The organism is Bradyrhizobium sp. LTSP857, from assembly GCF_000938285.1.
Lineage (GTDB): Bacteria > Pseudomonadota > Alphaproteobacteria > Rhizobiales > Xanthobacteraceae > Bradyrhizobium.
The window spans coordinates 1-115,343 of the sequence record NZ_JYMS01000026.1 but is presented as its reverse complement, the minus strand read 5'-3'; the positions used below and the strand labels follow the sequence as shown (position 1 = coordinate 115,343).

The 115,343-nt window shown below is 58.5% G+C and carries 95 protein-coding genes, 1 tRNA gene and 1 pseudogene (1 of these 97 running past the window's edge); 71 read left to right on the top strand and 26 right to left on the bottom strand.

The window, feature by feature from the left end; all coding sequences use genetic code 11:
• The 8 genes in view from trbE to UP06_RS39880 are tightly spaced (at most 17 nt apart) and all read left to right on the top strand, a layout consistent with a single transcriptional unit that may run on beyond the window.
• A protein-coding gene (trbE, locus tag UP06_RS14655) for a conjugal transfer protein TrbE (protein WP_045003371.1) crosses the window boundary here: on the top strand, positions 1–1,579 show its 3' portion. It extends 863 nt beyond the left edge of the window; only the last 1,579 of its 2,442 coding nucleotides appear in the window; its start codon lies beyond the left edge, outside the window; its stop codon occupies positions 1,577–1,579.
• On the top strand, positions 1,576–2,307 hold the full coding sequence (gene trbJ, locus UP06_RS14650) for a P-type conjugative transfer protein TrbJ (RefSeq protein WP_045003369.1): 732 nt from the start codon (positions 1,576–1,578) through the stop codon (positions 2,305–2,307). Before trbE ends, trbJ begins: the two co-directional genes overlap by 4 nt.
• A complete protein-coding gene (gene trbK-alt / locus UP06_RS14645) occupies positions 2,307–2,684 on the top strand; it encodes a putative entry exclusion protein TrbK-alt (RefSeq protein WP_045003367.1) in 378 nt (125 codons plus the stop codon). Before trbJ ends, trbK-alt begins: the two co-directional genes overlap by 1 nt.
• Before the next feature lie 3 nt (positions 2,685–2,687).
• Positions 2,688–3,941: a P-type conjugative transfer protein TrbL gene (gene trbL / locus UP06_RS14640; RefSeq protein WP_045003366.1), complete on the top strand. Its 1,254-nt coding sequence runs from the start codon at positions 2,688–2,690 to the stop codon at positions 3,939–3,941.
• Entirely contained in the window at positions 3,941–4,624 is a 684-nt protein-coding gene (gene trbF / locus UP06_RS14635; RefSeq protein ID WP_045003364.1) for a conjugal transfer protein TrbF, read from the top strand. Before trbL ends, trbF begins: the two co-directional genes overlap by 1 nt.
• Positions 4,625–4,641: 17 nt before the next feature.
• Positions 4,642–5,655 carry a P-type conjugative transfer protein TrbG gene (trbG, locus tag UP06_RS14630; protein ID WP_045003362.1) on the top strand — a complete coding sequence of 338 codons (1,014 nt, stop codon included), beginning with the start codon at positions 4,642–4,644 and terminating at the stop codon, positions 5,653–5,655.
• On the top strand, positions 5,652–6,866 hold the full coding sequence (locus tag UP06_RS14625) for a TraB/TrbI/VirB10 family type IV secretion system protein (RefSeq protein WP_045003361.1): 1,215 nt from the start codon (positions 5,652–5,654) through the stop codon (positions 6,864–6,866). Before trbG ends, UP06_RS14625 begins: the two co-directional genes overlap by 4 nt.
• Positions 6,867–6,874: 8 nt before the next feature.
• Positions 6,875–7,117 (top strand): DUF2274 domain-containing protein, encoded by a 243-nt coding sequence (locus UP06_RS39880; protein WP_082081424.1) that lies wholly within the window; start codon positions 6,875–6,877, stop codon positions 7,115–7,117.
• On the opposite strand, the gene UP06_RS14620 is transcribed toward UP06_RS39880, so the two are convergent.
• The 4 genes from UP06_RS14620 to UP06_RS14605 all read right to left on the bottom strand — a co-directional run bounded on the left by UP06_RS14620 (position 7,090) and on the right by UP06_RS14605 (position 11,404).
• Positions 7,090–8,037, bottom strand: a complete 948-nt coding sequence (locus UP06_RS14620) for a LysR family transcriptional regulator (protein WP_050031786.1) — start codon at positions 8,035–8,037, stop codon at positions 7,090–7,092. The two genes, UP06_RS39880 and UP06_RS14620, sit on opposite strands and share 28 nt — an antisense overlap.
• Before the next feature lie 114 nt (positions 8,038–8,151).
• Positions 8,152–8,784: an acyl-homoserine-lactone synthase gene (locus tag UP06_RS14615; protein WP_045003359.1), complete on the bottom strand. Its 633-nt coding sequence runs from the start codon at positions 8,782–8,784 to the stop codon at positions 8,152–8,154.
• A 94-nt stretch (positions 8,785–8,878) separates the two neighbouring features.
• On the bottom strand, positions 8,879–9,607 hold the full coding sequence (locus tag UP06_RS14610) for a LuxR family transcriptional regulator (RefSeq protein WP_045003358.1): 729 nt from the start codon (positions 9,605–9,607) through the stop codon (positions 8,879–8,881).
• 108 nt (positions 9,608–9,715) lie between these two features.
• Positions 9,716–11,404, bottom strand: coding sequence for a methyl-accepting chemotaxis protein (locus UP06_RS14605; RefSeq protein ID WP_156162974.1), 1,689 nt, complete (start codon positions 11,402–11,404; stop codon positions 9,716–9,718).
• Positions 11,405–11,654: 250 nt separating this feature from the next.
• On the opposite strand from UP06_RS14605, the gene UP06_RS14600 reads away from it, so the two are divergent.
• From UP06_RS14600 to UP06_RS14550, 11 genes are all read left to right on the top strand, one after another.
• Positions 11,655–12,599 carry a LysR family transcriptional regulator gene (locus tag UP06_RS14600; protein ID WP_063778862.1) on the top strand — a complete coding sequence of 315 codons (945 nt, stop codon included), beginning with the start codon at positions 11,655–11,657 and terminating at the stop codon, positions 12,597–12,599.
• 30 nt (positions 12,600–12,629) lie between these two features.
• A complete protein-coding gene (locus UP06_RS14595; protein ID WP_045003354.1) occupies positions 12,630–13,625 on the top strand; it encodes an NAD(P)H-dependent flavin oxidoreductase in 996 nt (331 codons plus the stop codon).
• Positions 13,622–14,623 (top strand): NAD(P)H-dependent flavin oxidoreductase, encoded by a 1,002-nt coding sequence (locus UP06_RS14590; RefSeq protein WP_063778861.1) that lies wholly within the window; start codon positions 13,622–13,624, stop codon positions 14,621–14,623. The genes UP06_RS14595 and UP06_RS14590 overlap by 4 nt, the downstream gene beginning before the upstream one ends.
• Before the next feature lies 1 nt (position 14,624).
• Positions 14,625–16,178 (top strand): AMP-binding protein, encoded by a 1,554-nt coding sequence (locus UP06_RS14585; protein WP_050031665.1) that lies wholly within the window; start codon positions 14,625–14,627, stop codon positions 16,176–16,178.
• 65 nt (positions 16,179–16,243) lie between these two features.
• A complete protein-coding gene (locus UP06_RS14580; RefSeq protein ID WP_045004161.1) occupies positions 16,244–17,440 on the top strand; it encodes an ABC transporter substrate-binding protein in 1,197 nt (398 codons plus the stop codon).
• Positions 17,441–17,649: 209 nt separating this feature from the next.
• Complete coding sequence (locus UP06_RS14575) at positions 17,650–19,050, top strand: MFS transporter (RefSeq protein ID WP_197087244.1); 1,401 nt, start codon at positions 17,650–17,652, stop codon at positions 19,048–19,050.
• A gap of 298 nt (positions 19,051–19,348) precedes the next feature.
• Positions 19,349–20,494 (top strand): acyl-CoA dehydrogenase family protein, encoded by a 1,146-nt coding sequence (locus UP06_RS14570; RefSeq protein ID WP_045003351.1) that lies wholly within the window; start codon positions 19,349–19,351, stop codon positions 20,492–20,494.
• Positions 20,495–20,529: 35 nt separating this feature from the next.
• The gene (locus UP06_RS14565; RefSeq protein ID WP_045003350.1) at positions 20,530–21,720 is read left to right on the top strand and encodes a CaiB/BaiF CoA transferase family protein; all 1,191 of its coding nucleotides are present in this window, start codon (positions 20,530–20,532) and stop codon (positions 21,718–21,720) included.
• A 339-nt stretch (positions 21,721–22,059) separates the two neighbouring features.
• A complete protein-coding gene (locus UP06_RS14560; RefSeq protein ID WP_045003349.1) occupies positions 22,060–23,403 on the top strand; it encodes an MFS transporter in 1,344 nt (447 codons plus the stop codon).
• A 66-nt stretch (positions 23,404–23,469) separates the two neighbouring features.
• Positions 23,470–25,608 carry an acetate--CoA ligase family protein gene (locus tag UP06_RS14555; RefSeq protein WP_045003347.1) on the top strand — a complete coding sequence of 713 codons (2,139 nt, stop codon included), beginning with the start codon at positions 23,470–23,472 and terminating at the stop codon, positions 25,606–25,608.
• Positions 25,609–25,624: 16 nt separating this feature from the next.
• Entirely contained in the window at positions 25,625–26,431 is an 807-nt protein-coding gene (locus UP06_RS14550; protein ID WP_045003345.1) for a crotonase/enoyl-CoA hydratase family protein, read from the top strand.
• A 262-nt stretch (positions 26,432–26,693) separates the two neighbouring features.
• Here UP06_RS14550 and UP06_RS14545 read toward each other — a convergent pair whose 3' ends face one another.
• On the bottom strand, positions 26,694–28,157 hold the full coding sequence (locus UP06_RS14545) for an FAD-dependent oxidoreductase (protein ID WP_245305482.1): 1,464 nt from the start codon (positions 28,155–28,157) through the stop codon (positions 26,694–26,696).
• Between the two features lie 138 nt (positions 28,158–28,295).
• A complete protein-coding gene (locus UP06_RS14540; protein WP_156162973.1) occupies positions 28,296–29,291 on the bottom strand; it encodes a Bug family tripartite tricarboxylate transporter substrate binding protein in 996 nt (331 codons plus the stop codon).
• A gap of 609 nt (positions 29,292–29,900) precedes the next feature.
• On the opposite strand from UP06_RS14540, the gene UP06_RS14530 reads away from it, so the two are divergent.
• The 6 genes from UP06_RS14530 (at position 29,901) to UP06_RS39875 (ending at position 35,234) form a co-directional block, all read left to right on the top strand.
• Positions 29,901–30,770: a fumarylacetoacetate hydrolase family protein gene (locus UP06_RS14530; protein ID WP_045003339.1), complete on the top strand. Its 870-nt coding sequence runs from the start codon at positions 29,901–29,903 to the stop codon at positions 30,768–30,770.
• A gap of 62 nt (positions 30,771–30,832) precedes the next feature.
• Positions 30,833–31,786 (top strand): cupin domain-containing protein, encoded by a 954-nt coding sequence (locus tag UP06_RS14525; protein WP_050031783.1) that lies wholly within the window; start codon positions 30,833–30,835, stop codon positions 31,784–31,786.
• 18 nt (positions 31,787–31,804) lie between these two features.
• Positions 31,805–33,502, top strand: coding sequence for an FAD-dependent oxidoreductase (locus UP06_RS14520; RefSeq protein ID WP_197087242.1), 1,698 nt, complete (start codon positions 31,805–31,807; stop codon positions 33,500–33,502).
• 94 nt (positions 33,503–33,596) lie between these two features.
• Positions 33,597–34,103, top strand: a complete 507-nt coding sequence (locus tag UP06_RS14515) for a (2Fe-2S)-binding protein (protein ID WP_045004157.1) — start codon at positions 33,597–33,599, stop codon at positions 34,101–34,103.
• Between the two features lie 12 nt (positions 34,104–34,115).
• The gene (locus UP06_RS14510; protein WP_045003332.1) at positions 34,116–34,910 is read left to right on the top strand and encodes an FAD binding domain-containing protein; all 795 of its coding nucleotides are present in this window, start codon (positions 34,116–34,118) and stop codon (positions 34,908–34,910) included.
• Positions 34,911–35,234, top strand: a complete 324-nt coding sequence (locus UP06_RS39875) for an SRPBCC domain-containing protein (protein WP_082081421.1) — start codon at positions 34,911–34,913, stop codon at positions 35,232–35,234. It begins immediately after the preceding gene.
• 282 nt (positions 35,235–35,516) lie between these two features.
• On the opposite strand, the gene UP06_RS14500 is transcribed toward UP06_RS39875, so the two are convergent.
• Positions 35,517–36,482: an SDR family NAD(P)-dependent oxidoreductase gene (locus UP06_RS14500; protein ID WP_045003328.1), complete on the bottom strand. Its 966-nt coding sequence runs from the start codon at positions 36,480–36,482 to the stop codon at positions 35,517–35,519.
• A 638-nt stretch (positions 36,483–37,120) separates the two neighbouring features.
• Between UP06_RS14500 and UP06_RS14495 the strand changes: the two genes are divergently transcribed.
• Together UP06_RS14495 and UP06_RS14490 are read left to right on the top strand one after the other, a co-directional pair.
• Positions 37,121–38,371 (top strand): ABC transporter substrate-binding protein, encoded by a 1,251-nt coding sequence (locus UP06_RS14495; RefSeq protein ID WP_082081419.1) that lies wholly within the window; start codon positions 37,121–37,123, stop codon positions 38,369–38,371.
• 258 nt (positions 38,372–38,629) lie between these two features.
• Positions 38,630–39,832: a cytochrome P450 gene (locus tag UP06_RS14490; RefSeq protein ID WP_050031657.1), complete on the top strand. Its 1,203-nt coding sequence runs from the start codon at positions 38,630–38,632 to the stop codon at positions 39,830–39,832.
• Positions 39,833–40,049: 217 nt separating this feature from the next.
• On the opposite strand, the gene UP06_RS14485 is transcribed toward UP06_RS14490, so the two are convergent.
• Together UP06_RS14485 and UP06_RS42660 are read right to left on the bottom strand one after the other, a co-directional pair.
• Positions 40,050–40,370: a 2Fe-2S iron-sulfur cluster-binding protein gene (locus UP06_RS14485; protein ID WP_045003327.1), complete on the bottom strand. Its 321-nt coding sequence runs from the start codon at positions 40,368–40,370 to the stop codon at positions 40,050–40,052.
• A gap of 35 nt (positions 40,371–40,405) precedes the next feature.
• Positions 40,406–40,672 carry an FAD-dependent oxidoreductase gene (locus tag UP06_RS42660; RefSeq protein WP_502691552.1) on the bottom strand — a complete coding sequence of 89 codons (267 nt, stop codon included), beginning with the start codon at positions 40,670–40,672 and terminating at the stop codon, positions 40,406–40,408.
• A gap of 783 nt (positions 40,673–41,455) precedes the next feature.
• Between UP06_RS42660 and UP06_RS14475 the strand changes: the two genes are divergently transcribed.
• The 5 genes from UP06_RS14475 (at position 41,456) to UP06_RS14455 (ending at position 47,861) form a co-directional block, all read left to right on the top strand.
• On the top strand, positions 41,456–42,343 hold the full coding sequence (locus tag UP06_RS14475; protein ID WP_045003324.1) for an FAD binding domain-containing protein: 888 nt from the start codon (positions 41,456–41,458) through the stop codon (positions 42,341–42,343).
• Entirely contained in the window at positions 42,340–42,813 is a 474-nt protein-coding gene (locus UP06_RS14470) for a (2Fe-2S)-binding protein (protein ID WP_082081417.1), read from the top strand. Before UP06_RS14475 ends, UP06_RS14470 begins: the two co-directional genes overlap by 4 nt.
• A complete protein-coding gene (locus UP06_RS14465) occupies positions 42,810–45,242 on the top strand; it encodes a xanthine dehydrogenase family protein molybdopterin-binding subunit (RefSeq protein ID WP_045003319.1) in 2,433 nt (810 codons plus the stop codon). Before UP06_RS14470 ends, UP06_RS14465 begins: the two co-directional genes overlap by 4 nt.
• Before the next feature lie 319 nt (positions 45,243–45,561).
• Complete coding sequence (locus UP06_RS14460; protein WP_045003317.1) at positions 45,562–46,833, top strand: M24 family metallopeptidase; 1,272 nt, start codon at positions 45,562–45,564, stop codon at positions 46,831–46,833.
• A 278-nt stretch (positions 46,834–47,111) separates the two neighbouring features.
• Positions 47,112–47,861, top strand: a complete 750-nt coding sequence (locus tag UP06_RS14455) for an SDR family NAD(P)-dependent oxidoreductase (RefSeq protein WP_045003315.1) — start codon at positions 47,112–47,114, stop codon at positions 47,859–47,861.
• A gap of 221 nt (positions 47,862–48,082) precedes the next feature.
• Here the strand turns inward: UP06_RS14455 and UP06_RS14450 are convergent, their stop codons facing one another.
• Positions 48,083–49,072 carry a Bug family tripartite tricarboxylate transporter substrate binding protein gene (locus tag UP06_RS14450; RefSeq protein WP_082081414.1) on the bottom strand — a complete coding sequence of 330 codons (990 nt, stop codon included), beginning with the start codon at positions 49,070–49,072 and terminating at the stop codon, positions 48,083–48,085.
• Between the two features lie 897 nt (positions 49,073–49,969).
• On the opposite strand from UP06_RS14450, the gene UP06_RS14440 reads away from it, so the two are divergent.
• Positions 49,970–50,767: an IclR family transcriptional regulator gene (locus UP06_RS14440; protein ID WP_050031651.1), complete on the top strand. Its 798-nt coding sequence runs from the start codon at positions 49,970–49,972 to the stop codon at positions 50,765–50,767.
• A gap of 26 nt (positions 50,768–50,793) precedes the next feature.
• Here UP06_RS14440 and UP06_RS14435 read toward each other — a convergent pair whose 3' ends face one another.
• The 3 genes from UP06_RS14435 to UP06_RS14425 all read right to left on the bottom strand — a co-directional run bounded on the left by UP06_RS14435 (position 50,794) and on the right by UP06_RS14425 (position 54,890).
• A complete protein-coding gene (locus tag UP06_RS14435) occupies positions 50,794–51,516 on the bottom strand; it encodes an enoyl-CoA hydratase/isomerase family protein (protein WP_045003313.1) in 723 nt (240 codons plus the stop codon).
• Between the two features lie 14 nt (positions 51,517–51,530).
• Complete coding sequence (locus tag UP06_RS14430) at positions 51,531–53,888, bottom strand: xanthine dehydrogenase family protein molybdopterin-binding subunit (RefSeq protein ID WP_045003312.1); 2,358 nt, start codon at positions 53,886–53,888, stop codon at positions 51,531–51,533.
• A 285-nt stretch (positions 53,889–54,173) separates the two neighbouring features.
• Positions 54,174–54,890: an alpha/beta fold hydrolase gene (locus UP06_RS14425; RefSeq protein ID WP_063778859.1), complete on the bottom strand. Its 717-nt coding sequence runs from the start codon at positions 54,888–54,890 to the stop codon at positions 54,174–54,176.
• A 450-nt stretch (positions 54,891–55,340) separates the two neighbouring features.
• Between UP06_RS14425 and UP06_RS14420 the strand changes: the two genes are divergently transcribed.
• From UP06_RS14420 to UP06_RS14390, 7 genes and pseudogenes are all read left to right on the top strand, one after another.
• Positions 55,341–56,564 (top strand): thiolase family protein, encoded by a 1,224-nt coding sequence (locus UP06_RS14420; RefSeq protein ID WP_197087240.1) that lies wholly within the window; start codon positions 55,341–55,343, stop codon positions 56,562–56,564.
• Between the two features lie 10 nt (positions 56,565–56,574).
• A complete protein-coding gene (locus UP06_RS14415) occupies positions 56,575–57,000 on the top strand; it encodes a Zn-ribbon domain-containing OB-fold protein (protein ID WP_045003308.1) in 426 nt (141 codons plus the stop codon).
• Between the two features lie 120 nt (positions 57,001–57,120).
• Complete coding sequence (locus UP06_RS14410) at positions 57,121–58,389, top strand: ABC transporter substrate-binding protein (RefSeq protein ID WP_082081412.1); 1,269 nt, start codon at positions 57,121–57,123, stop codon at positions 58,387–58,389.
• Positions 58,390–59,081: 692 nt separating this feature from the next.
• A complete protein-coding gene (locus UP06_RS14405; RefSeq protein ID WP_245305481.1) occupies positions 59,082–60,116 on the top strand; it encodes a PAS domain-containing protein in 1,035 nt (344 codons plus the stop codon).
• A gap of 727 nt (positions 60,117–60,843) precedes the next feature.
• Complete coding sequence (locus UP06_RS14400) at positions 60,844–62,523, top strand: methyl-accepting chemotaxis protein (protein ID WP_045003306.1); 1,680 nt, start codon at positions 60,844–60,846, stop codon at positions 62,521–62,523.
• A gap of 1,251 nt (positions 62,524–63,774) precedes the next feature.
• Positions 63,775–64,209: pseudogene (locus UP06_RS14395) on the top strand (SRPBCC family protein); the annotation flags it as partial.
• Between the two features lie 377 nt (positions 64,210–64,586).
• Complete coding sequence (locus tag UP06_RS14390; protein WP_045003303.1) at positions 64,587–65,381, top strand: SDR family NAD(P)-dependent oxidoreductase; 795 nt, start codon at positions 64,587–64,589, stop codon at positions 65,379–65,381.
• A 377-nt stretch (positions 65,382–65,758) separates the two neighbouring features.
• Here UP06_RS14390 and UP06_RS14385 read toward each other — a convergent pair whose 3' ends face one another.
• Positions 65,759–66,985 (bottom strand): ABC transporter substrate-binding protein, encoded by a 1,227-nt coding sequence (locus UP06_RS14385; RefSeq protein WP_045004143.1) that lies wholly within the window; start codon positions 66,983–66,985, stop codon positions 65,759–65,761.
• A 225-nt stretch (positions 66,986–67,210) separates the two neighbouring features.
• On the opposite strand from UP06_RS14385, the gene UP06_RS42550 reads away from it, so the two are divergent.
• The 9 genes from UP06_RS42550 (at position 67,211) to UP06_RS14340 (ending at position 77,668) form a co-directional block, all read left to right on the top strand.
• The gene (locus UP06_RS42550) at positions 67,211–67,513 is read left to right on the top strand and encodes a ferredoxin (protein WP_349509934.1); all 303 of its coding nucleotides are present in this window, start codon (positions 67,211–67,213) and stop codon (positions 67,511–67,513) included.
• 105 nt (positions 67,514–67,618) lie between these two features.
• Positions 67,619–68,881 (top strand): cytochrome P450, encoded by a 1,263-nt coding sequence (locus UP06_RS14375; protein WP_082081411.1) that lies wholly within the window; start codon positions 67,619–67,621, stop codon positions 68,879–68,881.
• An 88-nt stretch (positions 68,882–68,969) separates the two neighbouring features.
• Entirely contained in the window at positions 68,970–70,244 is a 1,275-nt protein-coding gene (locus UP06_RS14370) for a M24 family metallopeptidase (RefSeq protein ID WP_045003302.1), read from the top strand.
• 304 nt (positions 70,245–70,548) lie between these two features.
• Entirely contained in the window at positions 70,549–71,916 is a 1,368-nt protein-coding gene (locus UP06_RS14365) for an MFS transporter (protein WP_045003301.1), read from the top strand.
• A 257-nt stretch (positions 71,917–72,173) separates the two neighbouring features.
• Positions 72,174–72,869, top strand: a complete 696-nt coding sequence (locus UP06_RS14360) for an SDR family NAD(P)-dependent oxidoreductase (RefSeq protein WP_045003299.1) — start codon at positions 72,174–72,176, stop codon at positions 72,867–72,869.
• Positions 72,870–72,900: 31 nt separating this feature from the next.
• Complete coding sequence (locus UP06_RS14355; protein WP_045003297.1) at positions 72,901–73,788, top strand: FAD binding domain-containing protein; 888 nt, start codon at positions 72,901–72,903, stop codon at positions 73,786–73,788.
• Positions 73,785–74,270: a (2Fe-2S)-binding protein gene (locus UP06_RS14350; protein ID WP_045003294.1), complete on the top strand. Its 486-nt coding sequence runs from the start codon at positions 73,785–73,787 to the stop codon at positions 74,268–74,270. Before UP06_RS14355 ends, UP06_RS14350 begins: the two co-directional genes overlap by 4 nt.
• Before the next feature lie 3 nt (positions 74,271–74,273).
• Positions 74,274–76,682 (top strand): xanthine dehydrogenase family protein molybdopterin-binding subunit, encoded by a 2,409-nt coding sequence (locus tag UP06_RS14345; RefSeq protein ID WP_045003293.1) that lies wholly within the window; start codon positions 74,274–74,276, stop codon positions 76,680–76,682.
• A gap of 188 nt (positions 76,683–76,870) precedes the next feature.
• Complete coding sequence (locus UP06_RS14340) at positions 76,871–77,668, top strand: IclR family transcriptional regulator (protein ID WP_045003291.1); 798 nt, start codon at positions 76,871–76,873, stop codon at positions 77,666–77,668.
• 151 nt (positions 77,669–77,819) lie between these two features.
• On the opposite strand, the gene UP06_RS14335 is transcribed toward UP06_RS14340, so the two are convergent.
• The gene (locus UP06_RS14335; protein ID WP_045013285.1) at positions 77,820–78,224 is read right to left on the bottom strand and encodes a carboxymuconolactone decarboxylase family protein; all 405 of its coding nucleotides are present in this window, start codon (positions 78,222–78,224) and stop codon (positions 77,820–77,822) included.
• Between the two features lie 369 nt (positions 78,225–78,593).
• Between UP06_RS14335 and UP06_RS14330 the strand changes: the two genes are divergently transcribed.
• The 4 genes from UP06_RS14330 (at position 78,594) to UP06_RS14315 (ending at position 84,320) form a co-directional block, all read left to right on the top strand.
• Positions 78,594–79,724, top strand: coding sequence for an FAD-dependent monooxygenase (locus UP06_RS14330; protein WP_045004136.1), 1,131 nt, complete (start codon positions 78,594–78,596; stop codon positions 79,722–79,724).
• 80 nt (positions 79,725–79,804) lie between these two features.
• Positions 79,805–80,680 (top strand): alpha/beta fold hydrolase, encoded by an 876-nt coding sequence (locus tag UP06_RS14325; RefSeq protein ID WP_045003289.1) that lies wholly within the window; start codon positions 79,805–79,807, stop codon positions 80,678–80,680.
• Between the two features lie 88 nt (positions 80,681–80,768).
• Positions 80,769–81,701: a LysR substrate-binding domain-containing protein gene (locus tag UP06_RS14320; protein ID WP_045003288.1), complete on the top strand. Its 933-nt coding sequence runs from the start codon at positions 80,769–80,771 to the stop codon at positions 81,699–81,701.
• A 534-nt stretch (positions 81,702–82,235) separates the two neighbouring features.
• On the top strand, positions 82,236–84,320 hold the full coding sequence (locus tag UP06_RS14315; RefSeq protein WP_045003286.1) for a methyl-accepting chemotaxis protein: 2,085 nt from the start codon (positions 82,236–82,238) through the stop codon (positions 84,318–84,320).
• A gap of 293 nt (positions 84,321–84,613) precedes the next feature.
• On the opposite strand, the gene UP06_RS14310 is transcribed toward UP06_RS14315, so the two are convergent.
• The 5 genes from UP06_RS14310 to UP06_RS39865 form a co-directional block, all read right to left on the bottom strand.
• Positions 84,614–84,988: an EAL domain-containing protein gene (locus tag UP06_RS14310; protein ID WP_045003283.1), complete on the bottom strand. Its 375-nt coding sequence runs from the start codon at positions 84,986–84,988 to the stop codon at positions 84,614–84,616.
• A gap of 228 nt (positions 84,989–85,216) precedes the next feature.
• On the bottom strand, positions 85,217–86,557 hold the full coding sequence (locus tag UP06_RS14305; RefSeq protein WP_156162971.1) for a GGDEF domain-containing protein: 1,341 nt from the start codon (positions 86,555–86,557) through the stop codon (positions 85,217–85,219).
• Positions 86,558–87,223: 666 nt separating this feature from the next.
• Positions 87,224–87,412: a hypothetical protein gene (locus tag UP06_RS39870; RefSeq protein WP_197087234.1), complete on the bottom strand. Its 189-nt coding sequence runs from the start codon at positions 87,410–87,412 to the stop codon at positions 87,224–87,226.
• A 15-nt stretch (positions 87,413–87,427) separates the two neighbouring features.
• The gene (locus UP06_RS14300) at positions 87,428–88,141 is read right to left on the bottom strand and encodes a replication-relaxation family protein (protein ID WP_197087232.1); all 714 of its coding nucleotides are present in this window, start codon (positions 88,139–88,141) and stop codon (positions 87,428–87,430) included.
• A gap of 31 nt (positions 88,142–88,172) precedes the next feature.
• Positions 88,173–89,072 (bottom strand): LysR family transcriptional regulator, encoded by a 900-nt coding sequence (locus tag UP06_RS39865; protein WP_082081408.1) that lies wholly within the window; start codon positions 89,070–89,072, stop codon positions 88,173–88,175.
• 186 nt (positions 89,073–89,258) lie between these two features.
• Between UP06_RS39865 and UP06_RS14290 the strand changes: the two genes are divergently transcribed.
• The 4 genes from UP06_RS14290 (at position 89,259) to UP06_RS41495 (ending at position 93,631) form a co-directional block, all read left to right on the top strand.
• Positions 89,259–90,479: an ABC transporter substrate-binding protein gene (locus UP06_RS14290; protein WP_245305479.1), complete on the top strand. Its 1,221-nt coding sequence runs from the start codon at positions 89,259–89,261 to the stop codon at positions 90,477–90,479.
• 113 nt (positions 90,480–90,592) lie between these two features.
• Positions 90,593–91,357 (top strand): SDR family NAD(P)-dependent oxidoreductase, encoded by a 765-nt coding sequence (locus tag UP06_RS14285; protein WP_045003274.1) that lies wholly within the window; start codon positions 90,593–90,595, stop codon positions 91,355–91,357.
• 34 nt (positions 91,358–91,391) lie between these two features.
• Complete coding sequence (locus tag UP06_RS14280) at positions 91,392–92,828, top strand: NAD-dependent succinate-semialdehyde dehydrogenase (protein WP_045003272.1); 1,437 nt, start codon at positions 91,392–91,394, stop codon at positions 92,826–92,828.
• A 599-nt stretch (positions 92,829–93,427) separates the two neighbouring features.
• On the top strand, positions 93,428–93,631 hold the full coding sequence (locus tag UP06_RS41495; RefSeq protein WP_197087299.1) for a hypothetical protein: 204 nt from the start codon (positions 93,428–93,430) through the stop codon (positions 93,629–93,631).
• Between the two features lie 610 nt (positions 93,632–94,241).
• On the opposite strand, the gene UP06_RS14265 is transcribed toward UP06_RS41495, so the two are convergent.
• Entirely contained in the window at positions 94,242–95,135 is an 894-nt protein-coding gene (locus UP06_RS14265) for a LysR family transcriptional regulator (protein WP_045004132.1), read from the bottom strand.
• A gap of 127 nt (positions 95,136–95,262) precedes the next feature.
• On the opposite strand from UP06_RS14265, the gene UP06_RS14260 reads away from it, so the two are divergent.
• From UP06_RS14260 to UP06_RS14220, 9 genes are all read left to right on the top strand, one after another.
• Positions 95,263–96,093: a transporter substrate-binding domain-containing protein gene (locus UP06_RS14260; RefSeq protein ID WP_045003266.1), complete on the top strand. Its 831-nt coding sequence runs from the start codon at positions 95,263–95,265 to the stop codon at positions 96,091–96,093.
• A gap of 16 nt (positions 96,094–96,109) precedes the next feature.
• A complete protein-coding gene (locus UP06_RS14255) occupies positions 96,110–96,853 on the top strand; it encodes an amino acid ABC transporter ATP-binding protein (protein WP_045003265.1) in 744 nt (247 codons plus the stop codon).
• A 10-nt stretch (positions 96,854–96,863) separates the two neighbouring features.
• A complete protein-coding gene (locus UP06_RS14250; protein ID WP_045003260.1) occupies positions 96,864–97,538 on the top strand; it encodes an amino acid ABC transporter permease in 675 nt (224 codons plus the stop codon).
• On the top strand, positions 97,538–98,203 hold the full coding sequence (locus UP06_RS14245) for an amino acid ABC transporter permease (protein ID WP_045003258.1): 666 nt from the start codon (positions 97,538–97,540) through the stop codon (positions 98,201–98,203). Before UP06_RS14250 ends, UP06_RS14245 begins: the two co-directional genes overlap by 1 nt.
• A gap of 24 nt (positions 98,204–98,227) precedes the next feature.
• Positions 98,228–99,232 carry an N-carbamoyl-D-amino-acid hydrolase gene (locus UP06_RS14240; protein ID WP_082081455.1) on the top strand — a complete coding sequence of 335 codons (1,005 nt, stop codon included), beginning with the start codon at positions 98,228–98,230 and terminating at the stop codon, positions 99,230–99,232.
• A gap of 4 nt (positions 99,233–99,236) precedes the next feature.
• The gene (locus UP06_RS42065; protein WP_045003256.1) at positions 99,237–99,896 is read left to right on the top strand and encodes an aspartate/glutamate racemase family protein; all 660 of its coding nucleotides are present in this window, start codon (positions 99,237–99,239) and stop codon (positions 99,894–99,896) included.
• Between the two features lie 14 nt (positions 99,897–99,910).
• The gene (hydA, locus tag UP06_RS14230; RefSeq protein WP_045003254.1) at positions 99,911–101,383 is read left to right on the top strand and encodes a dihydropyrimidinase; all 1,473 of its coding nucleotides are present in this window, start codon (positions 99,911–99,913) and stop codon (positions 101,381–101,383) included.
• 74 nt (positions 101,384–101,457) lie between these two features.
• Positions 101,458–102,879, top strand: a complete 1,422-nt coding sequence (locus tag UP06_RS14225) for an FAD-binding oxidoreductase (protein WP_045003252.1) — start codon at positions 101,458–101,460, stop codon at positions 102,877–102,879.
• Positions 102,880–102,887: 8 nt separating this feature from the next.
• Positions 102,888–103,817: a dihydrodipicolinate synthase family protein gene (locus UP06_RS14220; protein WP_045003251.1), complete on the top strand. Its 930-nt coding sequence runs from the start codon at positions 102,888–102,890 to the stop codon at positions 103,815–103,817.
• Here UP06_RS14220 and UP06_RS42655 read toward each other — a convergent pair.
• Positions 103,801–104,088 (bottom strand): integrase arm-type DNA-binding domain-containing protein, encoded by a 288-nt coding sequence (locus UP06_RS42655; protein WP_502691561.1) that lies wholly within the window; start codon positions 104,086–104,088, stop codon positions 103,801–103,803. The genes UP06_RS14220 and UP06_RS42655 overlap by 17 nt on opposite strands.
• 909 nt (positions 104,089–104,997) lie before the next feature.
• On the opposite strand from UP06_RS42655, the gene UP06_RS14210 reads away from it, so the two are divergent.
• Positions 104,998–107,148: a patatin-like phospholipase domain-containing protein gene (locus tag UP06_RS14210; RefSeq protein ID WP_156162969.1), complete on the top strand. Its 2,151-nt coding sequence runs from the start codon at positions 104,998–105,000 to the stop codon at positions 107,146–107,148.
• Between the two features lie 30 nt (positions 107,149–107,178).
• Here UP06_RS14210 and UP06_RS14205 read toward each other — a convergent pair.
• The 3 genes from UP06_RS14205 to UP06_RS14195 form a co-directional block, all read right to left on the bottom strand.
• Positions 107,179–107,253: transfer RNA gene (locus tag UP06_RS14205), tRNA-Val, on the bottom strand.
• A 158-nt stretch (positions 107,254–107,411) separates the two neighbouring features.
• On the bottom strand, positions 107,412–108,710 hold the full coding sequence (locus tag UP06_RS14200; protein WP_045003248.1) for a coiled-coil domain-containing protein: 1,299 nt from the start codon (positions 108,708–108,710) through the stop codon (positions 107,412–107,414).
• A gap of 199 nt (positions 108,711–108,909) precedes the next feature.
• Complete coding sequence (locus UP06_RS14195; protein WP_045003247.1) at positions 108,910–109,518, bottom strand: DUF1134 domain-containing protein; 609 nt, start codon at positions 109,516–109,518, stop codon at positions 108,910–108,912.
• 138 nt (positions 109,519–109,656) lie between these two features.
• Between UP06_RS14195 and UP06_RS14190 the strand changes: the two genes are divergently transcribed.
• The gene (locus UP06_RS14190; RefSeq protein ID WP_045003246.1) at positions 109,657–110,142 is read left to right on the top strand and encodes a YHS domain-containing (seleno)protein; all 486 of its coding nucleotides are present in this window, start codon (positions 109,657–109,659) and stop codon (positions 110,140–110,142) included.
• On the opposite strand, the gene UP06_RS14185 is transcribed toward UP06_RS14190, so the two are convergent.
• Positions 110,136–110,963 carry a 3'(2'),5'-bisphosphate nucleotidase CysQ family protein gene (locus tag UP06_RS14185; protein ID WP_045003244.1) on the bottom strand — a complete coding sequence of 276 codons (828 nt, stop codon included), beginning with the start codon at positions 110,961–110,963 and terminating at the stop codon, positions 110,136–110,138. The two genes, UP06_RS14190 and UP06_RS14185, sit on opposite strands and share 7 nt — an antisense overlap.
• Before the next feature lie 186 nt (positions 110,964–111,149).
• On the opposite strand from UP06_RS14185, the gene chpT reads away from it, so the two are divergent.
• The 3 genes from chpT to UP06_RS14170 all read left to right on the top strand — a co-directional run.
• On the top strand, positions 111,150–111,803 hold the full coding sequence (gene chpT, locus UP06_RS14180; protein ID WP_045003242.1) for a histidine phosphotransferase ChpT: 654 nt from the start codon (positions 111,150–111,152) through the stop codon (positions 111,801–111,803).
• A 195-nt stretch (positions 111,804–111,998) separates the two neighbouring features.
• Positions 111,999–114,788 (top strand): hybrid sensor histidine kinase/response regulator, encoded by a 2,790-nt coding sequence (locus UP06_RS14175; RefSeq protein ID WP_045003241.1) that lies wholly within the window; start codon positions 111,999–112,001, stop codon positions 114,786–114,788.
• A 108-nt stretch (positions 114,789–114,896) separates the two neighbouring features.
• Positions 114,897–115,343 (top strand): chemotaxis protein CheW (locus UP06_RS14170; RefSeq protein WP_045003240.1); only part of this gene is annotated, 447 nt, incomplete at its 3' end.

The window sequence follows — 115,343 nt, the reverse complement described above, 5'->3', positions numbered from 1 at the left end:
GATCGCCGCCATCCTCAAAGAGGTGATGACGAACGAGGCATCGACGCTGCTCGACACGGACGCCCACAACAAGGCGATGGACGCCGATGCCGCCCTCCAGGAGCTGGGCTCCGACCAGATCGGCGAAGCTTACGTGACTGCGACTGTCACCGTGTGGGACGACGACCCGCGCGTGGCCGATGAGAAGCTGCGTCTGGTCGAAAAGACGATGCAGGGTCGCGACTTTACCTCGATGACCGAGACGGTGAACGCTGTCGAAGCCTGGCTCGGCAGTTTGCCGGGGCATGCCTATGCCAATGTCCGGCAACCACCGGTCTCGACCCTCAACCTGGCCCATATGATTCCGCTATCGGCGGTCTGGGCCGGAGAGGTGAGGGATCATCACTTCGCAGGCCCGCCTCTGCTGTTCGGAAAAGCCGAGGGTTCGACCCCGTTCCGATTTTCTCTCCATGTCGGTGACGTCGGTCATACGCTGGTAGTTGGTCCGACCGGCGCTGGGAAATCGGTGCTGCTGGCGTTGATGGCGTTGCAGTTCCGCCGCTATCCGGGGTCGCAGATCTTTGCCTTCGATTTCGGCGGATCAATCCGGGCGGCTGCCATCGCTATGGGTGGCGACTGGCATGACCTCGGGGGTGCGCTGTCGGACGATGCGTCCGAGCCTGTTGCGCTGCAGCCGCTGGCCTGGATCGACGATGCCTCCGAGCGGGGTTGGGCGACGGAATGGATCGCCGCGATCCTGACGCGGGAAAAAATCGAGATCACGCCAGAAGCCAAGGATCATTTGTGGTCCGCCTTGACGTCACTGGCCTCGGCTCCGATCCAGGAGCGCACGCTGACCGGTCTTTCCGTTCTGCTCCAGTCAACGGCGCTGAAGCGGGCCCTCCAACCTTATTGCCTGGGAGGGCCCTACGGCCGGCTGCTCGATGCCGAACTTGAGCGCCTCGGTGAAGCGTCCGTTCAGGCCTTCGAAACTGAAGGATTGATTGGCACCGGCGCCGCCCCCGCAGTCCTAGCCTATCTCTTTCACCGCATTGGAGATCGTCTCGACGGCCGCCCGACCCTGCTCATCGTCGACGAAGGCTGGTTGGCGCTCGATGACGAGGACTTTGCTGGGCAGTTGCGCGAATGGCTGAAGACGTTGCGCAAAAAGAACGCCTCGGTCATTTTCGCGACGCAGTCGCTCTCGGACATCGATGTATCAGGCATTGCGCCCGCCATTATCGAGAGCTGTCCGACCCGCATATTGCTGCCGAACGAACGCGCGATCGAGCCGCAGATCACGGCGATCTATCGCCGCTTTGGTCTCAACGACCGGCAGATCGAGCTTTTGAGCCGGGCAATACCGAAGCGCGACTACTACTGCCAGTCCCGCCGCGGCAATCGGATGTTCGAGTTGGGTCTGGGCGAAGTCGCGCTCGCTTTTACGGCGGCCTCTTCCAAGACCGACCAGGCGGCAATCGAACGCCTGCTCGCAGAACACGGCCGCGACGGCTTTGTGCCCGCCTGGCTCCGGCATCGCGACGCTTCGTGGGCCACTGATCTGATCCCAAATCTGAGCAATCTGGAGACATTGTTATGAGACGTCTTTGCGTTCTCGCGGCGGCGAGCGCGGTCGCGTTGTCGCTTGCTGCGGTGTCACCAGCATCTGCGCAGTGGATTGTCTTCGATCCGAACAACTATGTCCAGAATGTCCTGACGGCGGCGCGCGAGCTGCAGCAGATCAATAACCAGATCACGTCGCTGCAAAACCAGGCGCAGATGCTGATCAACCAGGCGAAGAATCTGGCGAACCTGCCATACTCGTCGCTACAACAACTTCAATCGTCGATCCAACGTACCCAGCAACTGCTCGCTCAGGCCCAGCGCATAGCCTATGATGTGCAGCAGATCGACCGTGCGTTCTCGACCAACTATGCGCCGGCGACGAGCAGCCAATCCAATCAAGCACTCATCACCAACGCGCAATCGCGTTGGCAGAACTCGGTCGCCGCGCTGCAGGACGCCTTGCGTGTGCAGGCCGGCGTTGTCGGCAATCTCGACACCAACCGCACCCAGACGTCGGCGCTGGTGACTTCGAGCCAGGGCGCAAGCGGCGCTCTGCAGGCCACGCAGGCCGGCAACCAGATCCTTGCGCTTCAGGCTCAGCAGCTCGGCGATCTCACGGCGATCGTGGCCGCCCAGGGCAGGGCGCAGAGCCTTGAAGCCGCTCAACGCGCAGCGGCGCAGGATCAGGGCCGCGAGCAGCTGCGGCGGTTTCTGACCCCGGGTCAAGGCTATCAATCCCAAGACGTGCAGATGTTTCATTGATGAGTGCGTTCAGCAGGTTCAAACGACTGCCGGTTGTCGCGGCAGCCGCATCCGTGATGTTGGTGATGGCGGCATGCGCCATCCAGCTCCGCGGTGATGGCGACGAAACGGCGAATTCGGCGGGTCCACGGACCACGGGCACGCTCGCCTCCAGCCTGGCGCGCTGCCGGACGGTCACGCCGGAACAGACGGCAACCTACGACGACTGTCGTCGGATCTGGGCTGAGAACCGAGGCCGGTTTTTCGGTCAGAAGGGAAGTGCGACGGCTCCCGCTCGCAGTGATGCGCTCTCCAGCCAACTGTCTGAGTCGCCGCCAAAGGATCAGAGCCGGATGCCAAAAGGTTATCCGTCGGTGGCCCTCCCGGAGAGCGAGTAAGTCATGACAGGCACCGGCGTGATCGATCAGTTCCTCGATACCTATACCCGCTATATTGATTCCGGCTTCGGCCTTCTGGGTAGCGAAGTTGGCTTTCTTGCAACGACGTTAGCCGCCATCGACATTACCCTCGCGGCTTTATTCTGGAGCTGGGGGACGGACGACGATCTGATCGCACGGCTCGTCAAAAAGACTCTGTTCGTCGGCGTCTTCGCCTACCTGATCGGCAACTGGAATAATCTCGCTCGTATCGTGTTCGAGAGCTTTGCCGGTCTCGGGCTCAAAGCCTCCGGCACAGGCCTGTCATCCGCAGATTTTTTGCGGCCAGGGCGGATTGCCCAAGTTGGCCTCGATGCCGGCCGGCCGATCCTCGACTCGATCTCAGGTCTGATGGGATACATCAGTTTTTTCGAAAATTTCGTCCAGATCGTCGTTTTGCTGTTCGCCTGGGTCGTGGTGCTGCTCGCCTTCTTCATTCTGGCGATCCAGCTCTTCGTGACTCTCATCGAGTTCAAGCTGACGACACTCGCCGGCTTCGTGCTGATCCCCTTTGGTTTGTTCGGAAAGACCGCATTTGCGGCTGAGCGTGTACTCGGCAATGTCGTCTCGTCGGGCATCAAAGTCCTGGTCCTGGCCGTCATTGTTGGCATCGGCTCGACACTGTTCTCTCAGTTCACGTCCGGGTTCAACGGCGGGCAGCCGACCATCGAAGACGCTATGGCGCTGGTGCTCGCGGCATTGACGCTGCTCGGTCTCGGCATTTTTGGTCCTGGGATCGCCAACGGCCTGGTGTCCGGCGGACCTCAGCTCGGCGCGGGTGCCGCGGTCGGAACAGGCCTTGCTGCCGGCGGCATTGTTGTCGCAGGCGCTGGTCTCGCTGCGGGCGGAGCCGGGCTGGCGGGGGGAGCGATGGCGGGAGCTGCACGAGGTGGTGCCACGCTCGCAAGCAGTGCGTCCGCGGCTTATCGCAGTGGCGGCCTGAGCGGTGTCGCCGATGCCGGGCTCTCGGCAGTGGCAAGCCCGCTGCGCCGGGCCGTGGCAACTCTCAGCAACAGCGCTCAATCGGCTGGCCAGGCGCCAACCACAGGGGGCGCCGCGACCGGGAACACCGCGTCAGATAGTCCGCCCGATTGGGCGCGGCGCATGAAGCGCGCCCAGACCATCAGCCATGGCGCATCAAACGTCACCCATGCCGTTCGCTCCGGCGACCATGGTGGAGGCGGCGCATCGATCGACCTCTCTGAAGGAAACCACTGATGTTTAAACGCCCATCCGTTCACTACGGCCGCATGCCCGAGCCCGTCACGCCCTATCAAAAAGCAGCGCAAGTCTGGGACGACCGTATCGGGTCAGCCCGCGTGCAGGCAAAAAACTGGCGATTGATGGCATTCGGCTGCCTCGCGCTGTCGACGGGCCTCGCCGGCAGTCTTGTCTGGCAGTCGACCCAAGGCACGATCACGCCCTGGGTGGTCGAGGTCGATCATCTTGGTCAGGCCCAGCGGGTGGCTCCGGCCAATACGGACTACCAGCCGACAGACCCACAGATCGCCTACCACCTGGCGCGATTCATCGAGGATGTCCGGGGCCTGCCGGCTGACGCCATCGTGTTGCGTCAGAATTGGCTGCGCGCCTACGACTTTACGACCGATCGTGGTGCTGCCGCTCTTAATGACTACGCCCGAACCAACGATCCCTTTGCCAGGCTCGGCAAAGTGCAGGTGTCGGTCGAGGTATCCAGCGTTATTCGCGCGTCGATGGAGAGTTTTCGTGTGGCGTGGGTTCAGCGCTCCTACGACAACGGGTCTCTCAGTTCAACCGAGCGCTGGACGGCCATTCTCAGCGTTGTGATCGAGACGCCGCGCGATGCCGATCGGCTGCGCAAGAATCCCCTCGGCGTCTACGTCCACGCCATCAACTGGTCGAAGGAGCTTGGGCAGTGAATACGCGATTTCGTAATATGGCTTCTCCGCGCCGGACTTCATGCAGTCGCTCCGTCTCATTCAGGTCAGATGGTTCGGCGCTCCGAAGGGCGATACTTCCGGCACTGCTGCTTTGCGCTTCTGCTTTGGCTGGTTGCTCCACGTTTGCGCCGCCCGAGATCAGCTACGACAGTGACGTTCCGCCATTGCCTCCGCCGCCGGTGCCTGCCGACGACAAGCTGCGGCCGCTTCATGTCCCGCCACTCTGGAAGCCGGCCCTAGGCGGTAAGTCCGGCAGCAAGGAGGAGACTGAGCCGGTGAGCCGGGTTGAGACCGCGAACAGTGCGGCGCGTGTCGAACCGCGCAAGAAGGGATACTTTAACGCGGCGCAGGTCTACGCCTACAGTCCAGGTGCGCTGTACCAGATTTATGCCGCGCCCGGGCAAATCACCGATATCGCGCTCGAGGAAGGCGAACAACTCACGGGATCGGGTCCTGTCGCGGCGGGCGACACCGTTCGTTGGGTGGTCGGCGATACCGAAAGTGGCAACGGAGATACCCGGCGCGTCCATATCCTGGTGAAGCCGACTCGCGCTTCGATCGAAACCAATCTCGTCGTCAACACCGATCGGCGCACCTACCTGATCGAGTTACGCGCCCGCGAAAAGCCCTACATGCCTTCGGTCGCCTGGTACTATCCGGAGGACCGGCCGGGCAGGGTGCGGCCCGTGGCTTTGACGCCGGTGTTGCCCGATCCGACGCAGCGCCGTTTCCGCTACGCCATTGAAGGCGACGGTCCGCCCTGGCGGCCGCTGACTGCTTATGACGATGGACGCAAGGTCTATATCGAGTTCCCGCAGGGCATCGTTCAAGGCGAGATGCCGCCTCTCTTCGTCATTGGTCATGACGGCAAGACCGAGATCGTGAACTACCGCGCCTACGGCAACGTCCTGATCGTCGACCGGCTCTTTGCGGCCGCGGAGTTGCGGCTTGGTGGCGAGCATCAGCAGAAAGTCCGGATTGTCCGGACCGACGGGAGGCCGTCGTCATGAACACGCTTCAGAGTGATGACGGCAACGTGCAGCCTGGCGAGGCAAACAGGTCGGAAGAATTGGCGCAGGGGTTCCGGTTAAGGGCAGATCATCCGCGCGTCACGCGGCTGTCCCGAAAGGTCCTGGCGGGAGGGACCGCCGTTGCATTGGTTCTTGTTGGGGGTGCAGTGCTTTGGGCTCTCCAAAACAACCGCCCGCGCGGACCCGCGCCGGACGAACTCTACAGCACCGATCACCATAACGTCGCTGATGGCCTCGCCGGATTGCCGCGGGACTATGCTGGCGTTCCGCGCCAGGTGCCCTCGCTGGGCCCACCGCTTCCTGGTGATCTCGGCCGGCCAATCCTTGCCGCTCAGGGGCAGCTGCCAACCACAACCACGACGGGCTTCGATCAGGAGCAGCAGCGCCGCGACCAGGAGATCGAAGCCGCGCGTGTGAGCCGCTTGTTCGCCTCCACCAATGTTCGCGAGACGATGCCCGCTGCAGCTCAGGCTTCGGGCGTGGACCGAGCGGCCGCATCGTCCATGCAGGGAACTGATGACGGCTTTGCACAGAACGGCCAGGACCGCAAACTTGCCTTCGTCAATGCATCGGTTGATCGCCGTACCACGAGCCCGGATCGCGTCACGAAGCCGGCTTCGCCGTATGTGGTACAGGCAGGGACGGTTATTCCTGGGGCTCTCATCACGGGCATACGCTCAGATCTGCCCGGGCAGATCACGGCGCAGGTGACCGAAAATGTTTTTGACACACCATCCGGTCGCTTGCTGCTGGTCCCACAGGGAGCTCGTTTGATCGGAACCTATGACAGCCAGATCGCATTCGGTCAGTCACGCGTGCTGCTGGTCTGGACACGCTTGATCATGCCGAATGGTCGTTCGATCATCCTGGAGCGACAGCCAGGTGCGGATGGGGCAGGATATTCAGGGTTGGAAGATGATGTCGACAACCATTGGGGCGAGTTGTTCAAGGCTGCAGCCCTTTCGACGCTGCTGGCTGTCGGCAGCGAAGTGGGAGCCGGCTCCGACACCGGCAACAACGGTGACATCATTCAAGCTCTTCGCCGCGGATCGAGCGATAGCTTAAATCAAACAGGCCAGAAGATCGTTCAGCGCAATCTCAACATCCAGCCAACGCTCACGATCAGGCCAGGATTTCCGGTTCGAGTCATCGTCAACCGAGACCTCGTACTTGAGCCTTACAGAGGGTAAGGAATAAGATGGCTAAGCTAAAGATTGGAGCGCTTCCAAATGACAAGCCTGTCAAAGTCACCGTTGAACTACCGGCTGGCGTGCATCGAGATCTCGTCGCCTATGCGGAAGCCATCGGGCGGGAAACCGGCCAGCCGGTCAATGATCCGTCAAAGCTGATCGCGCCGATGCTGATGCGATTCATGGCCACGGATCGAGGTTTTGCGAAATGGCGTCGTGCGACTCAATCATTACCAGCTGGCGACGGGTAGCGCTCGGTCAACAGTTTCAGGAAGTCATGAAGTGCTGGGTTCTCGTTATCGCCGCGCCAATGCGCTGAAAAGCTGATGCAGCTCGGTCGTATCTCGTCGCGCAATTCGCGATAGACCAAGCCGGCAAAGCTGGCGCCGATATCGGATTCCATTACCAGGCTGATCCCGAGCCTCATACTGATTAAACTTTTAATAATGCCTCGACTGACGTCGTGACGCTCTATTTGAGGTCTGTCCTCTGGCAATGGCAGCTTAGAAATCAGGACGTCCTCAAGTTCGCGTCCAGGGTCATATTGGCTCAGCAAGACTGTTTGATTCCGAAGGTCGGTCCACAAGACGACGTCTCGCGTCGTCAAGGGATGATCCTCGGGCAAGGCGACCAAGATCCGTTCCCTCCAGAGCGGAAGGGTCTTGTTTTCCAAGAGAGGCGTAGTGCCGGTCACGACGAGGATATCGAGTGTTCCGTTTCGTAGTGCAGTCGTCAGGCGCGTCCGCGATCGTTCGACGGTTGCGAGTTCAATGTGTGGAAAGCGTACTTTAAAGTCGAGCAGCGCTGCACGCAGGTTACCCGTCGAGAGAGAGGTGCAAAAGCCTACCGCCAATCTGCCGGCCTCGCCGCGACTGCTTGTCTTTGCGCTCGCAGCGAGCGAATCGACCTGCTCCAAGATTATTCTCGCCGTCCTGAGAAACTCGCGGCCGCCCGGGGTAGGCTTCACGCCACCGCTCGATCGCTCGAAGACGATGACGCCAATCGAGTGTTCAAGCTGGCGGATACATCGGCTCAACTGCGATTGCCGAAGCCGCAAGACATCCGCAGCTTGCCGAAAGCTACCAATATCCGCCGCGGTCACTGCAAATCGCAACTGCTGTAGATCAACGGCCTGCGGCCGGGCGTCAGGTGGCCGCTTATCGTTTGCCATGGTTCTGTCCGCCATGCTTTGATGTTAGATACTCGCGAAGGAAAAATGCGGGACATCGCCGCGCGTGGGTAGAGATGTCGCCTTAAGTAAGCTCTTGAGGTCTTTATGAGTGTCTCAGGCGGCCATAAACGCCACCGGAGCCCAGAGCACGGGTCCACGCAGGCCACCAGCGGTATGCACGCGGGCCAATGCCTGCGACGAAATCTCTAGATACCCAGCAACAGCCTGCGTCTTGCCGAGACAGCGAGGCCTGCCGATCCGCCGTAAGGGCCACCCCGCGCGCCTCAGGATCCTTTCCATCCGGGCATCGGTCACCGTGACGATATCGGTGAGGTGCTGCGCGAGACCAAATTCGATCATGCCGGCGAAAAGTTCGTAGGTCGCGCTAGCGATACCATGAGCAGCCTTGGGCGCGTCAGTGTGAACATCGAGCGCGAAGCGACTGCTCTCCCAGATGGTCGAGCTAGTAGGAGCGGCTGCTCCGTCTAACAATACAGGAAAGGTGTCGCGTAACATGGTGGGGCCGCTGGATGGAAGCAGGCGCACGCAGCCTTGGATACGGTCATTGCTTGCTCGCTGGAGCAGATAAACGGGATGAAGGGCGTCGAATTCGTCGATCTCCATATCGTCGCTGACCTGGACGTCCCAGTCGAGCCTTTCCTTAAAAACGCGGTGCCGCAGGCGGTGCATCTCTACGATCTCGTCAATAAAATTACCGTAGTAGTTAGACGTTATCAGCTGCATCATGGTCGCCTCCTCGATTGCTTCTCTTTCAACATTGGAGGCGAAGCGACAGAGAAATTCACCTCCCGTAGCTGCAGGAGATGATCTGGCCGGCGTGTTACAGAATAATCTGCTTGGATGCCGTGAGGCGTGCCACCGCCTGAACGATCGTGCGCACACCGAGTTTCGTCTTCGCATTCTCAAGGTAAGTGGCTGTGGTGTGCCGCGAAATGCCGAGAATGCGTCCAGTTTCCCAGGCCGTTTTCCCTCGCGCAGCCCATTCGAGGCATTCGAGCTCACGGGGTGACAGAACCGCGCCGTTGATGGTGTACTCTGGAATGACCTTCCGTCTGGCATGGACATGGAAATACATTGCCATAAGTTGAAGTACGTATCTGTGCTTTTCGATGCGCCGGCAGAACGCAGCGATGCGCGGTTCGTCAGTAGCAAACGTGAATGCCGCGATAGGGCCACGACCGTCATGAATGGGCACGGTGTAGCCGCGACGGATCCCGAACTCGGCTGCCTCATCAAAGAGTTGTTGCTGTGATTTCGATAGCCGCGTTGGTTCGACATCCATTCCCCACTCGAAGGGTTCGGGGCCGCCTAATGCCTTCACGATGACCGGATCCAATCGTTCGTAGTGGTTCCGCAAGTAATGTTCGGTCCAACTGGGCGGGTAGCTCGAGATGAGTCCAGGCTGATCAATCGCTCGCTTCGGCACGATCAGATAAGCAAAGCAGCGCAGATCAAGTGCGACCGCGGCTTCTGTCATGCCAGCGCGCAGCGTCGCCAAATCGACACTTTCCGTGAGGTGATCAATAAAGGTTTGAAATATCCGATGCATCGCGATGAGGCTATTGTACGGTGCTCCCGTCCGTTGCTGACTATATGAGGTTCGATACGGATATGAAGCAGAACCAGTAAGAACGAGCGGATCTCATTGCTGCGACAATCAAGCCGCACGGACTGTCGTGAGAAAATCTCCGGTCTCGACCTGCAGGGCGCCGGCCTGACTCGCAAGCTTGGCAGCCTCGCCGAGCAGGTCCGACGCCGCTCGTCCGGCGGCTTCGACCGCCGTACTGACGCCATTGATATTTTCAGAGACATGCTTGGCTGAATCGGCGGCTTCCTGGACGTTGCGAGTGATTTCCTTCGTTGCTGCCGCCTGCTCCTCCATTGCCGATGCAATTGTCGTGGAGATTTCGTTGACCTCGACGATGGTAGCCGAGATGCGCATGATCGCATTTACGGCGTCCGCTGTCTCAGCCTGGATGGCCTCAATCTGGGCGCGAATGTCGTCGGTCGCGTTTGAGGTCTGCGTGGCCAGCGATTTGACCTCCGATGCGACCACTGCAAATCCCCGCCCGGCGTCCCCGGCGCGCGCAGCCTCGATGGTGGCGTTCAGTGCCAGAAGATTGGTCTGACTGGCGATCTGGGTGATGAAGGCGACCACTTCGCCGATCTTCTGTGCCGCGCCGGCAAGGCTGGACACGCTGGCATTGGTCTTGTCGCTCTCCTCTTTGGCCTTGCGGGCTACCACGGAGGCTTGCGTCACCTGTCGGCCAATTTCGAAGATCGACGCCGCAAGCTCTTCGGAGGCGGCGGCAACGGTCTGGACATTGACGTTGGATTCCTCGGCGCCGGCAGCTACAGCGCTGGTGCGCTGTTGGGTTCCTTCGGCATTGACCGACATCGCCTTAGCGGTGTTTTGCATCGCTGCTGCGGCGTCCGATACCGCACCAACGATGCTGCCGATTCGAGCTTCGAATCCGTCCGCCATTTCCCGCAGAGCTTGCTTCTTCTGCCATTCGGCGCGATCGGCGATCTCCGCTTGCTCGGCCTGAAGATCTTGCATCGCGACGGCGTTGCTCTTGAAGACTTGCACCGCTTTCGCCATGTCGCCGATCTCGTCCCTACGGTCGGCTTCGCTGATGTCGACCGAATGATCGCCACCGACCAGGCGCGCCATTTTATCCCTCAGACTTATCAGTGATCGGCTGATGTTTCGGTTCAGAAAAAGGATCGCGCCGCCCGAGATCAGGAGAAGAACGAGGCCGAATCCCGCTAATCGGAACAGAGCAGCGTGGTAATCTGCATCGATGTCATCCACCCAGACACCGGTCGCGATGATCAAATTCCAAGGAGCAAACTTCTTGATGAAGGTCAACTTCGGCAGTGCTTCGGTGCCGCCGGGCTTAGGATAATCATACAGCGACATTCCCTCATCGCGATTTCGTACGACATCGATGAGATCATCGAGAATATATCTTCCATTGGGCATCTTTGTTCCATGGGTACCGTCGACCTTAGGCACCGCCGCGTTCATCAACCAGAGGCCGTCAAGACCGCCAACGGTGATATAGCTGCGATGATCATCGTACCACATGGCTCGAGTGTCGCTCTTGAAACGGTCAATTGCCACTTCTCGCGTTAGCTTTCCAGCTTTGACTTCTCCATCGAGATACCGGGCCAGTTCCGAAGCAACCTCGACGATCGCACGCAGTTTAGCGATGCGGTCCTGCATCATTCGCTGATGGAGGATGGAAGTCGAAGCACCGATGGCGGCGGCCAGAGATCCCGCTGTCAGGAGCAGGACTAACAGCAACTTCGTCCGTATTCTGATCATGTTGATGATGTTCATGAAACCCAAATGCCTTACGGTGAGTTTTCGCCAGCCAATCTCCGACGTTTTGCTAAAAGTCTCGTTAAGTTCATAAAGACAAAGACAGATGCTTTATTTGCCATGCGAATATATTTCGAGGCGAATAAGAAGAATTGCATCCACATCTCCGTCAAAAATAGCGGATATCCTTATCAAAAAATGGATTCGTAATTCGCATAGCAAATAATTAGACCGTCCCTGGCCGTGACAGTTATGGTGCCTCAGTGAAATGATGAATTGGGATCTCTATCGAATTTTCCTGGCAGTCGCGGATGCCGGAAGCTTGTTGACCGCAAGCAAGCGTCTCAAGCTGAGCGCCCAAACGGTGAGCCGACGCGTTGTGGAGCTTGAGGATGGTCTCGGCCTCAAATTGCTGGCGCGTAGCCGTGCTGGTCATTCACTCACACCTGCGGGCGAACAGTTACGCGCGCGCATCGAAGGCATGGGGGACGTCGCGAACAAGGTCGAGACCGCAATGGCCGAGGCCAAACATACGCCGGCAGGTGTGGTCCGCATCTCGATAAATGAGGTTTTGTCTGGCCCGTGGTTGCTTGGGCAACTCACCTCCTTCTACGAGGAGTTTCCCAGCCTGAATCTTGAAATTCGCGTTAGCGGCTGGCCCGCAAGCGTGCGCCGCCGGGAAGCCGATATCGTTTTGCGGCTGTTTGGACCGGGCGAAGAAAACCTAGTCGGCCGTCGCATCGGCCGGGTCGGGGTGGCAATTTATTGCGCGCGATCCTATGCGCGCGACCATGGCCTTCCGGCATCTCGCGCAGAATGGGAGACACATAACACTATAGGTATGATCGTCGATATACCGCTGATGAGCTGGTTCAATAGCGTCGCAGGAACGTCTCGGCGGGTACTTCAATGCTCGTCCCACACCGACGTTGTTGCTGCCGCCAAGGCCGGCCTGGGGCTCGCGCCCTTGCTTTGCATCACCGCGGATCAAGAGCCGAATTTGGTAAGGATTCTTCCCGTCAAATTGCACCGCGCTGCGGATCTGTGGCTATTATCGCATCCTGATCTCGCCGATGCGCCTCAGGTCCGCGCCGTTTTAAATTTTATCGCAAATTGCGCGAGACGCGATGCCGCCATTCTTCTCGGTCATGATCCAACTCTGGAGTTACGAGATTCCAGATCTGGTAAACACGGCGCCGTGAAGAAACGCTAGGGTCAGGTCCTTGATGCAAAGGAACTCCCGATGTCTCTTCCCGAGCTTCTCCATGGTCGGTTATCGCTTCCCCTTGTTGCTTCGCCATTGTTCATCGTGTCCGGCCCCGAACTGGTGGCCGCACAATGCAAAGCGGGAATCGTGGGATCATTCCCGGCCTTGAATGCGAGGCCTGCCGAAATGCTCGACGACTGGCTGGTTCGGATCAAGGAAGAGGTTACAGAATACGCCCTCCAAAACCCACAGCTGCCGGTCGCGCCGTTCGCGGTAAACCAGATTTGCCATCCCTCCAATGATCGCCTGGAAGTGGACATGGCGGTCTGTGTGCGGCATCGCGTCCCGATCATCATCACGAGCCTTCAGCTGCCGCAGTGGATCGTGGATGCCACGCATTCCTACGGCGGGTTGGTGTTTCACGACGTCACTAACATCCAGCACGCCCGCCGGGTAGCGTCGATGGGCGTCGATGGTCTCATCCTGGTCTGTGCCGGCGCGGGAGGCCATGCCGGCACCCATTCGCCTTTTGCGCTGCTGCGAGAAACTCGCCAGTGGTTCGACAAAACCGTTCTTCTGTCGGGCGCGATTTCCGATGGTCACGGCATTGCGTCGGCGCAAATGATGGGTGCGGACATGGCCTATATCGGAACGCGCTTCATCGCGACCGAAGAAGCAAATGCAACGTCTGTCCATAAGCAGATGCTAATCGATTATGCAGCGAGCGACATCGTTTATACCAATCTGATTACCGGCGTTCATGGCAACTATCTGGGACCCTCGCTGGTCGCCGCCGGGCTCGACCCGGCCGATCTGCCTCAGTCCGACAAATCGAAGATGAATTTTGGCTCGGGCGGCAACACCAAGGCGAAGGCTTGGAAGGATATCTGGAGCGCGGGGCAGGGGATCGGCGGCATCAAGGATGCCCCGGCGGTGGCGCGGGTCGTCGCGGCTATGCGTGAGGATTACGACAAGGCGGTCGCGAGTTTCGGCCACAAGTATCCCGCCGCCACGCCGAACGTTCGGGCATGATGACTTCATTATCCGATATCAAGCCCCGGCTGAAGATACCCCTGATCGCAGCGCCGATGTTTCGCGTGTCAGGTCCGGACCTCGTCATTGCGGCCTGCCGTGCCGGCGTAGTCGGCTCGTTTCCCAGCACAAACTGCCGAACGCCTGACGAGTTCGACCGGTGGATCCGCATCGTAAAGTCGGCCCTGCGGCCGCAGGATGCGCCGTTCTGCCTAACCTCATCATTCGCCGAGAGACGCTTTGGGATGATGTTGCTGCGGTGGTGCGTCATCGGTGAGATGGTGATCACAAGCGTGGGGGCGCCCGACGCGGTCGTCGAGCCGCTGCACGAGGCTGGATGCCTGGTATTTGCGGATGTTGCGTCGGTCCGTCACGCGAGAAAGGCCATCGCTGCCGGCGTCGATGGCCTGGTCCTGTTCTCCACGGGCCCGGGCCGGCAGACCGGCTGGGCCAACGCCGTTGCCTTTGTTAGCGCTGTGCGATCGTTCTACGATGGGGCCATCGTGCTGGCCGGAGGCGTTCCGGACGGAGGCACGGTATTTGCCGCTGAGCTATTGGGTTGTGACCTCTGCTATATGGGAACGAAGCTCATTGCGACGATAGAGAGCATGGAGCCGGAGGAATACAAGGCCATGCTCGTATCCTCCCAGTGCGACGACTTTCTGTTGTCGAAAGCGTTCACCGGCCTTGAGACCAATACACTCATCGCATCCATTGTTGCGGACGGTCTCGACTACAGAAATGTCTCCACCGACGTGACAGATGAGCGCGCCAACGAGCTTTACGGCCGTAACGCGACGTCCGGTATCAAGCGTTGGCACGACACCCGGAGCGCAGGACATCTTGTTTCGAGCGTTGGCTCAATCCCGACCGTACACGAATTGATCCGGCAGACATTCGAGGAATATGCCGCCGCGCGACAGGCAACCCGCCGCCTTCCTGAGGAAGGTCGTCCGGTGTCGTCGTCCCGAACACACTTCAACCAGGACGAGCTCTGACATGTCGATTCAAGCTCTACCCACAATTTTTTCACTGACAGCGCGCGCGCTCACAGCTTGCGCCGATCGCGTGGCTTTCAAGACCCGGACCGTGCAATGGACGGGAACGGCGGCGCTGGATTTCATCTCGCGCGCGCAGCGGGTACTTGCGGGAAATGGAATAAAGACCGGCAGCAAGGTCGCACTGCTGACCGCCAATCGCGTCGATTCGTGGTGTTTTGGTGTCGCAGCGCAGGGACTTGGCGCTGCGGTCACATCGCTTCATTCAATGGGTTCCGCCGGCGCTCATCGCTTTCAGCTCGAGGATGCGGAGGTTTCGGTACTCGTCCTCGACAGCACCAATTATCTCGCGCGGGGCGCTGAATTGGCGGAGTTGCTGCCCGGCATCATCATCCTGACGCTCGGCGAGGCGCCATACGGAAAGAACGCGCTGACTCTGGTCGAGAGCGCGGGCACTGCGCGGCTCGGAGACGTCTCCTCACCGCAGGATATCGGAATGCTCAGCTACACGGGCGGCACGACCGGGCGACCAAAGGGTGTCGCGCGCTCAAACGCCGGTTCGGTCGCGGTGACGCTCAGTGTGCTAGCGGAGTTCGAGCTGCCGCATACGCCGCGCTATCTTGCTATTGCACCGATCAGCCATGTGAGCGGCACAAACGTGGTACCGACGCTTTTGCGTGGTGGCACCGTCCATCTGCTCGAACGGTTCGACCCCGATGTATTGTTATCGACGATCGCGCGCGAGAAAATCAATTTCACGCTGATGGTTCCGACTATGATCTACGGTCTTCTCGATCATCCCGCGCTTGAAAAACACGACGTGTCGTCCCTGGAACTGCTTCTCTATGGCGCCGCGGCGATGTCGCCGGGCCGCCTGCTGGAAGGTATAGAACGAATCGGGTCGATTTTCTCTCAGTTGTATGGCCAGACCGAATGTTATCCGATTGCCGTTCTGCGCAAGGGCGATCACGATCGGGCGCGGCCAGAATTGTTCGAGGCGTGCGGCTTCCCGACCGCAGCCTGTTCGGTCCGCCTGCTTGACGACAACAATCAAGATGTTTCTCCTGGTGAGCCAGGTGAAATTTGCGTACGCGGGCCGATGGTCATGAGTCACTACTGGCATCAGCCGGAGCAGACCGAGTCGGCGCTCGCGGGTGGTTGGCTGCACACCGGCGACATCGCGCGTGCCGATGCTGAGGGCCGTCTCTATATCGTTGATCGCAAGAAGGACATGATCGTCTCAGGCGGCTTCAACATCTACCCACGCGAAGTTGAGGACGTCTTGGCCAGCCATCCGGGTGTCAGCATGGCTACCGTGATTGGCGTACCTGACAAAAAATGGGGCGAAAGTGTTTTCGCGCTCATTGTTCGCAAGCCGGACAGCGATGTTAGCGAAGCTGAACTCGTCGCACTCGTTAAAGAGCGCAAGGGAAGTCTGCATGCGCCGAAAGAAGTGTCCTTTGTCGCGCAGCTTCCGATGACGGCCGTGGGTAAGATCGACAAGAAGGCGATACGGGCGTCGTTTTGGTCCGCTCACGGTCGCATGGTCGGATGACCAAGCACGTCTGCACGTCAATAAAAAACCGAATGAGGGGATGAGGCGTGGGATATCGAGTGAAGATGGTGTCGCTTTTTGCGACAACTTTGGCGGCGACGGCTGCATATGCGCAATCACCTGGTGTTACGCCGCAGCAGATTACGCTCGGGACCGTCCTTCCCTTTAGCGGGCCGGCGTCATCTTACAGCGTCAGCGGACAGGCCTCGATCGCCTATTTTGACAAGATCAATGCTGAGGGGGGCATTAACGGCCGCAAGATCAAGGTCATTTCCTATGATGATGCTTACAGCCCTTCGAAGACAGTTGAACAAGCCCGCAGGCTCATCGAGAGCGATGAGGTTCTGCTGCTGTACGGCACTTTCGGTACGCCCACCAATGTCGCAATCATGCGTTACATGAATGCCAAGAAGGTGCCGCTGCTTTTCATCGTCAGCGGCGGGACGATCTTCGGCGACTATCGCAAGAGCCCCTGGACGATGGGATTTCGGCCGAGCTATCAGAGCGAAGGGCAGATTTACGCGAAATATATTCTGAAAACGAAGCCGGACGCCAAAATCGCGGTACTCTATCAGAACGACGATTTCGGAAAGGATCATCTCACGGGTCTCAAGGCCGGCCTCGAAGATAAGGCTTCGAAAATGATCGTTGCAGAGGCGCCCTACGAGACGGCCGAACCAACGGTCGACTCTCAGATCGTTAGATTGAAAGCGTCAGGTGCCGATGTTTTCATCCTGTTTTCTTCGAATAAGTTCAGTGCGCAAGCCCTGCGCAAATCCGCCGAAATCGGCTGGAATGCCTTGAGGATACTCGCTGGCGCGTCCTCGTCAGTGGGCGCTGTCATGAGGACCGCCGGATTCAGCAATGTTCAAGGCGTGGTTTCCGCTACGACGCAAAAGGACCCCGATGATCCGCAGTGGAGCGACGATGCCGGCGTCAAGCGCTGGCGCGAATTCATGGATAAATATTATCCGTCGGGTGATCGGCACGATCTGACTGTTGTGAGCGGATACAGTACCGCGCAGATACTCACCGGCATCTTAGGCGAATTGGGCCGAGATATCACGCGTGAACGCGTAATGGATGTCGCCTCAAATCTCCAGATCAACCAGCTCGACATGCTGTTGCCGGGCATCCAGCTGAAGACGTCTCCAACCGACCACTATCCGATCGAGCAGATGCAGCTTGTCAAATTTTCAGGCGAACACTGGGCGCTCTTTGGTGACATCATCGATGCAGGTAAAATCGCTATCGCTGATTAGAAATCCGTCGGGGCTCCCGAAAGCTAGAGTGTGAATAGCGGCACCCAACCGAAAAGATAACCGAACGTCATGCTAACGAAACCGGGCGTGATCGACTGCCGAACGGCAGGCGAGCGTTCCGCATAGCGGCAGACTGCGATTGACAGCGCTCGCTCAGTAATCCATTTTGCGAATAATTAATTCGAAAATGGATGTCCGGGGAAATATCTATGAGTGACGTGATTAACGTTGGCCAAGTTGTTGATTCATCACGGGTCGGTGGTCTGCAGGCGAGGGTGTTCATTCTCGCAGTCGCGGCCGCGCTCGTCGATGGATACGACACCCAGGCCATCACCTACACGCTGAGCTCTATGGCATCCGAGTGGAAGGTCAGACCCCAAGACTTCGCACCAGCCCTCACGATTGGCCTTGCCGGGCTCATGATAGGCGGGATGGTCATGGGGCAACTCGGAGACAAGTACGGTCGACGACCACTTGTGATCCTGTCTACGATTGTTTTTGGCGTGTGCACCTTTGCGATCGCCAGCGCCAGAAGCCTCGACGACCTGCTCTGGATTAGGTTCGTCGCCGGCATCGGGCTCGGTGGACTATTTCCTAATATCACGACGATTGTCGCCGACTACGCTCCGGAGGCGAAGCGGCGCACCGCGGTAATGGTCGTCATAGGCTCACTTGCGGCCGGCGCGTTCCTTGGGGGGCTTCTCGCCAAAACAGTCATTCCAATTTTCGGATGGCGGGCTGTCTTTGAAATCGGCGGTGCGCTCAGTCTTTTGACGGCGTTGATCTGCTTCGCGTTGCTACCAGAATCGCCGACGTTTCTCGCCGCGCGGGACGGTCGAGATCCTCGCATCGGGCCGCTGCTGCTTCGCATAGCGCCACGTCTTTCTATTGGCCCCGAAACTCGCTTCGTCTCTCATTTGGGACAGGAGAAGCAAGCTTCCTTTTCTCGCTTGTTCGCCGCTGGACGAGCGCCCGTCACGATCCTTCTTTGGGTTGCGATGATAGCGCAACTGATCGTGGTTTATATTTTCAGCCTCTGGCTTCCTACTCTGGTGAAAGAGAACGGCAATCCAGTGGATGTCTCGCTGCTGGCATCCGCACTTTTCAGCCTAGGGGGGCTGGCAGGCTCTTTCCTCCTTGGCCCGATTTCGGAGCGGATTGGTCCCCACATAACCTTGGCGGCCAGCTACGCTCTAGTCGCTGCGATCAGCGTGGTTCTCTCCGGATCCGGAACGAATGTGCCGTTGCTGTACGCTGCGTCGTTTGCGGTGGGCATCGTTGCGTTCGGCACGTGGTCGGCCTTGAGCGCTTTAGTAGCGAAATTCTACCCTACTGAGATCCGTGCGACGGGAGGCGGTTACGCGCAGGGATTGGGACGCATTGGCTCAATGCTGAGCCCAATCATCGTCGGTTGGGCCTTGGCTGTCGGGTGGAAAGCCCATCAGGTGCTGTTGCTGCCAGTGGTGCCGGCTTGTCTGGCCGCGGTCTGCGTTGTCATGATAGGCGTGCTTCGTAAATATGCTGTCGATGATGACAAGGGCGCTGGCCACAATCTCCAATCCATGCCGATCAACACTCTGTCCGCCGGACATTCGTCGGGGTCCGGCTGAGCTCGTTATAGGGGTTCTGGGCGATGCGGTTTCGTTCGCTAGGTCGCGATTGTTAAGGAGGGACGCGGAAATGGTGCGTAAAGCTGTTGTGTTCCGAAGCCGGATCGCAAGCTGTGGATCGCGCCGTCCAATCCTTTGGCGGTGCCGGACCGGGGCGGCATCATCGAGCGGCTCTATCGCTATACCCGCGTCTCGCGCATCTATGGGGCTCCTTCGGAATTTAGCGCAATCAAGTCGCGTAGTCGTTGTTGGACCGAACCGTTGCCATGCATTGTTTGATCAATAAAGGATCGCCTAAGTGAATCCCTACAACGAATATGCGGAGTTTCGCAGCGCCGTACAGAAGCTGGTGAGGCAGGAGGTTGCTCCGATCGCCGCGCAGATCGAAGACAACGACAGCTTCCCGGTCGAGCGGTTCCTCGAGTTGTTCGGCGATATGGGGCTTCTCCAGATCCTCGTCCCCGAGCAGTATGGTGGACCTGGCGGCAACATCATCATGAAATGCATCGCAAAGGAAGAGATCGCCAAATGCTCCGCGGCGATGGCCATCCTTGCGGGACAAAACTCGGCGGGCGCTGTCCTTCCATTGTTGCATGTGGCGAGCGAGGCGCAGCGTCAGCGTTTCTTGCCGGAGTTCGCCAAAGGGCGGTTACTTACGGCCTTGGCAATCACCGAACCGCATTGCGGATCGGATGTGCGGGCCATGCGAACCAGAGCGAGGCGCGACGGAAGCTCATACGTCATCAATGGCCAAAAGTGTTTCATCACGATGGGAAGCCTGGCGCATTATGTACTGGTTCTCGCAAAGACATCTGAAAGCACCGGGTATGACGGCATCAGCGCGTTTCTTGTCGATACCAAGACGCCCGGATTCAAAGTGGGAAAGCACGAGAGGACGATGGGCCTTCGAGGCATTCCGGACGTCGAACTCTTCTTCGAGGACATGCGGGTTTCCGAGGAGAACCGCATCGGCGAGGAAGGAGCGGCGTTCAAATCCATTATGCAGGTGCTGAACTTCAATCGGCCTGGCATTGGAGCGATTGCTCTCGGCATTGCTCAGGGAGCGCTGGATGTCTCTCTCGATTATGCAAAGCAGCGCAAGGCCTTCGGTCAGATCGTCGCGGACTTCCAGGGCATCCGATTCATGCTGGCCGATATGGCGCTGCAGATCGAGGCCGCGAGGGCGCTGCTCTACGAATGCGTCAGGAAAATCCATTCTGGTGAGTGCGGGGACCAGCTTGCGTATACCGCATCGCTGGCGAAATGCTTCGCCAGCGACATGGCGAACAAGGTGACCTCCGATGCCGTACAGATATTCGGAGGTGCCGGGTACATGAAAGACTATCCGGTCGAGCGAATGATGCGCGACGCAAAGGTAACGCAGATCTGGGAGGGCACCAATCAGATCCAGCGCGTCATCATATCCCGCCAACTCGTCGCGTAACAGACGCCACGGACGGAATTGAGAGAAGAAGCGCCATGATTGACGGTAACACAGAGTCCGCCAACGAATTGTTGGGCCAATTCAAGGTGCTGGATTTTTCTTCGGTAATGGCCGGTCCGTTCTGCACTCGCCTGATGGCGGACCTCGGTGCGGATGTCATCAAGGTCGAGACGTTCGAGGGCGACCAGATGCGGCACCGGCCGCCCGTCAGAGAGGGGGCCAGTTCATATTTTGCGAATTTGAATTGTGGCAAAAAGAGCATCGTACTGGATTTGAAGAGCGGGGAGGGGCGGCAGCTGGCGCGTGACCTTTCTAGGCGGGCAGATGTTGTGATCGAGAACTTTCGGCCAGGGGTGATGAAACGGTTGGGCCTGGGTTACGAGGAACTCTCCGCGTCCAATGCCCGGCTGGTCTATTGCTCGATTTCCGGATTCGGACAAACCGGGCCGTACGCGGAACGCCCCGCATATGCGCCCGTGCTACATGCGGCAAGCGGCTTTGATGTCGCCAATTTCAACTACCAGGATGGTCTCGAGCGACCTCTGAATTGTGGGACATTCATCGCGGACGTACTGGGGGGAGTTTATGCGTTTTCGGCGATCCAGTCGGCGCTGTTGCACCGTGAGAAAAGCGGCGTTGGCCAAAGCATCGACGTGTCGATGATGGAGGCGATGCTCAGCATGCTGGTCTACGAAGTGCAGGAAGCACAGTTTCCGCAGGGAAAACGTCGCTTTTTGTTCACGCCCTGTCGCGCGTCGGATGGATTTCTCATGATCGCCCCGACGAGCCAGCGCAATTTTGAGCAGTTCTGCGATGCAATCGACCAGCCCGACCTGAAACTTGATGTCCGTTTCACGAAACAACATATCAGGGAACAGCATTGGCCGGAGCTCATGGAAATTGTCGAGCAGTGGACTTCGACCAGAGCGGCCAAGGTCTGCGAGGAGCACTTTCTCAGTCACGGCGTGCCGTGCTCGCGTTATAATTCGGTCAGTGATCTGCTGGACGATCCGCAGGCTTTACATCGAGGAACGTTTGAGAAAGTCGAGGATGCTGCCGGGTCTTTCCGCGTTACCAACCCACCGTTTCGATTTTCCGGGGGCCGCGCATTGGCGCGCAATAAGATCGCGGCTCTAGGGGAAGACAGCGAGGCGGTCCTCGAATCGGAGCTCGGTCTCAGTGCCGACGATATACACAAGCTGCGCGAGGCCGGCATCGTCGGCTGATGCAAGGAAGCCCTGCCATGTTCCGATGATGTGGACGGTAGAAATCCCGACAGCGGGTAGACGACGCTTCGGTATTTTCGTTCTGGCGGACCTGCTGAAGGGCAGATTCATCGCTCCGGGCAGCATTTGGAGCCAACTTGGCAAACACGCGCTTGACAAGATGCATCCTGTTCTCGATGACTAACAATTAGCGTCAAATAAGCAACTCGCTATGCAAATAATGAGGATAAGCTTGTTTGCCGCCGATGGCCGCGGGAACCGTCGGCTCACTTAGAACAATATTTGACGATCGCTCACCACGAGTCGTTCAGTCGAAACGCAGGGTTTGGAACGGCAACGATGGGCAACGTACGTGAAGTGAAGGTGGCTACGGAATTTTCCGCGGACGAGGATGCAGTTGTTCGCAAAGTTTACCGGCGGCTGGTGTGGTTCCTGATCCTGCTTTTCATCTGCTCATATCTTGATCGCATCAATATCAGCTTCGCTGCTCTGGCGATGAACAGGGACCTCAATCTCACGGCGACGATGTTTGGGCTGGCGAGCAGCATCTTTTATGTTGCGTACATCGCCGCGGAAATCCCCAGCAATATGATGATGCCGAGGTTCGGTGCCCGGATATGGATACCCCGGATCATGATTACCTGGGGCCTGGCGTCCGCCGCGACGATGTTTGCGACCGGTCCCTACAGCCTCTATGCCTTGCGCGCGTTGACCGGCCTGGCCGAGGCTGGGTTCATGCCGGGCATCCTGCTCTACCTGACATATTGGTTTCCCTCTTCCTACCGCGCGCGTGCCACCGCGCTTTTCATCATGGCGCAGCCGATTACCATCATGTTCGGCTCATCCTTGTCCGGACTGATTATCGATATGCACGGCTTCCTCGGCCTAGCCGGGTGGAAATGGCTGTTCCTGCTTGAGGGATTGCCCGCAGTCGTCCTCGGCGTCATCGCCTATTTCTATCTTGCCGACCGGCCCGAAACTGCGAAATGGTTGTCGCCGCGCGAGCGAGAGGTGTTGCTACGGGCGCTCGCACGTGACGAGACAAATATCCAAAAATCGCGTTCAGTCGCTTCGCAAGGCGGGATTTTCCGCGAGCTCATGAGCCTGCCGGTTCTGCTCCTTGCATTTACATATCTTGGTCTCGTCGTGTCATTGATCACGAACTCGACGTGGGTGCCGCAGATCGTGCGCGCTGTTGTGCCTGATGGAAGTTTCGCAACCATCGGACTGATCGCGGCAATTCCACCGTTCGCGGCCATCTTGACAATGTCGTTCTGGGGAAAGCATTCCGATCGCCATCGAGAACGGCGATGGCACATCGTGCTTCCCATGAGTCTTGCGGCCTTGGGCTGGCTCTGCGTCGCACTGCTCGATAATCCGACCGGTAGGCTCATCGGGTTAGTGTTCTGCGCAGTTGGAACATTTTCCGCCCAAGGAATTTTCTGGACGTTGCCCGCAACGTTCCTGTCCACCGAGGCGAGGCCGATTGGCATCGCGATGATCAACACCATCGGAATGCTTGGTACGACGGTCGGTCCGATCGCCGTCGGCTGGCTCAAGGACTACACCGGGACTTTTGCTGCCGGCCTCGTGTTTGTCGCCGGCAGCATCTTGCTTGGCACCGTCTGCGTATTCGCAATACCAAGAGCGAGGAAAGGCATCTTGCAACCAGCCGCAGTCTAGGACGCGCGCTGTAGCTGTTGCCAGTTCTAGTTTTTGGAAAAGAAATCAGGAGAGTCACTCGTGGGAATGTCCGGACCTAGCGACCTGCAAGGCACCAGCCGTAACGCAGTGCTGAAGCGCATGATGCAGCCGAAATCTGTCGCGATCATCGGCATGTCGACCAAGCCCAATACCGTCGGGCATCTGGTTCTTCAAAACATCCGGGCGAATGGGTTCACCGGCGAGATCCATCTGGTCGGCCGCAGCGCCGGCGAAATCGACGGACTTGCGATTCATGCAGACATCGCTGATCTTCCGGAACATCTGGACGTTGCTGTGCTGTCCGTGCCGGCGGCAGGCGTGAGCGAGGCGCTTCAAGGTTGCATTTCGCGCAAGGTAGGCTCAGCTGTCATCTTTGCGGGCGGCTTCGCGGAACTCGGCGATAAAGAGCGCGGCGAGCAAGAAAAGATCGGACAGCTGGCCCGTGACAGCGGGATCGGCGTTATTGGTCCCAACTGCTTAGGCTACAACAACTACGTCAACGGCTTTTTGGTCAGCTTCACAGGTGTCACCAAACTTCCCCGTGTCGCACCCGGCACCAGCGACGGCGTGGCTTTGGTTGCCCAAAGCGGCGGCCTTGTTGGTCATTTACGATTGGCGCTGCTGTCGCGCTCGGTGCCTGTGACCTATTCGATTGCAACTGGAAATGAGGCGGATCTCGGACTTGGGGATTTCGTTCGCTATCTCATCCACGACGAGGCCACTCGGGTCATCACGATCTACGCTGAATCGGTGCGCCATGCGGGAGCCTTCCTGCAGGCGGCGCAGGAAGCGCGTGCAAAGGGCAAGCCAATCGTCATGTTGCACACCGGGCGTGGAGTGCGTGCACAGGAGGCGGCAAAATCCCACACCGGCGCTCTCGCAGGTAACTATGCCGTCATGCGTTCCAAAGTGGAACGCGCCGGCGTTATCCTCGTCGAAACCATGGATGAACTCCTGGACGTCAGCGAAATCCTGTCACGCTATCCGAAACCGCAAAAGGGAGGGCTCGGGATCGTGTCCTTCTCAGGCGCATTCTGCAGCATCGCCCATGACATCTGCGAAGACCTTGGTGTTGAGGTACCATCACTGTCTCCTGAGATTGAAGCGGCACTCAAGCCGCAGGTTCCGGCCTTTATTCCACCGAAAAATCCGCTTGATCTGGGGACGCAGCCGCTTTGGCAGCCCGAACTTGTCCAGATCGGCGTCGAGGCGTTGCTGAGTGATCCGGCGATCGGTGGCGTGGCGATTTCGATTCCGCCCGCGGCTCCGGCCAACGCCAACGCGTTTATCCAAAAGATCGTTGCGGCCAAAAGCAAGAGCGACAAGCCTGTCATGCTTGCGATGCTGGGTGACTCCTCGACGCTGCCGCCGGAGTTCATGGACGCCGCACGCGAGAACAAGGTCGTATTGTCGCGTTCCTCGGATCGAACACTGCGAGCAATGGCCAAGGTCGTTGCTTACGGCAATCATTCTGACCTGGCTCCGACGCCTCGGGCGATCCCGTTCGACGAGATGCCCGGGATGACTTCGGGAACGCAACCCGAATGGCTTGGGAAAAAGGTACTCAGCGCGGCAGGGATATCGGTGCCGCAGAGCGATCTAGCCACGACAGTGGAACAAGCGCTCGAGATCGCAAACCGGATCGGCTTTCCGGTCGTGCTCAAGGCTCAAGCTGGCGCTCTCGCTCACAAGACCGAAGCGGGGGGCGTCATCCTGAATCTTGGAGATAGCGACAATGTCCGCGTCGCCTGGAAAGACCTGCACGATAACGTTCAGCGCGCGAAACCTGGTCTGCAGCTCGACGGCGTCCTTGTCGAGACCATGTCGCCGCGCGGCCTCGAACTCGTTGTCGGTGCGCGACGAGATCCGCAATGGGGGACGGTGGTGCTTGTCGGACTCGGCGGAGTGCTGGTCGAGGCTCTGCAGGACGTACGATTGCTTGCGCCCGATGCGACGGAATCAGAAATTCTTTGCGAGCTTGATAAATTGAAGACGGCGAAGCTGCTTTATGGTTTTCGCAACATTCCGCCCGTGGACCGCGAGGCCGTTGCAAAGGCCGCGATGGCAATCGGACGCTTGATGCTGACGCATCCGGAAATCGCTGAGATCGATGTCAACCCTTTGATGGTTTACGGGAAGGGGCAGGGAGCAGTCGCTCTCGATGCGCTCATCGTGACGAACTAAGAGGGAGGCAACACGAATGTCCACGGGATTGATCACATACGACGTCGAAGGAAAGGTCGCCCTCATCGGCCTCAATCGGGCTAACAAGCGCAACGCCATTAGCGAAGCTGTCATTACCGAACTTCGTGACGCCGTGCTTCGAGCCGGAGACGAAGCTGATGCCGGCGTTTTGTTCGGGCATGGTCAGAATTTTTCGGCCGGCCTTGATTTGGCAGAGTTAGCCGAGCGAATAGCGCCAGAAGCTCAGCGTCCGCGCAAGCGGCGCCCGCACTCTTGGCACACCACGTTCGATCTAATCTCGCGGGGCACGATTCCCTTCGTTGCGGCTGTGCAAGGTGCCGTGATTGGGGGAGGGCTAGAGCTCGCGGCAGCCGCACATATCCGCGTTGCCGACGACACCGCTTTTTTTGGGTTGCCGGAGGGTCAACGCGGAATTTTCGTGGGCGGAGGCGGCTCGGTTCGGATTCAACGGATCGTCGGATATGAGACCATGGCAGACATGATGCTGACGGGACGGCTGTTGTCGGCCGAGGAAGGGCGGCAGGCAAAACTCGTCCAGTATATCGTGAAGCAAGGCGAAGCGCTGGCGAAGGCCAAGGAACTCGCCGGGAAGATCGCGCAGAACGTGCCCCAAACGAACTGGCAGATTACCAACGTGCTTCCACGCATCAACGACATGTCGCACGACGATGGATTGTTCATGGAATATATGAATTCGGCGATGACCAAACCTCCGGAATCGCTGGAGCGTCTTCGCGCGTTTCTCGACAAGCGCGCCGCTCCGCTGGACAAGCCGAAGGGCGGAAATCTGTCGTCAAAATAATGGCTGGACCATTCGAATGGAAAAGATCGAACGCGCTCCTGGATTGAGGGGGGTGTTTCTCCCGCTTCGCGGAGCCGAGCTCCCGGGCCTGCCGTCATCATCGCGCCCGCGATTGCGGGCATCGACGATTACATTCTGCGTGTGGCGATCGTTTCGTCGCAAACGCAGGGACATGCATCTCCAGCCAGGAAGAGACGATAAGCGCTCTGCAATAAGTCAAGCCGCGGGCATTTTTCAACCGGCCTAGCTAGCCAATTACCCTCTATCCGCTCTGCGAGCTGTCGTGCGGCGTTTCGCCCGAAGCGTTCTGACCAGCGATGCGTCCGAATACCAGGCATTCCGTGAGGTTTCCCGCACCATCATAGAGCGGTCCCCAGATCGAGCCAAGTTCGCCAGCTGCATATAGCCGGGGGATTGGGTTGTTGTTGGGATCGATGACTCGAGCCCTTGCGTCGCGTTTCGGCCCGCCTTGGGTATTGACCATCACGGGATGCAAGGGAATCGCATAATATGGCGGCCTAAGCTGTTCAAGCGAGGTGGGCTCCCTGTCGAATACGGAATCTTTTCCAGTCTCACACGCGGTGTTGTAGGCGTAGAAGGTGTGCTTGAGGGTTTCTGAACGAAGGCCAAGCCGTTCTGCCAAAAGATCAAGTGTGGCGGCCTTGACGATCCAGCCTCTATCAATCTCGGCCTGATTGTCCGTGCTCCATTGATATTTATCCCGATTGTATCCAGCGATCGACCAGGTTAGCGGTCCTGCTTTCAGAGTCCTCTCGTTGAAGATCGCCCAACTCGGGATACGCGGATATTCGATGTTAACGGGATCGAAATGGGAAAAGACGCGATCGAAGTCATGCAATTCGATTGCGGTCTCATCTATGTAGCGTTCTCCGTATTTATCTACATAGATGAACCCGGGAGCGCGGAAGAAAATGCAGAACGCCGCATCATATTCAGCGGCTTTGTAGCCAATCAACGTTGCAGTTTGCGCCATGTGCCAAAGATCGGCGCCGACGAGTTGAGCCATTCTCACACCATCTCCCGTGTTTCCCGGGCTACCAGCGAACATGATGGGTTTGGACGCCACGAAGTTATTCAGCAATTCAGGAGCATTTTCAAATCCGCCACATGTTAGAATTACCGCGCGATTGGCGGAAATTCTTTGGAGTTGTCCGTTTTGCTCGACAATTGCTCCGACAATTGCGCCGTCCGCAGCGCGTGTCAGTTCGCGCGCTCTGCAACTCAGCTGGATCTCGATACCTCGCTTGCTCACATTGTGCGATAGAAAATCCCACATGCGAAGGGCGGGTGGTAATTCCGCCGGCCCCTTGGCGACGCGGATATCGAACATCTTGCGGGATCGTGCGATCTTTGGAAAGGCAGGACCATCGACGACACCTGGAAATGTATTCGCCAACGCGCTGACACGAGGCACCAATTCACCACCAAGCGCAGAGAACCATTTTTCGAGTTGTTCTGAACCTTGGGCATAGGCCTCGAAGACATCGTACGGTGTCATACCAAGATTTAGACGGTAGAGGTATTGGGCGAATGCAGCGGAGGCGCGGGGGCGAACGACGCCAAAATTGCCCGCGCTATAGCACGAATTGCCACCTGCTCTCGGCATCTTCTCAACAATCACGACGTTCGCGCCGCAATCGTGAGCGGTGATTGCAGCTACGGCTCCTGCAAAGCCGTAGCCGATGACCAGGACATCAGTCTCCATATGCGGTATCGACATTTCAGGAGAAGCATTCATTCGGGGGTTTCTGGAGAGCCGCCACAAATACTCGATCTGGCAATTGTTTCAGTTGCATGTTGGTTCGCTTTCGCAAGCTCTCTGATAGAGAAAATTGGGTGAGACCTAGTTTCCAGAAACGTTGGCCTCTTCAATTGCCGTTCGCCACTTGGCCCGGTCAGCTGCGACCGTCTCTTCCATTTGGCTTGGCGTCATTCTTGCGATCTGAAGGCCCAATTCAGCGTATTGATTGACGATGTCTTGATCTTGTAGCGCTTCATTTACAGACTGATTGAGCTTTTCGACGAGTGCAGATGATGTATTCGGCGGCGCGAACAATCCAAACCAGGTGGTTAGGACGAGGCCCTTGTAGCCGGCCTCTTCGAAAGTCGGGACATCCGGTAAGGAGGAAGAGCGTTCCCTGGAGCCGACGGCCAAAATGCGCATTTTACCCTCTCGAACGAACGGCAAAGTGGAAGACATGCTGTCAATATAAAACTGAGCGTCGCCCGAGAGCACGGCCAGCAGCGCCGGCGACGCGCCGTTATAGGGAATATGAACAGGTCCAGTTATGCCGGCGGCCTTCAAGAGCAAGAGGGTGCCGATATGAGCGTTTCCGCCGATGCCATTCGAGGCATAACCGATTTTTGCCACGTTGGCATTTACGTACGAGACAAACTCTTTCATGTCCCGGGCGGGAAAATCAGCCCGTACCGTCAATACGAGGGGGGCGACCGCCAAGAGAGCGATTGAGCGAAACCTTTCGGGCTCATATACAATGGACTTCTGAATGAACTGATTGACGATAATCGGGGAGCTGGGTGAACTTAGAAGAGTGTACCCGTCCGGTTGCGCGCGGTAGACAAAGGTCGAACCAATTGATCCCGATGCCCCTGGTCGATTTTCAACTATCACAGCGCGGTTCATCCGCTGATGAAGTTTTTCGCCGATTTTCCTTGTAATTGAATCGGCTATACCGCCCGCCTGGTACGGCACAGTGATCGAAACATTGCGACGCGGATAGCCGTCAGCATCGGACTGTGCCCGAGCCTGGCTCAAGAGTGATGCCGCCAGGAGTGTAGTCGTTGCAATCGTTTGAATGATGGATCGATTTGCACTCACTGCGTTCCTCCGGTTGTTGGTGCCTCTTCGGGAAACTCTAGGTCATGCCGCGCCGAGGTACCATTATTTGCGGTGAAAATATACTATTTGCAAAATGCGATAACGTCGGGATTAAGTCAATTTACGTGCATGCGGGCAATGCAGGCCGCTTTAGCCGTTAGGCAGCAGGCCTATCGGGCAACTTTCGTGGGACGTGGATGACTATCTGCGCTCCGACGGAGTTGTGACGCAGGTCTTAAGCGCCTCAGACAGCGATCGTAATTTCTGTGGAAGTGCCCCATCCTGGCGAGCTCCGGTGCTTTCACCGCCGTCACAGTCGAAGGCTCGACTTGACAACGAGCGTTGGTCGGCAGATATTGCAAATAGGATATTCACTAAGCAAATAAGGCTGGCAAGGGATGCTGCAAGGGATGTTCCGGACCCGCCTGAGTCGGCTGTTAGATCTGGACTGGGTCTCGATGACGATGGCCGTGGCGTACGGGTCCGACGGCTTCGGCTTCGGCATCGTCAGACATGCAGAGGACTGGCCGTTGGCGAGTTTCCTTCCCAGGCTTTCCGCCGATGAAACGAGCGCAGCGCGCTACGAGACAACCTCAGAGTAGGATAATCATGAAGCTTGTTAGGTTCGGCGGAGGCCGCATCGGTGTATTGCAGGACGGCAACGTTTACGACGCGACGGATGCGGTCGGGGCGGATCCGAAAGCTTGGCCGCCGACCGGCATGGTTCAGCTTATCGCGAATTACGAGGCGCTCCGCCCCAAGCTTGAGCGGGCTCTGAAGGGCGAAGGCAGGCCGGTAGACAGCGTCGGCCTGGAGGCTCCGCTGGTCTGGCCGCATAAGCTCCTGGCCTACCCCGTCAACTACCTTGCGCACGGTCACGAGATGAACTCGAAGAATCGCGCCAATATTAACGGCTTTTTTCTGAAGTCGAATTCCTCGATCAGCGGCCCGCGGGATCCAATCGTTCTGCCGGACGTGCCATCGCGGGAGATCCATCACGAGTGCGAGTTGGGTCTGATTATCGGGAAGAGAGGGCGCCACATCGCGCTCGCCGACGCGCTGGATTACGTCTTCGGATACTGTTGCTTGATCGATTGCACGGTGCGCGGTCAGGAGGAACGTGTGATGCGAAAATCGTATGACACGTTCACGCCGATCGGTCCTGCAATCGTCACCAAGGACGAGGTAGGTGACGCCTCCAGCCTGGGCATGAAATTGTGGGTGAATGATCAACTCAAGCAGGATGCCAACACCAGGGATCTGCTGGTCGACATTCCGAACATGATCACTCTTGCGGCGTCGGTTCTGACGCTGGAGCCCGGGGACGTCATCGCTACCGGTACCCCGGCGGGCGTCGGCCCGATTCGGGCCGGAGATACCGTCAAAATCGAGATCGAGCGCGTGGGGCGGATGGAGATCCCGGTCGTGCAAGGCGAGGGTGGATTCAATCTCGCGATCAAGAAGGAGCAAGCGCAATGAACAGAATGGTCTCCTCACCGGCAAGTCTCTCCAAGGCGCCGGATCTTGAAACTCTCTACCAGATGCTGGCGCCGCTATCGGTCGGCGCGGGCTGGGCGAAGCCGACGCCGTCGCTTTGGCCGGCTCCGCACAAGACGTTTCTTCCCGCTCACTGGTCCTATGAGCAGGGCAAGGCTGCGCTCGACGCCGCAGGCCGGTTGATCGACACCAAGCTGGCCGAGCGGCGCAATCTCATTCTCGCCAACCCTCTGGAGGGCAACACCTACGCCACCGCACGTACATTGATCGCGGCCTATCAGATGATTCTTCCTGGCGAAAAGGCGCGGTCGCACCGGCACACGCCGAATGCGCTCCGCCTGATCGTCGATGCTGAACCGGGTACCTATACCGTTGTCGACGGCGAGAAGTTGCCGATGTTGCCGGGCGATGTGCTGTTGACGCCGAACTGGCGCTGGCACGGTCATGGCAACGATGGTGCGGCGGCGGCTTACTGGATCGACTTCCTCGACGCTCCGTTGATTCAGTTGCTGGAGCCGATGTTCCTGGAGCAGCATCCTGATACGTACGAGCCGATCAAAGGCAGCGTGTCGAACTCACCGATGTGGTTCCCCTGGACGGAAACGGAGAAGCGACTGGCAGCAGCAAGCAAGACGCCTGCGGCTGCTTATGCCACGTCGATCGCGCTCGGCGATCCAGCCATGGAGACGATCGGTCTTGCCATGATGGAACTGGCGCCGGGGATTTCAACTCAGACGCTTCGCACGACGGTGAATAATGTCTACGCCGTTGTCGAAGGCACCGGCGAGAGCGACATCGACGAGCAAAAGATCGAGTGGAACCGAGGAGATGTCTTCGTGGCTCCCTCTTGGCGGCCGCATTCGCACCGCTCGGAGGGCGGCGCGGTGCTGTTGCGTGTCAGCGACGAGCCGGTGATGTCTAAGCTCAATCTAGTCCGCGCCCAGGTCAAGCCCGAGGCGGGGGCGGACTGGGAATGGGTCGCGGCGAAGTCGAAATAGTCTGTTGGGGTGATTGTCGTGACCTTCCGAACTCCGATTCTAATCGTCGGCGCCGGCCCGATCGGACTTGCCCTTGCAGGCGATCTTGCATGGCGTGGAATTTCCTGCACGCTGATCGAACGTACGGACGGCAGCATCACTCAGCCGAAGATGGATCTCATCGGGCCGCGGACGATGGAGTTCTGTCGCCGTTGGGGCATCGCCGACCAGGTTCGCGACTGCCCCTACAATCCCGACCAACCACAGGACAACGTCTGGCTTGAAAGTCTTACCGGATACGAGTTCGGACGTGAACCCTTTCCGGCGCCACGAGACGCCAAACCGCCAGCGCAAAGTCCCGTCAGACGGGAGCGATGTCCGCAGGATATGTTCGATCCTATTCTCAAGAAATGGGTTGAAGGCTTGCCGCAGGCGACGTTGCGGTATCACACTGAATTACTGAGCTTCACCGAAAAGGTGGATGGCGTAACCGCCAAGTTACGCAACGCAGCCGGGCAAGAAGAGACGGTCGAGGCTGACTATTTGGTGGGAACGGATGGCGGAGCCAGTATCGTTCGTCAGTCGCTCGGCATCGAAATGACCGGTAAACCGGCGCTCACCTACACGACCAACGTTATCTTCAAGTGCAACAATTTCTGGCAGCTGCACGACAAGAAGAAAGGCTACCGATTCATCTTCATCGGTCCGGAAGGGACCTGGAGCACACTCGTTGCGATTGACGGCTACGATCGCTTCAGGTTCTCTGTGGTGGGCGACGAGACGAAGCGTACGCTTTCGGAAGCCGATGTGCGCGCGCTCATCGTACGCGCCATGGGCAAGGAATTCGACTTCGAGGTCCTGTCGATCGTGCCGTGGGTCCGCCGGGAGTTGGTGGCGGACAGCTACGGCACGAACCGCGTTTTCATTGCCGGCGACGCCGCTCACCTGAATTCACCGACCGGGGCGTTTGGCATGAATACCGGGATGCAAGATTCCGTCGATCTCGGGTGGAAGCTCGCTGCAATGATTGAGGGCTGGGGAGGGCAGCATCTGCTCGCCTCCTATGAGCCGGAGCGGCGGCCGGTTGCGCTACGAAATGTTGAGGAGGCCAGCGAAAACCTTCGTCGTATGCTCTCGCCTCGCCTTAAGCTGTCGCCGGCGGTATTCGCGACGGGTGCTGCCGGCGACGTTGCTCGGAGAGAATTCGGCGATGCCTACACCGAAATGATGAAGCGAGAGTGGTTCACCTTGCACATTCATCTCGGGTACATCTATGAGGACTCGCCGATCATCTGGCCGGATGGGACGCCTGCTCCTGACGATCCTGTCACGACATATACCCAGACGGCGCGTCCAGGGTCTCGCGCGCCACATGTCTGGCTGTCATCCGACCGCTCCACGCTCGATCTGTTCGGCCGGGAATTTGTGCTGCTGAAGTTCGACACCGGATTACATGTATCGCCATTTGTGCGGGCGGCGGAGCAGCGGAATGTGCCGCTCAAGGTCGTCGATTTGCGACGTCCCGAAGTCAAAAGTTGCTACGGCAGCAAGTTGGTGCTGGTGCGGCCAGACGGCTTTGTGTGCTGGCGCTCAGACAAAGTTCCGGCAAATCCTCTCGGGATAATCGATCGAGTTCGCGGCGAGGTCACCGCTCAGGTCCGCAAAAATCCGTCCCTACAGAAACGAGCCGGTGAAACGTTGATTGACACACTCGCGGGTATCGCGGATTCGTCCTGACAGCCACGTGAGATAAAAGGCGCTGGTTCAGGCCGCAGGTGACACGTGCCGCGCCATCCGGGTGCAGTGGCGCGTCAAGCCGGGGACTATCATGATGGAAGCGATTCAACTGCGCGTTAACGGAGAGGTTCGTTCAGTCGACGTCGAAGGGCGAACTCTTCTGGTCGAGCTGCTCCGTGACAAGCTCGGACTGACTGGAACGCATGTGGGTTGCGACACCAGCCAATGCGGCGCGTGCGTGGTTCACGTCGACGGTGATTCCGTCAAATCCTGCACGATGCTTGCAAGGCAGACGAACGGCCGTGCGGTCACGACCATCGAAGGATTGGCAGGTGACAGCGGCGAGCTCCATCCTCTGCAGGCGATGTTCAGGGAGCATCACGGTTTGCAATGCGGGTTTTGTACGCCGGGCATGATTATGAGTGGAGTCGACTTGATTCATAAAAGCTTCGGAGAGCTCAGCGAACGTGACGTCCGCCACGGTCTGGAGGGCAACATTTGTCGTTGCACAGGGTACCACAATATCGTCAAGGCCATTCTTGCTGCTGCCGCGATGATGGCGGGCGACCGAGAGATTTCTGCCAAATCCGCTGACGCTTAGGCAGAATCTGCGATGTATGATTTCGAGTTTCTGTCGCCGCATAGTGTTGCCGAAGCGGTTGCGATGTTGCGCGATCATGAGGAGAGCAAGCTTCTCGCCGGCGGACAGACGTTTATTCCTGTGCTTAAGCAGCGATTGAGCCGACCATCGCACGTGATCGATCTCTCCGGGGCTGGCCTCGCGGGCATTTCAGTCCTGTCCGATCGCGTCGTCATTGGTGCGATGACGACGCACGCGACTGTTGCCGCCCATGCGGTCATCGGCGAGCGAATTCCGGGAATCAGCAGACTCGCGTCCTGGATCGGCGACCGTCAGGTTCGCCATCGTGGCACGATTGGCGGATCGCTCGCGAACAACGATCCGACGGCATGCTATCCGTCCGCGGTGCTCGCGCTGAACGCAACAATAAAGACCGATCGCCGCACAATCAACGCCGACGACTTCTTCGATGGCCTCTTCACCACAGCGCTCGAGCCTGATGAAGTCATCGAAGCCGTCGAGTTTCCCATTCCTGAAAAATCAAACTATGCGAAATTTCGCCATCCGGCGTCGCGATACGCGATGGTCGGCGTGTTCGTCGCTAAGACTGGCTCAGGCGTACGCGTCGCCGTCACCGGCGCGAGCAGCAATGGTGTCTTCAGGCACCGGGCGATGGAGCTTGCCCTAAGCCGAGATTGGTCTGCCGATGCCGTGGCCGAAATTGAGACGCCTTCCGACGATCTGAATGACGACCACCATGGAAGCGCAGCCTACCGCGCCCACTTGGTGAACGTGATGACGCGGCGCGCGGTGGCAGGCGCCTTGTGAATAAATCGCAACAATCCACAAAAGCTATCGGAGGAAGCAACGGGGCGGGTAACCCTTTCAAATCTCAATCCTCGCATCAGCTACACGATCGAAGGCGAGGGAGCAGGCGGTGTAGCAGGGTTCGCAAAAGGAGGCGCTGATGTCAGTCTTGCTGAGATTGGTCAGGAGACGCTTCTTGCTTATACGGTGAGGGCGGATGTCGGCGGCAAGGTCGCACAACTCAGGGCGCGCCGCATCAATGCGACCGCAAAGAGTCTGGCGGGTCAATTCTTCGATCGATTCTCCGAACAGGTTGTAAAGACCTTGCCTCGCCGACGACTATAGGCCCCACGAATCCCGGAACTACTTCGTCAGCGCCGGATATGCCTCCGTCCAATTGTGAAACGCGCTCCAGTTCCATCTTTCGACTGCGATACCCGTGGCCTGCGATCTCATGAGATCGGAGCGTCTGGCAAAAAGCCCCTCGACCGTGCATCTCGACGTCTACAAGTGCGCTCCACGATATCGCACCCGGGCGACAAACCGCCTTCCGCTCTCGCCGAGATGCCCATAGGGAACTCAGGAACTGCAGAACGTAGCATTTGGACTGCAAGGCGCCAGAATTCGTTATTTCGGGATGATCGCCCGCGTGGCGATCCAATTGTCGTAGAACTCCTGCGTATAGGCTTGCTCCGGCGCTCGACGAACGAGTTCGTCGATTATATGGGCGTGGTGGCCGACCAATATACGCCACCGATCCGACTTGACACCGTCGAGGATGATCTTTGCGGCCGCTGCGGCCGTGAGGGGAGCGTTATCTTGGAAAGCACGGTCTTGGTCGTCCATCATTCGTTGGATATCCTGATCCGACATGGCATCGTGATCCACCCCCGTGCGCGCTAATGTCAGACGCATTTTCGCGAGTTGGTCGGCACTGAGCTGGTCGCAATCTGCTCCGCTCAGTACCTTGCGCGTGTTAGCGTTCACAGCGGTCCCAACATGACCTGGCATGACCACGGCACATTTGACGTGAGGCGCATTTAATCGAAGATCATTGATCAGTGCCTCGGTAAAGCCCTTCACCGCGAACTTTGCGGCGCTGTAAGCAGTGTGAGGTTGGCTAGGGCGGATCGCTGCCCAGAAGCCACTGATGCTTGATGTGTTGATGATGCGTGCCTCGTCAGCTTTGACTAACAGCGGCAAGAAGGTACGCACGCCCAGATACACTCCACCCCAACAAATATTGAAGGTACGCTCCCACTCTTCGCGTGGGTCGGTCACAACACTGCCACCGCCTCCGATGCCGGCGTTGTTAAACAGAAGGTGGATCTTGTCGGTCGAATGCTGCTCGATGAGCTGCTCGCGAAAGCGCTTGTAATGATCTTCGACCGACACGTCGGCGAAATGGGTGGTCACGCGAACTTGCGCCGGATTTTGCGCTTCACATCGGCGTTTCGTTTCGTCCATTGCTTCAGTCGAGACGTCACAAATCGCCACATTACAACCCTCCACGACGAGCTGGCGCGCCAACTCGCGGCCCATTCCTGAGCCGCCTCCGGTTATTACGGCTATCCTTCCGGAAAAATCTTTCATTGAGACTACTTCCTCCGTCTATGTCTCTCTTTAGAGAGCTCTCTGTTGTTCTGGCCGTTCAATCATCGTGGGATGAAGCAAGCTCTGATCTTCCTTGCACCGCGAAATTGTCCGTAGCCGAATGGAGGGAGTATTGCAGAACGTAAGGTAATGCACAATGCAGATAGCTTACTCGAATGTGATCGCTGCTTGGCCCCCACCGTTGTGACCGCAGAGCGCATTTCGGTTCCGCAAAGACGGCGGCCGACTACGCTAACACCGGTTCGTCGCTCGCTACCCGAAAACGAATGTTTCCGCCGCGGCAACTCGTGGCATCCGGTTCCAAAAAAAATGCTTGGCGATGCACGTGGCCAGTCAAACCAGTCTTTTCCAGGCGTCGACTTCGCGGCGCACAAGCACCTCTCAGGCCTTCGGCGCTAGATCGCTTGCCCAGGCCTTGGAAGAATCTCCGAAATCGCATGTCAAATAAACTATTTGCATAGCAAACGGTCAATCGATACTATCCGGCAACGGCGGACGGTGCCGATAGGGTTCCTTTAGAAGCCCGGTGGACCGTGACGCTTGGTAGCCAGCGCTTTGAATGTTCGCAAACTCAATGCGATGAAAGCAGCGCTACTGAAGACGGGAGGAAGAATGCAATGCCGTACTCACCGGTAAAGTCTAGTTGCCTGTTGCCTTACCTCACAAGGACGGTGGCGACCGCCGCGTTGGTTGCCCTTTTCGGGGTTGGTACCGTTCGCGCAGAGCCAAAGTATGGGCCTGGCGCCAGTGACAAGGAAATCAAGCTTGGTCAGACCGCTCCTTACAGCGGGCCAGCTTCAATATTCAGTATTAACGCCAAAGTCGAGTTGGCCTACTTCAAGATGCTCAATGAGACGCAGGGGGGCATCAACGGTAGGAGGATCAACCTGATATCGCTTGACGATTCCTACTCTCCACCCAAGACTGTTGAACAGACCAGAAAGCTGGTCGAGGACGACGAGGTACTTGCGATCGTCGGCATGGTTGGCACACTGGCCAACGTCTCGGTTGCAAAATATCTGAACTCCAAGAAGGTGCCTCAGATCCTGGGAACGACAGGTACCGACAAGCTGAACGACCCTAAGGCGTATCCATGGACGACGACATTTCTTTCGAGTCAGGATGTCGAGGGGAGGATGTACGCACGCTATATTCTAGATCAAATGCCGAAGGCACGGATCGGCGTATTGTATCAGAATGACGACTACGGGAAGGGTTATTACAATCCATTCAAGAGCGAGTTCGGCGAACGAGCCGAGCAGATGATCGTTAAGGCGGAGCCCTACGAGATCAGCTCGCCAACGGTCGACTCGTATATTGTGTCCTTGAAGGCCGCTGGAGCGGATCTAGTATATCTGGCGGTCACCCCAAAATTTGCTGCACAGGCGATCCGAAAGATCTACGAGCTTGCTTGGCATCCTACCGTGATCACTCTGACATCGACGGCGTCGATTTCATCCGTGTTTCAGCCTGCTGGCCTGGAGGCCTCTAAGGGAGTATTGACGGCTCTCTGGCGCAAAGACGTCGACGATCCGAAGTGGAGTGATGACCCCGACGTCGTCGAATACCGTGCGTTCATCAGGCAATGGGTGCCAGAGTTTTCGCTTAATGATTCGACGCAAGGCTATCAGACGGCGGTAATCATCGCTGAGGTGCTCAAGCGATGCGGCGACAACTTGACTAGGGAAAACCTCATGATGGAGGCGACGAACATCAAGGGCCTTCGTCTCCCGTTGAACCTAACTGGCGTTACGATCAATGTTTCGCCCGAGGATCGAATTCCCTGGCGCTCGGCTCATATGGCCAAATTCGACGGCACGGGCTGGCAGTTCGTTACTGATCTTATGACCATCCCGCCGCGTCCGTAGTCCTCCCGGGCTTTCTGATCAAGAAGGAGGGCAGGTCGCTTCTTGAGCGATAAGCCAGGTGACGATCAATGAACTCGACCCCCGCGGGGCGGTTACAAGATCTCGCGCGAGGGCGGGGCGGCCGGTCTCGCTAAGGGTGGCGCGACCGTGATGCCGTCGGAGACCTATTCGAGGCAACGTCGCGCCATTCCATGGTCGGGACGACTTCACTTAAAGGACTATGGTCACTTAGAAAAATACGTTGTTATTGGAGGAAACATGGTGGACGGCGCCAAGCACTTGAATTGTCTCATCAGTGACTTCGATCCGTTTTGCAGGAAGTCCATGATTGATCCCTACCCCGAGTATGGGCGATTGCGGACAATCGGTCCTATCGCCCGTCTCGAGAAGTATGGGGTGTGGGCATTATCTCGATTTTCCGATGTCAACGCAGTTCTGTCGAACTCCGCGGTGTTTAGTAGTGCCGGCGGCACGGGGCTTGCTAACTATTTCAAGCAAAAGCCCTGGCGAACGCCAAGTTTATTGCTCGAAACGGATCCACCTCTTCACACGAGAACACGGGCGGTGGTGGTTCGCACCATGACTCCGGTCGCTTTGCGGAAGCTACAAGACGGCTTTCGAAGAGAGGCGGAAACTTTGGTCGAAAAACTAATAGAGCGTGGCAAGTTTGACGCCGTAACGGACCTCGCAGAGGTCTTTCCGCTATCGGTATTCCCCCAGGCGCTCGGGATCGACAGCGATAACGATGAGATGTTACTCACATATGGCGCAATGGTGTTCGCCATTTTTGGTCCAGAAGACGACTACTCCCGCGAGGCGATGTCACACGCATCTACCGTACTTCCGTGGATCGAGTCGAAGTGCCGGCGAGATGCGTTGCGACCCGACGGCTTTGGCGCGCAGATCTACGAAGCAGCGGACGCCGGAGAGATCACGCCGGAGGAAGCTCCCCTCCTCGTTAGATCCTTTTTGTCGGCCGGCTTGGATACAACAATCAGTAGTATCGGCATGGCTATCAATTGCTTTGTCCGACATCCGGAACAATGGGCGGTCCTAACCGAAGATCCTTCGCTCGCGCGAAGTGCCTTCGACGAGGTGCTTCGATTTCAGACGCCAGGCCATGCACAGTTTAGGACGACAACTGACGAAACGGACTATGCAGGCGTTAGGATCGCAAAGCACGAGAAAGTCATGCTGCTGATGGCGTCTGCCAATCGCGATGAAGCGCGATGGGAAGAGCCGGACGCTTTCGACATTAGACGCAAGCCGGGGCATATTGCCTTCGGCACAGGGATTCACACTTGTGCTGGTCAAATGCTGGCAAGGATGGAGGGCGAAGCACTGCTGAAAGCTCTGGCGAGCCGGGTCAAATCGATCGAATTGGCGGGCGAGCCAGTGTGGCGACCGACCACTGCCTTGCGCGTCTTCTCATCTCTTCCAGTCTCGGTACAAGCAAAATGAAGCTACGCGATCGGAACGTTCCTGGCCGAAAGTCTCCAGCAAGTTTCTAAAGCAGTTCATGGCAACGCCGAATCGTCAGAAGGGACATGTGATGAGTCGACCTCCTTCCAACCATCTTTGTGTTTGTGCGGTTACGGCGTTAATTGCGGCGGGGTTTAAAGTCCTAGCTCAGGATACATAGCTATCCTCTGATTATGCGTAGCAGCTGTCGCTGCAGTCATTGTGCTGGAGCGACATAAATCGTCATCCCCTCCAAGCCCACATGTACCTTTACTTGGCAACTCAAGCGGCTGTTCGATTTCCTTGGCGCCGCTACGCCTTCGAGTAAGGCACTCTCTTCTTCTGACATCAACGGAAGATCGGCCATACGCTCTGGCTCGATATAAACGTGGCAAGTGGCGCACATAGCGTTGCCTCCGCATTCGGCGACGATTCCATCAACCCCGCTCGCGAGTGCGCCCTGCATTAGCGATGTACCATCCGCGAGGTCAACCGTCTGAGTAGCGTTTCTTGGGTCGACGTAGATAATCTTAGTCATGACGCGTCCGCTCTCTTTCGCACAATGCTATATAGTTAGACGAGCACGATCGACGAGGAATTCAGCACCTGGCGTAAGACGCGCGCTTCATCGAGGGTGCGTATTTGAAAGACCCCAGGAGGGGGCTCTCCAGGCACGGAAAGAGATCGACCTCGCGCACCAACGGCGAGTGTCAGATCGTCATTCCCATATTCCCTTAGCGAGTTTGCTACGATCATTCTCCGCGTTCGATCAATGCGTTTAAAAGACTTACCCAGGTTGAGTTCGATCGCCTGGTCCGAATAAGAGGCTGGCCGACGCAACTCGATGGGAGGCGCCCCTCGATAAGATACGTCTTTGAAAGTAGCGCATGGGTGAAGTCGATCAATGCAAATAAGCTACTCGAATAGCAAACTATCGATAACAATCTCCCCAATTGGCTGCCTTGTCCAGTACTTTTGGTCGGGAAGCAAAACAGGCTCGTATCGTCTTGCGTCAGGAGGGGTAATGTCGTCGTCGGTCAAGGTTCCCCTCTCGTCGCATTAGATTTGGCCGATGTGCACGACAATCTGCCGCCTCAATTTTAAAGCCTCGCGGTTTCGATCAATAATCCGCTCATGCGATGCAAAGTGCGCGCAAGTTGACTTGCCATGAAATGTGGATAGATTATTCACAAAATAGAATGGGGATGACGCCTTGTGTGGATGCCGCGACCGGGCAAAATATGAACTTCCAGATGCGCGCGGTGCGCGATTGTCGCACCTCTGTTACCGGATCGACTAGAAGAGAGAGTGTCGAGCGGCAGGATTTTAGGGGCTTCCTTCCCGGTCCATCAAGAGCCGCAGCGCGCAGACATTTTTTGGCCTTGTGCGGTTCGAGCGTCGTCGCTCAAGGGATCGTTCCTTCGTAGCATTTGCTTCTTTCCTTGGACGCTGTGGTCATAGGCGACCGGCGCGATCCTCTTCTTCTCATCAATCGCTTGCCGGTCGGATGCTACGATGAATCGCCGCACGAAGATAAGCACCTCTCAATTTCGGACCTAGATGCATTCCAGATCAATCTACGCGGCAGGGCCTGAAGCGAGAACAGGCAAGGAGAGGAATTAAGTGTACCCATCCGAGATCGAGGGTTACGTGGCGCCTTGCACCGTTCAGGAGGCTACGGAGGCCTTTGCGAAGTGGGGTGAAGAAACCCACTACATTGCGGGCGGCCAAAGTCTAATGCAGGCCGTGAAATCGCGCATGATCCGCCCGAGGTGCTTGGTGGATTTGCAGAAGATCGTCTCGATCCGGGGGCTGCATGAGGACGGTTCCGGCCGCCGTATCGGTGCGATGACCCGCTATTGCGACATCGCCAGTAGCCGTCGCCTGGGTGGAGCTTTTGCAGCCCTGGTCGATGCCGCAAGCCATGTCGGCGATCGTCAGGTTCGCCACCGCGGAACAATCGGCGGCAGTCTGTGCTGGAACTACATCTCCGCGTGCATGCCGGTGACTAACCTCGCAATCGGATCGCAAATGAGCTTGGTCTCACTATCCGGAGCAACTCGCGAACTCGGCGTCGACGTATTTCTCGGAGCGCCGATGGAAACCAGCCGTGATGAGGGTGAGATTCTGCTGTCGATCAAGCTGCCGCAGCCTGCTGGGCGCGCCGGCAGCGCCTACCGGAAATGGAGCCTCCTGACTGACGGGCTTCCCGTGATCGGGGTTGCTGCCTTCCTCGTACTCGACGAGACCGACCGCTGCGCGCTGGCTCGAATAGCGGTGACGGGCCTTGAAAGCGGGCCTACGAGAGTGCCCGCAGCGGAGCGTGCCTTGTTGGGCCTAGCAGGCTCGGATCGTGCGGAAATAGAGACGCTATTGAAAGACAGTGCAAGCTCGCTCTCGATGCACTCAGATGAAGCTGGCGACGCAGAGTACCGAAAGGTTCTGTTCCGTCAGCTGAGTCTCGAAGTGGTCACTATGGCTTTCGATCGCGCGCTCGGGAGTAAAAAATGAAAGCAGAAGTTTCGATCACGATAAACGGAATTGCATACAGTCGGTCTATTCCAATCAGAATGCTGCTGGTTGACTTCATACGATACGAAGCGGGGCTCACCGGCACGCATGTTGGATGTACGTTCGAAGGGGTCTGTGGCGCGTGTACGGTTCACCTCGATGGTGACGCGATCAAAGCGTGTCTCATGCTGGCGGTCCAAGCAGATGGCCGAAGCGTCACGACTGTGGAAGGGGTGGCCAAGGGGAATGAGCTGCACCCGCTGCAAGTTGCCTTCAACCAGCATCATGCTCTCCAGTGCGGATTCTGCACGAGCGGGATGTTGATGTCGAGCCTGGATCTTATCGAGAAGAACGCTGAACTGAGCGAGGAGACGGTCCGGCATGGGCTCGTGGGAAATATTTGCCGATGTGCGGGATACGCCAACATCGTGGATGCGATCTTGGACGTTGCGCAGGAGCGGGGATCATGAGCGGGAGCAATAATAAATTGAAAGATAAGCAGGCAGATGGCATCGGCGCTCGGCTTCCTCGCAAGGAAGACATTCCAATCCTTAGGGGCGAAGGGCACTATTTTTCGGACATCGCGGTCGAACGACAACTGCACGTGATGTTCCTTCGCTCGGTACACGCTCATGCGCGCATTTTGTCTATCGATACGTCGGCGGCAAGTCAGATGCCGGGAGTAGTTGCTGTGGTTACCGGCGCCATGCTCCAGGACGAAATCCTGGCTCTTCCGCAGGCAAGTACCTCGGCCGGACTTCCAGGGAGACTTCCGACATTCTGGCCGCTTGCCGTAGACAAGGTGAAGTTTCACGGAGAGCCCGTCGCGGCGGTTGTGGCGGAGACGCCCTATCTGGCCGAGGACGCGCTTGAAGGGATTACGGTCGAGTACGAACCTTTGCCATATGTAGGAGATATGGAGGCTGCCCTTGAGCCGTCATCACCACTTGTTCACGAGGACTGGAAAGATAACGAGATCTTCAGATCTAACTATCAGGCGCTCCGAACGGCGGATGAGCACGCGGCTCACATCAAAGAGGCTAGACGCCGGATCGCTGAGGCACCGTTTGTAGTGAAGCAGCGGTTCAGGACGCATCGATGTGGCGTTACAGCTCTTGAACCGCGGGGAGCGCTGGCCGTCTGGGACAACAGAGACGGACTGACAATTTGGATGACGACGCAGCGGCCTCATGCGCAAAGAGCGTGTTTTGCCGACGTGCTTCAGTTACCCCTTTCTAAAGTTCGTGTCATTACTCCACGAAACCAGGGCGGCGGCTTTGGAATGAAGGCGTCAGTTTACCGTGAGCCACTGTTGGTTGCCCATCTTGCGAGATGCCTGCGGCGTCCTGTGCGATGGCTGGAGACTCGCGAAGAGAACTTGATGAGTGCCGGGCAGGAGCGTGATCAGATACACGACCTCGAACTGGCAGCGGACGCCGAGGGAAATCTCGTTGCTTTGGCTGACCGGATAGTAGCTGATGCCGGCGACGCTTGCTTGGGCGGTAGTTGGGCCTTTCCGATAGCGAACGTCGGGGGCTTGCGGCTGCCAAATGCCTACGAGATACCATTTTGCGACATCGAACTACGCGTAGCGGTAACCAACAAGGCGGCGTTATGCGGAGCCCGCGGTCTTGGGATCTATCCGGGAAGGTTCGCATTGGAGCGGGCTATCGACATGCTGTCATGGAAGATCGGTATGGAGCCGGCGGAGTTCCGACGAAAAAATTTCATTACAACGTTTCCGGCACGTTTATCGACCGGTCTTGGGTACAGTAACGGAGACTTCCTGAAGACGTTCGATAGGCTGATAGAAACCGTGGATATTGCCGCTTTCCGCGAGCGGCAGAAAGAAGCTTGGAGTCAGGGACGTTTTCTCGGGCTCGGCATCGCCGTGGGCGCAGAAGTCTCGGGTGTCGACAGTCTATCATATGTGTCGATGATGGGAACACCCAGCTATGCTTCGGTCGAAGTACGAGTAGATCCAGAAGGTCATGTTCAGATTTTCTACGGTGACGGCCCGTCCGGTCAGGGTGAGGAGACCACGATTGCTCAGGTCGTCGCTGAAGAGCTAGGCATCGATTCAGAACACGTGTCCATAATAGTGGGCGACACGCAAACATCCACCTTCGCTCCCGGAACAGTTGCTTCGCGCGGAGCCGCAATGGTGTTGCCTTCCGTTGCGATGGCCTGCCGGAATTTGAAGAAGAAGATAGTGCGCGTCCTAGCCCACGATGTCGCGATCGCAGCCGACGAAGACGATTTTATCTTTGCGGACGGCTATGTGATGCATCGTGGAAACAGCAATATCAGGCTCAGTTTTGCTGAGCTTGCATTCCGCATCGTAATGAAACCGATCAATCTTCCGCCGGGTGATTCCGGAGGGTTGGATGAGCGAGCGACATTTGAGTCGACCAGAGGAAATATCTGCTTCGGTGCACATGCTGCTTTTCTGGAAGTCTGGCCGGAAACGGGGCGTGTAAAGATCGAGCGCTATGTTACGTCGGACGATGCCGGAGTGGTCGTCAACCCTCTGATTGTTGAGGGACAGATCCAAGGGGGGGTGGTTCAGGGTATTTCGAATTTCTTCTTCGAAGAGTATGTCTACGACAATCAGGGACAACAGATGACCTCAACGCTGGAAGCCTACAAGATTGCAACGGCTGCCGATGTTCCACGGATCGAGATGTACCACGATGCGGGGACGCCAAATCCAACCAATCCGCTCGGAACCCGGGGGATAGGCGAGGGTTGTATTGCGCCGGTGCCTGGTGCACTCGGCAACGCGATCAGCGACGCCCTGCGTCCTCTTGGTATTGAGATCACGGACCTGCCCGTCCGCCCGCCGACGCTATTCCGCCAGATCGATGCTTCACGCCAGCGCAAACAGCAAGCGTCGTGAACAGACCTGGTTGCCAACGCGATGGAGCGACCTGCAGGCCCTCATCCGCTGCGAGAACGTTCGAAGTGGAGTCTTGCAGACAGAAACCGTCTTGACAGAAAATGCAAATAAGCTATTCGTATGTAGAATAACCTTAAAAGCTGTCCGAACCAAGCATTTGCGGGTTCGCCTTTTCCGGGCCTGCCATCACTACGGGCTGCTAGCTGTGGCAAGCCGCTGGCCCGAGCAAGCTGCAAGCCATAACTCGTAGAGCCGCAGCAATCTTGCTGGGTTGAGAAGAGGGCTCCGAGCAAAGGAGCCCCAAAACAAGGAGAGAAACATGAATAAGCATGAGCCCAGTCTGCGTCCCTCGTATCCCGGCTATTCGCTGAAGGAGCGCGATCGCCGGTGGGCGTTGGCCCGAAGGCTCATGGATGAAGAGGGGTTGGATGGGCTCTTGGTCGCAGGGCAAGCGAACCGTGGCGCTCCGAACGTGGCTCCGGACGTGTACCTTTCCAACGATCGCGCCGGAGGCTGGTTAATCTTCCCGCGCAAGGGCGTTCCATCATTGCTGTCGTGGAACGGCATGCACATACTCTGCCATGCGGTCGAAACGAAACTTGGGCATGCTCCTTGGATTACGCCTGAAAACTTTTGGCCGACTAAAGATCCAAAAAATCTAAAGAAAATCTTCGAGGCCGAGGGCCTGCAGTCGGCGCGGATCGGCATCATTGGCCTTGATGGAGGCGGGCCGCGTCTAGAAAGCGCGATTTCCCAATCCGCCTGGGAAAATATTCAGGAGGCCTTGCCGAAGGTCAAGTTCGTCAAGGTTTGGCATAAATTTGCTCGAATGATCGTGGAATTGGGCTCCGAGGAAATTGAGGTTCTCAAACAGTGTGCGGACGCTGGAGAGCGGATGTCTGAAGCGTTCGTTGACGCCGTTAAGGTGGGTGCGAACGAGACTGACGTTTATTCAGCCGTGATGGCCGCATGCGTTGACGCGGGAGCGAACTGCTCCGGCTTTATCATCCATAGCGGCCCGAATACCCCTGCGTGGGGATTCCCCGACTGGCTCGTGCGTCCGGTCCGGCCGCGAGCACTCCAGAAAGGCGACATCGTGCAATGCGAGTTGTTTCCAAGCTACGGAACCATGGAGACCCAGCAGCAAGTTTGCGTAGCCTTGGGAGACGTACATCCGGATCATCTGAAGGCTGCCGAAGTGGCGAGGCAGGCCTACGAGGTCGGGCTGAAGAAGCTCCGTGTCGGGGTAACCTTCGGTGAGGTTAGTGAGGCAATGGATGCTGTCGTCAAGGGGGTTGGTGGTTGGTTCGTCACGCCGCATATTCATTCGCTGAACCCGATCGCAATTATGGCGGGTCTCTCCTCCTATGGAATGGACAAGTTCTCTGAAGCTGGCCGATATCCGCCGGTGGCTGAGAAACCCATGATTGGCGCTGATATCGTCATCAAGGCAGGAATGTCATTTGCGTTCGAACCGAATTGTCATCTCGGCGACCGGCGCATCAACATTGGTGGTACCGTTCTGGCCACGGACGCGGGACCGATCGAGCTCAATAAGGTTGCCAATCGCATGGTGATGAAGCCGGCCTAGAGACAGCCGGCCGCGCGAGGAAATGCCAAGCCGGATGATACTTGAGCAGGTGTTTCATTGCGACGCCTGCGACAAAGCGCATCGCGGAGAGTCACATCCGGCTTAGCCTGTCACTTTAGCTCACCGCAGAGCACATCTCGGTATTCGCCTAGGGATCGGACGCTCCGCGTTCGTAATCTGACCAGATATCCAATTTGTGGTGAGGTTCGGCCCCTTCGCGAGGCTGACGCGAGCACGCGCTCCAGCCTACCAGTTTGCTCAAGCCTCGGAGTGCAGGGATGCAGTTGAACGGTGTCGCCGTTTTCATCACCGGTGGTGGCTCCGGACTGGGGGCCGCTACCGCCCGTGCGATGGCCGCGAAGGGCGCGAAAATAACTGTCCTCGACCAAAGCAAGGGAAATGCAGAAAAAGTGGCGACCGAGTTGAGGGGGGTCGCGATCGAGGCAGACGTCACCAGTGAGGAGCAAGTGAAGGCTGGCTTGGCAGAGGCAGAAGCCGCGCATGGCGTTGCTCGCGTGCTGGTGAATTGCGCTGGCATCGGCGGTACGCAGCGACTGCTCGACAGGGACGGCATCATCTACCCGCTCGAGAAGTTCATTCGCATTATCAGTGTCAACCTAGGCGGCACCTTCAATTGCGTGCGGCTGTTTGCTCAGCGCCTAGTATCAGTCGAGGCGATCGGTGAGGAGCGTGGCGTTATCATCAATACCGCGAGCGTTGCCGCCTTCGAAGGTCGGGGCGACGGGATCCCCTATGCTGCTTCGAAAGCGGGGGTGGTCGGCCTTACGCTGCCGGCCGCGCGTGACCTCGCCGAGTACAAGATAAGGGTCAATACGATTGCGCCTGGCTCGTTCGAAACTCCTCTGTTGATGGGCCTGCCGGAGGAATACCGAAATCGTATCGGTGAACTTGTGCCTCATCCGGCGCGGCTTGGGCAGGCCTCGGAGTTCGCCGGACTCGCTGTTCACATTGTCGAGAATGGAATGCTAAACGGTGAAACCATCCGCCTCGATGGAGCCTATAGATGAGCATCTTGGTAAGCGGCATTAGAGCCGCTGTTGGGTAGAATACTTGACCGTCGAGTGCACGAAATCGTTGCCCAAACAGACGCCGCTAGTCTAGAGGTCGATCCCGCGCTTGCGATGTCAATGATCGCGCAAACAGGCCGATACGAGGCTCGAGGTAGTAGTTTTTCAGTTGTTTGTTGGTTCGGTTTCGCGAGACGCCCGTTCGGGAACTTGGATGAGCCCTAGTTTTCAGAAATGTTGGCTTCTTCAATTATCGCCCGCCACTTGGCCCGTTCGGCTGCAACCGCCGCTTCCATTTGATTTAGCGTCATTCGTTCAATCTGAAGGCCCAATTCAGCATATTGATTGACGATATCCTGATCTTGCAGCCCTTCGTTTACTGACTGATTGAGCTTTTCCATAACCGCAGTTGATGTATTTGGCGGCGCGAACAATCCAAACCAGGTAGTTAGGACGAGATCCTTGTAGCCAGTCTCTTCGAAAGTCGGGACATCCGGTAAAGAGGAAGAACGCTCCTTGGAGCCGATGGCCAAAATGCGCATTTTACCCTCTCGAACGAACGGCAACGTTGAAGACATGTTGTCGATAAAAAACTGAGCATCGCCCGAGAGCACGGCCAGCAGTGCCGGCGCCGCGCCGTTATAGGGAATATGAACAGGTCCAGTTATGCCGGCAGCCTTCATGAGCAGGAGGGTAGCGACATGAGCGCCGATGCCATTCGAGGCGTAACTTATCCTTTCCGCATTGGCATTTACGTACGAGACAAACTCTTTCATGTTCCGGGCGGGAAAATCAGCCCGTACGGTCAATACAAGCGGGGCGACCGCCAAGAGAGCGATTGAACGAAGCTTTTCGGGCTCATATGCGATGGACTTCTGAATGAACTGATTGACTATAATCGGAGTGGGGGGCGAACTTAGAAGAGTGTACCCGTCCGGCTGTGCTCGGTAGACAAAATTCGACCCAATTGATCCCGATGCCCCAGGCCGATTTTCGACGATCACAGCGCGGTTCAACCGCTGTTGAAGCTTTTCGCCGATTTTCCTTGTAACTAAATCGGCAGTACCGCCTGCCTGGTACGGTACCGTGATCGAAACATTGCGACGCGGATAACCTTCAGCATCTGACTGTGCCCGAGCCTGGTCCGAGAGTGATGCCGTTAGGAGCACAGTCGCTGCAATTGTTTGAGTGATGAATCGATTTGCACTCACTGCGCTCCTCCGGTTGTTGGTGCCTCTTCGGAAAAAACGTCACGTCATACCGTTCCGAAGCCACCTTGGTTGATTATTTGCTAAACAAATAGAATATTTGAAAATATGGCAACGCCGGGATGAAGTCAATTTGAGTGCTTGCGGGCAATGCAGGCCGCTTTAGCCGTTAGGCAGCAGGTTACGTGCGACTGGAGTCGGATACAGGGCAGCGCTGGTTGGATTGCCACTCGCTTGCGCTCGACGGCAGATCGCAAGGTATCACCGCGAACGTTCAACACCCGAGCGTGACGGCGACAGAAATCGTGCTCGGGGAATCGCCCGGCGACGGAGCGCATGACGCCGCAGAAGGATGATTATAATGATAGCCCGCTGGTCTTCGAGAGGGTTGTAAGGCCCATCGCGCTACCTTCGTGGGACGTGGATGATTATCTGCGCTCGGACGGAACCGTGAGGCAGGTCTTAACGGCTTGGACGACGACCGTAATTTCTTTGGAAGTGCCCCAACCCGACGGGTTCCAATGTTTTCACCGCTGTCAGGCAGCCGAAGGCTCCACTCGACAAATGGAGCTGGTGATATTGCAAATAAGATATTCGCAGTGAAAATAGAGCGGAACCCACGGCGCATTTTGGTGCCGATCGCGCCCGCCACCAGGGAAGTATCTCTAAGCTCATTGCTGGGTTTGCCGTAGGAATACCGAAAGCGCATCGGTGATGCGAGAGGTTGCCCCCACAGTGACCGGCGGTTCGGCTCTGTCATCTCAAGAACTGACCGTGCGATATCATCGATCGGCGCGGAATTGGGGGCTGCCCCCTACGCCCGATATGTGCAGGCTTGACTTATTCGCCCGTCGAATATCTTAGTTGGGTATTCGTACTGTTCCGATTCTAGGTCTGCATATGACAAAAGCCGGCAAGAAGAGACTTCCGAAGGATAGACAGTTCATCGCGGCTCTCGCGAAGGGGTTAGAAGTCCTGCAATGCTTCAGCCCCTCGACCCCGGAACTGGGGGCAAGCGAGATAGCCCGCATGACGGGAATGCCGCAGCCGACAATTTGGCGGATTTGCTACACCCTTATCCAGCTTGGCTTTCTCGTTGTGCTCCCCGGCCGGCAGACGATGCGTCCCGGGATCCCGCTGCTTGGTCTTGGTCATGCAGTTCTGGCGGGGTTACCGATAGGCGATCTCGCACTACCGGATATGCAATCGATCGCCAGCCGTTACGAAGGTGCCGTTTCGCTGGGAGCGCGCGACGGACTTAGCATGATCTACCTGCAGCGATGCCAAGGTTCGGCAATTATCCTGGCAGATCTGAGAGTGGGATCGCGTGTTCCGATGGCGACTTCCGCCACGGGCTGGGCTTATCTCGCCGGATTGGAGACTGCGGAGCGCAACAAGTTGATGGCGGAGCTGAGCGCGTCGCTGGGCAGACAGTGGTCGACGATCGAACCGAAACTTACGACCGCACTCCGCCAATTCGAGAAGCAGGGCTATATCGTCAACAAGGGATCGCTGCACGCGCGGATCAACAGCGTTGCGGTCCCGGTCAAATCATCTGACGGTTCCATCACCCTGTCTATCAGTTCGGGCGGCATCAGCGAGTTATTCAACTCGGAAATGTTGGCGGAAATCGGTTCGGAACTCAAGGTATTGGCCACTAAGCTCGGACCACTGCTGTCCTACCAGCCGACGACTTGATTGCTGTTGTTGGCCTCACTCTGTCTCTAGCGATTCTGCGAAGACAGGACCGTAGCAATAATACTTGAGGCCAATGAGACTTGTGCGTCCGGCTCCAGTCTTGCCGCGTGACGGAGATACTCCTTGACCCCTTGCAACGCGGCGGCGGTATTTTTCAGCATGAGATCCACCAGTTCGTCGCTTGCCGTTCCAAGGGAATCCGACGGCACTACCTGACCTACAATTCCGATCTCGGCGGCCTGCCGCGCGGAAAGTCGTTGTCGGGAATAGACGAGGTGGCTGATTGCCTTGTAAGGGATCCGTCCGGCCAGCGCAGAAATCACCAGCGTCGGCGGAATACCGTGGTCCATTTCAGGGACGGCGAACACCGCGCTCTCGCTTGCGATCGTGAGATCGCACAGCGCCGCCAGGGCGCAGCCGACGCCGAGGGCCTCACCTTGCACGACGCCGATGATGGGCGCGCGACACGCGCGGAAGGCCTGATAGAGACGAAGCGGCCCCTCGGCAATCGTCTGGCGAAACGCTAGCGCTGTCGCGGTGGCGCGATCGATGGGAGGAGATTTGCGGCCGCGGCAAAAATGATCGCCATTTGCGCGCAGGCGCAAGAGCTTGATTTCGGAGCCGACATTTCTGAGCGTTTGCTCCAAGATCTGCGCCATGTCCTCGGTGACAATATTCCCGGTTTCTGGGCTATTCAACACGAGTTCTAGGACGGCGTCCTTCTGCTCGATCACGATTGAAGAGGGCATCGGAATCTCCGGTTCTATGATATCTGGGCGGCGCGCGCCGATTGAATGGAGGCCCAAACCCTTGCCGGGGTTGCGGGCATTTCGATATGCTCAACGCCGGACGACTTCAAAGCGTCGATGAGCGCGTTCATGACAACCGCGGTGGCGGGGGTTATTCCGCCTTCGCCGCCACCCTTGATCCTCAGGCGATTGTCGGGGTGTGGAGTTGGATCTTCCACCAGAAAAACGTTGAAACTTGGGAGATTGTCGGCATGCGGCACGCCGTAGTCCATGAACGACGCCCCGAGCACCTGGCCGGTCGCTTCGTCGACTTCGATGCCCTCGTGTAGCGCCTGTCCGACGCCTTGTGCGATGCCACCGTGCACCTGACCGTCCACCACAAGAGGATTGATCGGCTGTCCGACGTCATCGACCGTTGTGTAGTTCTGAATCTCAATCACACCTGTCTCGGGATCCACCTCAAGCTCGCAAACAGCGCAGCCGGTAGGGTAGGCCGGAATGCGGACTTCGATGGTTTCAGTAACCGTGAAGGCGTTTCCCATCTGTGTGGGAAGGCTACCGTCTTCGAGATGCTTTGCGATATCGAAGATGCTCAGTTTTTTGTTGCAGCCAGTCCTGGTGAAATGACCTTTCTCGAACCTTATGTCTTCGGGTTTCACGTTGACCAGCAAGGCATAGGCGTCTTTTCCTAGTTCGATCAGCTTATGGCACGAGCGGTCGAGCAGTGCGCCCATCAATCTTGCTGAACGGTCCGAATGCGATCCGCCCCCTTCCGACACAAAGCGGGTATCGCCGGTGAGGAGGCGGACATGATGCACGTCGATGTCGAGCAAAGCTGCCGTTACCTGAGCGAAAGTTGTCTCGTGACCCTGGCCCGAAGACTGGGTGCCGGAGATAACTTCGACGATCCCCTCCGGCTTGACCGTCAGGACAACCCGCTCCCGTTGGGCTCCGACCGGCGATTCGATATAATTTGCTACACCAATGCCACGTAGCATACCTCGAGATGCGCTGTCGGTGCGGCGTAGATCGAAGCCATCCCAATCGGCGGCTTTCAAAGCTTGATTCATATTGCCGATCAGATCGCCACTGTCATAGGTAAGACCGGTCGCCGAGCGATATGGCATGCGCGATTTGGGAATAAGGTTGCGGCGGCGCATTTCGATGCGATCGATGCCTAGGCGTTCTGCCGCTACGTCGATCAAACGCTCCAACGCGAGATGGGCCTCGGGTCGTCCCGCGCCCCGATAAGGGCACGTTGACGTGGTGTTCGTCAGGATGCCCCGGGTTTCGACCAGGACACTTCCGATGTCATAACACGTCGGAACAATCCTCTGGCCGTTGCCGGCCGGTGCGAATGAAACTGGATAAGCACCGAGATTGAAGAATTGCTCGGATTTCATCGCCAGGATGCGACCATCTGCATTGAGGGCGATCGTCGCTCGCGTGGTTTGTCCACGGCCTTGATAATCGACCAGGAAAGCTTCGGTCCGATCGCTGGTCCAGCGCACCGGATGTTGGAGTTTTCGCGATGCCCAGGCAACTAACACCACTTCCAAATTAAGCGCCGTGCGAGGCCCAAATCCGCCGCCGACATCCGGCGATATGACGCGCATCTTGTTCGGAGGAACTCCAAGCGCCTGGGCAAGAGCACGCCGCTGCCTCATGACGCCTTGGCTTCCTGCGACGACCGTATATCCTTCGTTTTCGTCAAAGGAGCTGAAGGCGGATCGCGGCTCCATCTGGCAGTTCACGATGCGTTGGTTTCGGAACGTGCGTGCCAGGACAAGATGCGCCTCGGCGAAAATGCGCTCGACGGCTGCTTTGTCGCCCATGGTCGCGGACAGCGCGAGATTTCGAGGCGCATCCGTCCAGAGTTGAGGCGCATCTGGTGCGTAGGCGTCGAGTTCGCGCACGATCGCGGGCAGTACATCGTAATCGACGTCCACCAATTCTGCTGCATCGCGGGCTTGCGCCAGCGTATCGGCGACGACGAACGCGACCGCCTCGCCGACGAAGCGGACGCGATGCTCCGCGAGTGGTGGCTGCCCCCATTCGCGGATCACTGCATCTGGCGCTGCTGTAAACCACGGTGCGGATGGATCGATGGCTCCGGGCGGATTGGAGGCATGATTAACTGGGGAATGCCCGTCAGCACGATAGTCTGCAGCCGTCAGAACCGCGCGAACACCAGGAGCATCCCGTGCCGCGTGCACGGATATCGTCTTAATCGCAGCATGTGCATGGGGCGATCTGACGACAAAGGAGCGTAACGCGCCCTTGGGCGCGAGGTCGTCCGTATAGCGCCCCTTGCCCTGGATAAGCCGGACGTCTTCCAGCCTCGGCAACCATCTATCGAGTTTGACTTCCATCAGTTCATCCCGTCGCAGCGTACATCCACCTCCTGGCCCGATCCCGCCGCCGTCAAACGCGGCTGAAAAATCCGCCCAATTTGGTGGAGTGTGGCCTTCAATTCTCAAGTCGAATAATCTATCCAATTATACCTTGCCTGCGAAGCGACTTTGTCAAGCGCGAATTAGTGCAGGACTTCGTTGTGGACGACGGGCAAACCATCATCATCGAGCGCGGCCGCGCGATGGTAGCCGATCGCGTCTTTGAGGAGGGAGAGCCAATCTCGATCTTGACCGCAGTGTCCTCTACCGCGTTGCCGCCAGCAGCCGGCTGGTCTGGTCTGAAGCCGTCAGCATGCACAGGTGACCCGCATCCAGAACGTGCGTTTCCACCGCTGGGTCCTTCTTCATCTCCTCCAAAAAGAATGCAAATGGTGGGAAGTTGAAACCTTGACAACGGATGTACGTCGTAGGAATTGCTGGCTGCTGGTTCAGGCCAAGGAGGGGTTGGTAGAGCGTCCTCCAAGGCTGGTTGGTCAGCCGTTCCTTGACGAACGTCAGTATCGCGGCTGTCGCGGGCCCGAAGGCTTCAAGAGGCGGGGGAGGCACCGGCATATCCGCATTTTTGGCATTGTCTAGTTTTTCCCGCCCTGCGGGATCAATAAAGTCGATGAGCGCCTTCGATTCGGTTGGGACGAAGGCGTCGAGGTAGATAACCGATCGGATCCGCGCAGGTATTCGCGAGCGGACACCTGTGATGACCATGCCGCCATAGCTCCACCCGACGAGATCGACGTTGGCAAGATCCTCCATTTCGATGTGGGCGATAACATCTTCGACGTGAGTGTCGAGACCGACCGTCCCGCTGCTGACGTGCCGTCGTTCGCCAAGGCCGCTGAGTGTAGGTGCCGAGACGGTGTGCCCCATCGCGCGCAGACTTCTGGCGACATCGCGCCACACCCAACCCCCATGCCACGCCCCGTGCACAAGCACGAAGGTTCTCACCGAAAGATTTGCGGACAAAACTTATCTCCAGGTTGGAGGATGATTGAGGGGCGGCCCTTAGGAACCGCTCTGCCAACGATAGTGGCTCGCCAGCATGTCCGGTCTTCGTCAACCGACCGTTGCATGACGCAGGGCGGCGTCTGTCCGGCGGTCAAATTTCTCGGATCGCTCGCGGATTCCATTGTTTTTGGTTGTAATCGCCACGACAACGATCCCAACCGTACATTTGGTCACATCCAGCGCGTCACCTCCCGTTTTCCTCAAAAACTCCCTTGAGTCGGCGCTTTTGTCGGTCTATTTGCATTGCAAATAGATCATTTGATTTGTATTGACTCCGCCGCGCGATGTCAATCTTATGAAACCAACATCATGTGCCGCCGCTGCCGCTAGACGTAAAACGGCGTGGATTGACACGTAAGGCCGCTCGATGACCGCGGACAACGGACGCGCATCGTCACGGGCTTGTGGATGTGCACCACCCCCGTCGAAGTGGGGCGGGAGGAAGCCAAAGGGATTGAAATGTACCAAAAGGATGCAGTCATTGTCGGCTACGCCGAAACCAAAATCGTCGACAAGAGCGATAGAGACATATGGGAACTGAGCGCTGAGATTCTCGAGAAGGTCATTATTCAGACCGGAATTGAGAAGGACGAAATCGATGGTCTGGTATTGTCGTCTTCGATGACGGCTGCCGGCAGCGTATTTTGGTCGCAAACCAACGCTGACATGCTTGGACTCGACCTCAAATTCACCCAGACCGTCGACATCGGTGGATGCGCGCCGCTGGGATCTGTCGCGCGAGCCGTGATGGCGGTCAATGCCGGCCTGTGTACGAACGTCCTATGCCTGTTCTCCGATACGCAGGCGACCGAAGACAACAGGAGAGTGCGCGCTTTTCAGCAGGAATGGACCAACTCACTTGGTTACATGGGACCGCCGGCGGCGTTCGGCTTTATCACCAGGCGATACGAGCATCAGTTCGGCCTTGACTATGCAGCGCTTGGAAAGCTTGCCGTCGCGCAACGCAACCACGCCATTCTCAACGACATGGCGGTTGAGAAGCTGCGCAAGCCGATCACGGTTGATGACTACTTGAACTCCCGCATGATCGCAGACCCAATTCGGCTTCTCGATTGTGTCATGGTCTGCGACGGTGCCTCAGGGGTCCTGGTGACGAGCCGCAAGAATGCGGAACGCAAGGGATTCTCGAAAATCGTGGTGCCGATCGGCTACGGCGAGCGTACCAATTTTCGCGCAAGCGAATCCATCATTGACATCACCGATACCGGCCATCGAGCAGCAGGTGAAGCGGCGCTCTCGCAGGCTGGCGTCAAGCTTTCGGATTTCGGCTCATTCCATCCCTATGATGACTTCATCATCGCGATTGTCATGCAGCTCGAAATGCTCGGGTTCTGCAAGCCCGGACAGGGATGCGACTACGTGAGGGAAAGAAGCTTCTCCTTCGACGGCGATCTTCCGCTCAATACCGGCGGCGGCCAGATATCCGCCGGCCAGTGCGGCCTTGCGGGTGGCGGAACCAACCTCGTCGAAGCCGTGCGACAGATGTTTGGTGAAGCGGGCAGCCGGCAAGTGTCGGATACGAAAACCGCGCTCGTGACGGGAATTGGCGGTATTCCATATGGGCGCAACTGGGCAACCAGCGCTGTCATGGCACTGACCGCGAACGGGTAGGGGATAAACCATGACACAATTAAACAATACGACCGAAGTTGTTCGCGATCCTCCCGCGCCGCGCAGCTTCTCGAAAGCATTTTGGGATGCGACCCGCGAGAAGCGCCTACTGCTTCAGTACGATCCTCGCAACAAGAGATATCAATTCATCCCGCGCCCGACCAGCATCTATGACGGACGACGTCAGCTGGAATGGCGCGAGGCGTCGGGGCGAGGTGAGATCTTTTCATTCCTAATTGCCTCGCATGCCAATCCTCCCTTCCGCGGTCACACTCCATTTGCGATCGCGTTGGTTACACTCGAAGAAGGGGTGAACATCATGGCCAATATCGTGAATTGCGAGCTCGATAAAGTGAGGATCGGACTGCCGGTAAAACTGTCGTGGCTGGCGCTTGCTAACGGCGCGAATCTGCCGACGTTCGAGCCTCTGGATTAGGGAATCGGCTGTCAACTCGACCTGATCGTCGAGCCAACGCCGCCGATCACTGCTTCGCCTCACAGATTGCTCGAAGCAAGTGAGTTCGCTTTCAAAACGAAATGGTCTCGGAAGGAAATCATGGCGTCATTCAGTAAGAAAGCGCGCTCTCTATGCGGACGGAGACGCTTGGAATACGCGGGCGCTATCGCGCTTATTCTGGGCATGGGTATTGCGGCAACGCCGCTCGCCCAAGCGGAGCCGAAATATGGTCCCGGTGTCACCGACAAGGAAATTAAGCTTGGTCAGACCGCGCCTTATAGCGGGCCGGCGTCAGCATTCAGCACGACGGCCCGCGTCGAAAACGATTACCTTAAAATGATAAACGAGGCTGGAGGAATCAACGGTCGAAAGATCAATATGATTTCGCTGGATGATGGATACAGTCCGCCGAAGACGATCGAACAGACACGAAAATTGGTTGAAGGCGAGGAGGTCCTTGCAATTGTCGGTACGGTCGGAACCCTCGCGAATGTCACGGTAGCCAAGTATCTCAATTCCAAAAAGGTGCCGCATCTGTTCGGTACAAGCGGTTCAGCGAAGCTGAATGATCCAGTCCACTATCCATGGACCGTACCATTTTTTGCTTCCCAGGATGTCGAAGGAAGGACGTACGCCCGTTATATCTTGCAGACCAAGCCGGACGCAAAAATAGCGATCCTTTATCAGAATGACGACTATGGCAGAGGATACCTGGATGCATTCAAGGCGGAGCTAGGCGACAAAGCATCGAAAATGATCGTCAAGGAAGAACCTTACGATGTGACATTTCCAACAATCGACTCTCAAATCGTTTCATTGAAGGCGTCTGGAGCGGATGTTTTTTTTCACGCGACGACACCCAAATTCGCTGCTCAAGCGATCCGAAAGACCAGTGAAATTGGTTGGAAGCCGCTGCAAATCATTCCGACGGCAGTGGCTCAGATCTCAAACGTCCTGCAACCCGCAGGCTTAGAGGCTTCAGCGGGAGTTTTGACGGCGGTTTGGCGAAAGGAGCCAAGCGATCCGAGGTGGGCGGACGATCCTGAAATAGCGGATTATCGCGCGTTCATGAAACAGTGGGCTCCTGGCGAACCCGTAGAGGATGGGTTTTCAATGAATGGTTACGTGACAGGAAAAATGATCACCGAGCTTTTGAAAAGCTGCGGTGATGATCTATCACGCGAAAATCTGATGAAGCAGGCGACCACCGTGAAGGATCTACACCTGCCGCTCTTCCTCGCCGGGATCAATCTCAATATTTCGAAGGACGATCGAGTGGCATGGCGATCGTCGCGCATCGCGAAATTCGATGGCAAGGGATGGGAATTTATAAGCGACCTCCTGACTATTCCGGCGGCGGCGCAATGATGCCGTGGCATCCCTAATTGCCATTCGACGAGATAGGATTCTCCCAGACTGGAGCGCTTCGTGCGAAGCGCTCCATTTTTTTGGCCGAGCGGCTTAAGCTACATCGCACAGCGATCGCTCAACGGCGTTTGCTTCCCAAAGCGCTCTAAAGCGTTGATCGTTCGCGCTGGCCCGGCAGATCTTGGAAATGTTCGCGCGCTTTTCGCGATCGCTAAAACCTTGGAGCATCTCTTTCAACGCATGAATGCCGCGCCGTTGGAGCATCGAGATATCAGAGGAGCGGGGCTCTGCGCCCCCGATTCGAAACTACTAGAAGGAATGGCCAGGAAAAATGAAGTCCCCGAGCTCGCTTAGTGATCGGCCAAGTCCGGGGCCACCGGGGATGAGCGTGGAAGCAACATCGGTAACAATACGGCTCCTTTCTATAGTCCGCTAGGCGACGTCAGTCGTACCAACTATGTCGATGTCCCGACGCTAGCGAAAATTATACCGCAATTTCACGGTAAGGATTCCTCTGCGTCTCTCTGAGTGCGGCGAAAACTCCCGCTTGGAACAAAGCTGTGAACGACGACTAGAATCATTGGCCGCGGCTGGAGACAATCAGAATTGGAACATGTATTTGCAAGTATCAGAGGCATAAAATGAATTGCCCGTAATCTTTGCTCGGCTGTAAGAGTCTTCGATGAAGGAGCTTGATTTTGTTTCGGTTCGGGGGCGACCCCGGCGCAGCTGACTTGTTTCGGTTTATTGAAGAGAAGCTTGGCGTCGGGACCTGGCATAGCGATGTCTTAAGCGGGCAAATGCACGGGTCGCGCGGCTTCTATGAGCTGCTGGGACTGGTCCCCGGCACGGTCGCTCCGTCATACGACGAGATCGCTCGGAGTATTCATCCCGAGGATCGCCGTTTGAATCGCGGCACGAAAGACGTGCTGCGCGCCATGCTGCTCGATGGCTTGCCGCTCAATCGTGAATTTCGCATCATCAGGCCAAATGGCCAGCTGCGTTGGGTTCATAGTCAGGCTGAGCTGTTGCTTAATGCAGACGGTGAGCCTGCCAGGATTCTGGGCGTGGTGATCGACATCACCGATTATCGCGAATCATTACGGCAGCTCAGAGCTGGCGCCGAGCGCTACAACACACTCATTCGGGTGGTGGAAGGGCTCGTGTGGACCGCTGGCCCCGATGGCCGCATCACGTCGCAGCAGAACTGGGAAGCTGCGAGGCAAGACGGCCGGCTTCTGATTTCGGGAAATGATTGGATGGACCTGCTGCATGAAGAAGATCGCGATGCCGCGTTGAAAAAATGGTCGCTCTCGGTGGAGACCGGGCGGCCTTACAAGGTCGAGTATCGTTTGCTGCACTCCGACGCCACGTACCGATGGCACAGGTGTCGTGCCATTCCGATCCCGAATCTAGATGGCAACGTCCAGGAGTGGCTTGGCGTTTCCACCGATGTGCACAACGAGAAACTATTCGATCTCTCTGCTTCACCATCCAGGCTGACCGGTGCCCAAATGCGCGCAGCCCGAGGAATTCTGAACTGGTCCGTCAGGCAGCTTGCGGATCAGACAGGCGTGTCGCCGGCCGTGGTACGGCGGCTTGAGGAATGCGACGGCGCATTGCCGATGTCCGACGGATTGATGGAAGTATTTCTGAAAACATTTTCAGACGCTGGGATCGAACTGTTGTTTCCGCAAGTCGGCAAGCCGGGTGTCCGGCCGCGATAGCTGCGAGCAGCCTTCCGCGAAAGGCATGCATGCGGACCTTGCTGGCACGCAATCGCGATAACGTTATCTCTTTTCAATTCTGATCGAGACAGAACGTAGTCGTCTCATGTGAAATTGTGCTGATCGCTCTGGGCGCAGATCGGCCTCAGCTTAATCAAGCCGCTCTGCCTTTCTATTCGAGCAGGAAGATCGGTACCCACTTATCGGAAGCATGCTCTGCTTAATTTGGTGCGAGTTCTCTGAGTTCTATTTCCATGTGCTCCCGGGTAGAGGGACGATCAGCAAAATTTTCTTACTGCGCGGCGTGCAACATTCGAGCGACGATAAAATTTGTTATTCCCGGCGCGGCTGAGCGGGAGTTTTTGCTATTCGCTCGTCGAATTGGATAATTTTTGCTTAACGCCGTTCTAATTGGTTTCCTTGACTGTACGTCTTGTATGCGGACGCCGTGGCGAGCTTTGAGAGACGAATTGTTTAAAGAATATGATTTGCGACTGCGCGAGCTGCCGCAATTCATACTGATGGTGGTGAAATGGGAAAACTGAAGCGCGGACAACAGCGGCCCCGGGAAGCGCCCGTTGCGGTCCGTTGCAGCGAGGGGAGCAGCTAGGCCGGTCCTGACATGCCGGCACCCAATCCAAAATCGCTATCGGCCGTCTCGCGCGGAGATGCGCGTTTCATCCCGATCCATCCTTCAACGGTTTAGAACGACCAACGGAGTCTTGCAGTGCTCGCCAAGCGTTCCATTCGCACCAAAATTATCGCCGTGGTCTCGTTTCTCTTCGTCGCGATGACTTCGATGGGCCTCTTTTCGGTAATCCAGCTAAGCGCGATCAATGCGTCGGCACAGGAAATTCAAACTAGCTGGCTCCCCAGCGTGCGCTGGGCTGGAGAATTGCGTGTCCAGGCTGCGCGCTACCGCGCGCGTATGAGGGATCAGCTGATCGCCGACGAAAAGGCCAAAGCCGGTATCGACAAGAACCTCGCTGAATTAATCAAGGCTTATGACTCTGCCCTCGGCAAATATGAGCCGCTGATCAAATCAACCGAAGAGCGGGCGCTGTTCAATGAACTTGCGATGCTTTGTCAGAAGTATCGCAATGCTGCAGAGGAGGTGACCACTTTCTCCCGCAAGGGCGACAATGCCAAAGCGGTTGAAATCAACGCGGACAAAACAGTGCCCGTGGGTGTCGCGATGGACGGGGTGCTGGCCAAGCTCGTTGAATTGAATGATAGGGGCGCGGAAACTGCTGGGCAAAAAGCAAACGACGATTATGCCATCTCGGTGCGCGCGCTGATGGTTGTCCTCGGCGCTTCCATGCTTCTTGGACTGTGCGCGGCCGTCGGTATGGTCCGCGACATCTCAAGAGGTATCGATTCCGTTCTGATCCCGATGCAGGGTCTCGCAAAGGGCGATCTGACGTCCGTCGTCTCCCATCTGGCCGAAAAAACCGAGATAGGCAAGATCACCAGCACCCTGCAAGTCTTCAAGGACGCGCTGATTGCCAAGAAGGCCGCCGACGAGGCTGCTGCAGTGGAGGCGGATGCGAAGATCGCCCGCGCCCAGCGCGTCGACAACATCACCCGCCAGTTCGAAGCGACGATCGGCGAACTCGTCGGCTCGCTATCGTCGTCATCGACTGAGCTGGAGGCGGCAGCCAATACGCTGTCGACGACAGCGGAGTCCACTGGGAGGATCTCCGGTGACGCGGCTACGGCGTCTGAGGAGGTTTCGACCAACGTACAGTCAGTTGCGAGCGCCACCGAGGAGATGACCTCATCGGTTAGTGAGATCAGCCGTCAAGTGCAGGAAGCCAGCCGCATCGCCGGTGAGGCGGTCAGGCAAGCAGGGAAGACCAACACCAGTATCGCGGATCTTTCGCATGCAGCAGCTCGCATCGGCGACGTCGTCAAGCTCATCACCGCGATTGCCGAGCAGACCAACCTGCTGGCGCTCAACGCCACCATCGAGGCGGCGCGCGCGGGCGAAGCCGGTCGCGGCTTCGCGGTGGTCGCATCCGAGGTGAAGGCGCTAGCAGCGCAAACCTCGAAGGCCACGGATGAGATAGGCGCGCAAATCGCGGGCATGCAGTCCGCCACCGAGGCGTCCGTTGCCACCATCCAGGAGATCAGTACCACGATCAACATCGTCTCGGAAATCTCCTCGACCATCGCGGCAGCGGTGGAGGAGCAAGGTGCCGCGACCCAGGAGATCGCGCGGAACGTTCAGCAGGCGGCGCAGGGAACCCGGCAGGTCGCTTCAAATATCGCTGACGTCAGCCGTGGCGCGAGCGAAACCGGGTCGGCTTCAAGTCAGATGCTGTCATCGGCGCAACTTCTGTCCGGCGAAAGCGGAAGGCTCAAGATGGAGGTCGAGAAATTCCTGGCAACGATGCGCGCGGCTTGATCCCTTCGTCGGAGCGGTCGCTTTCTCTCGAAAGCAACCGCCTCAAACTGGAGGTTGGCAAGTTCTTGAACGCGGTTCGCGCCGCTTGATAGCGACGATGGTTGGCCTCCAGGCGGAATCGCCGGCCAGCATATTTAGAATCGAATAGAGGGACGACGATTGGTACCGTAGGTTAAACTATTAAAAGATCAACGAAGCCCGCCTACGCATCTGCGGGCTCCATTCAAGTCGACGCCGTTCAAATGCATCCCCGAGCAACTACGGATCAAATCGTCGCAGTCGCAAGCGCCTGCGAAAGATTGATCCAAAGCATCAATGTATTGCAGAGAAATCTCAAGACGCTTGATGCGATTCTTCACATTCATCGGGAGTTTATCACGGTCGCGGCGAGATAGACGTTTTCTCTGAGGCTTTGATTGGCTATGTCTGCGCATATCCCTCGCGCGAGGCGCGTACTGCGCCGAGCATGTAAGCCAAAATTGGGCCGCCTGCGATTGTGCTCGTGCGCCTCGTAGTGCCATGATCTGTGCGAGCAAGGCTATGCGGCCTGATTTGGCAATCGACCTCTGACTAACGATCTAAAGCTCCGGTCGTCTCCACGTTGGATGCGACCGATAGACTCGTATTGGCTCCGGCGCTTTGGATGGAGGCTGCGCGGGCACTGTCTTCGCATTCTCCATAAAATGAAATTCCCCGATGACGAAGGGGGAGGGTGAGCAGGCAATATATTACAAACAGGGAAATCGCTTTGCGAAATGCGCAACCGCCTTGGCAGAGGCGTGCCTGTCGGTTCCCTCGCAGGACACCCACCCTTGACAGCTGCGGCGGAGTCAAGTCAGATGCGAATAACAAATTTGACAGGCAAATAAGCAAGGACATGATCCGCGACGACCGAGTTGGAACGGTTATGAGCGTACAAACCAGCGTCCGTGGGGAATCGCGTCGACCGCAACGATTTACGCAACCGGGCCCTACGGCTTTATGCGCTGCGGGCGCTGATGGCTTTCGCACGGTCAAGCGGGAATTCGCGTGGCGGTCGCCCGGAGCAGTTCGAAATGACATCTTTCGCTGAACGGAAGCGAAAAGGCATTGTTAGAACGCGGGTCTCCCGAGTTTCTTGGCGGAGTGTCTCTGCTCCAGAGCAGCTCACGACGACATTCACGGTACTGCGTTCGACAGGTCCCACCTGGCGAAAGTGTTGCTGCAGAGGCCATAAAGGCAATCACGCCACCCCAACAAGAGGAACTACCGATGCAGATGCAAGGTGAACGCAAGATTGCGGCCACACGAGAGAAGGTCTGGGCGGCACTCAACGCGCCGACTGTCTTGAAGGCGTCGATCCCTGGCTGCGAGGCGCTAGACGGGACAGTTTCGGAGGGCATGTCCGCTACGGCAGCCTTCAAAGTCGGACCCATCTCGGCGCGCTTCAACGGCAAAGTCATTTTCTCGGAAGTGGATCCGCCAAATGGCTATGTCATGGCGGGCGAAGGCACCGGCGGAATCGCCGGATTTGCCAAGGGCGGCGCGAGGGTATCGTTGGAGAACGTGGAGGACGGTACCGTGCTGCGCTACAACGTTGATGCGCAAGTCGGCGGAAAGATCGCGCAACTCGGAGCCAGGTTGATCGATGCGACCGCGAAGAAAATGGCGGATCAGTTCTTTGTGCGCTTCGCGTCGGAGGTCGAGCAATCGAACTCCGCCCCCGGGAAACCAACGGACGAGGCGGTTCAGGCAGCATCGACGGAATTGCCGGCGTCCGGTGCAACCGACTTCAGTCCTCTATCCATCCAGGCCGCCCCGGCTCCCGTAGCCGCGGGACGAAGGGATTACCCGAACGTGCTGGCCCTTTCGGCGATGGTGGCCGTTGTCGGGATCGTAGCCATCGTAGCGATGTTGACCTATGCGCTTGCGCGATAGACCACTCTCGGATTTGCCCGATGTTACAATGGATGACCTAGATCAGCGCTAATGGGGTGCCCGCCTATGTAAAGGCCAAAGAGTTGGGTCGGATGTGCCGTGCCAACGAACGGCTCGCGATAAGCGGATAGCTTGAGGATTGAGAAATGAGCAAGTTGAGGAACAAGGTTGCGATTGTTACCGGAGGTGCCGGCGGTATCGGTCGGGCTTATGCGCTACGACTCGCTCAACTGGGCGCTGATGTTGCTGTCATCGATATCGATCTTGATGTCGCAGCGAAATTTGGCGAAGCGCTCACAGCCGCGACGGTGATGGACGAAGTGAGGGCGCTGGGCGGCCGGAGTACGGGGGTACAGGCCGACCTGTCCGACCGGAAGCAAGCGATCGCCGCGATTGAGCAGGTAGTGAAGGAACTGGGGCGGATTGACATCCTGATCAACAATGCCGGCGGTGCTACAACTTCGATTGAACGCAGTCGTCCGTCCGAAGTCTCCCTTGAGGATACGGAAAAGCTCTTCGCAATCAATTTCTACAGTATGATGCATTGTTGCCAGGCGGCGACCCCCTATCTGCGCAAACAGGGCGGCGCGGTAGTCAACACCGTCACGAACGCGATGGATCGTACTCCGGCGGGAGGCCGCCTAGCAATGTACGGAGCCGCGAAGGCTGCCGTGCTGCAATATACTCAGAGCATGGCTGTGGAGCTAGGGCCTGATGGTGTGCGAGTCAACTGCATCTCTCCCGGCATTATCGAAAGCGCGCGAGTTAAGGCGCAAGCCGCAGCTCGCAATCTGGGCACGGAGGCTCAGGCAAAGGCCAATCCGCTTCGCAGGCTGGGTACGCCCGAAGATTGCGCCGGCGTAATGGAATTTTTGGTAACCGACCTGTCGCGTTATGTGACCGGTGAGTGCGTTCGCGTATCCGGCGGTGCGACACTTTGATCGCGCAATGAGCATGTTTTCAGAGAGAGGCCCGCGGATTCACGACGGCGGAACGCTGCACGAAGTTTGCGCCGATAGAGAATAGGTCGATGAAATGCGCATCTGAGACTTCGCCATAGCAGGCGAGCCAATGGAAAGACCGTGTTTCACGTGAGGTGATCCGGCGTGTGCCAAAGCCAGCCTGGTCACAGGTTTGAAGCGGCTGCCGATCCGCTGCTCATCGCACGAGAAAGCGGAATGATCACGACGGGCAACAATGAGTTGCGTTGCGTGAGATGGCCCCCATTTCAATGTGACCGCCGAGGTTGAAGCGGCGGCATACCCAAGCGCGGACAACCGTCGCTTTATGGCTGACGTAGCCGGGCGGGAATTGCGCTCTACTTGTCGCCAGGCGCTGTAACGATACCACCAATGAATTCGTAGGATCTGCCGTCGAACCGCACCATCTGCGCCTGCCTCCAGGGTACGCGATCTTCCGGTGTGACGTTGATTTTAATGCCACTGACAAACATTGGGATCTGAAAGTCCTTGATGTGGGTCGCGTGATACAGCAAATTCTCACGCGTCAGGTCGTCACCGCAACGCATCAATATTTCGACCATCATTTGTGCCGCGATATATCCGATCCTTCCGGTGGAGTCGGTCGGTGGCTCGCCAGGCGCCCACTCTTTCATGAATTTGTAATAGTCCTGCACGGCGGGATCGTCCCGCCATTTCGGATCGCCTGGGTCCTTAGAGTATATCGATGTGACCGCACCAATCGCGTGTTCAAGTCCTGCCGGCTTTAATGTGGTTTCGATCGAGGAGGCAGGAAATGTCAGCAGCATTAGCGGCTTCCAGCCAAGCTCTCCTATCTTGCGAATTCCCTGGGCTACAAATTTTGGCGTAGTCGTAGCAAAGAAAATCGTATCCGCGCCTGCCGCCTGGATCGAAAGAATTTGAGAATCAATCGTAGGATAGCTGAGGTCGAAGCCGACTTCTTTGACCACCATCCTCACCCCCTTTTCACCCAGCCCCGCCTTCATGCCTTCCAGATAGCTTTTGCCGTTGTCGTCGTTCTGATAGATGATGCCGACTTTGGCGTCGGCCTTGGTCTCTAGCAAAAAGGTCGCTAGTTGCTTCCCCTCCAGCGACGACGTCGTGTAAAATGTTGTCGTCCAGGGTAGGTTTACCGGATCGATGAGCTTCGGCGAACCGGCTTGCCCCAGCAGTTGCGGCACTTTTTTCGAGTTCATGTATTTTGCGATAGCCAAGTTGGGCGCGGACCCCTCGGTGGAGAAAATCGCAAGCACCTCCTCACCTTCGACAAGCTTTCGGGTCTGCTCGACCGTCTTGGCCGGATTAAATCCGTCGTCCAGGGAGAGCAAATTGATCTTGCGCCCATTTACGCCGCCTTGGGCATTGATCATCTTGAAATAGGCGACTTCGACCTTTCCGATTAGACTCAAGCTCGAGGCTGGCCCGCTATAGGGCATGGTTTGGCCAAGCTTGATCTCAGTGTCTGTTACGCCCGGGCCGTATTTTTTTTCGCCTTGAGCAAAGCTTGGCGAGGCAGCGGCCGCAGTCAACGTCACAAGTGTGACAAGTGTGATGAGCTTGTTCAACGCGTCCTCCATTGATGCAGTGCGGGCATTGTTTGTTGCTCTCTTCGCACGGGGCGTTTCTCTACTATTATTGATCTGGGTCGTTATTCGAGAAATGAATAATAAATTAGCCATGCGAGTTGGCACGTTGGAAGCCCCGCGTCAACACTGCGGCTTGATGTCGCTATAATACGGCCTGCTGCGATAGTGGATGGGAGATTTTTCTTGCCCAGTGCTCTGCTCGTAATGGGGACCCTGTCGGCCGAAAGATTGACTCGATTGTATATTTTGGATAGCTTATTCGAAATTGAGCCTAGTCGAGAATTGCGACATAGCGCCGGCACGGGGACGAAAATGCGGGTTGAGGTCGATCAAGGAAGATGCTGTGGAGCCGGGCAGTGCGTGATAAGCGCGCCACAAGTGTTCGACCAACGCGAAAGCGACGGCGTCGTTATCGTGCTGGACAGCCAGCCGGCGGAATCGTTCAGGGAGGACGTCGAACGGGCCGTTCAGCTCTGCCCGTCGCGCGCGCTTTCGATCAGCGCGTGACCTCCGGATCGCTTTGTTGCGCCGAAGCCCGGGACATATCGCTCTCGGCAGAAGCTGTGACCGATCGCTCACCTCATATCATTTCCATCTCACTCGGAGATCTTCATGGCCGACACGTCGCAAGGACAGTCGAGCGCTACTACGCAGCCCGCCGGATGCCCGTTTTCTGGCTCTTCTCAAATTCCTCCATTTCCGCGGCCACGTCAGCGCGTCTTTGATCCACCTCTCGAATACAGTGGATTGGGGGATGACCGATCCGTGTTCCGCGTCCGGCTTTGGAACGGCGACATCGCGTGGGTGATCACTCGCCACGCGGATTACAAGACGGTGCTGGGCGATCCTCGCTTTAGCGCCGATCCGACCACTCCGGGTTTTCCAGGACAGAGCGCCGCTCTCCAGGCATCGAGGAAGAAGTATCCGTCCTTCGTGTCCATGGATCCACCGAAGCACACGGCACAGCGGCGTATGGTGACGGGAGAGTTCGCCGCCAGACGTATCGGGCAGATGCGTCCCAAGCTGCAGAAGATCGTTGACGGCCTTATCGATGCGATGATCGAGAAGGGGCCTCCTGCCGACTTTGTCGAATGTTTCGCGCTCGCTGTTCCTTCTTCCGTAATCTGCGAGCTGATGGGAATACCCTATTCGGATCACGAGTTTTTCCAATCACGGACCCGGATATTCACCTCGAACGCTGTGTCGATGGAAACGGCGCTCGCGGCCAATCGTGAGCTCGTCGATGAATATCTCGCGGGCCTGCTGAAGCGCAAAAACGAGGATCCGCAGGACGATCTGCTGAGCCGTCTTGTGGTCGACCATGTGAGAACCGGCCATCTGACCGAACATGAGGTGGTCAGTATGGCGCGGATGCTCCTCATAGCCGGGCACGAAACGACGGCGAACATGATCGCGCTCGGTACGTTGCTCTTTCTCCAGTACCCGGACCAGCTTGAACTCCTTCGCAGGGATCCCGGATTGGCTCCGGCGGCCGTCGAAGAAATTATGAGATACTTATCGATTGCCCATTCGGGGCAAAGAAGGGTCGCCAAGGAGGACGTCGAGATCTCGGGGCAACTTATCCGGGCCGGCGAAGGTATCATCGCATTCCAATCAGCCGCCAACCGCGACAGCAAAGTGTTCTCCGATCCCGACAAATTCGATATCCGACGCGACGCCCGCCAGCAGGTCGGGTTCGGTTTCGGCGTGCATGGATGCTTGGGCCAGTACCTTGCACGCGTCGAACTGCAAATCGTATTCACGACGCTTTTCAGCCGACTGCCGAACCTGGCGCTCGCTGCCCCGATCGAAACGTTGAAATTCAAGGACGACATGTTGGTCTACGGCGTCGAGCACGTGCCGGTCACCTGGTAGCCTGCCGCTCCGTACGAACAACTTCGTCTAGAAGAATCAAGCACAGTCAGTCGCGGCGTTTTGCTGGGTCCGGCACGAAGGGGAACCAATGAATTCCGAATTGAATACAAAATCAGAATTACAACTCTCGTTTCCCGGTTATTCGATGAAGGAGCGGGACCGCCGCTGGGCGCTGGCGCGAAAGCTCATGGACGATGAGGGCTTGGACGGACTGCTGGTGACTGGCCAAGCAAACCGCGGCGCCCCGAACGTTGCGCCCGACGTCTATCTCTCAAACGACCGCGCTGGCGGCTGGCTGGTGTTCCCGCGGGAAGGCGAGCCTATTTTGCTTTCCTGGTCCGGATTACACCTCATCTGTCAAGCGGTTGAGTCGAAGCGTGGGATGACGCCGTGGATTCGACCGGATCATCATTGGCTGGGCAGAGATGCCGCCATGGTCAAGAAGGCTTTCGAAGCAAACGGTCTGATGTCAGCGCGCGTCGGCGTCATTGGCTTGGAGCCGGCTGGTCCCCGGCAAGAAAGCTTCTTGTCGCATTCTGCGTGGGAAAGCGTGTCGGCCGAGCTCCCAAATGTCAAATTCGTCCACGTCTGGCGGCGTCTCGCACGCATGATGCTGGTCAAGAGTCAGGAAGAAATCGAAGTCATCAGACACTGTGCCAACGCGGGCGAGAAGATGTCCGAGGCATTTGTGGCTGCGGCGAGGCCCGGGATGACTGAAGCTGACGTTTATGCGCAGGCTATGGCGGCGGCTTTCATCGGCGGAGCCAATTCGGCCGCCTTGATCATTCAAAGCGGACCCGACAATCCAGCATGGGGCTTTCCCGATTGGTTGGTGCGTCCGGTGCGGTCCCGCACGTTGGATCGAGGCGACCTCGTCCAGTCCGAACTATTTCCTACCTACGGGCTAATGGAGACGCAGCAACAGGTCTGCGTTTCATTGGGAAAGATGCATCCCGTCCACCAAAAGGCCGCCGAAGTAGCCCGAGAAGCTTATGATGTAGGCTTGGAAAAGATGCGCGTTGGGACCACCTTCGGGGAAGTCGACGACGCCATGACCGATGTTGTTAAGCGGGCCGGTGGTTGGTTTGTCACGCCGCAGATCCACTCACTCAATCCCATTTCAGTCTTGTCAGGCTTATCAACATTTGGAATGGAGAATTTCTCGGATGCGGGCACTTACGCGCCCATCCCACCAAAGGCCGCAAGAAATAAGGAAATAGTCCTTCAGGCGGGCATGACCTTCGCCATGGAGCCTAACTGCCACTTCGGAGACCGCCGGATCAACATTGGCGGCACGGTGTTGGTGACGCAGTCTGGGCCGGTCGAACTGAATACAATTGCCAATCATGTCGTCGAGGTGTGAGCGTGCAACGCCGGTCGATCGTACGCAGGATCCAGACCCGACAAGCCCGTTGGCGAGTGTGGCTAAATTGAATTAGGCCGCCTTGGAGGGGCGCGATCCAGCTCCAGAAATTTCTTCTCGCTCGGGCGAGCGCACGTCGCGGGGTGTCACGCCGATGCAGATCGTTACTCAACTGCTTCCGAGGCCGGGGGCGATCCAAGGATCGACGGTCGGGAAGGGGAAGGGCGCCGGACAAGAAGTCCCACCTTTCTCCCACTACGAATAAGTATTCAGGAAAACAGATAAAATTGGGAGGCGACAGGCCATGGGGCAGCATGTGAACGTAGGCGACATCATCAATCGCTCCCCAATCAGTCCGATTCAGATCCTTGTGCTTTCGCTGGGAGTCGTAGTTGCGCTGATTGACGGATTCGACACCTCATCCATTTCATTTGCCTTGAGCTCGATTGCCGCGGATTGGGCGGTCAAGCCGCAGGCGTTTGCACCTGCGCTTACGGCCGGCCTATTGGGACTCATGATAGGCGCCATGGCGATGGGTCAGCTCGGTGACAAGATCGGCCGCAAACCGATGACAATTGCCGCTACCATCATCTTTGGCATCAGTACACTTGCCATCGCCTTTGTTCGAGATGTGGACGATCTCTTCTGGGTTCGACTGGTCGGAGGTGTCGGCCTGGGCGGTGTTTTACCTAATATAACGACAATAGTTGCGGATTATGCGCCCGAGCATCGGCGGAGGACGGCGATCATGATTGTTATCGGGGCTATCGCGGCTGGGGCGTCTCTCGGCGGAATCCTCGCCAGCCATATGATTCCGGTGTTCGGTTGGCGCTTGATCTTCATCATCGGGGGATTGAGTAGCCTGGTCATGGCGCTTGTTTGTCAGGTTCTTCTTCCGGAGTCGCCGTTGTTTTTGGCGACCCGCAATTCCTCCGATCCGCGCGTCGGACATATATTGAAGCGAATCTCGCCAAAGACGGTTGCAAGCGCCGATGCAATATTTATCGCCCACATCGGCCAGGAAAGGCGGGCCTCGTTGTCCCGTCTGTTTGCCGCCGGCCGCGCACCCGTGACGTGCCTTCTTTGGTTGTCGATGGTCAATCAGTTCGTGATGGTCTATATCTTCGCGCTCTGGCAGCCCACGCTGGTCCGCGAGAGCGGCAATCCCATCGAAGTCGCAATTTTCGCTTCGGCCTTATTCCCCTTGGGCGGGTTGATGGGATCCCTGGTGCTTGGACCAATATCCGAAAGAATCGGGCCGCATCTCACCTTGTCGGCAAGCTATGCCTTCGTCGCGATAGCGAGCGCGGCACTCTCATTTTCGGGAACCAATCTAATGCTGCTATACCCGGCGTCGTTTCTCGCCGGCATGTTCGCGTTTGGCGCCTGGTCGGCTCTGACGGCCTTGGTGACCAAATATTACCCGCCCGAGATTCGCGCCACCGGCGTGGGATATGCGTCCGGGATAGGACGGTTCGGATCGATGCTGAGTCCTTGGGTCGTCGGCATCGCATTGGCCGCCGGATGGAAGGCGCCCCAGATTCTCCTGTTGCCGATCATCCCGGCAACAGTCGCGGCAATCTGCATCGTCGGCGTTGGTTTCCTCCGCCAACGGTCGGCCGATGACGATGGTTCAAAGCTGATAACAGCGATGGAATTGCCCGTCCGTTGAAGATCTGGTGGGCGGCAGGCCGGGCGCATGCAATTGGCTTCGCATATGGGAATATCGAAGCCGGCGGGTCGACGCGCGAATAATGGCTCGTCGCTCTGAAAGCTTGACAATTGCCGCATGGCATTGGATATCCTTGAATAGTATATTCATAATGCGAATAGCCTCATTAGGGCCGCGCAGGCGCGCTCCGGTGTGGATTGGAACGAATGAGCGGCCGAGAACGAAGCCGCCGCACCGCGTGAAGATAGTGAGGAAGGATGCTCAGAGGACGCAAGATACTGGTTACGGGAGGCGGCTCCGGAATTGGCGCGGCCACAGTTGCCGTCATCCGCGACCGTGGGGCGCAGGCATACATTATCGATGCTACTTCTTCGCCGGATGCAAACAATCAGGACTTCTCGCAAGCAGACGTCACTGACTTTTCTGCTGTTGAGCGGGCAGTCGCAGAAGCGGCCAGTCGCATGAGCGGAATAGACGGACTCGTCAATGTTGCCGGCGTGACGGGCGGCCGCCCGCTAGAGAGCACGGATATGGCTCAGTGGGACCACGTTTTCGCAGTCAACCTCACCGGCACCCTCAATGTCGCGCGCGCGGCCCTGCCGTTTCTTCGTCAGGCTGAAGAGGCCAGCATCGTGAATGTTTCTTCCGGGGTGGCGCTTAACCCGTTTCCCGGACTGGGTGCCTATGCAGCTTCCAAGCGGGCCGTTCTCAGTCTTACTCAGACCTGGGCGATGGAACTAGCGCCGCGCATCCGGGTCAACGTGGTCTGTCCGGGCGCAGTCGATACGCCGATGATAAAAAATGCAAGCCGGTTGAACGGCGATCTCTATGCGCTCAAGCGGATCGCACGTCCCGAAGAAGTCGCAACCGCTATCGCGTTTTTGTTAGGGACGGATGCTTCCTACGTGACGGGAATCATTCTGCCGGTCGATGGTGGACGAACCTATTATTGAAATGTCGAACAACCGCAGGGCCGGCACATAAATGTACCCATCTCCGATCGAGGGTTACGTCGCGCCGGCCACGGTGGATGAGGCCGTGACGGCGTTTGCGCGCTGGGGGGAGGAAACTCACTACATTGCTGGCGGTCAAAGTCTCATGCAGGCCATCAAGTCACGTATGGTCCGGCCAAAATGTCTGGTGGATTTGCAGAAGATCGACGCAATCCAGGGTATTCATCAAGAGCCGGGCACCATTCGTATCGGCGCGATGACACGCTACTGCGACATCGCCGATAGCGAACTTTTGGAAGGCCCCTTCGCCGCGTTGGTTGACGGCGCGGGCCACGTTGGCGACCGTCAGGTTCGTCACCGCGGTACGATCGGCGGCAGCCTGTGCTGGAACTATATATCGGCATGCATGCCGGCAGTTAACCTCGCGATCGGATCCCAGCTGACTTTGGCCTCTTTGTCTGGGCAAACGCGAGCGGTCGATATTGAGGACTTTCTCGGCGCGCCGCTGGAAACGAGCCGCCAGGAAGGCGAGCTCTTGCTGTCGGTGGAACTGCCGCAAACTCTTGGGCGAGCCGGCAGTGCTTATCGAAAATGGAGCCTGATGACCGACGGGCTTCCCGTAATCGGCGTCGGCGCTTTCCTGCAACTGGACGACGTGGGTTCCTGTTCTTCGGCACGGATCTCGGTTACCGGGCTTGAAAGTGGGCCTATCAGAGTCCTGACGGCGGAGCGCGCGTTAATTGGCGTCTCGCATTCAAACACAAAGGGGATCGAGGAGGCGTTGAACGACAGTTCGACCTCACTCGATACTCACTCGGACGAGGATGCCGACGCGGAATACCGAAGGGTGCTATTCCGCCACTTGGGCCGGGACGTCGTCACTAGGGCGTTTATGCGCGCGCTGGGTAATCGGGAATGAATACGTCAGTTTCGATCACGATAAATGGCATCGCTTACGAACGTAGCATCCCCATCAGAATGCTGCTGGTGGATTTCATTCGGTATGAAGCGGGACTCACCGGCACTCATGTCGGATGTACATTCGAGGGAGCCTGCGGCGCATGCACCGTCCATCTTGATGGCGATGCCATCAAATCCTGTCTCGTTCTGGCCGTCCAGTGTGATGGTCGTTGGATCACAACGGTGGAGGGGTTAGCGGAGGGTAGCGAGTTGCATCCGCTGCAAATCGCCTTCAACGAACATCATGCCCTACAGTGCGGCTATTGCACGAGCGGGCTGTTGATGACCGGCGTCGACCTCATTGAGAAAGACTCGGAATTAAACGAGGAAAAAGTCCGTCACGGTATAACGGGCAACCTCTGCAGGTGCGCCGGCTATTCCAACATTGTGGATGCGATCCTTAGCGTGGCCCGTGCGAGGACTCATGAGGAGGAGGTATAGTCTTTGAAAGAACTTCATGCTGGCGGGATCGGCGCGCGCCTTCCTCGCAAGGAAGACATCCCGATTCTGAGGGGAGAGGGGCGCTACTTCGCCGATATCTCAATTGCCGGCCAGCTTCACGTGATGTTCTTGCGTTCACCGCACGCTCACGCGCGCATTCTGTCGATCGATGTGTCAGCCGCCGAGGAATTGCCCGGAGTCGTCGCCGTGGTCACCGGCGAAATGATCCGAAATGAAATGTTGCCTTTGCCTCAGCCTAGCGTCGGAGGCGGGCTACCGGGACGGAAGCCCAAATTTTGGCCTCTCGCTGTCGAGAAGGTGAAGTTTCACGGCGAGCCGGTTGCGGCAGTTGTAGCAGAGACGCCGTATTTGGCGGAGGATGCGCTCGAAGCGATCTTCGTGGAATACGAGCCATTGCCCTATGTAGGTGACATGGAGGCGGCGCTTGATCCGTCGTCGCCCCGGGTCCACGAGGATTGGAATGACAACGAGATCTTCAAGTCCAATTTTCGCGCGACCCGCTCAGCCGATGAACACGCGGCCCACATAGAAGAAGCGAAGCGTCGGATCGCGGAAGCACCGTTTGTTGTGAGGCAACGTTTTCGGACACATCGCTGCGGAATTACCGCGCTTGAACCGCGGGGAGCGCTTGCTGTTTGGGACGCGAGCGAAGGGATAACGACGTGGATGACGACCCAGCGTCCGCACCTGCAGCGGTTGAGCCTGGCGGAAGTCCTCAAGTTGCCGCAGGCGAAAGTCCGGGTCATTACGCCGCGCGATCAGGGCGGCGGTTTCGGGATGAAGGGGTCGGTCTACCGCGAACCGTTGCTCGTAGCCTATCTCGCGCGGCATCTTCGTCGCCCGGTACGGTGGCTGGAAACCCGCGAGGAAAATCTGATGGCTGCAGGTCAGGGCCGGGATCAGATACATGATATCGAACTGGCGGCTGACGCCAACGGAAGGCTGGTCGCCTTACGTGACAAAATCCAAACCGACGCCGGCGACGGATGTTTGGGAGGTACCTGGGGTTACGCCATGCCGATGGTGGGCGGAATGCGGCTTCCAAATGCCTACATTCTCCCGTTCTGCGATATTCAGTTGCGAGTCGCGGTAACCAACAAGGCCTCGTTATGCCCGGCACGCGGTTTCGGGATTTTCGCTCCGCGATTCGCGCTCGAGCGCGCGCTGGATATGCTTGCCCGGAAGATCGGTGTTGAGCCGGCGGAACTCTTGCGGAAGAATTTCATCACAACGTTTCCAGCGCGTCTGTCGACCGGCCTGGGTTACAGCAGCGGCGACTTTGTCAAGACCTTCGATAGACTGATAGAATTGGTCGATATTCCGGAATTCCGCAGGCGTCAAAAAGAGGCATTGAGTCTGGGCCGCTATATCGGCCTGGGGATCTCCACGGGTGTCGAGGTCTCCGGCGTCGACAATTTATCATACCTTACGGCAACAGGTGGGCCGAGCTACGCGACGGTTGATTTGCGAGTGGATCCCGAAGGTCACGTAACTGTTGCCTATGGTGATGGACCAACCGGTCAGGGCTCCCAGACGACGATCGCTCAGGTCGTTGCCGAGGAGCTTGGCATAGATCCCCAAAACGTCACTGTCTTGTCAGGCGATACCCTTACGACAACGTATAGTCCTGGCACGGTCTCCGGGCGTGGTGCCTCGATGGTTTTGCCGGCCGTGGCGCTGGCATGCCGCGATCTTAAGAAGAAGATAGTTCGTGTTGTTGCGAATGATGCCTCCATCGTTGCAGGGGACGAGGAGTTCAGTTTTGCAGATGGCTACATAACCCACGGTGGTAACAGCAATCTGAGGCGCAGCTTCGCCGAACTTGCTCATCGCATTGTGATTGGTGCTGTCGATCTTCCGCCGGGTGACACGGGTGGATTGGAGCAAAGAGCAGTCTTCGAGGCCACAAGAGGAAACGTCTGCTTCAGTGCGCACGCCGCCTTTGTGGAGGTCTCGCCGGAAACCGGCCGCGTCAAGATTACGAGATATGTCACCTCAGACGACGCCGGCGTTGTCATCAACCCCCTGATTGTGGAAGGGCAAATACAAGGCGGCGTCATTCAAGGTATCTCGAACTTCTTTTTCGAAGAGTATGTGTACAACGACGAGGGTCAGCAGATGACGTCGACGCTCGAAAGCTACAAGATCGCCAAGGCGTCTGATGTCCCACGTATCGAAATATACCATGACGCCGGGACGCCAAATCCAACCAATCCGCTCGGCACGCGAGGCATCGGCGAGGGTTGCATTGCGCCGGTGCCGGGCGCGCTTGGCAACGCGATTAGCGATGCGCTGCGTCCTCTCGGAATCGAAATAACGGACCTTCCGGTTCGTCCGGGCCCTCTGTTTCATAGGATGGACGTTGCACTACGCGACGATCAACAGGCGTAGTCCGGCTTTAGCCCAATCGAGGATCTGATGGATGGGTGTGGCGAACTCCCCTCGTATCAGGTCACAAGGCAGCTTATGCAAGCGAGACACCCCTTAACTTCATTTTGCCACCGTGCTCGCCTTTCGCGCTTGACTAATTCGTCAGCCGAATATCTCACTTCAGTTTCACGCAGTCAGCTAGATCCCTAATGGCGAGAGACGGCAAGAGCATACATCCAAAGGAAGGGCAGTTCGTCGCGGCGCTGGCGAAAGGGCTCGGGGTGCTTCAATGTTTCAGCCCTTCGACGCCAGAACTAGGTTCAAGTGAAATTGCCCGCATGACTGGGATGCCACAGCCGACGGTTTGGCGGCTTTGCTCCACGCTTATCCAGCTTGGTTTTCTGGTCGTGGTCCCCGGCAGGCAGACGATGCGTCCAGGAATTTCACTTCTTGGCCTGGGGCAAGCGGTTTTGTCGGGACTGCCCATTGGCGAGCTCGCACTGACGGATATGCAGTCGATGGCCAGCCGTCATGAGGGGGCTGTCTCTCTGGGTGCGCGTGACGGATTGAGCATGCTCTTTTTGCAGCGGTGCCAAGGATCCGCGATCTTAGTGGCCGATCTAAGAGTAGGATCACGCATTCCGATTGCAACGTCGGCAACGGGCTGGGCCTATCTCGCCGCGCTGGATACCGTCGCACGCAACAAGCTGATTGCGGAATTGAGCGCCTCGCTGGGCACGCAGTGGTCCATGATCGAACCAAAGCTTGCCGCCGCGCTTCGCCAATTTGCGAAGCAAGGTTATGTTGTCAGCAAGGGATCGTCGAACGCGCGGATTAACGCCGTCGCTGTCCCGGTCAAATCTCCTGACGGTTCAGTCATCCTTTCGCTCAGTTCGGCTGGCATCAGCGAGATATTCCAGGGCGACAAGTTGGCCCGGCTTGGGTCGGAGCTAAAGCTGCTCGCCGCAAAGCTCGCACCGCTTCTTTCTTTCCAACGGGTGACTTGATCGCTCCTGAGACGGCCGGTTTGCCCTCGGTGCCTACGTATCGGGCCAATGCGAGAAAGTGCTGCTCCCCGGCGTTCCGCCTTGCCGATCCAGTAACCGCACAAGGGCGGGGAATGCCGCCAGGATAGCGTTGGTCGTCGGACCGCAATCCTCAATCAACTTTACCCATTTCCTTGAGTACTTCGTTGGCGGCCTTGAAGGCATCGAGGCCTGCCGGAATGCCGCAATAGACAGTAGCGTGCAAAAGCACTTCCTTGATTTCCTCGACGGTGAGGCCGTTGCTGATCGCGCCACGCGTGTGCAGCTTGATTTCCGGCGCGCGGTTGAGCGCCGTCAGCATCGCGAGGTTCAGCATGCTGCGAGTCTTGCGATCCAGACCCGGTCTGGTCCAGGCATAGCCCCAGCACCATTCGGTAGTGATGTGCTGAAATGCCATCATAAAATCATTGGTGGTCTCGATCGACTTGTCGACATAGGACGCGCCGAGAACTTCACGGCGTAACTCAAGGCCTTTATCGAAAAGACCGCCGAGCGTGATCGTCTGGTCGTAACTCACCTTACTCTCCCTTTTTGTTGGATGGGTCCGATTGCCGGGTGTGGCCGCCCTAGTATCGGCCTGAGCCGATCAATATTTCATCGCCTCGGGATGCAACTGTCACAAAATCAAAGGTCTCTCGGGAGTTCAAGCGCGATCGACCTGCTTGGCGTGCTGTTGCGGGACACCGTCAGCTTTTCTCACACAGCGTCAGCTTATTTGAATTGCGTTGTTCCTGCCGGCTAAGACATGAGTTGCGTCTTGTCGGCCTGTATCGGACTGCACGGAGCGGATATTTTGTGCGACCGCGGGTCCATCAATTTCGCAATGCGCCTTGAACTGCTGACCCAGCGAATCTGAATAGTGCCTTGAAAAAGCGAGATGTTGGCCATGAAGAAGGAACTGTCGGTTGCCATTATCGGTGCGGGTATGGGCGGCTTGGCATCCGCTGCATCGCTTCGGCGCGCAGGTGTCGGCGTCACCGTCTACGAGCAGGCGGCGCAGTTCAGCCGGCTGGGCGCGGGCATCCAGATTGGATGTAATGCGATGCAGGTCCTGCGTCTGCTGGGCCTCGAGAACAAGCTGCGCTCGGAGGCGTTTTATCCGCGCTCCTGGAACAACAAGGACTGGCGCACCGGCGAGATCCGCTTTGACATGATCTTCGGTGAAGCCGCCGAGAAAAAATTTGGCGCACCATATCTTCTAGCGCATCGCGGCGATCTGCATTCGGCGCTGGCCAGCGCCGTTCCAGACGAATGTATCAAGCTGAACCACAAGCTGACCGGCTTGGAAGAAGGAGCCGACGGCGTAAAGCTGACATTTGCCAATGGATCGACCGCCGTGGCCGACGCTGTGATTGGCGCGGACGGCGTCCATTCCATCGTCAAGACGATCCTGTTCGGCGCAACGGAACCGAACTTCACCGGCCGTATCGCCTACCGCACCACGTTCCCGGCCAGGCTGCTGAACGGATTCGAGATCGACGAATGCACCAAGTGGTGGGGCGAAGACCGGCATATCGTGATCTACTATGTGAAGCCGGATCGCAGTGAGGTCTACTTCGTGACCAGCCAGCCGGAGCCGGACTTCCACACCGAGTCATGGTCGGCCAAGGGTGACGTCAAAGTGTTGCGCGCGGCGTTCGAAGGGTTTCACCCTCAGGTCCAACATGTGCTCAACGCCTGCCCGGCGGTGCACAAATGGGCGCTGGTCGACCGCGATCCACTTCCGAGCTGGTCTGCCGGCAATGTGACCCTGCTCGGTGATTCCTGCCATCCGATGACGCCCTATATGGCCCAGGGCGCGGCCATGGCGATCGAGGACTCGGCGGTGCTGTCACGCTGCCTCGAAGGCGTCGAACGGGAGGGTGTCGCGGATGCGTTCCGCCGCTTCGAAGCGACCCGCAAGGAGCGCACATCCCGCGTCCAGGGAACCTCGCGCACCAACACCTGGCTGAAAGACAAGACCGACACTGACTGGGTCTACGCCTACAATGCCTGGACCACGCCACTGGCAGCATAGTCGCAGCACACCGAGCAGCCAGGCAATGCCGCTGTTTATCATTTTGACGTTTGCGAATGAGTGCTTGAAGGAGGCTGTATATGACCACGGCGACAACCGCAAACGGAGACAAACCCGTCGTCGCGCAAGACCGGCTTGCTGCTGGCTTTTCTCGCATCAGGCTCGACGGCACAGAGAACGGCAAGTATCTGGCGGCCTATGTCGCTGGGCGTGAGGATGCCGAGGCAGTTCTATTCAACACCTCAATTCTCACCGACAGCCGGGTCTGGACGGACCAAGCCGCTCGCGCCTTGGCGCTGGGCTACCGGGTTGTCTGCGTTGATTTCCGCGGCCACGGCGCCTCGTCACCGTTTTCGCCGCCCTATACTATGCAGGGGTTGATCGCTGACAACATCTCCATCTTCGACGAGCTGAACATCGACCGGGCGCATCTCGTCGGCGTGTCAATGGGCGGGATGGTTGGATTGGGCTTTGGTATCTTGCATCCCGACCGAATCCAGAGCCTGACTCTGTGCGCGACACGTGGGGACGCACCGGCGGCTTTCGCGGCTGGCTGGGATGAGCGAATTGCCTTGGCGACGAAACTGGGGACTGGTGCGCTGGTGCAATCCACCTGCGAGCGCTGGCTTGGCGCGAACTACGTTAGTCATCCCGCTTACGGACTGATAGCGCAAATGATCCAGGAAACCTCTATAGAAGGTTTCGTCGGAGGCGCGCAGGCGATTCAGAAACTGGATTTTCTCGGCGATGCCGGCAAGGTCATCGCTCCGACGCTGCTCATCGTCGGACAGAATGATGCCGGAATGCTGCAGCCGATGCATGTACTTCACGAGGCCATCAAGGGTGCGCGTCTCGAGACGATCGCGAACGCCGGCCACTTGCCGCAGTTCGATGACACCAATAAATTCAATAAGTTGCTGTTCGATCATATGTATACAAACAAAGCCGAGTGTTGACTATTCTAGCCAGCACCAGTCTGGCCGTGGCCGCGGTAAGAAAAACTGACTTGCCACGACCTTGGGCCTTGGCCCATACACATCGCCTATGGTGCGGAAACTTCCCCCTTTAAACGCAATACGCGCCTTTGAAGCGGCAGGCCGGCATGTGAGCTTTACTAAAGCTGCGGCCGAACTCAACGTCACTCATGGTGCGATCAGCCGGCAGGTCGGATTGTTGGAGAGCTGGCTGGGAACTCCGCTGTTTCTGCGCAGCGCGTCGCATCTGGCGTTGACAGAAGCTGGTCGCATTTACCTCGCTGAAGTCACCTCGATGCTCGACCGGCTGGCGGTCGCCTCGATGCAGATGCTGGATAGGACAGCGCCGACGGTACTCAGGATCAATGCTCCGCCGACCTTTGCGATGCGCTGGTTGCTGTCGCGAATTTCCGGCTTTCAGCGTAGGCGTCCCGATGTCGAAATCCGGCTGACGACGTCCACCGCTCCAGTGAATTTCCACGACAACGCCTACGACATCGCGATACGTGGAGCGCAGGAGCCTCTGTCAGGCTACGTCTCGCAGCCTTTCATGACCGAACTGATCGTTCCCGTCTGCCATATCGATCTCCTCGACGGTGGACAGATGTGCAAACCGCAGGATCTGGCGGGGCAGACTCTGATCAGCTATGCGACTGAGCCCTATTCGTGGTCCGATTGGTTGCAGGCTGCAGATGTCCCGGATATCAAACCACGCGGCTCACTCAAATTCGAGCAAATGTATTTTGCATTGCAGGCGGCGGTAGACGGACTCGGCGTCGTGCTTGTTCCGCTTTTCCTTGCGATCGATGACATCATTACAGGCAGCCTGTGCATGCCGTTCGGCGTGCTCGCGGCAAAACAGCGTCAGTATTTTGCCAATGCGGTTCATCCGACACCGACCGTCGAGGCGTTTTATGAATGGCTGCTCCGCGAAGGCCGCGATACCGAGCGGTCGATGGCCGACTGGTCGCTGTCGATGAAGTCGGGAACAGCCAATCCCTAACTGCAGCGAGCTACTCCACGCGACTTTTTGCGTTCTGAAAACAAGAGCAAAGCTCTGAAATGAGAACCGGCCCGCACACGGTGGCTGCGAGCGCCATCGCCGGACAGATCACGAGTTTCGATGACCTTGAACGTAATGCTTGATCGGTCGTGCGGTTACTTCGTTCTTCACCGCGTACATTCGGCGCTCCGATTTGCTTGCGACATAGCGCTGCCTGCATGCGTTGGATCTCAGAGCAATCGGAAAAAGCGTCTCGCAGGGAATCGTACAGTCTGAGACAAGCTATCCTGACGGATTTGCGGGCGGTCCCCACAGCGCCATACCAAGGTGGGCGCGAGCCGTTCGATACGCTTTTCGGAACCGATCGAGGATCGAGCAAGCATTTTGGCAAGGCTGCCGTCGTCGATCCCATTCCAGGGGATTCCCCGATACACATGGCGGCATGGAACCGGCAATCCCGTAGTTTAACGTAGCAGCTCAAAGATTGAATATTTACCGTTCGAGCCCAAACTGTCGGAATATTGGGGGGGAGCCATGCTGAATCGTTTGACCATTTCGGCGATGCTCAAGTCGGTGATTGCCGGTATGGCCACCTGTATAGTGGCCTTTCTGGTCATGACTGCCTGGGAATCCTGGGGTCGGCTGCAGGCCACCGGACGAGTATCGGTCATCGCGGAGGCTTCGGCGAATGCATTCAAGGCGATGCATAATTTGCGCACCGACCGCGCAACGACGAACCAGGCTCTGAACGCTGACGTGTTGGCTCCCGATGCGGAGAAAAATATCGCCGCCTATCGCGAGGCCGAGAACTCGGCGTTGCGACCGATCGCGGATCTCGCCGCAATGGTCGAATTCGCCGATCAAAAGGCGCTGCTTCCCGCGCTGATCCGGCAGATCGAGACGCTCAAAGCTCTGCAAGCTGAAAGCATGGAGGCGATCAGCAAGCCGAAGGCGTTGCGTCGGCCTGGACTCGCCAAGGAATATGTCGAGACCGCCACTGCACTGCTGTTGACGTTGGATAGGTTGTCCACGCAGCTCGCGGCGGCCGTGGACAACACCGATCCTGTGGTCGATCAATTGCTGGCGATCAAGCAACTCGCCTGGCTGGTCCGCGATACCGGCGGTCAAGCGGCCTTGCTGCTATCGAACGGTCTCGCTACCGGGCGCCTGGCGCCAGAAGCGCGTCAAAACTATTCGGAATTCGTCACCGGCACGAAGTTCGTTTGGAAGGCGCTGGAAACCATGGTGGCGGGGGCGCAATTACCTGCCAGCGTGCTCGAGGCGATGACAGCGGCCAAAGCAGCCTATTTCGACCCGCAATTTATGGCGACCTCCGACCAGTTGCTGAATGCGACGATTGCCGGCGAGAAACCGGACGGAGGTCAGTGGGGGACTGATGTGATCAGGCGTCTGGGCACTGCTGTCACGGTTGCCGAGCGCGCGCTCGACGAAGCCAAGCGTCACACCGCGATGCGGTGGTCTTCGGCGCGGCAATCGCTAATCCTGAATATGATGTTGCTTGCCGCTGCCCTTGCGCTGGCGACCGGAAGCATGATGCTGGTGGGCCGCCGCGCCATCAGGCCGCTGCACGCCATCCGCGACGGCATGCTGAAAGTGGCCGCGGGCGACCTCACGGTGGATACCGGCTACACCGAGCGCCGTGACGAGATCGGCGCGCTCGCTGGTGCGCTGGCCACGTTCAAGCAGCAGGCGATCGAGAAGGCGCGCATCGAACAGCAGGAGCGCGAGCGAAATGCCGGCGCCGCAGGCCGCCAGCAGGCCATCGAAGCCTATATCGGAGAATTCGAGAATCAGGTGCGCCAGACGCTGAGCCAGCTCGGCGACGCATCCAACGCCATGCGAGCCACCTCGGATGGCATGTCGAAGGTCTCCAGCCAGACCAATGCCAGCGTGCAAATCGCCGCAAAGGCGTCGGATGAGGCCTCGATGAACGTGCAAAGCGTGGCATCGGCGTCGGAACAGCTGAGCGCGTCGATCGGCGACATCTCGAGGCAGGCCGCGCATGCTGCCGGGATCGCCAGCCGCGCCGTCAACCAAGCCCGCGAGACCGACAGTACGGTGCAGGGGCTTGCGGTCACCGCCAACAAGATCGGCGAAGTGGTCGGCCTGATCAACGACATCGCATCGCAGACCAATCTCCTGGCGCTGAATGCGACCATCGAGGCAGCCCGTGCCGGCGAAGCCGGCCGCGGCTTTGCCGTGGTCGCTGCCGAAGTCAAATCGCTGGCGAGCCAGACGGCGAAGGCGACCGACGATATCTCGGAGCAGATCGCCGACATCCAGAAGGTCGCGGGTGAGGCCATTGAGGCGATCAAGGCGATCGGCGGCATCATCGGCGAAGTCAACGAAGTCGCCACAGCGATCGCTGCAGCCGTCGAAGAGCAGGGTGCCGCGACCCAGGAGATCACCCGCAGTACTCAGCAGGCTGCGCAAGGCACTAAGAACGTGTCCGACAACATCGTAGGCGTCAGCGCCGGCGCCGATGCGGCCGGCGCCGCTGCGCAGAATGTGAAGACAGCCTCGGAGACGCTGGGCGCTCAGACCCAGCAACTGCGCGGCCAAGTCGACGATTTCCTTGGTAAGATCCGCGCGGCCTAAATCGCGAGCCCCCGTCCACGCAGAGCCAACTGGACGTGGATAGTTCTGTTAAAAATCGATGGTCAGCCGACGGCTGTTCATACCTCGGCGCCCAGCAACTTTCATGGCTCTCTGCAACCTTTGTGAGGCTAATCTTCAGCCTCACATGAAGGTCATAGGTTCAAACCCTATCCTCGCAACCACCGAAACCGACGCTCCCGGAGTGAAAGCTGCCGGGGTTTCGGATTTCTGCTCAGATCTAGCCGAGCATTGTCCCGTAAAGGCGCGGCGTTCAATTTCCGGCGCGGCGTTGCTTATGCCACGGACCGTTCCGATGAGACGCCAGGTTCCGGTTGAAGCGTCGGGGCTGCCAGGTGCGGAAGCCGGAGTAGGTCGGCGATGTCTTCGGACCGCACCGCCTTGCTGAACAGGAAGCCCTGCATTTCATCGCAAGCGTGCTCGCGCAGAAAGGTTTCCTGTTCGGCAGTTTCCACCCCTTCGGCGATGATGGTGAGCCCCAGCGCCTTGCCGAGGCTGATGATGGCGTCGGCGATGGCCTTGTCGTCTGAATCCCGCGGCAGGTCCCGAACGAAGGAACGGTCGATCTTGAGGGTATGCGACGAATGAGTTTGGGAGGAGCGCGGACGAGCGGGTTCGCAATAGTAGCGGATAGATCTTGGCGCCCTCAAACTTCAGAATTACCAAGTCGACCCAAGGCGCTCCGGAGCGTGCCTAGCGAACAATATGTTCATCGAGGTCTGTCGCGGCTTATCTGGCGCAATTGACCTCACGACGGTGATCCATGTAACGCGTTTGGCGGGCGCACGGCCAAGCGCACCCGCTAAATCCGCGGGAGGTTGTATGACAGGAATCATGACGGCTTTCGAAGCGCTTTCACTGGATGCCCAGCCGGCGGCCTAGGCGACAACTCTGACAGAACTTGTCGTCGAATCGCCCGGGCTGTGCCGCTGCGAGTGACGCGTGTCATCGGCGGCTGCATGAGCGTTCGACAAGAACACGAGGTTCCTGCCAGATTGCTTGGCGTCGTAAAGGGCGTCGTCGGCCCATTTTGCGACTGTCTCCGGCGTGGCATCTCCATGCGCGAAGGCGACGCCCAAGCTGATTGTCACCACCCCGGCGGAACCATCCACCGGATGCCTGCCGGGATTGACGATACCAAGCGCTTCGACCGACCCGCGGATACGTTCCGCGATCGTCCAGGCAAGATCGGGCGTGGCGTGGGCGAGAACGACAAGGAATTCTTCGCCGCCATAGCGAAAGACGGAATCTTCATCGGTGCGTACCGATACCTCGATGGTTTTCGCGACCCGTCTGATGCACTCGTCGCCAGCGGCATGGCCCGCGGTATCGTTCAGCCGCTTGAAGAAGTCGATATCGGCCATGATGAACGCGATACAGGCCTTCGGGATCGAGGGATCGCCCCAGAGCCTCTCGACCAGATCGGTAGCCGAACGGCGGTTGCCGAGTCCGGTCAGTGGGTCTCGTGTTGCGAGTATTTCCAGCAGGCGGTTAGCGTTTTCCAGCGCGGTGCTGTGATACTGGTTGCGCAGGGACAACAGGAAGCTTTTTTGACCGAGGATCGTCTGGGTCTTGTGCGCGATGGTCGCCGAATAGATTCCAATCGCATAAAAGATCGACGTCCCGATCGCATCCTTGAGGTCGATCACAGGATTAGCGATTTCAAAACCAAAGAATATCCCCGTGGAGCAGAGCATCAGGGACAGCGACCAGACTTGGTCGACATTGAAGACGACGATTGCGATCGTGTTCATGTACATGATGCAGATGAGCAAGCGCTCATAGTTGCTCCCGCCGACCGCGACGGCGAGGAAGCCGTAGGCAGTCATGACGCTGCTCATCAGCAGCACCAGCGATAGGCCTTCGACAGCCGCGCTGCGGGGTTTCCGCCAGACCAGATAGGCACAGGCGTGCAGCGCTGGAACCAGTAACCCGCCGATGGCGATGGCGAACCCGAGGAAGTCAGGAGTGAGAAGGTGGCTGACCGGTACGAAGGCCATGCTCATCAGCGCGACCCAGACCATCCAAGAGCGCGCAATTTTGCTTCGCTGTGGCCAGTCCTTTTCGCGATACGCCCGAACCATCTCGGGGGAAAACTGGATGTCGCGCGTGCGTTGTGACAGCAAGCGCTCCGTCTCGGCTTCGAGTGCAGGCGTCACTGAGACGTTCGCTGCGTCGTCGGGCTGCGTCGGGTTCAAGCTACTGGCAGCCGATCTCAAGACCTGTTTCTCCCTTGGGCCGTCGCTCCTTGCCGCAGGGTCCAGATTAAGAACCTAAAATGCTAAATTTCCCTTGTGGCGAGACCAGTGAGTCTACGGGGTGGGGGATGAATGAGGGGTTCTAGAGTACCTGTAAACGACCACGGATCGACAACCGCGCATCTTGCCGACGATCTCCATCCGTCCGCCGACCCGCGCGATCTCGACGGTGCGTGATCGCTCCTCAATTTCCCGATTCGAATTTCAAACAGCTCGATCGCCGTCATTGCGAGAGAAGCGAAGCAATTCATCGGACAACAGGAAGCCTGGATTGCTTCAGAGCCTGTCATCCGGCGCGCATTCGCGCGACCCGCCGGCTCCTCGCAATTGTGCAAGTTCACAAATTCGCTGATCAAATCCCCTGACAGGAGGATTCGATGCGCGACAACAGCTACGACCGGACAATTGAGCGGACGTTCGTGTCAAGACCGGTCCAGGCAAGCGCGACTGGATGACAATCGGAGTGGCATTCAAGCGACGAACCGGGATTCTTGATCATGCTCAACACGCTGCCGATCAGCAAAGATTGGGATGGTGGTGTAGTCCTCGTCCCGCCGTACCAAGAGGAGGCGGATGGCCTGCCGGACGATTAAAGGCAAAAGGCCCGCAGTTATGCGGGCCTTTCTTCTACATCGTCGCCTGCGGGAGTTTCGCAGGACAACTGCGTGCGGTATGACCTTCTTGATCACAATTACTGCACTTCTGTTGCGCGCGCTTCTTTCTCTCAGCTGAGCCGCCAATCAATTCCTCGAGTTCGTTGTCTACGCGCTCCTTGGTCTCAATACGATCTCGAATGCGCGTCAGGCGTTCGTCCAACTCAATCACCTCCTCTCAGGATTTATGGATCTCGAAAGCGTTGAGACCCGAGCGTGACCATGGTTCGGTCAGCATGCAGGCATCCGGCGTGGGCGCCGTTTCAAGGGAAGCCAACGACGGCATGGTCTTGAACAGCAGATAGCTGGCGCCCTTGCCGTCGGTGAGAGTGCTCAGGAGCGACATGATGTTGTGCATATGCGGCTCGCTGGTGGTCACATTGAGTACCAGCAGGTTGGGCAGTCCCCACTGGGTTTTGTAAGCGCCCCTGGCGATTTCGCGGTACTGCAAAATCTTTCTTAGGTACGAGGTTTGTGACAAGTTAGTGCGCATAACGGGTTCGTGGTTGCGATCGGCTTCAAGGGCAAAGAAGCGAAAAGATTTCGATGGCTTGTACTCAATGCCGAACACCGCATCAGGAATCAGCGGCTTGGACGACCGATGCGTGGTCTTGCTGCGTGGAAAGGTAAAGGAAACCTGACAGGGAAGTTCCAGCGGGTCGTCCTGCTTGGCCGCTGCTGGAGGCATCTTGGCCAGGATTTCCTCCCACGATATCAACCGCAGCTGTGGGTCAGCCCGAATGCCAATCTCGATAGAGGCGAGTATGTCGCAGACCATTAGAGAATGGGAGAACTGCTGGCTCGTCATTGAACTAACGGCGATGCCGGTATATCGCAACGCTTGGCGCTTCAGGTCATCGAGGGGTTGGCGCCAGACGTAGCTGTTCTGCAAGCTTCCAACGTCAGCCGGATACAGCCGTCTACTAATCGATTCCATCACCCCAGGCGGCGAGGACGGCATTTACAGTCGGCTTGTTGTGATTTGGATTCCAGACCAGCCGGGTGGAGATCGTCGGAACCGGGTGAGCTATGGGCACAAGTTTGACGCCATCCCGTCTAAGGATGCGCCAGCTAGCCGGCCCGATACTTACACATCCGAGCACTGCGACAGCGAAGAGGATGGTTGGAAGCTGACTTGCTTCCTGGACGACCCGTGGTTCGAAACCTGCCGAACGATACATAGATATGTACAGATCGTGTCCCGCTGGATCGTACTCACGCGCCAGATTAACGATTGCCTCACCTTCCAGCTCAGCAATCGAGATCTCGGATCTTTTTGCCAGGCGATGATTGGACGGCACGAGGCAGATAACCGGTTCAATGTTCACTGTTTTGAAGGCCAGCCCGGTTACGCGAGCTTCAGATCTGACAAATCCGAGATCGATATCGCCGCGCCTGAGCGCTTCAAGCTGGTCGCGGCCTCCCATTTCTCGGAAATGGAATTCCAGGCTGGGCTCGGCGCTCCGTGCTCTTTCCACAAGCCGGGGAAGCACCTCAAGCGTTGCGGCCCCAATGGTGCCGACAGTGATGATTCCGAGGCGTCCTTCGTGGGCAGCAGCCGCGCTTTTGCCAAGCAGTTCCGCCTTTAAAAGAAGTTTTTCTCCCTCCGAGTACACGAGCTTCCCGGCCGCGGTCAGGGCAACGCTCCTGCGGTTTCTGACGAGCAGTGTCACGGCGAGCCGTCGTTCGAGTTCCTGGATCTGCAAGCTGACTGCTGATTGCGTGGCATTCAACCGATCCGCGGCGCGGCGATAATGCAATTCCTGTGCAACGATCATAAACGTGCGTAGCAAGCGGAGCTCAAGGAGTGGGGGGGTGTTCAAGATTTCTCATCCTGTGATCAAGATCCGGTCCTGTTCGCTGCCGCTGCTACCGGATAGGTTCGGCATCTGCCATCAGTCGCCCGCGTTTAACTATGGATGCCATGGTTTTGGCGCTGCTTGGGGGCGGTGGTAGCCAACGTTCTGCATAGTCGTCCAAAAAAATCAAACCAGATAGGGGAAAACGCCGTGATCACGAGAAACCTTAATTGTGCGACAGCACTTGGCGTCATGATGGCTCTGTGCGTCTCCAAGCCGGGCTTTGCCCAAATTCCGAAAAACATGCTCAAAGTCGGAGTCTTGTCCGACATGTCCGGTCCTTTCTCGCAACAGGCTGGTCCGGGATCTGTCGTCGCCGCTGAAATGGGTGCCGAGAAGTTTCGCGCTGAAGCTGGCGACCTCAAGGTTGAGATCGTTTCCGCCGATCATCAAAACAAGGTGGATGTCGGTTCTTCAATCGTGCGGAGTTGGATCGATCGCGATGGCGTGACTGCGATCGTCGATATGCCGAATTCGGGTGTGGCGCTCGCCGTCGCCAACCTGGCGAACGAAAAGAACCGTGTCACGCTGGCTTCAACCGCCGCTTCGTCGGACATGACCGGCAAGGATTGCAAAAGCACCACGGTGCAATGGGATTGGGATACATGGGCGCTGGGCAATGCAATCGCCCGTGCCGTGACTGCGGCCGGCGGCAAACGCTGGTATTTCATCTCTTTCGACTATGCGCTCGGCCGGGCGCTTGAGAGGGATACGACCGAAGCGCTTGCGTCGGTCGGCGGGCAGGTTCTTGGCGGCGTGAAACATCCCCTCGGGACGATGGATTTTTCATCCTACATTCTTCAGGCGCAATCGTCCGGAGCGGATGCGATCGCTTTGGGCGATACAGGAACCGACGCTGTCAATGCTATCAAGCAGATGGCCGAGTTTGGAGTCTTCAACGGAAAAACGAAACTAGCAGCTCTCTTTCTGCTGCTGACAGATGTTCAGGCTCTCGGCACAGAGCTGGCGCAGGGGACATTGCTCGCCGAACCGTTTTATTGGGATCTCAATGACAAGACCCGTGACTTCGCGACGCGCTTTGCGGCCCGAATGAACGGGCAGATGCCGACCACCGATCATGCAGGCGTTTATTCATCGACCCTCGCCTACCTGCGTGCTGCGAAAGCAGCAAACACGATCGTGGGCGACAAGGTCGTCGCTGAAATGCGTAAGAATACGATTGATGACGATCTGTTTGGTCCGACAAATGTTCGCATCGACGGCCGGGCTGTACACAACATGTACGTCTTCCAGGTCAAATCCCCGAGTGAGTCGAAGAACAAGTACGATCTCTACAAGCTGGTAAGCACCATCCCACCGGAGCAAGCATTTCGGCCTCTCAATGCAGGCGGATGCCCCCTGGTCAAGTAAATCCGTCTCACTATCCGGGATACCTTTGCGGGCCGCCGGCTATTCGGTTTTGATCCACGCGGCCGCCCCCCCGGGACCGGATATCCAATCCGACCATCTCAAAAGGATCGTAAATGACGACATCGAACCGGCTTGAAAACAGGGTTGCCATCGTGACCGGTGCAGCCCAGGGCATCGGACGGACTTATGCGCTGGCGCTCGCCGCGGCCGGTGCAAAGGTTTGCGTATCGGACATCACGATGCCGGAGGAGACGTTGAGGCAACTCACCGAAGCCGGCGGAGAAGCGTCCGCGGTGGTGGCCGATGTGTCCAGTCAGGCCTCGCTTGACGCGATGGTGGAGCACACGGTTTCCAGATTTGGTCGTCTCGATGTGCTGGTGAATAACGCCGGTATGTTCGGATCGCTCAAAATGCAGGGTTTTGCGGACATCACACCCGAGGAATGGGATCGTGTCATGGCCGTTAATGTGCGCGGCGTCTGGCAGGCGATTACTGCCGCTGTTCCTGCCATGAAGAAGACCGACGGGGGAAATATCATCAACATCTCGTCCGGCACCGTCTTCAAGGGCAGTCCCTATCTGCTGCACTACGTAACGTCGAAAGGTGCGGTGATGGCACTGACCCGTGCGATCGCGCGGGAACTCGGGGACAGCAATATCTGCGTGAATGCGATCGCGCCGGGATTGGTGATGAGCAGCAACGTTCAGTCCCATCCGGATTGGCAGGGCGTCGCCGCATCCATCGTTTCAACCCGGGCGATCAAGCGGGAATCGATGCCTGATGATCTTATTGGCGCGTTGCTTTTCTTTGCCTCAAAAGACAGTAATTTTGTCACCGGTCAGACTTTGGTGGTCGATGGTGGCTCGGTTATGCACTGACCGAAATTCAAGAAACGGCATAGGGAGAAGTCATGTGTCAAAAGTTCAGCTCTTCATCGACGGCGAATGGTGCGACAGTCTGTCCGGGAAGACGATCCCGGTCGTGAACCCGGCGACCGAAGAGAGGATCGGTGAGGTCGCCCATGCTCAACGCGAGGACCTTGAACTTGCGGTGAACGCCGCGGCGCGCGGCTTCAAGGTCTGGCGCAAGATGTCGCCGCTTGATCGCTCCGGTATCTTGCGCAAAGCTGGGGACCTGCTGCGTCAACGCGTTGATCCAATTGCGATCATGATGACTCTCGAACAAGGAAAACCCGTTGCCGAAGCGAAGATAGAGATTCAGGGCTGCGCCGATTTCCTCGATTGGTTCGCTGAAGAAGGCCGCCGCACTTATGGGCGCATGATTCCGGCGCGCGGCGAGGGCGTCTACAATCTCGTGATCAAGGAACCGGTCGGGCCGATTGCGGCGTTCACCCCATGGAATTTCCCTATGAGTCAGGCGGTGCGCAAGCTTGGCGCAGCGCTCTCAGCAGGTTGTTCGATGGTGATCAAGCCGCCGGAAGAAACCCCGTCGTCTCCGGCAGAGTTGATTCGCGCGCTGGCCGACGCCGGCCTACCGAAAGGCGTCGTCAATCTGGTTTACGGCGTGCCGTCGGAGATTTCGGACTACCTGATTTCACACCCAGTGATCCGCAAGGTCTCGTTCACAGGATCGACCCCGGTCGGCAAACAGCTTGCGTCGAAGGCCGGTGCGCACATGAAGCGGATAACCATGGAGCTTGGCGGACACGCGCCCGCGATCGTGTTCAACGACGCCGATGTGAAATTCGCAGCGACGGTGCTGGCGGGCGGAAAGTACCGCAACGCTGGTCAGGTTTGCATCGCACCCACGCGCTTCCTGATCCAGGACGGCGTCTATGACCAGTTTGTCGATGAGTTCGTTGCAAAGGCCAAGGCGCTCAAGATGGGGAATGGTCTTGAAGAAGGCGTGACCATCGGGCCGCTCGCAAACGATCGTCGTCAGGCGGCGATCGGGACTCTTGTCGACGATGCGCTCAAGAATGGCGCCAGGGCAATGACCGGCGGCAAGCGAAGCGAGAACAAGGGCTATTTCTTCGAGCCAACCGTGCTCGCCGACGTGCCGAAGACCGCGCGCGCCATGAATGAAGAACCGTTCGGTCCGGTGGCTTTGATGTCTCGTTTCAAGGATTTCGATGAAGTAATGACGGAAGCCAACCGTTTGCCATATGGCCTCGCGTCCTATGCTTATACGCGTTCAGTAAAGACCTCGACCGCACTGGCGGCCGGCATCGAAAGCGGCATGCTATCGATCAATCACTATGGATTGGCATTGCCCGAGTTGCCGTTCGGCGGCGTCAAGGACTCAGGCTACGGCTCCGAAGGCGGGCTTGAAGCGGTGGAGGCCTACCTCGCGACCAAATTCGTGTCGCAGGGCAGCCCGGCGTCGTAACAATCATCCGGACCGATCGGTCCGGAGTTGTTTTAAAGATCCTTCTCGCGGGAGGTTTTTTTACATCCGCACGCAAGCCGTTTAAATATAGAATTTTCGGCTTCGCGATATGCCCGGCATATCGCTCCTTCAGAAACGCGCTATTGCTCGCCCATAATCTAGAATGAATACAAACGCAACATTGCTCGCGAGCGATTTCGCTGGTGCCAATCAGCGAGGCGTCGAGCCGCCGTGAAAAAATTGACTGGAGGAAAATGACCCAATGCAGGAATACAACGCGGGGAAGGTGACGGATTACAGCGACGGGGACCGCAAGGTGATCGTTTGCGGTGATATGGAGGTTGGCGCGTCTTCAAATCAATGGAGAATCTACGTCTGGCACAACCGATGCACCCATCGCGCGGGACCTATCCGTCAGAACCATCTTAACAGTGTTATGTTCCTCAGAGCTTGCGACTGACGCGCAGCATCAGCATCAACGCCCTTGCGAGAGCTGCTCGGGCCTCGTTGCGGATTACTTGTTCCGCGGCAAAGCGGAGGCAACCATTGTCGGGCGGGCGGAGATTTGCTGATAGCACACGCCTCCCTCGCGATCAGTCGTGGCCGTGATCCGCTTAGGGGGAGTGTCGGCAAAAGCTCCCGACAAAGCCTCCGGCAGCCATTTCGATATCGATGCCAAAGCCGATACCGAGATGGATGGCTTCCGCAACAGCCGCAACGCCGACGAAGTTGATCAATTGGTTGCAGGCCTTGGTAGCCTGCCAGACCCGACGGGCCCCATATGGGTCAGGCGGTTCGCGTAGCTCTTGATCGCCGGACGGGCACGTTCGAGATCCTGGGCTTCTCCACCGGCCATCGCCGCCAGCGTACCGGCACGTGCGGATTCCCGGGCGCAGCCCGCATTCGTCAGCCGGCGAGCGGCTGGTTCCTCTTGCCCGGGAGACGCGGCGGTTATGCTGTTCCGACGGCGTCGTTTCTCTACGATACGCTTCTGACGAATACGTGGGGGCGCCGTGCTGTTCTTCGGCAAGCATTCGCCGGGTAAAAAACTGGGCTTCGCGACGAGCTTCGCTTAGCTCGGCTCTCCCTTCGGCACGCTGCTCGCCAATGCCGTTGTACTTGGACTGATTAGTTCGATGACAGACCAGCAATTTCTCTCCTAGGGATGGCGCGTTCCGTTCTTGCTGAGCGCAACGCACCGCGGTGGTGGCCGCCCAACAGGTCATCGATGTGCTGGAAGGACGGCGGCCGGAATGGCTCGTCAACCCGTCAGTCTGGGTCCATCGCCGTTAGGAGCGCGAAAATCTGGGAGCAGCGCATATTCAAAACCCGGCGAAGGCCTTGTGGGCGTGGGACAGTCAGCCCACTTGGGCCACCGCCTAACCGCACTACATGCACAGGAACGAGCGCGCCTCAGGTGTTCGCCCAATCTTCGAATGTCATCTTTAGCTGATCGACGAACGCCCGAACGAGGCGCTTAGGCGTTCGGGCCTTCTGGTAAACGGCATACGCCTCGACAATGACTCTCGGCTGGAGTGGCCGAACCTCTAGTTTGTAGCGTTCTCCGAACATGCTTGTGAAAGAATCGACCAACGCCACTCCCAAGCCGCTTTCTGCAAGCAGGCATGCGGTATTGCTGTAGCGTACCTCGATCGCGCGATGCATCGCCCCGTTTTCGAAGAAGTCTCGTTGCAGAAGGAGACCGAGACGAGCGCCGGGCTCATAACCGATGACGGGGTGGGGCTCTAGCATCTTTAGTGAGATCTCGCTTTTTGCCGCGAGGGGATGGTCGGACGGAAAGGCGCAGACCATCTGGCCCGCTCCGACGAGTTCGAAGTCAAGTCCTGGTCGGGCATAGGGCTCTAACGATAAGCCGACGTCTGCGAAGCCACTTTCAATGCCCTCGATAACGCCCTCAGTGCGGCGGACGTCGAAGGTGAAGTGCACCTCTGGACGGGCGCTGATGAATTTTCGAAGGGCGGTCGGAACGATCGCATTCGCGATCGGCGGCGTGGCGAGAAGTCGAAGCGAACCCACGCGAGTATCGCGTACACTTGCCAGCTTTCGTGAGAACGAGCGAACCATCGAGAATATCGGGTCGCTGTCCTGGAATATCTCCAAGGCTTCCGGCGTTGGGACCAGCCTGTTCCCGATCCGCTCGAAAAGTTGAAATCCAAGCTGAGCCTCCATGTGTTTGATGGAGTTGCTGACAGTTGGTTGCGAAAGGCCCAAGCCCTGCGCTGCGGCGACCGTCGTCTGGCACCGCATGACTTCTCTGAAAATTTCGAGCTGCCGCAAATTTAGCATGAAGGCCGCCTGACGGGTTCGGACCCAAGTATAACCAAACCCTATAGTGAAGCGCCACATTTTTTAGAGAAGCTATTGCTTGGCCCCGCTAAAGGCCGCCTAACTCAACGAAAGGAAGGGACCCGTCATGAACAGAATAATTGCCGCCGCTGGCCTGACTTTCTTGCTTGTCCAAGGCGCTTCCGCACAATCCACGTTGAAAACGGCGGTTGATGGCACGTTCGCGCCTCACGCTATGCCGAAACTGTCAGGTGGAGTGGAGGGTTTCAATATCGACCTCGCCGAAGCCATCGGCAAAAAGCTTGGTAAGGTCGTCACCGTCGACACCGCTCAGTTCTCCGGGCTCATCCCTGCGTTGCAAGCTGGCACCTACGACTTCATCGTCGCGCCTGTCACCGTGAACAAGGAGCGGGCGGAAAACCTGCTGTTCACCGAGGGCTACCTCAACACCGACTTCCAGTTCGTTACGAAGAAGGGAGCTCCGCAGATCACCAAGTTAGAAGATCTTCGCGGGAAGGTTATTTCGGTCAATAAAGGTTCAGCTTACGATAGCTGGGCGCGCGAGCTGGAAGAAAAAATCGGCTGGAAGGTCGAGTCCTACGGGACGCAGACGGATGCCATCCAGGCGGTCGCCACCAATCGCGCATACGCCAACGTCGCGGGCAACACCGTCATCCAGTGGGCCGCGAAGAATAACCCGCTGATTCAGCCCTCGCTCGTGCACTCCACGGGCTTGGTGTGGGCAATCGCGCTTCGCAAGGACTCCGGTGCGATGCGCAAGGACCTCGACCACGCAATCGAATGCCTCAAGGTCGAGGGCACGCTCGCCGCCCTCCACGAGAAATGGTTCGGCATCAAGCCGGCCGCCGGCGCCGTGGCGGTTACGCCCGATCCTGGATACGGGGTTCCCAACATGCCGGGCTACGAGGCGGCGAAGCACGAGTTCGTGTGCAAGTAAAGCGCATCAAAGTCCCATGAAAAAAATCGAGCCATTGCTGAGCATCAGTAACCTCTGCAAGCGCTTCGGCGATCTCGAAGTGCTCAAGAGTATCGACGTCTCGCTCTCACAAGGCGAACTGGTTTTCCTCATCGGGCCATCCGGCTCCGGAAAGAGCACGCTGCTGCGGTGCTGCAACCTCCTTGAGGAGCCGACGAGTGGCTCGATCAAGTTCGATGGTCAGGAAATCATCGATCCGTCGGTCGACATCAACGTGTTGCGCCGTCGGATGGGGATGGTCTTCCAGTCCTTCAACCTGTACCCGCATATGTCGGCCTTGGGCAACGTAACGCTCGCACTCCGCAAGGCGTTGCGAAAGTCCAAGGCCGAGGCCAACGAGATTGCAATGGCCGCGCTGGAGCGCGTAGGCCTCGCCCACAAGGCCGCCGCGCATCCCGCAGAACTTTCCGGTGGACAGCAGCAACGCGTCGCGATCGCTCGCGCCCTGGCCCTAGAGCCCAAGCTCATGCTTTTCGATGAGCCTACATCCGCGCTCGACCCAGAACTGGTTGGCAGCGTGCTGAACACCATGCGCGATATGCGCGAGGCCGGCATGACGATGCTCGTCGTTAGCCACGAGATGCGCTTCGCTCGCGAGGCGGCTGACCGGGTTGTCTTTATGGAAGGTGGCGTCGTGGTGGAGCAAGGGCCGCCAGCTCAGATTTTTAGCTCAGACGCTCAGGAACGTACGCGGGCGTTCGTGTCAGACGTGGCGCGCTGAGGGACCGGCCATGGATCGGTTCCTCGAGACGTTTTTCAATCCAACACAGATCGCCGCAACTTGGCCGGCCATTCTAAAAGGAGCCGTGATCACGGTTGAGGTGGCGTTCCTCGTCATCGTAAGCGGCCTCGCCTTGGGGTTTGGTCTGGCCGTGCTGCGCTGGCTGACCGGACGGTGGTTCTCCGTGCTACTGATGGCGTTCGTCGACCTATTCCGCTCGGTCCCGCCGCTTGTCCTTGTGCTCCTGGTATACTTCGGCCTGCCCAATATCGGCATTGAGTTTTCCAGCTTTGCCGTCCTCTGGCTCGTCCTAACTCTCGTTTTGACGGCATTCGTGGAAGAAATCATCTGGGCGGGACTGATCTCCGTGAAAAGAGGTCAGCGAGAGGCCGCCCGATCTACCGGACTGACGGAAGTACAGGCTCTCAGCTACGTCGTCTTCCCGCAGGCGCTTCGCTTATCCATTCCTCCGTTGACCAACCGCACGATTGCCATCACCAAGAACACCGCCCTCGGTACCGTCATCGGCGTGCCGGAGATCATCAATCAGGCGACCACAGCCGTATCATTTTCCGGCAACGCGACACCATTGATGATGGGTGCCTTCGCTTACCTGCTCCTCTTCATTCCGGTGATCGGATTCGGCCGGTGGGTCGAAGGGCGCTTCGCCTGGAGGCGCCACTAATGGAAACTCTCGTCCAACAGTTTTTCAACGTCGACATTATTCTGAAATCCCTGCCGCTCGTGCTTCAGGGATTAAAGACGACGCTTCTCATTTGCCTGATCGTCGTTCCGATGGGGCTGCTGGGGGGCATCCTGGTCGCCGTCGCGAGCCTTTCGAAAAGCAAGGTTGTGCGCCGGAGCCTCGCCGGTTTCGTGGATTTGCTGCGAGCGTTGCCGCCGCTGGTCCTGCTGATCCTCATTTACTCCGGCCTCCCATTTCTGGGTCTCCGGCTGTCACCGCTGGCTGCTGTGACGATCGCCTTCTTTCTCAACAATGCGGCCTACTATGGCGAGATCGTCCGCGCCGGCATCGAAAGCGTTCCGGCGGGCCAGTGGGAAGCTGCTCGCTCGACCGGTCTACGAGCCGACCAAACGTTCATCTGGGTGGTGCTGCCGCAAGGCCTCCGGAACGTTTTGCCCGACCTCATTTCTAACACCGTAGAGGTGGTGAAGCTCACTTCGCTCGCCAGCGTAGTCTCGCTACAGGAAATGCTCTACTCGGCCGATATGGCCCGTTCCTTGACGTTCAATACGTCTCCGCTCGTCCTCGCGGCCGCAATCTATTTCATCATGCTGTGGCCGATCGTGAGGTTGGTGAGCAAGCTCGAACACAGCGCGGCGAGATGAGCAGTGATCAATGCGGAGATAGCCATGCGTAAGGTAGTCGTCGGAGCGGCACAGATGGGGCCGAACCAGAAGACGGACACTCGCGAGGCCATTGTCACTCGGATGGTCGCTCTGCTCGATCAGGCAACAGACGGCGGTGCCGATCTGGTCGTCTATCCAGAGCTGGCTCTCACGACTTTCTTTCCGCGGTGGTACCACGAGGACAGGGCCGCGGCGGACGGTTGGTTCGAGACAGAAGTGCCCAATGCTGCGACGCAGCCGCTTTTTGATCGGGGCAAGGAGCGGAACGTCGCGATCTCGTTCGGGTATGCCGAGAAGACGCCTGAAGGGCGGCACTTCAATACGAGCATTCTCGTCGACAAGGACGGTACGATTGTAGGCAAGTACCGGAAGGTGCACTTGCCGGGCCACGTGGAATACGAACCGGAGTCGTCGCACCAGCGCCTGGAGAAGCGTTACTTCGAGCCTGGCGATATCGGATTCCCGGCTTGGCGCACCATGGGCGGCATCTTTGGGATGGCCATTTGCAATGACCGCCGGTGGCCTGAAACCTATCGGGTTCTTGGCCTTCAGGCGGTTGAAATGGTGCTAATCGGCTACAACACCCCTTCGCAGAACCAGCGTCCCGGCACAGAGGGAGCGGACAAGCGGCTGTTCCATCATCGGCTTAGCGTTCAGGCGGGGGCCTACCAGAACTCGACCTGGGCCGTCGCTGTGGCGAAGGCCGGCGTCGAGGATGGGCACCACCTTATCGGCGGCACACTAATCGTAAATCCGCACGGGGAAATCGTCGCTGAGGCGAAGACGGAACGTGATGAGCTGCTCATCCACGAATGCGATCTCGATGAGACCGCTTTCGGCAAGGCGACGATCTTCGATTTTGGCCGTCACCGGCGAGTCGAGCATTACGGCCTCATCGCAAGCCAAGGCCCCGCCATACCTCCGCCGGAAGCGGCCGAAAGCGAGAGCGTGCTCGATCGGTCGTTCGATGAATTGAAACACGGCTACTCGCATACGCTAGGAGTTTAGGGCCATGGCCAAGCGCGGTAGGATCCTCGTCATCAACCCCAATTCCAACGAGACGGTGACCGAAGGGTTGCGGCAGACGCTGGCGCCGCTCGCCTTCACAGAGGGGCCGGAGATCCTCTGTGAGACGCTGCGCGAGGGCCCGGCCGGCATCGAGACGCAGGAGCATGTGGAGAGCGTAGCTCTGCCGCTACGCCGCCGGATCGAGTCCGCCAACGACGTCGATGCCTTCGTCATCGCCTGCTATTCGGATCCCGGCCTCCATGTCGCACGCGAGGGCACGCAGAGCCTTGTCTTCGGTATCGCCGAATGCGGCGTACTAACGGCACTGACGCGAGCCGATCGCTTCGGCGTCATCGCGATCAAGTCGCGTTCGATTCCGCGCCATATCCGCTATCTACGTCAGATGGGGATGATGGACCGATTGGCGGGCGAGCGGCCGCTCGAAATGTCCGTAGCAGAGAGTGCCTCGGGCGAAGGCACGCTCCACCGCATGATCGCGGTCGGGCGCGACTTGCGCGACGAAGACCGCGCCGGCGCCATCGTGATGGGCTGTGCCGGCATGGCGCGCCACCGTCGGCCACTAGAGGATGCGCTCGGGATCCCGGTGATCGACCCGACCCAGGCTGCCGTCGCGATGGCGATCGGCACGCTCGCCGCTCGTTGAAGGAGGAAAACCCTATGGGCTACGACCTAGTTATTCGCGGTGGTACCGTCGGCACTGCCACGGGAGTTTTCAAGGCTGACGTAGCGATCGCCGACGGAAAGATCGCTGCGATAGGCGTTGACCTACCAGCTGGCGAGCGCGAAGTCTCAGCCCATGGCAAATACGTTCTGCCCGGTGGCATCGATACGCATTCGCATGTCGAGCAGGTTTCGGCCGGCGGATTGCTGAACGCTGACACGTTTGAGAGCGCCACGACTTCTGCGGCCTTCGGCGGCAACACGACGCTGATTTCCTTCGCGGCCCAGCACCGGGGTCTCGACCTGCGCAAAGTCGTGTCTGACTATTCAGTGCTCGCGGAGCGTGGAGCGCTGATCGACTACGCCTTCCATCTGATTGTCGCTAACCCGGATCGGAAGACGATCGAGACTGATCTGCCTGCCCTGATCTCTGAGGGCCATGCGTCCATCAAGATCTTCATGACCTATGACCTCATGAAGATCGATGATGAACCTCTGCTTGACCTGTTGCTGACCGCCCGACGGAACCGAGCCCTGGTCTGCGTGCACGCCGAGAACCACGGGATGATTTCGTGGATGGGTAAGAAGCTCGTCGAGAAGGGGTATGTGCATCCCAAGTATCATTCGATCAGCCATCCGCGGGGGTCGGAGCCGGAAGCATTCAATCGGCTGATCGCCGCCGCGGAGCTCCTCGATCAGCCCATCATGATCTTCCACGTCGCCACGGCCGAAGGCGTCAAGGTTATTCGCGACGCTCGTGACCGCGGCCTCAAGGTCTTCGCGGAAACCTGCCCTCAGTACCTCTTTATGACGAAGGAGGACTTGGACAAGCCCGGCATGGAGGGTGCGAAGTGGATGTGCTCGCCTCCGCCGCGCGAGGCGAGCGATCAGCAGTCCTTGTGGCAAGCTCTCGCGCTTGGCGATATCCAGGCGATCTCGTCAGATCACGCGCCATATCGCTTCGACGAGAGTGGCAAACTGTCCGCGGGACCAAGCCCTAACTTTAAGCAGATTGCGAACGGTCTGCCCGGTCTTGAGACGCGCCTGCCGCTCATGTTCGACGCGCTCGTTTCGAAGGGACGCCCTGAATTCGCTGGACGCGGGCTCGAGGCGTTCGTGCAACTGACCGCGACAGCGCCGGCGGCGATCTACAATCTGCCGGGCAAAGGCGCGATCCTGCCAGGTTACGATGCCGACATGGCGATCTGGGATCCGGAGAAAACCGTGACGATCACCCACGAGGCGATGCATGACCGAACTGGATTCACGCCCTTCGAAGGCTTCGTGGTCAAGGGATGGCCCGAGCGCGTGTTTCGCCGCGGGGATGAGATCATCGCTGACGGAGCATGCAAGGCCTCTCCGGGGTCCGGCCGCTGGTTGGCGCGGACGGGCGGCATCGCAGCGGAGCCTAGGGGTGTGTTGGTCGCCGAGATGGATCCAGAACGGAATTTCGGCGCGACACTCCTGTGACCGAGCTCATAGATTGGGAGATCTGCGTGTCACCTGGTCAAGTTCAGGGAAACAAGTAAGTCGAGGTTTAACCAGTGGATGAAGTCGCCCAGGAACTCATCGGGCTGCTCGGTGAGGCGAACGTGCTCGTCGCGAAGCAGGATCAGGCACCCTTTCTGACCGATTGGCTCGGCAAATATCGCGGCACCGCGCGTGCTGTGGTTCGCCCGGGCTCGACGGACGAGGTATCGGCCGTGATGCGGGCCTGCGCGGCGCGACGGGTACCGGTGGTGCCTCAGGGTGGCAACACGAGCATGTCTGGAGGAGCAACGCCTGACAACTCTGGACAGGCGGTTGTTATCTCACTTCAACGGTTGAATCGCGTCAGGAACGTCGATCCGGTCGGAAACACCATTTCAGTGGACGCCGGAGTAGTGTTGGCCAAGGTCCAGCAGATCGCACAGGACGCGGGACGCTTTTTCCCTCTTAGCCTCGGCGCCGAAGGCAGTTGCACAATAGGCGGCAATCTCGCCGCCAATGCCGGCGGCGTGGCAGTTCTGCGTTACGGCACGATGCGTGAGCTGACCCTCGGCCTGGAAGTCGTTCTTCCGGATGGTCGGATTTGGGATGGGCTCACTGCGCTACGCAAGGACAACACCGGCTACGCTCTACGCGATCTATTCATCGGTTCAGAAGGCACACTAGGGATCATCACAGGCGCGGTCCTGAAACTGTTCGCTCGACCGCTGGCTCGGGCGACCGCGTTCGCTGCGGTTGAGGATGCGAACGCAGCCGTGACCTTGCTTGGAGCGATCCGCGACCGGTGCGGTGACAGGTTGACGGCGTTCGAGTTCATGACAGGCGAATGCTTGGCCCTCATTCTCCGACATATCCATGACGCCCGGCTGCCGCTGGCTGCAATGCCGCAAGCCGCCGTTCTAATCGAGCTCTCAGATCAGAACGATGAAATCGCGCTTCGCGAACGGTTAGAATCGGGGCTGATGGAATGCGTGGAACAGGGCTTGGTTCTTGACGCTGCGATCGCGCAGGACGGCACCCAGGCTAAAGCCTTTTGGCGAATTCGCGAAGGCGTGTCCGAAGCATTGGTACGAGAAGGCAAGGCTGCCAAGCACGACGTCTCGATGCCGGTCTCCTCTATCGCGGACTTCGTGATCGCCGCTGACGCCGCCGTTGGCGCGTCCGCACCGGGCGCACGCCCGATTGTGTTCGGGCATCTCGGCGACGGGAACCTCCACTACAACGTCCTTCCCGCTCCGGGCCAATCCGACGCCGACTTTGCAGCGCTGGTGCCCGACCTCACCCGCGCCGTCCACGACGAGATCGGCCAACGCCGCGGATCGATCAGCGCGGAGCATGGCATCGGGCAGCTGAGAGTTTCCGAGATGCCGATACGCAAAGCGCCGATTGAACTCGAACTGATGCGTCAGCTGAAAGGCCTGCTCGATCCGGCTGGCCTGCTCAACCCGGGCAAGCTTCTGCCCCTATCTAACGATTGAGGATTATCATGGCTTTGCTAAATGAAAAGGCGACCGGCGTATACGTGATCGCCGTCACACCATTCAGCGACTCAGGCGCTCTCGATCTCGAAAGCACCGATCGTGTCGTGGACTTCTACCTTGAGAAGGGTGCGACCGGTCTCACTGTGCTTGGCATGATGGGAGAGGCTCCGAAACTGACGGCGGAGGAGTCTCGGACGTTCGTTCGTCGGGTTCTTGCGCGCGTGACCGGTCGAGTTCCGGTCGTCGTCGGTGTCTCCGCCCCGGGCTTCGCCGCAATGCGGGAGCTGACCGAAAGTGTGATGGGAGACGGGGCCGCAGGCGTCATGATTGCTCCGCCCTCCACCTTGCGCATAGATGATCAGATCCTCGCGTATTACGCTCAGGCGGCCGAGGCCGTCGGGTCCAAGACCCCGTTCGTCCTGCAGGATTTCCCCCTGTCGACGCAGGTCCAAATCACCCCCTCGGTGATCCTCAAGATTGTATCCGCACACTCCAATTGCGTTATGCTCAAGCACGAGGACTGGCCGGGCCTGGCAAAGATCACCGCGCTCCGAGCGGCGAGTGACCAGGGCGATCGTCGGATCTCCATTCTTGTCGGCAACGGCGGCATCTTCCTCCCGGAGGAACTGACGCGGGGTGCCGACGGCGCCATGACGGGTTTCGCCTATCCGGAGATGATGGTCGACGTTTGGAAAGCGCACGCTGCCGGCAACGTTAAGCGGGCGCATGACCTATTCGATGCCTACCTCCCGCTCGCACGTTATGAGCAGCAGCCGGGCTTCGGCCTCGCCATCCGCAAGTATATCCTAGCGAAACGTGGGGCGATCGCATCCGGTGCTCTACGAAAGCCCGGTGGTACGCTGTCGAAACTCGATATCGCAGACATTGAACAGCTCATCACGCGGCAGGAACGGCGTCTCAAAGAGGTTGGCTGACGTAGCCGACGCGCAGCTCGAGCACCTCGATGGTCTTGGGATCGCGCACCGCGACGATCCTGCCGCGTTTGACTTTCTCCACCTTCTTCTTCGCGAGCCATTCGTTGGCCCATTGCGCGAAAGGCCGTGCGGCCGCCTGCCTGTGCTTGTCGAGCTGCTTCTCGGTGCTCGGGTCTTTGCCTTCCTTGAGCAGATCTTTGGCTTTGTCGCGCTCGCGCCGCGCGTCTGCGAGCGAGAACGTGCCATCCTTGCCGTTGCCGTAGGGGCCGATGGAGTAGGTCTTTTACGGCTGTGGAAGCGGTAGCCCATCCGCCAGAGCTTGGATGCAGCGTTGCCAGGCCTGCTTTTGTCCGGCGTGACGTAGAGGTAGAGACCGCCGCTGGTCACGTCGGAAATCTTGGCGGGGCTCCACGCGCCCTTGTCGAATTTCGGTCGGGCGGCGCGGCAGTCGACGTCGGTCCTGATCTGCTTGGGGTTGGTACGCGCGCCATCGTTCTTGCGGGCCATCTGCTCAATTCCCTTCGTTCGGAATAGCGAAAGTCGCCGTGAACGCTTGTTCTCCCGATACCAACAAAAATACCAACAAATCGGACGGCTGGGATCGGATGAGAACAAACGGTGACGAACACCGATGTACGCGGAAGTGCCTATTTTCAAGGGCTTCCGAGCATTGCGCGGACGGTTGCGAACGCTTTGGAACGGGCTTGAACAGCCTAGTTGGTGCCCCTGGCCGGAATCGAACCGACGAAAGAAAGGTCCATTTTCCCAGTCATTGGCGCGTCACTAAAAGTAGCCGCGGCACGACGTCATGCGAGGCGGCCCCGCTTGGTCGCCAGGCTTGCTCCGACTCCGGCCCAACGCATTGGGCCTCCGAAGATCCCAATGCCTCAGCGAGCCCTGTTCTCGTAGAGTCACGCCGCAACGAAATCGCAACGAATTGGGTGAAACCAACGTGAACAAAGCGTGCCGGAAACGCCTGCCATAGCAATAAGAATCAATAACTTAGAAGATATTCACTGTGCTCGGGACGTGAGTGCTGCAGGATTGGATCTGTTGATGCAGTTAGCTCGCCTCGTGCGGATCGGCCCGTGCGCTCGAGTTGAGATGCGTTGGCAGATGATCGCCGGGATGCGTAGTCTCTCACATGGTATTTGAAACTCCTGGGCGGAGGGACGGCTCTTTGTCCCGGTTTGCCATCGTCCGCGCGTGGCTCGGCGCGGTCACTGCGGCGGTGCGGCTTTTCCTGAGGAGAGTACACAGGACGCTGTACGGATCGCGCACGACCCTCGCGTTCATCACCATCATCTTGGTGACGTTCCTAGCCGCGCCGCAGGCGGAAGAACTGGCCCTGGCCCGCGCCGAATCTCCGCTAGCGCAGATCCGGATGCTGATCGCCATAATCTGGTTTTCGGCGACGATCTGGCACTGTTCCGACCGGAAATGCAGGTCCCGGCCTATTCTGCTGGCGGGCCGCCTCGCCGCGTTCCGCCGATCGGCGATGCCGGCGCTGCTCGCGGTCGGCTTCGCTGGCGTGATAGCGGTCTTCGAAGTTCGGGCGATGCACATGGCGGCGACGTTGCCGCATGATCCGATTCGTCTTTATCCGATCATCGAGATGCAATCCTTGGGCGTCCTGATCTTTCCGGCGGCTCTCCGCTCCGTCGAAGCGCGGGCTCGCCGCCATCTATGGTGCATCGGGCATGCGCTCGTCCGGACCTTGCGAAGCCGGTCGTTGTTCGGCGTCGTCGGCCTCGCCCTGTTCGTATGGGCTTTCTCCGCACCGATCGGCTTCGCGTGGACCGTCGGACCCGAAGCGACGCTGCTGTTCGCCGCGTCGTGCTGGCTGATCGCGATCACCTACGCCCAGCTTTGCTGGCGCCGCGCGTGGGCTGCAATCCCGTTGGTTTCAATCGGGATGGCAACGGTGGTGAGTCTCTGGGTGGACTCCCATTCCATCCGATGTACCGATTGCGGCGCCAAGTCGTTTCCCGAAGTACGCGCGACGCCGTCGGAAAACGTCGAGGAGGATGACCGCAGGGCGAGTCTGCGCGGGCCGGCACCGCTTACGAACAAGCTCTATGCTTACGAGTTCCTGAACCAGGTCGACGAACAGCGACCCATCATTCTCGTGTCGGCCGCGGGAGGCGGTCTGAGGGCGGCGTATTGGACAGCCACGATTCTGGGCGACCTCCAGGATCGGTTTCCCTCGTTTGACCGGCACACGTTCATGATCAGCGGCGTGTCCGGCGGCTCTCTCGGAGCAGGCGTGTATCGGGCTCTTCTTCAGCACGCGCGACTTGGCAAGCTGGTCGAGTGCCGAAACCGTGCGGGAGAGACGATCACGGGCTATCGACTGTGCGGGCAAGCCATCCTGGATCACGACTTTACGGGTCCGGTGCTGGCCGCACTTCTCTTCCGCGACCTTCTGCCCCTGCCTTGGGTACCGGACCGATCGGCCGTTCTGGAGGAAGCATGGGAGACCGCGTGGCGGAACACGATGCTCGATGCCGGAGAAGGACTCTCCCGACGGTTCGATCGGATCGACGCGAACTCCCGCTTTCCTGTACTCGTTCTTAACGGAGTCTCCGCGTTGACTGGGCAGCGGATAGTCGCCGCCGGCCTTACCGAAAACGAGCAACTGCTGAACGTCGCGAAGGTCCGGCCGCTGCCTCTGTCGGCCGCGATCGGGATCAGCACGCGTTTTCCGTTCATCGAGCCGGCGGGCTCCGTGTACGACAGGACCGGCCGCTTCTACGACGCCGTCGTGGACGGCGGGTACGTCGAGAACTTTGGATCGAACTCGGCGCTGGAGGTACTCCGCGAGATCGGCGATCTTATTCAGGACGACCGTGAACCCCATCCTCCCGGCACCCGACGATTCATTCGGACCCCTGTTTTCGTGCAGGTCAGCAGCGATCCTACATTGGATGACGGATCGAATCTTCTCTTCAGCGACGGTCTCAGTTCGATCTCGGCATTGCCGATCGGCTCAGCAGGTTCGCCGGGCAAGGTGCCCAATCTGAAGCAGATCTGGTTGCCCTTTTTCGCGCTCCTGCGTGGCCAGTCGACGCAGAGCACCTTCACGGCGAGCCTCGTATCCACCTACGTGGCCTCCATCAACGGAGTGTTCAGTCACTTCCGTCTTGCCGACCGCTACGCTCATGCGCCGGTCCTCGGATGGACGCTATCGAAACGATCGCAAGTTCAGATCGACGGCGAGCGCATGCTGATGGGTGGCCGGATAATCGCGCGTCTGCAGCGGCTCCTTTCGGCTCCTGACCGTGCCCCTATTGTGCCCCAGCTTTTCTGGGGCACATCTCCGGGGAATTAATTCGTTAAATCATTGATTGCAAAGGATTAATGGTGGGCGCACAAGGGATCGAACCTTGGACCTCTCCCGTGTGAAGGGAACGCTCTCCCGCTGAGCTATGCACCCGGGACCATCATGCAGGCGGCCGGACTTTTCGGCAGGCTGGCACATTGGAGATCGCGATTTAGAAGTGCGGGCCAAAGCTGTCAAGTTTTCAGGCGCCCTGAGGCCTGAAAACCTTCTGTCACTGACGAATTCGGCGGCGAGGCCGGATTTCGGCCCGCTTACGCACCCTGCTGGCGGGCGCGGGAGGCATGGGCCTGGAGCGCGCGGATGCGCTCGGCGAGCGTTCCGCCGCCCTCGGGGAGGCTGGCTGCCGCCGCTCCATTTGTCGCGGCGTCATTGGCCGGGCGCGGCGCCGGCCTTGGGGGCTGGCCCGCCTCGGCTGCAAGCAGTGCCTCGATCGGCGAGTTCGGGCCCTCGAGCTGCATTGCGAGCTTGGCCACTTCGGCGGCGATGTCGTTGATGCGCTCGCGCAGCAGCGCGTTCTCCATGCGCTCGGTTGCCCAGGAGCTCTCCGCCTGCTGCTGGATCGCATTGATGTCGCGTTGGAGCTTTGCGCGCTCGTCGCGCGCGGTGCGGAGCTGGTCCTCCAGCGCGGTCTTCTCCGTGCGCAGCGCTTCGACCGCGGCCGATGACTTGCCGCCGCTCAGCGCTGCGATCTCGACGCGCAGCTCCTTGATGGTGCGATCAGAGCCCTCATTGGTCTGGCGGAGCTGGTTGTTCTCGTACTCGCGCTCGGTGAGCAGCTTGCCCTGGGTGGCGAGGCGCCCTTCGAGGTCGGTGACGCGGCCCGACAGCATCTCGGCCTCTTTCACCTGCACGATCAGCTGGCGATCGAGCTCGGTGACGCGCTGGCTCAGATTTTCGACACGGCCGCGCGCATCGCCAAGCTCGCGCGAGGCGGTCTCGGATTCCGAGCGCTCCTGCGTCAGCCGCGCCTGCGTCGCGGAAAATTCCTTCTCGGCGTCGCCGACGCGATTCTTCAACTCCTCGATCTGCGCGCGCACCGCGACCAGCTCGACCTGGCGGCTCTCCGCCATCAACGAGCGGTCGGACAGCTCGGAATTGATTTTTGCGAGCTCGCCCTGCTTGGCGCTCAGCGCAATCTCGGCCTCGCGCAAGGATGCGGTCTTGGTGTTGAATTCCTCTTCGGTGGCGCGGAGCTGCTCCTTCACCGCCTTCTCGCGCGCCTCCAGCGCGAAGATCGTGGCGTTCTTCTCGCCGAGCTCGATCTTCATGCGGTTGATGGCGTCGCTCTTCTTGCCGAGCTCGGCAAGCTGGCTCGTGGTCTTGTTCTTGAGCTGGTCGACGCTCATCTCGAGCCGCCGTGCCGACATGGCGAATTCGGCGCGGAGCTGGTCCTTGTCGGCCTGGATCTCGGCCATCGACAGCGGGGTCGCCGCCTCGAGCCGGCGCGTGGTCAGGCGCACCGCGCGGTTATGCACCAGCGGCACGATCGCAAGCCCGCACAGCATCGAGAGCAGGAAACCGATCGCCAGGTACATGATCGGTTCGACCATCGGCCAAAACTCCGAAAGCTAAGGAAAAATTTACCAACAACAATGCATGGCGGGCCGGCAAAAAGCCAGCCCCGCCCTGTTGTTAACGTGAATCCGGAACCGGATCGGAGGAGGGGACCCTAGAGCATGATCCGGAAAAGTGCGCAGCGGTTTTCCGGAAAGATCATGCTCAAACAACAATCTAAAGCGCGATCGCGCTTTAGAACGGGTTCCAGGTCGCTCGCGGCGTGTATTTGAGGTAGCCGATATTGGCTCCGAGCCGCAGGCCGAGGCCTGAGCGGATCGGCACCAGCACGATGTTGTTGGACGTGAGCGCCGTCATGCCGAAACCGCCGATGATGTAGGCCGAGCCGTCGATGCCGGCGAAGCGCTGGTAGATCGCGTTGGTGGCAGGCAAATTATAGACCAGCGTCATGGTGCGCGCGCCATCGCCGCCCCAGTCGAAGCCGAGCGACGGCCCCTGCCAATAGACGCGCAGGTCGCCGGCGTTCTTGGTGTAGAGCGTGCCTTCGCCATAGCGCAGGCCGGCGACGAAGGCGCCGGAGCCTTCCTCGCCCAGGATATAGCCGTTCGGCAGGCCCCATTGGCTGACCGCCTTCTCGATGATCGAGGCGAGCCCGCGCGAGACATTGCCGAAGAAGTGGTGGCCGGCGTTGACGAGCTCGTCCGGCCCATAGGTGTTGGGCGACGGGGTCCGCTGCGGCGGCGGCAGGTTGGGCGGCGGCGCCGCCGTCTGGGCGGAGGCCGGCACGATCCAGCCAGCCAGCGCTACAAGCGCCACTGCGGCAAGGCGTGATGCGAAAGTCATAAAGAACCCCTGGTATCGAATCCGGTCGCTTCCTTAACCTGATGCCAACAGGCACGGCTCTAGGTTGCGCCGGATGTCCCCTCGACTCGGATGTTATCCGCAGCAACTATGACGGCACAACGGCAGGAAGATAGCCCTTTGCGCCCCGGAATTGCCTTGATCGGCCGCCTGGTCTGTCTGCTGGCGGGCATTTGGATTGCCTGCTCGGGTTTGCCTGCACTGGCGGCCACCACCGAGCGGATCGTCATCAATCGCTTCAGCGGTGTGGCCATCGAAGGCTTCGACCCCGTGGCCTATTTCGTCGATGGCGGCGCCATGCAGGGGACAGCCCAGTTTGAGGCGAACCTCTGGGGCGCGGTCTGGCGCTTTCGCAACGAGGGCAACCAGGCGTCCTTCCTGGCCCATCCCGAGGTCTACGGGCCGCAATTCGGCGGCTACGACCCGGCCGATATCGCCCGCGGCGTGGTTGTCGCCGGCAATCCCCGCTTCTTCGTGATCTCGGCGCAGCGGCTCTATCTGTTCAGCCGGGAAGACAACCGCGACGCCTTCGCCGCCAATCCGGAACGCTTCCTCTATGAAGTGGGCAAGCGCTGGCCGGCGCTTCAGGACAAGCTCGGTCAGTAAGACCCTATCGCCTCCGGGTCGCCCCAGGCGATGAACTCCGGAACGATGAAGCCGGTATCGCGAAGCTCGCCGAATCTGAGCTCGCCACCTTTGCCGTCGGTAACCCTGCCTCCAGCTGCCGTCACGATGGCGCAGCCGGCGCCGACGTCCCATTCACAGGTTGGTCCGAAGCGGGGATAGATGTCGGCACTGCCCTCCGCGATCCGGCCGAACTTCACGGCTGAACCGCAGGTCTTTCGTATGGCATTGGGCCGACCGTCGATGAACGCCTCGCTCTTGTTGTCGCCGTGCGAGCGGCTCACGGCTGCGATCCAGGGGTCGCCCTGCTTGGGCAGCCTGCGCGTCTGGATCTGCGCGGCGGCGCCGATGGTCGGGCCGTCCAGGGTCACGCGCTCGGCGCCACGGCCGACGATGCCGCGCCAGAGCAGCCCGAGCGCGGGCGCGCTGACAATGCCGAGCAGTGGCACGCCCTGGGTCACCAGGGCGAGGTTGACGGTGAACTCGTCGCGGCCGGCGACGAACTCCTTGGTGCCGTCAAGCGGATCGATCAGGAAGAAACTGTCGTGAAACGGCGGCGAGGCGAGCTGGCACCGCTCCTCCGAGAGCGACGGCACGTCGCCCGCAAGCCGGGCCAGGCCGTCTGCGATGATTCGGTCGGCGGCGAGGTCGGCCTCGGTGACCGGCGAGCCGTCCTGCTTGCCGTCGACCCGCATCGCCGCGCGGTTGACCGCGAGGATCGCCTCGCCCGCCTGCACCACCAGCGCGGTGAGTGGCGCCATCAACCGGGATGCAGCCTCGCCGTCGATGATCCTCACCTGCATGCCTCATTCATCGGCAAATCTCGTTTCTCTCAGTTGATTCGCCCCGATTGATTCGACTGGACCTTTATGGCCGCTTCGAACCTATCGCAAGCTAGCTGCCACGGGCTGGCGAATGTTAGAACCCGCAGCATCCGTCGAGCATGCGTGATTCGCCGCGTCCGCACCGTGCAATTCCAGGAACCCTTTATGTCTGACGCTCCGTCACCCGGTACCGCTTCCGCTCCCGATATGCTCGAACTCGCGGCACTCCTGTGCTCGCGGGTCTGCCATGATCTCATCAGCCCGGTCGGCGCCATCGTCAATGGGCTCGAGGTGCTTGACGACGATCCCAAGCCCGAGGACCGCGAATTCGCGCTCGATCTGATTCGCAAGAGCGCCAAGACGGCCTCCGCCCGCTTGCAGTTCTGCCGTCTCGCCTTCGGCGCAGCCGGCTCCGCCGGCGCCCAGATCGACCTCGGTGACGCGCAGACCATGGCGCGCGGTCAAATCGAGGACGGCAAATGCACGATCACGTGGAATTTGCCGCGGCTGCTGCTGCCGAAGAATCGCGTCAAGCTGCTGCTCAATATGCTGATCGTCTCCCAGCATACGATCCCGCGCGGCGGCACGCTGACGGTCGATCCGATCGGTGAGGGCGAAACCATGAGCTTCCGCATCACTGCGGCAGGCCACAATGCGCGCTTGCCGCAGAATATTGCCGAGCTCCTGAGCGGCGAGCGCGGCCCGGCTGCGGATGCACACGCGATCCAGCCTTACTATACGCGGCTGCTGGCGCTGGCCTGCGGACTGACCGTGACGCTCAAGCCCGAAGGCGAAGCCATCATCATTACCGCTTCGTAAACGCGCCGTCGTCCTCAGACAGTTAACCGATTCTTTACAAGGCGCTTCGGCTTGTCCGGAGCGCCTTATCTCTTTGTTGGTTCCGTTCTTTTGCACATACTCAACCATTATTAAACGCTTTGCGGTGAAGCTGGCCCCATTCTGAATGGCGCATCACACACGGTGCGTGCCCTCTCTGTATGAAGGCCTGTTTTCATGGATGATCTGTTGCGGGAGTTTTTGACGGAGACCAGCGAGAGCCTGGACACCGTCGACAATCAGCTGGTGAAGTTCGAGCAGGATCCGAACAACGCCAAGATCCTGGATAACATCTTCCGCCTGGTCCACACCATCAAGGGTACGTGCGGCTTCCTCGGGCTGCCGCGGCTTGAAGCGCTGGCGCATGCCGGCGAGACGCTGATGAGCAAATTCCGTGACGGCATGCCGGTGACGGCCGGCGCGGTGACGGTGATCCTGGCCTCGATCGACCGCATCAAGGAAATCCTGGCCGGGCTGGAAGCGACCGAAGCCGAGCCCGAAGGCACCGACCGCGATCTCATCGACAAGCTGGAAGCGATGGTCGAGCAGGGCACGGCGGCAATGGCCGCGTCCGCTGCTGCGGCTCCCGTCGCTGAAGCCCCGCCGCTGGTGCCGGAAGCCCCGGTTGCTGCTGCGCCCGCACCCGCACCTGCAAAAGAAATGACCCAAGGCGCGCTGATCGACCAGACCCTGGAGCGTCCGCTGCGTCCGGGCGAAGTGTCGCTCGACGATCTCGAGCGCGCCTTCCGCGAGACCGCAATCGAAGCGCCGGCGCCTGTTGCCAAGGCTGAACCCGCACCCGCCGCTGAAGCCCCGGCGCCTGTCGCCAAAGAGGCAAAACCGGCCAAGGAAAAGGTCGCGCCGAAGAAGTCGATGGCTGAAGAGGGCGCCTCCGAAGGCGACCGCATCGCCAACCAGTCGATCCGCGTCAACGTGGATACGCTGGAGCACCTGATGACCATGGTCTCCGAGCTGGTGCTGACCCGCAACCAGCTGCTCGAGATCTCCCGCCGCAACGAGGACACCGAGTTCAAGGTGCCGTTGCAGCGGCTGTCCAACGTCACCGCCGAGCTGCAGGAAGGCGTCATGAAGACGCGCATGCAGCCGATCGGCAACGCCTGGCAGAAGCTGCCCCGTATCGTCCGCGATCTCTCGAGCGAACTCGGCAAGCAGATCGAGCTGGAGATGCACGGCGCCGACACCGAGCTCGACCGCCAGGTGCTCGACCTGATCAAGGACCCGCTCACCCACATGGTGCGCAACTCCGCCGATCATGGCCTTGAGACCCCGGCCGAGCGCCTCGCGGGCGGCAAGGGCGAGCAGGGCACCATCCGGCTGTCCGCCTATCACGAGGGCGGCCACATCATCATCTGCATCGCCGACAACGGCCGCGGGCTGAACACCGACAAGATCAAGGCCAAGGCGATCTCCTCCGGTCTCGCCACCGAGGCTGAGCTCGAGAAGATGTCGGAAGCCCAGATCCACAAGTTCATCTTCGCGCCGGGCTTCTCGACCGCGGCCGCCATCACCTCGGTCTCCGGCCGTGGCGTCGGCATGGACGTGGTCCGCACCAATATCGACCAGATCGGCGGCACCATCGACATCAAGTCGGTGGCCGGTGAAGGCTCCTCCGTCACCATCAAGATCCCGCTGACGCTCGCGATTGTCTCCGCCCTGATCGTGGAAGCCGCCGGCGACCGTTTTGCGATTCCCCAGCTCGCGGTCGTCGAGCTGGTCCGTGCCCGCGCCAACTCCGAGCATCGCATCGAGCGCATCAAGGACACCGCGGTCCTTAGGCTCCGCAACAAGCTGTTGCCGCTGATCCACCTCAAGAAGCTGCTCAAGATCGACGACGGCGCGGCCTCCGATCCCGAGAACGGCTTCATCGTGGTGACGCAAGTCGGCAGCCAGACCTTTGGCATCGTGGTCGACGGCGTGTTCCACACCGAAGAAATCGTGGTCAAGCCGATGTCGACCAAGCTGCGCCACATCGACATGTTCTCGGGCAATACGATCCTGGGCGATGGCGCGGTCATCATGATCATCGACCCCAACGGCATTGCCAAGGCGCTCGGCGCCTCCGGCTCCTCGGCCCAAGGCATGGCTGATGAAGCCGCCGCGCATCATTCGAGCTCCGGCGAGCAGACCACCTCGCTGCTGGTGTTCCGCGCCGGCTCCAGCCAGCCCAAGGCGGTCCCGCTCGGGCTCGTCACACGCCTGGAAGAGCTGCCCGCGGACAAGATCGAGTTCAGTAACGGCCGCTACATGGTGCAGTACCGCGAGCAGCTGATGCCGCTCGTCGCCATGGAGAGCGTCACCATCGCCTCGCAGGGCGCCCAGCCGATCCTGGTGTTCTCCGATGACGGCCGCTCCATGGGCCTCGTCGTCGACGAGATCATCGACATCGTCGAGGAACGGCTCAACATCGAGGTCGGCGGCTCCAGCCAGGGCATTCTGGGCTCGGCCGTGATCAAGGGCCAGGCCACCGAAGTGATCGACGTCGGCCACTTCCTGCCGATGGCGTTCTCCGACTGGTTCACCCGCAAGGAGATGAAGCCGTCGCTGCACTCGCAGTCGGTGCTGCTGGTCGACGACAGCGCGTTCTTCCGCAACATGCTGGCGCCGGTGCTGAAGGCCGCGGGCTACCGCGTCCGCACCGCGCCGACCGCGCAGGAGGGCCTGGCCGCGCTGCGCGCGCAGACCTTCGACGTGGTCCTGACCGACATCGAGATGCCCGATATGAACGGGTTCGAGTTCGCCGAAGTGATCCGCTCCGACAGCAATCTGGGCTCGATGCCGATCATCGGCCTGTCGGCGCTGGTGTCGCCGGCGGCGATCGAGCGCGGCCGTCAGGCCGGCTTCCACGACTATGTCGCCAAGTTCGACCGTCCCGGCCTGATCGCGGCGCTGAAGGAACAGACCGCGGGTGCCGCCGGCGCCTCCGAGCTGAGCCGGGCGGCGGCGTGAGAGCATGATCCGGAAAAGTGTGAAGCGGTTTTCCCTCGCGACAAACGCGGAACGCGTTTGTGCGGAGATCATGCTCAAACAAAGAGTCACGGATCAGGAGACGCAAAGATGAGCAAGAAGATGCAGACGGGCGAAGGCGCCATGGTCGAATACGTCACCGCGATGATCGGTGGCCAGCTGTTCGGCCTGCCGATCTCCCGGGTCCAGGACGTGTTCATGCCGGAGCGCGTCACCCGCGTTCCCTTGTCCTCGCGCGAGATCGCGGGCGTGTTGAACCTGCGCGGCCGCATCGTCACCGTGGTCGACATGCGCGCCCGGCTCGGCCTGCCCAAGCCCGAGGACGGCAAGGTGCCGATGGCGGTCGGCGTTGATCTCCGCGGTGAATCCTATGGCCTGCTGATCGACCAGATCGGCGAGGTCCTGCGTCTGTCCGAGGACGGCAAGGAAGAAAACCCCGTCAACCTCGACCCCCGCATGGCCAAGCTCGCCGGCGGTGTCCACCGCCTCGACGGCCAGCTCATGGTCGTCCTCGACGTCGATCGCGTGCTCGAACTC

Coding starts and splice junctions, on each gene's coding strand:
- trbJ (WP_045003369.1), top strand. CDS start 1,576: ATGAGACGTCTTTGCGTTCTCGCGGCGGCGAGCGCGGTCGCGTTGTCG.
- trbK-alt (WP_045003367.1), top strand. CDS start 2,307: ATGAGTGCGTTCAGCAGGTTCAAACGACTGCCGGTTGTCGCGGCAGCC.
- trbL (WP_045003366.1), top strand. CDS start 2,688: ATGACAGGCACCGGCGTGATCGATCAGTTCCTCGATACCTATACCCGC.
- trbF (WP_045003364.1), top strand. CDS start 3,941: ATGTTTAAACGCCCATCCGTTCACTACGGCCGCATGCCCGAGCCCGTC.
- trbG (WP_045003362.1), top strand. CDS start 4,642: ATGGCTTCTCCGCGCCGGACTTCATGCAGTCGCTCCGTCTCATTCAGG.
- UP06_RS14625 (WP_045003361.1), top strand. CDS start 5,652: ATGAACACGCTTCAGAGTGATGACGGCAACGTGCAGCCTGGCGAGGCA.
- UP06_RS39880 (WP_082081424.1), top strand. CDS start 6,875: ATGGCTAAGCTAAAGATTGGAGCGCTTCCAAATGACAAGCCTGTCAAA.
- UP06_RS14620 (WP_050031786.1), bottom strand. CDS start 8,037: ATGGCAAACGATAAGCGGCCACCTGACGCCCGGCCGCAGGCCGTTGAT.
- UP06_RS14615 (WP_045003359.1), bottom strand. CDS start 8,784: ATGATGCAGCTGATAACGTCTAACTACTACGGTAATTTTATTGACGAG.
- UP06_RS14610 (WP_045003358.1), bottom strand. CDS start 9,607: ATGCATCGGATATTTCAAACCTTTATTGATCACCTCACGGAAAGTGTC.
- UP06_RS14605 (WP_156162974.1), bottom strand. CDS start 11,404: ATGAACATCATCAACATGATCAGAATACGGACGAAGTTGCTGTTAGTC.
- UP06_RS14600 (WP_063778862.1), top strand. CDS start 11,655: ATGATGAATTGGGATCTCTATCGAATTTTCCTGGCAGTCGCGGATGCC.
- UP06_RS14595 (WP_045003354.1), top strand. CDS start 12,630: ATGTCTCTTCCCGAGCTTCTCCATGGTCGGTTATCGCTTCCCCTTGTT.
- UP06_RS14590 (WP_063778861.1), top strand. CDS start 13,622: ATGATGACTTCATTATCCGATATCAAGCCCCGGCTGAAGATACCCCTG.
- UP06_RS14585 (WP_050031665.1), top strand. CDS start 14,625: ATGTCGATTCAAGCTCTACCCACAATTTTTTCACTGACAGCGCGCGCG.
- UP06_RS14580 (WP_045004161.1), top strand. CDS start 16,244: ATGGTGTCGCTTTTTGCGACAACTTTGGCGGCGACGGCTGCATATGCG.
- UP06_RS14575 (WP_197087244.1), top strand. CDS start 17,650: ATGAGTGACGTGATTAACGTTGGCCAAGTTGTTGATTCATCACGGGTC.
- UP06_RS14565 (WP_045003350.1), top strand. CDS start 20,530: ATGATTGACGGTAACACAGAGTCCGCCAACGAATTGTTGGGCCAATTC.
- UP06_RS14560 (WP_045003349.1), top strand. CDS start 22,060: ATGGGCAACGTACGTGAAGTGAAGGTGGCTACGGAATTTTCCGCGGAC.
- UP06_RS14555 (WP_045003347.1), top strand. CDS start 23,470: ATGTCCGGACCTAGCGACCTGCAAGGCACCAGCCGTAACGCAGTGCTG.
- UP06_RS14550 (WP_045003345.1), top strand. CDS start 25,625: ATGTCCACGGGATTGATCACATACGACGTCGAAGGAAAGGTCGCCCTC.
- UP06_RS14545 (WP_245305482.1), bottom strand. CDS start 28,157: ATGGAGACTGATGTCCTGGTCATCGGCTACGGCTTTGCAGGAGCCGTA.
- UP06_RS14530 (WP_045003339.1), top strand. CDS start 29,901: ATGAAGCTTGTTAGGTTCGGCGGAGGCCGCATCGGTGTATTGCAGGAC.
- UP06_RS14525 (WP_050031783.1), top strand. CDS start 30,833: ATGCTGGCGCCGCTATCGGTCGGCGCGGGCTGGGCGAAGCCGACGCCG.
- UP06_RS14515 (WP_045004157.1), top strand. CDS start 33,597: ATGGAAGCGATTCAACTGCGCGTTAACGGAGAGGTTCGTTCAGTCGAC.
- UP06_RS14510 (WP_045003332.1), top strand. CDS start 34,116: ATGTATGATTTCGAGTTTCTGTCGCCGCATAGTGTTGCCGAAGCGGTT.
- UP06_RS14500 (WP_045003328.1), bottom strand. CDS start 36,482: ATGAAAGATTTTTCCGGAAGGATAGCCGTAATAACCGGAGGCGGCTCA.
- UP06_RS14495 (WP_082081419.1), top strand. CDS start 37,121: ATGCCGTACTCACCGGTAAAGTCTAGTTGCCTGTTGCCTTACCTCACA.
- UP06_RS14490 (WP_050031657.1), top strand. CDS start 38,630: ATGGTGGACGGCGCCAAGCACTTGAATTGTCTCATCAGTGACTTCGAT.
- UP06_RS14485 (WP_045003327.1), bottom strand. CDS start 40,370: ATGACTAAGATTATCTACGTCGACCCAAGAAACGCTACTCAGACGGTT.
- UP06_RS14470 (WP_082081417.1), top strand. CDS start 42,340: ATGAAAGCAGAAGTTTCGATCACGATAAACGGAATTGCATACAGTCGG.
- UP06_RS14465 (WP_045003319.1), top strand. CDS start 42,810: ATGAGCGGGAGCAATAATAAATTGAAAGATAAGCAGGCAGATGGCATC.
- UP06_RS14460 (WP_045003317.1), top strand. CDS start 45,562: ATGAATAAGCATGAGCCCAGTCTGCGTCCCTCGTATCCCGGCTATTCG.
- UP06_RS14455 (WP_045003315.1), top strand. CDS start 47,112: ATGCAGTTGAACGGTGTCGCCGTTTTCATCACCGGTGGTGGCTCCGGA.
- UP06_RS14440 (WP_050031651.1), top strand. CDS start 49,970: ATGACAAAAGCCGGCAAGAAGAGACTTCCGAAGGATAGACAGTTCATC.
- UP06_RS14435 (WP_045003313.1), bottom strand. CDS start 51,516: ATGCCCTCTTCAATCGTGATCGAGCAGAAGGACGCCGTCCTAGAACTC.
- UP06_RS14430 (WP_045003312.1), bottom strand. CDS start 53,888: ATGGAAGTCAAACTCGATAGATGGTTGCCGAGGCTGGAAGACGTCCGG.
- UP06_RS14420 (WP_197087240.1), top strand. CDS start 55,341: ATGTGCACCACCCCCGTCGAAGTGGGGCGGGAGGAAGCCAAAGGGATT.
- UP06_RS14415 (WP_045003308.1), top strand. CDS start 56,575: ATGACACAATTAAACAATACGACCGAAGTTGTTCGCGATCCTCCCGCG.
- UP06_RS14410 (WP_082081412.1), top strand. CDS start 57,121: ATGGCGTCATTCAGTAAGAAAGCGCGCTCTCTATGCGGACGGAGACGC.
- UP06_RS14390 (WP_045003303.1), top strand. CDS start 64,587: ATGAGCAAGTTGAGGAACAAGGTTGCGATTGTTACCGGAGGTGCCGGC.
- UP06_RS42550 (WP_349509934.1), top strand. CDS start 67,211: ATGGGGACCCTGTCGGCCGAAAGATTGACTCGATTGTATATTTTGGAT.
- UP06_RS14375 (WP_082081411.1), top strand. CDS start 67,619: ATGGCCGACACGTCGCAAGGACAGTCGAGCGCTACTACGCAGCCCGCC.
- UP06_RS14370 (WP_045003302.1), top strand. CDS start 68,970: ATGAATTCCGAATTGAATACAAAATCAGAATTACAACTCTCGTTTCCC.
- UP06_RS14365 (WP_045003301.1), top strand. CDS start 70,549: ATGGGGCAGCATGTGAACGTAGGCGACATCATCAATCGCTCCCCAATC.
- UP06_RS14360 (WP_045003299.1), top strand. CDS start 72,174: ATGCTCAGAGGACGCAAGATACTGGTTACGGGAGGCGGCTCCGGAATT.
- UP06_RS14355 (WP_045003297.1), top strand. CDS start 72,901: ATGTACCCATCTCCGATCGAGGGTTACGTCGCGCCGGCCACGGTGGAT.
- UP06_RS14350 (WP_045003294.1), top strand. CDS start 73,785: ATGAATACGTCAGTTTCGATCACGATAAATGGCATCGCTTACGAACGT.
- UP06_RS14340 (WP_045003291.1), top strand. CDS start 76,871: ATGGCGAGAGACGGCAAGAGCATACATCCAAAGGAAGGGCAGTTCGTC.
- UP06_RS14330 (WP_045004136.1), top strand. CDS start 78,594: ATGAAGAAGGAACTGTCGGTTGCCATTATCGGTGCGGGTATGGGCGGC.
- UP06_RS14325 (WP_045003289.1), top strand. CDS start 79,805: ATGACCACGGCGACAACCGCAAACGGAGACAAACCCGTCGTCGCGCAA.
- UP06_RS14320 (WP_045003288.1), top strand. CDS start 80,769: ATGGTGCGGAAACTTCCCCCTTTAAACGCAATACGCGCCTTTGAAGCG.
- UP06_RS14315 (WP_045003286.1), top strand. CDS start 82,236: ATGCTGAATCGTTTGACCATTTCGGCGATGCTCAAGTCGGTGATTGCC.
- UP06_RS14285 (WP_045003274.1), top strand. CDS start 90,593: ATGACGACATCGAACCGGCTTGAAAACAGGGTTGCCATCGTGACCGGT.
- UP06_RS14265 (WP_045004132.1), bottom strand. CDS start 95,135: ATGCTAAATTTGCGGCAGCTCGAAATTTTCAGAGAAGTCATGCGGTGC.
- UP06_RS14260 (WP_045003266.1), top strand. CDS start 95,263: ATGAACAGAATAATTGCCGCCGCTGGCCTGACTTTCTTGCTTGTCCAA.
- UP06_RS14255 (WP_045003265.1), top strand. CDS start 96,110: ATGAAAAAAATCGAGCCATTGCTGAGCATCAGTAACCTCTGCAAGCGC.
- UP06_RS14250 (WP_045003260.1), top strand. CDS start 96,864: ATGGATCGGTTCCTCGAGACGTTTTTCAATCCAACACAGATCGCCGCA.
- UP06_RS14245 (WP_045003258.1), top strand. CDS start 97,538: ATGGAAACTCTCGTCCAACAGTTTTTCAACGTCGACATTATTCTGAAA.
- UP06_RS14240 (WP_082081455.1), top strand. CDS start 98,228: ATGCGTAAGGTAGTCGTCGGAGCGGCACAGATGGGGCCGAACCAGAAG.
- UP06_RS42065 (WP_045003256.1), top strand. CDS start 99,237: ATGGCCAAGCGCGGTAGGATCCTCGTCATCAACCCCAATTCCAACGAG.
- hydA (WP_045003254.1), top strand. CDS start 99,911: ATGGGCTACGACCTAGTTATTCGCGGTGGTACCGTCGGCACTGCCACG.
- UP06_RS14220 (WP_045003251.1), top strand. CDS start 102,888: ATGGCTTTGCTAAATGAAAAGGCGACCGGCGTATACGTGATCGCCGTC.
- UP06_RS14200 (WP_045003248.1), bottom strand. CDS start 108,710: ATGGTCGAACCGATCATGTACCTGGCGATCGGTTTCCTGCTCTCGATG.
- UP06_RS14195 (WP_045003247.1), bottom strand. CDS start 109,518: ATGACTTTCGCATCACGCCTTGCCGCAGTGGCGCTTGTAGCGCTGGCT.
- UP06_RS14185 (WP_045003244.1), bottom strand. CDS start 110,963: ATGCAGGTGAGGATCATCGACGGCGAGGCTGCATCCCGGTTGATGGCG.
- chpT (WP_045003242.1), top strand. CDS start 111,150: ATGTCTGACGCTCCGTCACCCGGTACCGCTTCCGCTCCCGATATGCTC.
- UP06_RS14175 (WP_045003241.1), top strand. CDS start 111,999: ATGGATGATCTGTTGCGGGAGTTTTTGACGGAGACCAGCGAGAGCCTG.